Annotated in this window: 100 protein-coding genes and 1 tRNA gene (2 of these 101 running past the window's edge); 61 read left to right on the top strand and 40 right to left on the bottom strand. The window is 66.1% G+C overall.

Annotated features, from left to right (window positions below; translation table 11 throughout):
* Positions 1–281 carry the 5' end (the start) of a helix-turn-helix domain-containing protein gene (locus tag JCQ34_RS16140; protein WP_286399143.1) on the bottom strand. Its footprint begins 985 nt before the window's first position, so only the first 281 of its 1,266 coding nucleotides appear in the window; its start codon is at positions 279–281; the stop codon falls past the left edge of the window.
* 128 nt (positions 282–409) lie between these two features.
* Between JCQ34_RS16140 and JCQ34_RS16135 the strand changes: the two genes are divergently transcribed.
* Positions 410–628, top strand: coding sequence for a hypothetical protein (locus tag JCQ34_RS16135; protein ID WP_286399139.1), 219 nt, complete (start codon positions 410–412; stop codon positions 626–628).
* 169 nt (positions 629–797) lie between these two features.
* On the opposite strand, the gene JCQ34_RS16130 is transcribed toward JCQ34_RS16135, so the two are convergent.
* The 5 genes from JCQ34_RS16130 to JCQ34_RS16110 form a co-directional block, all read right to left on the bottom strand.
* Positions 798–874, bottom strand: a tRNA-Pro gene (locus tag JCQ34_RS16130).
* A 117-nt stretch (positions 875–991) separates the two neighbouring features.
* Positions 992–2,818 carry an ABC transporter ATP-binding protein gene (locus JCQ34_RS16125; protein ID WP_286399136.1) on the bottom strand — a complete coding sequence of 609 codons (1,827 nt, stop codon included), beginning with the start codon at positions 2,816–2,818 and terminating at the stop codon, positions 992–994.
* Positions 2,815–4,623 carry an ABC transporter ATP-binding protein gene (locus JCQ34_RS16120; protein WP_286399133.1) on the bottom strand — a complete coding sequence of 603 codons (1,809 nt, stop codon included), beginning with the start codon at positions 4,621–4,623 and terminating at the stop codon, positions 2,815–2,817. The genes JCQ34_RS16125 and JCQ34_RS16120 overlap by 4 nt, the downstream gene beginning before the upstream one ends.
* Positions 4,624–4,816: 193 nt before the next feature.
* On the bottom strand, positions 4,817–5,761 hold the full coding sequence (locus tag JCQ34_RS16115; RefSeq protein WP_286399130.1) for a metallophosphoesterase: 945 nt from the start codon (positions 5,759–5,761) through the stop codon (positions 4,817–4,819).
* Positions 5,762–5,767: 6 nt separating this feature from the next.
* Positions 5,768–8,101, bottom strand: a complete 2,334-nt coding sequence (locus JCQ34_RS16110) for a transglycosylase domain-containing protein (RefSeq protein WP_286399127.1) — start codon at positions 8,099–8,101, stop codon at positions 5,768–5,770.
* 37 nt (positions 8,102–8,138) lie between these two features.
* On the opposite strand from JCQ34_RS16110, the gene JCQ34_RS16105 reads away from it, so the two are divergent.
* The 8 genes from JCQ34_RS16105 (at position 8,139) to JCQ34_RS16070 (ending at position 15,827) form a co-directional block, all read left to right on the top strand.
* On the top strand, positions 8,139–8,294 hold the full coding sequence (locus JCQ34_RS16105; RefSeq protein ID WP_009359196.1) for a DUF4177 domain-containing protein: 156 nt from the start codon (positions 8,139–8,141) through the stop codon (positions 8,292–8,294).
* A 1-nt stretch (position 8,295) separates the two neighbouring features.
* On the top strand, positions 8,296–8,829 hold the full coding sequence (locus JCQ34_RS16100) for a RidA family protein (RefSeq protein WP_286399121.1): 534 nt from the start codon (positions 8,296–8,298) through the stop codon (positions 8,827–8,829).
* A gap of 15 nt (positions 8,830–8,844) precedes the next feature.
* The gene (locus JCQ34_RS16095) at positions 8,845–9,756 is read left to right on the top strand and encodes an NUDIX hydrolase (RefSeq protein ID WP_286399119.1); all 912 of its coding nucleotides are present in this window, start codon (positions 8,845–8,847) and stop codon (positions 9,754–9,756) included.
* Between the two features lie 58 nt (positions 9,757–9,814).
* Entirely contained in the window at positions 9,815–10,816 is a 1,002-nt protein-coding gene (locus JCQ34_RS16090) for a LacI family DNA-binding transcriptional regulator (RefSeq protein ID WP_286399116.1), read from the top strand.
* A 214-nt stretch (positions 10,817–11,030) separates the two neighbouring features.
* On the top strand, positions 11,031–12,365 hold the full coding sequence (locus JCQ34_RS16085) for an extracellular solute-binding protein (RefSeq protein WP_286399113.1): 1,335 nt from the start codon (positions 11,031–11,033) through the stop codon (positions 12,363–12,365).
* Positions 12,366–12,392: 27 nt separating this feature from the next.
* On the top strand, positions 12,393–13,334 hold the full coding sequence (locus JCQ34_RS16080; protein WP_286399110.1) for a carbohydrate ABC transporter permease: 942 nt from the start codon (positions 12,393–12,395) through the stop codon (positions 13,332–13,334).
* A 2-nt stretch (positions 13,335–13,336) separates the two neighbouring features.
* Positions 13,337–14,233, top strand: coding sequence for a carbohydrate ABC transporter permease (locus JCQ34_RS16075; RefSeq protein WP_286399107.1), 897 nt, complete (start codon positions 13,337–13,339; stop codon positions 14,231–14,233).
* A gap of 55 nt (positions 14,234–14,288) precedes the next feature.
* Positions 14,289–15,827 (top strand): alpha-N-arabinofuranosidase, encoded by a 1,539-nt coding sequence (locus tag JCQ34_RS16070; protein ID WP_286399105.1) that lies wholly within the window; start codon positions 14,289–14,291, stop codon positions 15,825–15,827.
* An 81-nt stretch (positions 15,828–15,908) separates the two neighbouring features.
* Here JCQ34_RS16070 and JCQ34_RS16065 read toward each other — a convergent pair whose 3' ends face one another.
* On the bottom strand, positions 15,909–16,586 hold the full coding sequence (locus tag JCQ34_RS16065) for a Crp/Fnr family transcriptional regulator (RefSeq protein WP_013602309.1): 678 nt from the start codon (positions 16,584–16,586) through the stop codon (positions 15,909–15,911).
* Between the two features lie 195 nt (positions 16,587–16,781).
* Here JCQ34_RS16065 and JCQ34_RS16060 point away from each other — a divergent pair, with 195 nt between their 5' ends.
* Entirely contained in the window at positions 16,782–17,966 is a 1,185-nt protein-coding gene (locus tag JCQ34_RS16060; RefSeq protein WP_286399102.1) for a MarP family serine protease, read from the top strand.
* A gap of 10 nt (positions 17,967–17,976) precedes the next feature.
* Here the strand turns inward: JCQ34_RS16060 and aroQ are convergent, their stop codons facing one another.
* From aroQ to JCQ34_RS16035, 5 genes are all read right to left on the bottom strand, one after another.
* Entirely contained in the window at positions 17,977–18,441 is a 465-nt protein-coding gene (aroQ, locus tag JCQ34_RS16055) for a type II 3-dehydroquinate dehydratase (protein WP_286399101.1), read from the bottom strand.
* A 123-nt stretch (positions 18,442–18,564) separates the two neighbouring features.
* Complete coding sequence (locus JCQ34_RS16050; protein WP_286399098.1) at positions 18,565–20,775, bottom strand: alpha-galactosidase; 2,211 nt, start codon at positions 20,773–20,775, stop codon at positions 18,565–18,567.
* A gap of 155 nt (positions 20,776–20,930) precedes the next feature.
* Entirely contained in the window at positions 20,931–22,271 is a 1,341-nt protein-coding gene (locus JCQ34_RS16045) for an ABC transporter substrate-binding protein (protein WP_286399095.1), read from the bottom strand.
* A 97-nt stretch (positions 22,272–22,368) separates the two neighbouring features.
* The gene (locus JCQ34_RS16040; protein WP_286399092.1) at positions 22,369–23,292 is read right to left on the bottom strand and encodes a carbohydrate ABC transporter permease; all 924 of its coding nucleotides are present in this window, start codon (positions 23,290–23,292) and stop codon (positions 22,369–22,371) included.
* A gap of 10 nt (positions 23,293–23,302) precedes the next feature.
* Positions 23,303–24,235 (bottom strand): carbohydrate ABC transporter permease, encoded by a 933-nt coding sequence (locus tag JCQ34_RS16035; RefSeq protein WP_286399091.1) that lies wholly within the window; start codon positions 24,233–24,235, stop codon positions 23,303–23,305.
* 182 nt (positions 24,236–24,417) lie between these two features.
* Between JCQ34_RS16035 and JCQ34_RS16030 the strand changes: the two genes are divergently transcribed.
* Both JCQ34_RS16030 and JCQ34_RS16025 read left to right on the top strand, forming a co-directional pair.
* Positions 24,418–25,620, top strand: coding sequence for a Gfo/Idh/MocA family protein (locus JCQ34_RS16030; RefSeq protein ID WP_286399089.1), 1,203 nt, complete (start codon positions 24,418–24,420; stop codon positions 25,618–25,620).
* 5 nt (positions 25,621–25,625) lie between these two features.
* Positions 25,626–26,654: a LacI family DNA-binding transcriptional regulator gene (locus tag JCQ34_RS16025; RefSeq protein ID WP_376976628.1), complete on the top strand. Its 1,029-nt coding sequence runs from the start codon at positions 25,626–25,628 to the stop codon at positions 26,652–26,654.
* A 27-nt stretch (positions 26,655–26,681) separates the two neighbouring features.
* On the opposite strand, the gene JCQ34_RS16020 is transcribed toward JCQ34_RS16025, so the two are convergent.
* The 5 genes from JCQ34_RS16020 to acs form a co-directional block, all read right to left on the bottom strand.
* Positions 26,682–27,470 carry a DeoR/GlpR family DNA-binding transcription regulator gene (locus JCQ34_RS16020; protein WP_286399086.1) on the bottom strand — a complete coding sequence of 263 codons (789 nt, stop codon included), beginning with the start codon at positions 27,468–27,470 and terminating at the stop codon, positions 26,682–26,684.
* Between the two features lie 55 nt (positions 27,471–27,525).
* A complete protein-coding gene (locus JCQ34_RS16015) occupies positions 27,526–28,440 on the bottom strand; it encodes a carbohydrate ABC transporter permease (protein ID WP_286399084.1) in 915 nt (304 codons plus the stop codon).
* The gene (locus tag JCQ34_RS16010; RefSeq protein WP_286399083.1) at positions 28,437–29,405 is read right to left on the bottom strand and encodes a carbohydrate ABC transporter permease; all 969 of its coding nucleotides are present in this window, start codon (positions 29,403–29,405) and stop codon (positions 28,437–28,439) included. Before JCQ34_RS16010 ends, JCQ34_RS16015 begins: the two co-directional genes overlap by 4 nt.
* A gap of 82 nt (positions 29,406–29,487) precedes the next feature.
* The gene (locus JCQ34_RS16005) at positions 29,488–30,798 is read right to left on the bottom strand and encodes an ABC transporter substrate-binding protein (RefSeq protein ID WP_286399082.1); all 1,311 of its coding nucleotides are present in this window, start codon (positions 30,796–30,798) and stop codon (positions 29,488–29,490) included.
* Positions 30,799–31,007: 209 nt separating this feature from the next.
* Positions 31,008–33,029 carry an acetate--CoA ligase gene (gene acs, locus JCQ34_RS16000; protein ID WP_286404599.1) on the bottom strand — a complete coding sequence of 674 codons (2,022 nt, stop codon included), beginning with the start codon at positions 33,027–33,029 and terminating at the stop codon, positions 31,008–31,010.
* 408 nt (positions 33,030–33,437) lie between these two features.
* On the opposite strand from acs, the gene JCQ34_RS15995 reads away from it, so the two are divergent.
* The 3 genes from JCQ34_RS15995 to JCQ34_RS15985 are packed head-to-tail and all read left to right on the top strand — an operon-like array spanning position 33,438 to position 36,423.
* Positions 33,438–34,910 carry a hypothetical protein gene (locus JCQ34_RS15995; RefSeq protein ID WP_286399081.1) on the top strand — a complete coding sequence of 491 codons (1,473 nt, stop codon included), beginning with the start codon at positions 33,438–33,440 and terminating at the stop codon, positions 34,908–34,910.
* A gap of 44 nt (positions 34,911–34,954) precedes the next feature.
* A complete protein-coding gene (nth, locus tag JCQ34_RS15990; protein ID WP_286404596.1) occupies positions 34,955–35,749 on the top strand; it encodes an endonuclease III in 795 nt (264 codons plus the stop codon).
* A complete protein-coding gene (locus JCQ34_RS15985; protein WP_286399080.1) occupies positions 35,746–36,423 on the top strand; it encodes an NUDIX hydrolase in 678 nt (225 codons plus the stop codon). Before nth ends, JCQ34_RS15985 begins: the two co-directional genes overlap by 4 nt.
* 3 nt (positions 36,424–36,426) lie before the next feature.
* Here the strand turns inward: JCQ34_RS15985 and JCQ34_RS15980 are convergent, their stop codons facing one another.
* The gene (locus JCQ34_RS15980) at positions 36,427–36,615 is read right to left on the bottom strand and encodes a YegP family protein (RefSeq protein ID WP_286399079.1); all 189 of its coding nucleotides are present in this window, start codon (positions 36,613–36,615) and stop codon (positions 36,427–36,429) included.
* A 160-nt stretch (positions 36,616–36,775) separates the two neighbouring features.
* Positions 36,776–38,512 (bottom strand): bifunctional 3'-5' exonuclease/DNA polymerase, encoded by a 1,737-nt coding sequence (locus tag JCQ34_RS15975; protein ID WP_286399078.1) that lies wholly within the window; start codon positions 38,510–38,512, stop codon positions 36,776–36,778.
* A gap of 346 nt (positions 38,513–38,858) precedes the next feature.
* Here JCQ34_RS15975 and ssd point away from each other — a divergent pair, with 346 nt between their 5' ends.
* The 7 genes from ssd to JCQ34_RS21075 all read left to right on the top strand — a co-directional run bounded on the left by ssd (position 38,859) and on the right by JCQ34_RS21075 (position 44,572).
* Complete coding sequence (ssd, locus tag JCQ34_RS15970; RefSeq protein WP_286399077.1) at positions 38,859–39,923, top strand: septum site-determining protein Ssd; 1,065 nt, start codon at positions 38,859–38,861, stop codon at positions 39,921–39,923.
* Positions 39,920–41,224 carry a TadA family conjugal transfer-associated ATPase gene (locus JCQ34_RS15965; protein WP_376976626.1) on the top strand — a complete coding sequence of 435 codons (1,305 nt, stop codon included), beginning with the start codon at positions 39,920–39,922 and terminating at the stop codon, positions 41,222–41,224. Before ssd ends, JCQ34_RS15965 begins: the two co-directional genes overlap by 4 nt.
* Positions 41,173–42,021: a type II secretion system F family protein gene (locus tag JCQ34_RS15960; protein WP_376976625.1), complete on the top strand. Its 849-nt coding sequence runs from the start codon at positions 41,173–41,175 to the stop codon at positions 42,019–42,021. The genes JCQ34_RS15965 and JCQ34_RS15960 overlap by 52 nt, the downstream gene beginning before the upstream one ends.
* Complete coding sequence (locus JCQ34_RS15955) at positions 42,018–42,620, top strand: type II secretion system F family protein (protein ID WP_286399075.1); 603 nt, start codon at positions 42,018–42,020, stop codon at positions 42,618–42,620. Before JCQ34_RS15960 ends, JCQ34_RS15955 begins: the two co-directional genes overlap by 4 nt.
* A gap of 229 nt (positions 42,621–42,849) precedes the next feature.
* Positions 42,850–43,404: a DUF4244 domain-containing protein gene (locus JCQ34_RS21125; RefSeq protein ID WP_376976624.1), complete on the top strand. Its 555-nt coding sequence runs from the start codon at positions 42,850–42,852 to the stop codon at positions 43,402–43,404.
* A gap of 236 nt (positions 43,405–43,640) precedes the next feature.
* Positions 43,641–44,018, top strand: coding sequence for a TadE family type IV pilus minor pilin (locus JCQ34_RS15945; RefSeq protein WP_350310796.1), 378 nt, complete (start codon positions 43,641–43,643; stop codon positions 44,016–44,018).
* Positions 44,015–44,572, top strand: coding sequence for an Rv3654c family TadE-like protein (locus JCQ34_RS21075; RefSeq protein ID WP_350310795.1), 558 nt, complete (start codon positions 44,015–44,017; stop codon positions 44,570–44,572). The genes JCQ34_RS15945 and JCQ34_RS21075 overlap by 4 nt, the downstream gene beginning before the upstream one ends.
* A gap of 20 nt (positions 44,573–44,592) precedes the next feature.
* On the opposite strand, the gene JCQ34_RS15935 is transcribed toward JCQ34_RS21075, so the two are convergent.
* Positions 44,593–46,968, bottom strand: coding sequence for a DEAD/DEAH box helicase (locus JCQ34_RS15935; RefSeq protein WP_286399073.1), 2,376 nt, complete (start codon positions 46,966–46,968; stop codon positions 44,593–44,595).
* A 71-nt stretch (positions 46,969–47,039) separates the two neighbouring features.
* The gene (locus JCQ34_RS15930) at positions 47,040–47,732 is read right to left on the bottom strand and encodes a GNAT family N-acetyltransferase (RefSeq protein WP_286399071.1); all 693 of its coding nucleotides are present in this window, start codon (positions 47,730–47,732) and stop codon (positions 47,040–47,042) included.
* Positions 47,733–47,866: 134 nt separating this feature from the next.
* Here JCQ34_RS15930 and JCQ34_RS15925 point away from each other — a divergent pair, with 134 nt between their 5' ends.
* Positions 47,867–48,763 carry a rhodanese-related sulfurtransferase gene (locus JCQ34_RS15925; protein ID WP_286404586.1) on the top strand — a complete coding sequence of 299 codons (897 nt, stop codon included), beginning with the start codon at positions 47,867–47,869 and terminating at the stop codon, positions 48,761–48,763.
* A 45-nt stretch (positions 48,764–48,808) separates the two neighbouring features.
* On the opposite strand, the gene JCQ34_RS15920 is transcribed toward JCQ34_RS15925, so the two are convergent.
* Together JCQ34_RS15920 and JCQ34_RS15915 are read right to left on the bottom strand one after the other, a co-directional pair.
* Positions 48,809–49,369, bottom strand: a complete 561-nt coding sequence (locus JCQ34_RS15920; protein WP_286399068.1) for a hypothetical protein — start codon at positions 49,367–49,369, stop codon at positions 48,809–48,811.
* A gap of 50 nt (positions 49,370–49,419) precedes the next feature.
* Positions 49,420–49,893, bottom strand: a complete 474-nt coding sequence (locus JCQ34_RS15915; protein WP_286399065.1) for a hypothetical protein — start codon at positions 49,891–49,893, stop codon at positions 49,420–49,422.
* A 43-nt stretch (positions 49,894–49,936) separates the two neighbouring features.
* On the opposite strand from JCQ34_RS15915, the gene JCQ34_RS15910 reads away from it, so the two are divergent.
* The 5 genes from JCQ34_RS15910 to proC all read left to right on the top strand — a co-directional run bounded on the left by JCQ34_RS15910 (position 49,937) and on the right by proC (position 57,024).
* Positions 49,937–51,592: a N5-glutamine methyltransferase family protein gene (locus tag JCQ34_RS15910; RefSeq protein WP_286399063.1), complete on the top strand. Its 1,656-nt coding sequence runs from the start codon at positions 49,937–49,939 to the stop codon at positions 51,590–51,592.
* Positions 51,593–51,721: 129 nt separating this feature from the next.
* On the top strand, positions 51,722–54,448 hold the full coding sequence (topA, locus tag JCQ34_RS15905; protein ID WP_286399061.1) for a type I DNA topoisomerase: 2,727 nt from the start codon (positions 51,722–51,724) through the stop codon (positions 54,446–54,448).
* A 52-nt stretch (positions 54,449–54,500) separates the two neighbouring features.
* The gene (locus JCQ34_RS15900) at positions 54,501–54,920 is read left to right on the top strand and encodes an SseB family protein (protein ID WP_277796907.1); all 420 of its coding nucleotides are present in this window, start codon (positions 54,501–54,503) and stop codon (positions 54,918–54,920) included.
* 7 nt (positions 54,921–54,927) lie between these two features.
* A complete protein-coding gene (locus JCQ34_RS15895; protein ID WP_286399053.1) occupies positions 54,928–55,917 on the top strand; it encodes a Ppx/GppA phosphatase family protein in 990 nt (329 codons plus the stop codon).
* Positions 55,918–56,190: 273 nt separating this feature from the next.
* On the top strand, positions 56,191–57,024 hold the full coding sequence (gene proC, locus JCQ34_RS15890; RefSeq protein ID WP_286399052.1) for a pyrroline-5-carboxylate reductase: 834 nt from the start codon (positions 56,191–56,193) through the stop codon (positions 57,022–57,024).
* On the opposite strand, the gene JCQ34_RS15885 is transcribed toward proC, so the two are convergent.
* Together JCQ34_RS15885 and JCQ34_RS15880 are read right to left on the bottom strand one after the other, a co-directional pair.
* On the bottom strand, positions 57,021–57,707 hold the full coding sequence (locus JCQ34_RS15885) for a potassium channel family protein (protein WP_056328631.1): 687 nt from the start codon (positions 57,705–57,707) through the stop codon (positions 57,021–57,023). The two genes, proC and JCQ34_RS15885, sit on opposite strands and share 4 nt — an antisense overlap.
* Complete coding sequence (locus JCQ34_RS15880) at positions 57,700–59,133, bottom strand: TrkH family potassium uptake protein (protein WP_286399049.1); 1,434 nt, start codon at positions 59,131–59,133, stop codon at positions 57,700–57,702. Before JCQ34_RS15880 ends, JCQ34_RS15885 begins: the two co-directional genes overlap by 8 nt.
* A 104-nt stretch (positions 59,134–59,237) precedes the next feature.
* Here JCQ34_RS15880 and JCQ34_RS15875 point away from each other — a divergent pair, with 104 nt between their 5' ends.
* Complete coding sequence (locus JCQ34_RS15875; protein ID WP_286399046.1) at positions 59,238–60,449, top strand: acetoin utilization protein AcuC; 1,212 nt, start codon at positions 59,238–59,240, stop codon at positions 60,447–60,449.
* 67 nt (positions 60,450–60,516) lie between these two features.
* Positions 60,517–61,128, top strand: coding sequence for an ArsR/SmtB family transcription factor (locus JCQ34_RS15870; protein ID WP_286399045.1), 612 nt, complete (start codon positions 60,517–60,519; stop codon positions 61,126–61,128).
* Between the two features lie 3 nt (positions 61,129–61,131).
* On the opposite strand, the gene JCQ34_RS15865 is transcribed toward JCQ34_RS15870, so the two are convergent.
* The gene (locus JCQ34_RS15865) at positions 61,132–62,469 is read right to left on the bottom strand and encodes an alpha-hydroxy acid oxidase (RefSeq protein WP_286399044.1); all 1,338 of its coding nucleotides are present in this window, start codon (positions 62,467–62,469) and stop codon (positions 61,132–61,134) included.
* An 88-nt stretch (positions 62,470–62,557) separates the two neighbouring features.
* On the bottom strand, positions 62,558–63,592 hold the full coding sequence (locus tag JCQ34_RS15860) for a LacI family DNA-binding transcriptional regulator (protein ID WP_286399041.1): 1,035 nt from the start codon (positions 63,590–63,592) through the stop codon (positions 62,558–62,560).
* Positions 63,593–63,941: 349 nt separating this feature from the next.
* Between JCQ34_RS15860 and JCQ34_RS15855 the strand changes: the two genes are divergently transcribed.
* From JCQ34_RS15855 to JCQ34_RS15835, 5 genes are read left to right on the top strand one after another with little or no spacing between them, the layout of a single operon-like run.
* Complete coding sequence (locus tag JCQ34_RS15855) at positions 63,942–65,393, top strand: Gfo/Idh/MocA family protein (protein ID WP_286399038.1); 1,452 nt, start codon at positions 63,942–63,944, stop codon at positions 65,391–65,393.
* A 9-nt stretch (positions 65,394–65,402) separates the two neighbouring features.
* Positions 65,403–66,362, top strand: coding sequence for an NAD-dependent epimerase/dehydratase family protein (locus tag JCQ34_RS15850; RefSeq protein WP_286399036.1), 960 nt, complete (start codon positions 65,403–65,405; stop codon positions 66,360–66,362).
* Complete coding sequence (locus JCQ34_RS15845; RefSeq protein ID WP_286399033.1) at positions 66,359–67,264, top strand: 5-dehydro-4-deoxyglucarate dehydratase; 906 nt, start codon at positions 66,359–66,361, stop codon at positions 67,262–67,264. Before JCQ34_RS15850 ends, JCQ34_RS15845 begins: the two co-directional genes overlap by 4 nt.
* On the top strand, positions 67,264–68,370 hold the full coding sequence (locus JCQ34_RS15840) for a mandelate racemase/muconate lactonizing enzyme family protein (RefSeq protein WP_286399030.1): 1,107 nt from the start codon (positions 67,264–67,266) through the stop codon (positions 68,368–68,370). The genes JCQ34_RS15845 and JCQ34_RS15840 overlap by 1 nt, the downstream gene beginning before the upstream one ends.
* 41 nt (positions 68,371–68,411) lie before the next feature.
* On the top strand, positions 68,412–69,863 hold the full coding sequence (locus tag JCQ34_RS15835; RefSeq protein ID WP_286399027.1) for an aldehyde dehydrogenase (NADP(+)): 1,452 nt from the start codon (positions 68,412–68,414) through the stop codon (positions 69,861–69,863).
* Positions 69,864–69,927: 64 nt separating this feature from the next.
* Here JCQ34_RS15835 and JCQ34_RS15830 read toward each other — a convergent pair whose 3' ends face one another.
* From JCQ34_RS15830 to JCQ34_RS15815, 4 genes are read right to left on the bottom strand one after another with little or no spacing between them, the layout of a single operon-like run.
* Positions 69,928–71,046 carry a M24 family metallopeptidase gene (locus JCQ34_RS15830; RefSeq protein WP_286399024.1) on the bottom strand — a complete coding sequence of 373 codons (1,119 nt, stop codon included), beginning with the start codon at positions 71,044–71,046 and terminating at the stop codon, positions 69,928–69,930.
* Positions 71,043–73,082, bottom strand: coding sequence for a DUF6807 family protein (locus tag JCQ34_RS15825; RefSeq protein ID WP_286399021.1), 2,040 nt, complete (start codon positions 73,080–73,082; stop codon positions 71,043–71,045). The genes JCQ34_RS15830 and JCQ34_RS15825 overlap by 4 nt, the downstream gene beginning before the upstream one ends.
* A gap of 28 nt (positions 73,083–73,110) precedes the next feature.
* Entirely contained in the window at positions 73,111–74,232 is a 1,122-nt protein-coding gene (locus JCQ34_RS15820; protein ID WP_286399019.1) for an acetylxylan esterase, read from the bottom strand.
* A 45-nt stretch (positions 74,233–74,277) separates the two neighbouring features.
* The gene (locus tag JCQ34_RS15815) at positions 74,278–75,573 is read right to left on the bottom strand and encodes an ABC transporter substrate-binding protein (RefSeq protein WP_286399016.1); all 1,296 of its coding nucleotides are present in this window, start codon (positions 75,571–75,573) and stop codon (positions 74,278–74,280) included.
* Between the two features lie 294 nt (positions 75,574–75,867).
* Between JCQ34_RS15815 and JCQ34_RS15810 the strand changes: the two genes are divergently transcribed.
* From JCQ34_RS15810 to JCQ34_RS15800, 3 genes are all read left to right on the top strand, one after another.
* Positions 75,868–76,812, top strand: a complete 945-nt coding sequence (locus JCQ34_RS15810; protein ID WP_286399013.1) for a carbohydrate ABC transporter permease — start codon at positions 75,868–75,870, stop codon at positions 76,810–76,812.
* Entirely contained in the window at positions 76,802–77,746 is a 945-nt protein-coding gene (locus tag JCQ34_RS15805; RefSeq protein ID WP_286399010.1) for a carbohydrate ABC transporter permease, read from the top strand. Before JCQ34_RS15810 ends, JCQ34_RS15805 begins: the two co-directional genes overlap by 11 nt.
* Before the next feature lie 239 nt (positions 77,747–77,985).
* Positions 77,986–79,359, top strand: a complete 1,374-nt coding sequence (locus JCQ34_RS15800) for an ABC transporter substrate-binding protein (protein ID WP_286399009.1) — start codon at positions 77,986–77,988, stop codon at positions 79,357–79,359.
* A 532-nt stretch (positions 79,360–79,891) separates the two neighbouring features.
* On the opposite strand, the gene JCQ34_RS15795 is transcribed toward JCQ34_RS15800, so the two are convergent.
* Positions 79,892–81,232: an HNH endonuclease gene (locus JCQ34_RS15795; RefSeq protein ID WP_286399007.1), complete on the bottom strand. Its 1,341-nt coding sequence runs from the start codon at positions 81,230–81,232 to the stop codon at positions 79,892–79,894.
* Positions 81,233–81,637: 405 nt separating this feature from the next.
* Complete coding sequence (locus JCQ34_RS15790; RefSeq protein WP_286399005.1) at positions 81,638–83,653, bottom strand: beta-galactosidase; 2,016 nt, start codon at positions 83,651–83,653, stop codon at positions 81,638–81,640.
* Positions 83,654–83,827: 174 nt separating this feature from the next.
* Between JCQ34_RS15790 and JCQ34_RS15785 the strand changes: the two genes are divergently transcribed.
* The 5 genes from JCQ34_RS15785 to JCQ34_RS15765 are packed head-to-tail and all read left to right on the top strand — an operon-like array spanning position 83,828 to position 88,974.
* Positions 83,828–85,117 carry an ABC transporter substrate-binding protein gene (locus tag JCQ34_RS15785; RefSeq protein ID WP_237428902.1) on the top strand — a complete coding sequence of 430 codons (1,290 nt, stop codon included), beginning with the start codon at positions 83,828–83,830 and terminating at the stop codon, positions 85,115–85,117.
* A gap of 51 nt (positions 85,118–85,168) precedes the next feature.
* A complete protein-coding gene (locus tag JCQ34_RS15780; protein ID WP_236799547.1) occupies positions 85,169–86,122 on the top strand; it encodes a carbohydrate ABC transporter permease in 954 nt (317 codons plus the stop codon).
* Complete coding sequence (locus JCQ34_RS15775; RefSeq protein WP_286398997.1) at positions 86,119–87,033, top strand: carbohydrate ABC transporter permease; 915 nt, start codon at positions 86,119–86,121, stop codon at positions 87,031–87,033. The genes JCQ34_RS15780 and JCQ34_RS15775 overlap by 4 nt, the downstream gene beginning before the upstream one ends.
* 19 nt (positions 87,034–87,052) lie before the next feature.
* Positions 87,053–87,697: a Poxvirus protein I5 gene (locus JCQ34_RS15770; RefSeq protein ID WP_286398995.1), complete on the top strand. Its 645-nt coding sequence runs from the start codon at positions 87,053–87,055 to the stop codon at positions 87,695–87,697.
* Between the two features lie 2 nt (positions 87,698–87,699).
* Positions 87,700–88,974 (top strand): MFS transporter, encoded by a 1,275-nt coding sequence (locus JCQ34_RS15765; RefSeq protein WP_286398993.1) that lies wholly within the window; start codon positions 87,700–87,702, stop codon positions 88,972–88,974.
* Here JCQ34_RS15765 and JCQ34_RS15760 read toward each other — a convergent pair.
* On the bottom strand, positions 88,961–92,230 hold the full coding sequence (locus JCQ34_RS15760; RefSeq protein ID WP_286398990.1) for a family 78 glycoside hydrolase catalytic domain: 3,270 nt from the start codon (positions 92,228–92,230) through the stop codon (positions 88,961–88,963). The two genes, JCQ34_RS15765 and JCQ34_RS15760, sit on opposite strands and share 14 nt — an antisense overlap.
* Before the next feature lie 47 nt (positions 92,231–92,277).
* Positions 92,278–93,483: a Gfo/Idh/MocA family protein gene (locus tag JCQ34_RS15755; protein WP_286398989.1), complete on the bottom strand. Its 1,206-nt coding sequence runs from the start codon at positions 93,481–93,483 to the stop codon at positions 92,278–92,280.
* 254 nt (positions 93,484–93,737) lie between these two features.
* Between JCQ34_RS15755 and JCQ34_RS15750 the strand changes: the two genes are divergently transcribed.
* From JCQ34_RS15750 to JCQ34_RS15725, 6 genes are all read left to right on the top strand, one after another.
* Positions 93,738–94,403 (top strand): YesL family protein, encoded by a 666-nt coding sequence (locus JCQ34_RS15750; RefSeq protein ID WP_286398987.1) that lies wholly within the window; start codon positions 93,738–93,740, stop codon positions 94,401–94,403.
* A gap of 122 nt (positions 94,404–94,525) precedes the next feature.
* Positions 94,526–96,058, top strand: coding sequence for an extracellular solute-binding protein (locus tag JCQ34_RS15745; protein WP_286398985.1), 1,533 nt, complete (start codon positions 94,526–94,528; stop codon positions 96,056–96,058).
* Complete coding sequence (locus tag JCQ34_RS15740) at positions 96,059–97,033, top strand: ABC transporter permease (protein ID WP_286398982.1); 975 nt, start codon at positions 96,059–96,061, stop codon at positions 97,031–97,033.
* Complete coding sequence (locus tag JCQ34_RS15735) at positions 97,033–97,905, top strand: carbohydrate ABC transporter permease (protein ID WP_142132709.1); 873 nt, start codon at positions 97,033–97,035, stop codon at positions 97,903–97,905. The genes JCQ34_RS15740 and JCQ34_RS15735 overlap by 1 nt, the downstream gene beginning before the upstream one ends.
* 23 nt (positions 97,906–97,928) lie before the next feature.
* Positions 97,929–98,642: a rhamnogalacturonan acetylesterase gene (locus tag JCQ34_RS15730; RefSeq protein WP_286398978.1), complete on the top strand. Its 714-nt coding sequence runs from the start codon at positions 97,929–97,931 to the stop codon at positions 98,640–98,642.
* The gene (locus tag JCQ34_RS15725; RefSeq protein WP_286398975.1) at positions 98,643–99,314 is read left to right on the top strand and encodes a DUF1961 family protein; all 672 of its coding nucleotides are present in this window, start codon (positions 98,643–98,645) and stop codon (positions 99,312–99,314) included.
* Positions 99,315–99,400: 86 nt separating this feature from the next.
* Here the strand turns inward: JCQ34_RS15725 and JCQ34_RS15720 are convergent, their stop codons facing one another.
* Positions 99,401–99,967 carry an ABC transporter substrate-binding protein gene (locus JCQ34_RS15720; RefSeq protein WP_286398973.1) on the bottom strand — a complete coding sequence of 189 codons (567 nt, stop codon included), beginning with the start codon at positions 99,965–99,967 and terminating at the stop codon, positions 99,401–99,403.
* A gap of 301 nt (positions 99,968–100,268) precedes the next feature.
* Here JCQ34_RS15720 and JCQ34_RS15715 point away from each other — a divergent pair, with 301 nt between their 5' ends.
* Positions 100,269–100,646, top strand: coding sequence for a DUF7793 family protein (locus JCQ34_RS15715; protein ID WP_286398970.1), 378 nt, complete (start codon positions 100,269–100,271; stop codon positions 100,644–100,646).
* Positions 100,647–100,673: 27 nt separating this feature from the next.
* Here the strand turns inward: JCQ34_RS15715 and JCQ34_RS15710 are convergent, their stop codons facing one another.
* The gene (locus JCQ34_RS15710; RefSeq protein ID WP_286398969.1) at positions 100,674–101,711 is read right to left on the bottom strand and encodes a LacI family DNA-binding transcriptional regulator; all 1,038 of its coding nucleotides are present in this window, start codon (positions 101,709–101,711) and stop codon (positions 100,674–100,676) included.
* A 152-nt stretch (positions 101,712–101,863) separates the two neighbouring features.
* Here JCQ34_RS15710 and JCQ34_RS15705 point away from each other — a divergent pair, with 152 nt between their 5' ends.
* The 9 genes from JCQ34_RS15705 (at position 101,864) to JCQ34_RS15665 (ending at position 111,440) form a co-directional block, all read left to right on the top strand.
* The gene (locus tag JCQ34_RS15705) at positions 101,864–102,208 is read left to right on the top strand and encodes an L-rhamnose mutarotase (protein ID WP_286398967.1); all 345 of its coding nucleotides are present in this window, start codon (positions 101,864–101,866) and stop codon (positions 102,206–102,208) included.
* Positions 102,209–102,293: 85 nt separating this feature from the next.
* Positions 102,294–103,460, top strand: a complete 1,167-nt coding sequence (gene rhaI, locus JCQ34_RS15700; RefSeq protein WP_286398965.1) for an L-rhamnose isomerase — start codon at positions 102,294–102,296, stop codon at positions 103,458–103,460.
* A gap of 8 nt (positions 103,461–103,468) precedes the next feature.
* Complete coding sequence (locus JCQ34_RS15695) at positions 103,469–105,505, top strand: bifunctional aldolase/short-chain dehydrogenase (RefSeq protein WP_286398963.1); 2,037 nt, start codon at positions 103,469–103,471, stop codon at positions 105,503–105,505.
* Positions 105,502–106,998, top strand: coding sequence for a rhamnulokinase (locus JCQ34_RS15690; protein WP_286398962.1), 1,497 nt, complete (start codon positions 105,502–105,504; stop codon positions 106,996–106,998). Before JCQ34_RS15695 ends, JCQ34_RS15690 begins: the two co-directional genes overlap by 4 nt.
* 72 nt (positions 106,999–107,070) lie before the next feature.
* Complete coding sequence (locus tag JCQ34_RS15685; protein WP_286398959.1) at positions 107,071–108,090, top strand: acetylxylan esterase; 1,020 nt, start codon at positions 107,071–107,073, stop codon at positions 108,088–108,090.
* A gap of 49 nt (positions 108,091–108,139) precedes the next feature.
* On the top strand, positions 108,140–109,465 hold the full coding sequence (locus tag JCQ34_RS15680) for a glycoside-pentoside-hexuronide (GPH):cation symporter (RefSeq protein WP_286398957.1): 1,326 nt from the start codon (positions 108,140–108,142) through the stop codon (positions 109,463–109,465).
* Between the two features lie 236 nt (positions 109,466–109,701).
* Positions 109,702–110,823 (top strand): 3-deoxy-7-phosphoheptulonate synthase, encoded by a 1,122-nt coding sequence (locus JCQ34_RS15675; protein WP_286398955.1) that lies wholly within the window; start codon positions 109,702–109,704, stop codon positions 110,821–110,823.
* Positions 110,824–110,977: 154 nt separating this feature from the next.
* Entirely contained in the window at positions 110,978–111,190 is a 213-nt protein-coding gene (locus JCQ34_RS15670; protein ID WP_043452394.1) for a helix-turn-helix domain-containing protein, read from the top strand.
* 151 nt (positions 111,191–111,341) lie between these two features.
* Positions 111,342–111,440: a 30S ribosomal protein bS22 gene (locus JCQ34_RS15665; protein WP_003792170.1), complete on the top strand. Its 99-nt coding sequence runs from the start codon at positions 111,342–111,344 to the stop codon at positions 111,438–111,440.
* 78 nt (positions 111,441–111,518) lie between these two features.
* Here JCQ34_RS15665 and JCQ34_RS15660 read toward each other — a convergent pair whose 3' ends face one another.
* A complete protein-coding gene (locus tag JCQ34_RS15660) occupies positions 111,519–112,337 on the bottom strand; it encodes an HAD family hydrolase (protein ID WP_286398949.1) in 819 nt (272 codons plus the stop codon).
* A 78-nt stretch (positions 112,338–112,415) separates the two neighbouring features.
* Here JCQ34_RS15660 and JCQ34_RS15655 point away from each other — a divergent pair, with 78 nt between their 5' ends.
* A complete protein-coding gene (locus JCQ34_RS15655; RefSeq protein ID WP_286398947.1) occupies positions 112,416–112,670 on the top strand; it encodes a glutaredoxin family protein in 255 nt (84 codons plus the stop codon).
* Between the two features lie 10 nt (positions 112,671–112,680).
* Positions 112,681–113,385, top strand: coding sequence for a redox-sensing transcriptional repressor Rex (locus tag JCQ34_RS15650; protein WP_286398945.1), 705 nt, complete (start codon positions 112,681–112,683; stop codon positions 113,383–113,385).
* A gap of 74 nt (positions 113,386–113,459) precedes the next feature.
* Here JCQ34_RS15650 and JCQ34_RS15645 read toward each other — a convergent pair whose 3' ends face one another.
* Entirely contained in the window at positions 113,460–114,311 is an 852-nt protein-coding gene (locus JCQ34_RS15645) for a hypothetical protein (protein WP_286398942.1), read from the bottom strand.
* A gap of 205 nt (positions 114,312–114,516) precedes the next feature.
* On the bottom strand, positions 114,517–115,041 hold the 3' portion of the coding sequence (locus JCQ34_RS15640; protein ID WP_286398940.1) for a YceI family protein. Its footprint extends 24 nt past the window's final position; only the last 525 of its 549 coding nucleotides appear in the window; the start codon falls outside the window, past its right edge; it ends in the stop codon at positions 114,517–114,519.

Here is a 115,041-nt window from a genome sequence, read left to right as displayed (position 1 = left end):
AGGGGATAGTCGCGAAGGTCCCAGGCTTGGCGTGCATAGAGGCCGGCAAGCACGTATTCAGCGTCGCTGACAGAAATAGGTTGGCTCCAGGCTTCAAGCGCCTTGGGTGCCAACTCCAGCCTGCGGGCCAGTTCTTCAATGACTTCAGCGGTCGGTTCACGCCGGCCCGTCTCGAGCAGTGAGATGTAACTGGGTGAATACAGGTCCTTGCCCAGTTCGGCCTGCGTCAGTCCACGCTCAAGGCGCTCCGCGCGGAGTTTCTCTCCGAACCCGTTGCCCACGCGTTTCCTCCTTCTGGACACTTGGCCCGCCGAATGCTTGACAGGCCCTGTGGAAAATATTTTACAATGTGTGTCAACAAGGACAGTGCTGGCTTTGTAACGAATCCGACTCGTATTGAGGAACTTATATGTTGAAGAAGATCGCAACTGCGGCCGCCTTGGCTGGGGCCCTGGCTTTTTCTGCGGCGGCTCCGGCCGTCCTGGCTTCAGGTTCCGTCGCCGACAACTCGGGTGTGTCGGTAGCTGTTGGTAACTGGCCTGATCCCGCCTCCGCAAAGGTGAAGAAGGACAAGAAAGCCGATACTACCTTCACCACGTACGTGGGCAACTGGCCTGACCCCGCATAAATAGCTTCCTCACATCAGGAGGCGAGGGCAGCCCCGGAGCAACAGCTCCGGGGCTGTTCCTTTTAAGGCCAAGACGATGGTCGAGACCCGCAGCCACTTATCGAGGCGGTTCCGCAACCACTTCGAGACGCAAAAAGAGGGCCTCCGCAAGGAGACCCTCTTTTCGTTATGGTCGGGATGACAGGATTTGAACCTGCGACCTCTTCGTCCCGAACGAAGCGCGCTACCAAGCTGCGCTACATCCCGATCCGCTGCAAAAGCAACTTTACAAGGATAGCCGATTCCTCGCCCCGATGCGAAATCCGGTGCCGACCCCAAGCAGGACCAGCAGAAAGCTGGGCATCAGGAGAGCAGGCCGCACAGCTAGACCAGCGAATCCTTCCACGCCCCGTGCAGGTCGGCGAAGCGTCCGCCGCCACCAATCAGTTCATCAGGCGTGCCGTCCTCCACGATCCGGCCGTCATGCACCACCAGGACGCGGTCGGCCGTCTCCACTGTGGACAGGCGGTGGGCGATGATCAGCGCCGTCCTCCGCGCAGCCTCCGTCCCGGCCAGCAGCCGGGCCAGCCCAGCTTGGACCAGGCGTTCGGACGGGATGTCCAGCGAGGAGGTGGCCTCGTCCAGGATCAGCACCGCCGGCCGTGCCAGGAAAGCCCGGGCAAAGCTGATCAGCTGCCGCTGGCCGGAGGAAACCCGGCCGCCGCGCTTGTTGACGTCGGTGTCGTAGCCTTCGGGCAGTTCAAGGATAAAGTCGTGTGCCCCAACCGCCTTGGCAGCTTCCTCGATTTCCGCCCGCGAGGCCTCGGGCCGGCCCAAAGCGATGTTGTCCGCCACCGAGCCGCTGAACAGGAAAGCTTCTTGCGTGACCATGACGATGTTCCGGCGGAGGTCGGAAGTGGCCAGGTCGCGGAGGTCCACGCCGTCCAGGGTGAGCGTGCCCGAGGTGACGTCGTAGAACCGGGCAATGAGTTTAGCCAGGGTCGACTTGCCGGCGCCCGTCTGGCCCACCAGAGCCACGGTCTGCCCGGCCGGGATGTGCAGGTCCAGGCGCGGGACCACTACCGGGCCTTCCCCATAGCGGAACTCGACATCGTTGAAGTCGATCCGCCCGGTGGCGCTGGCCAGGGCGACCGGGTTCTTGGGCGGCCGGACCGTGGGCACCTCTTCCAGCAGCCCGGAGACCTTCTCCAGGGCTGCCTGCGCGCTCTGGAACGAGTTGTAGAACATGGCCATCTGGTCCACCGGCTGGAAGAACCGCTTGGTGGAGAGGATCAGGGCCAGGAGCACGCCCACGGCCAAGTCGCCGCCCAGCACCCGGAAGCCGCCAAAGAGCAGGACAACTGCCACGCAGACGTTGCCGATCAGCACCAGCCCCGGCTGGAAGATGCCGTTGAGGTTGATGGATCGGACGGTGACCAGCCGGTAGTCCTCGGCGAGCTGGCCGTAGCGCTCGGAGTTTTCCTTTTCCTTGCGGAAGGCCTTGACGGCGCGGATGCCGGTCATGGTCTCAACGAAATGCACGATCAGCCGGGCAGAGACTACGCGGGACTCGCGGAAAGCGATCTGGGAGTGCTTCTGGTACCAGCGGGACAGGAAAAACATCGGAACGCCGGCAGCCAGCACCAGCAAGCCGCTCCGCCAGTCCAGGGCGAAGATGGTGATCGCGGTAAAAGCCATGAACAGCATGCCCGAGGCCAGGGAGCTGACGCCGGAATCGAGCAGTTCGCGCAGCGCCTCCAGGTCCGAAGTCTGCCGGGCGATGATCCTGCCGGACGTGTACTTTTCGTGGAACTCCAGGCTGAGCCGCTGGGTATGCCGGAAGACGCGCACCCGGAGGTCAAGCAGCATCGCCTGGCTGAGCCGCGCCGTGGAGGTGACGTACAGGGCGGTGAGGCCCGCCGTCGCAATGGCTGCCAGCAGGTAAGCGACGCCGGTAAACACCAGCGGGAGGTTGTCGCCGCCCCGGAGCGCGGGAAGCGCGTGGTCGATGCCGAAGGCAATCAGCGCCGGGCCGGCAACGCGGGCGGCCTGCGAGAGGACCACCATGGCGATGGTCAGCCAGAACCGTACCCGCACCGGACGGATCAGCGACCCCAGCAAGGCGAGCGACCGCCGTCGTACAGCCCTGCTGTCACTCTTACTGAGGTGGGCGTTGTCTTCATTCGCGGTGCCGAACGTTGCGGTGCTCATCGGGTCACTTCCTCGGCCTGGTCCTCAAGCGCCGACAATTCGGAGTCCAGGTCCCGCGGTTCGCGGTCCAGGCTGGCGATGACGTAGCGGTAGTGGTGGTTGTGCGCCAGCAGTTCGGTGTGGGTCCCGACGGCGGTGATCCGGCCGTCCTCCAGCAGCGCCACCCGGTCCGCAAGGGCCACGGTGGAGGGGCGGTGGGCCACGATTAGCGTGGTGGTGTCCTTCAGCACTTCGCGGAGGCGGGCTTCCACGAGCTCCTCGGTGTGCACGTCCAGGGCGGACAGGGGATCATCCAGGACCAGCACACGCGGGTGGGCGGCAATGGCGCGCGCCAAGGCGATCCGCTGCCGCTGGCCGCCGGACAGGCTCAGGCCTTCCTCGCCGATCAGGGTTTCCACCCCTTCCGGCAGCGAGTAGGCAAAGTGGGCCTGGGCCACGTCCAGTGCTTCGTCCAGGACCTCCTCCGTCCGGACCGGGGCGCCCAGCAGGACGTTGTCCCGCACGGAATTGGAAAACAGCGTGGTGTCCTCGAACGCCACCCCGACAACCCTGCGCAGTTCCTCAACGTCGAAGTCCCGGATGTCCACGCCGTCGATGGTGATCGCGCCGCTGGTGACGTCGTAGAGACGCGGCACCAACTGGATCAGCGCGCTCTTGCCGCTGCCGGTGATTCCCACCAACGCCATGGTCTCACCGGGGCGGATGTCCAGGTTGATGTCCTTGAGGATGGGCTTGTCCGGCGCGTCCTCGAACGCGAAAGTTGCGTTAGTGAAGTGCAGCGCGCCGGCCAGTTCCGCGGGGCGGCGGGGCTCGGCGGGGCTGGTGATGGTGTTCCGCGTGTCCATCACCTCGTAATGGCGGTCGACGGCGGTCTTGGCCGTAAGTGCCATGGCCAACAGCATTCCGGAGAATTCCACGGGGGAAGCAATGACTGCCGCGGTGGCGAAGAACGCTACCAGCGCGCCGATGCTCAGTTGGCCGCTGGCGCACAGCATGACTCCCACCACCAGCCCGGCGCCCAGTGCCAATTCGGGAAGCAGGGTGACCACCATGGTGAACGTTGCCTGGTGGCGCGCCTTCTCGATCTCGGTTTGGCGCAGTTCCTCGGCCTGCTCGTTGAAGTTTTCCAGGGCTTCCCGGCTGCGTCCGAAGGCCTTGAGCACGCGGATGCCGTGGACGGATTCCTCCACGGTGGTGGCGAGGTCGCCGGCCTGGTCCTGGCTGCGGCGGGCAACCTTGCTGAACCTGGTGCGGAACCGGAAGCTGTTGATGGTGATGGGAACGGCGGCGGCAAGGAAGATCAGGGCCAGCTGCCAGCTCATGGCGAACATCGCAACGATGCCGATGATCACGGTGAGGCTGGTGACCACCAGCATGATGGCGCCGAAGGCCATCCAGCGGCGCAGGAAGTTCAGGTCAGTCATGGCCCGGGACAGCAGTTGGCCGGAGCCCCAGCGGTCGTGGAACGAAACGGTGAGTTCCTGGAGGTGGTCGTAGAGGGACACCCGCATGCGCGTCTCTACGGTGGTGGCAGGGTTGATGACGAACTGCCGCCGCAGCGCCACCAGTCCGGCTTCTGCGATACCCAAAACAAGGATGATGCCCGCTGACGTCCAGACTGCCTCCGGGGCACCTCCGGGCTGCAGTGCGGTGTTGACCAGGACCCGCAGCACCTGGGGGATGGTCAACGCAACGATGCTGGCCATCAGTGCGCAAAGCAACCCCAGCACGAGCCTGGGGATGATGGGCCGGACGTGGGGATAAAGACGGCTGATGGATCGGAAAAAGGGAGTCTGCTTGGCCATGCCCGCTTCTCAAGCTATAAAACGAATGTAGTTTCCTCTACCAGCAACCCTATGCCATGGCGTGAGCCGCTTCACAGGGATTGGGATGGCAGCCAGCTGCTTCCCCAGTTATTGCGGTACGTAATGCCGGATGCTCTATCAGATGTGGTCCCAATAGCTCCGTTTTGGGGACCACATCTGATGGAGCAACGGGTCAGTTGGGGGAGGTGAGGGTCAGCAGGACGGCCTCGGGCTTGCAGGCGATCCTTACCGGGGCAAAGCGCGAGGTGCCGATGCCGCCGGAGACGTTGACCGGCGTCGTACTTCCGTTGCTTGACCAGTCGTTAAGGCCCTTAGCGCGCCAGGTGGGAAGGTCGCAGTTGGAGATGATGGCGCCGTAGCCGGGGATGCACAGCTGGCCACCGTGGGTGTGTCCCGCCAGCAGGAGGTCCGCGCCGCTTTCGGTGAAGTGGTCCAGCACCCGCTGGTAAGGCGCGTGGATCACAGCCACCTTCACGTGGTCCTTGGCATTCTGGCTGACCGTTCCGCGCGGCCAGCCCGCGTACCGTTCCCGCTTCAGGTGCGGATCGTCCACCCCGGAGAAGTCAAAGCGCATGCCGTTGAGCACCAGTGACTGGTTGCGGTTGGTCAGGTCCACCCAGCCGCTCATGCCAAAGCCGGAACGCAGGCGCGGCCAGTCCAGGGCAACCGGCTTCGGCTTAACCTTGGACGGTCCCAGTAAATAGGACGCCGGGTTTTTAGGGCTGGGCGCGAAGTAGTCGTTGGAGCCCGGGACAAAGACGCCGGGGAACTGCAGGAGCGGCTTCAGGGCCTCCAGAAGCGGGTCCACTGCCTTGACGTGGCTGAGGTTGTCCCCGGTGTTGACCACCAGGTCCGGCCGGAGGTCCGCCAGGGAGCCGAGCCACTCGGCTTTCTTCCGCTGCCCGGGCACGAAATGGATGTCGCTGAGGTGCAGAATGCGGAACGGTTCGCGGCCGGGCGGGAGGATGGCCAGGGTCTCCTCACGGAGGACGAACTGGTTCTTCTCCCACAGGCCGTAACCGAAGGCGGCAACGCCGGCGGCCGCACCGGCGCCCGCAGTGACGGCAAAGCCGCGCCCGATTGAACGGGCGCGGCTTGCCAGGCTGTCGATGCTCATATGCGCTTAGCCGTTTCCTTTGCCATTGCCGTTGCCGTTTCCATTGCTCGTCGGGGCCGGGGCGGGTGCCTGTGTGGCAGGAGCCTGCGTTGCCTGCGGGGCCGGAACGGGGGCCTGGGTGGTCTGGGGAGTCGTCCTGCCAGGCGACGGCGAGGTAGTGGTCGTGCCGTTGATCATGTTGCTCGGCGGGGCAGGGAACGGGTTGGTCCCATAGGCCGGAGCAATCTTGGCCATGTAGCTGGAGAACATGGGTCCGGCGATCATGTAGCCGTCAATGCCTTGGTAGAACTTACCGTTCACCGTGATGTTCTGCCCGGCGCGGTCCTGGGCGCCCAAGGGATCGCCGAACCAGGCGGCGGTAGCAAGGCCGGTGGTGTGGCCAACAACCCAGGTGGACCCGTTGTTGTTGGAGGTACCGGTCTTGGCGCCGATGGGGAAGGCCGTGGTGGTGGAAATCCGGGGCCGAATCAGCGAACCTGAACCCTTGTTGAGAACCTGCTCCAGTGCGTAGTTGACTCCGCGGGCAACCTCCGGCTTGATGGCATCGCGGCAACTGCTGGATTGTGCCGGCAACTGCTTGCCCGTGGCGTCGACAACCGAGGTGATGGCGATGGGCTCACAGTACTTGCCGTCGTTCGCGAACGTGGCGAAAGCGCTGGCCATGGTCAGCGGTGAGGTCTGCGTGGAACCCAGCAGGTTGCCAAGGGTCATCATGTTTACCTTGGGATTCGGATCACTGCCATCGGCCGAAGGCAAACCACTGTGGAGTCCAACGGCATCAACGATCTTCTGGATTCCACAGAAGTCCAACTGCGCCGCTGAGGCGAACGTGACCGTGTTGATGGAGTTGTAGAGGCCCTCCAGGACCGTCAGCGGCTTGTACCACTGCGGCTCTGCGTTCTGCAGGTCGTCCGTGGCATCCAAGCCGGCGTTCTTCTGGGCGGTGCTGTAGGCGCCCTGTACTTTGCCGCAGGTGTTTTTCCACGGGTAGCCGATGGGGTAAACGCGCTGGGCGGCATTGACCGTAGTGTTCATGGTCTTGCCTTCATTGAGCCACTCCGCGAAGGTGAACGGCTTCATGGTGGAACCAGGCTGCGCGCCGCCCATGCCGTTAAGGTCGTTGCCGTCCTTATCCAGCTTGTCCACGTTAAAGTTCAACTGGGAATCGAAGCCCTGGCCGGGCAGGAACGTGGTGTTCTGGGCCATCGAGATGATCTTGCCGGTGCCGGGCTGCACCGACACCATGGAGGCGCCCCATTTATCCGGGTTGGCGCCTGCAGCCGCGCTGACCTGCTCCTGTGCCGTGGCCTGGGCATTGGGGTCCAGGGTGGTGGTGATGGTCAGGCCGCCGCCGTAGATCAGGCGCTGGCGGTCCTTGATATCCGCGCCGTAGGCCGGGTTGTTCTCCAGCAGGTGCAGGATGTAGTCGCAGAAGTAGGGGGCAGAGGCCGCATACGCGCAGCCCTGCTTGGGCTGGGTTACCTTGGGCTCCACCGGAGTGGCCACGGCTGCGTCGTGTTCAGCCTGGGTGATCTTGCCCTGGTTCAACATCAGCCCCAGCACCAGGTCGCGGCGCTGCTTGGACCGTTCCGGGTTGGTGACGGGGTCGAACATGGAGGGGCTGTTCACCAGGCCGGCCAGGAGTGCTGCCTGCGGCAGGGTCAGGTCCTTGGCGGTGGTGCTGAAGAAGTAGCGGGAGGCGGCCTCGATGCCGTACGCATCGCGGTTGAAGAAGACGATGTTCAGGTAGCCCTCAAGGATCTGGTCCTTGGTGAACTCCTTCTCCAGGGCGATGGAGAGCTTCATTTCCCGCAGCTTGTCGCCCACGCCCTTGTTGACACCGTTGAGCTTGATCTGGTCTTCTTCGCCGGCGGCCGCGAGGTTGGCGTTCAGCACGTTGTTGACGTACTGCTGCGTGATGGTGGACGCGCCCTGCTTGTTGCCGCGGGCGGTGCTGACAAGTGCGCGCAGGATGCCGGTGGTATCCACGCCGCCGTGCTCGTAGAACCGGCTGTCCTCCACCGCAATGATGGCGTTCTTCATGTTCGGAGAGATCTGGTCCAGCGGTACCTTGGTCCGGTTCTCCGTGTAGACGCTGGCAATCTCGCTGCCGTCCGCAGCCAGGATCCGCGTGGTCTGGCTGGGCGGATCGACCTTCAGCTCCGCGGGAAGGGAGTCGAAGAAGTCGATGGAACCGCTTGCAGCGCTGCCCGAGACGGCAGCGGCAGGGACCAGCAGGCCCGCCACGAGGACACCGCAAATTGCGCTCACGCCAAGGAAGAGAAGAATCTTACCCAGTGTGGTGGCAGTGTCGAATAAGGGGTTGTTGCGAGTCGCCATGTTTTCCACTTTACCGGCAAGGACTACGCTTTCTCTCATGACCAAATGGGAGTACGCGACGATTCCGCTCATTATCCACGCCACAAAACAGATCCTGGACCAGTGGGGAGAGGACGGCTGGGAGCTCGTCCAGGTAGTCCCGGGACCTGACGGCAACGGCCTTGTCGCCTATCTCAAGAGGGAGAAGCAGTAGCATGAGCACCCCCGCAGAAGCCCAGTCCAGCGCGGCCACGGCGCCCGCATCCGCCGTCGAGCAGCGCCTCGCGGAACTTGGCATTACCCTCCCCGAGGTAGCCGCTCCCGTGGCTTCCTATGTTCCCGCCGTGGTATCCGGCAACCACGTCTACACCTCGGGCCAGCTGCCGTTCATCAACGGCAAACTCGAAGCTACGGGCAAGGTGTCCGCAGGCACCGAAGGGTTCGCCGACGAGCCCACTGTCTCTCCCGAGGACGCCCAGAAGTACGCCGCCATCTGCGCCGTCAACGCCCTTGCCGCCGTCAAGAGCGTCATCGGGGACCTGGATCGGATCACCCGCATCGTCAAGGTTGTGGGATTCGTCTCCTCGGACCCCTCGTTCACCGGCCAGCCCGCCGTCGTCAACGGGGCGTCGGAACTGCTGGGCCGCGTCCTTGGTGATGCCGGGCAGCACGCGCGTTCCGCCGTCGGCGTTGCCGTTCTTCCGCTCGACTCTCCCGTAGAGGTCGAGCTGATCGCCGAATTCAGCTAAGACCGGACACTTCCCTTGCCTCACCTCGCACGACGCCTTTTTGCACTGCCCCAGGATCTTGAAGGGGCAGCGCAAAGCTGGCTCGAACACGGCGAGCGCACGCCCCGGGCCGCGCGCTTCGCCTCATCCGTTGTCCTCCTTCGGGATTCACCCACCGGCCTGGAGACGTGGCTGGGTTACCGGCCCGGCTCCTCCCCGCTGGGGGTCCTCGCCTTCCCCGGCGGGTCCCTGGACCCGGCCGACGACGAACCCATGGGTTGGCTGGGCCCGTCGCCGCAGCATTGGGCTGAGCAGATGGGAACGGACGACGTCGGGCTGGCGCGCCGCCACGTGGTGGGCGCCATCCGCGAACTGTTCGAAGAAACAGGTGTGCTGTTGGCCGGTCCGGATATGTCGAACACCGTCGAGGCCACCTCGACGTCGGAGTGGATGCGGGCCCGGATGGCCGTGGCAGACCAGGAGAAGACGCTTGCCCAGGTGTTGGTCAAGCGGGGCCTCTCCCTGCGCACCGACCTGCTCAAATCCCTGGTCAACTGGCGCAGCCCGGACTTTGCGCACCGCAGGTTCGACACCCGCTACTTTGCCGCCACCCTGCCGCTTGGCCAGGAGCCGTCGCTGCTTGAAGGCAAGGGCGTATGGGGCCGCTGGGTGAACGCCGCGCAGGTGGTCCAGGAGCGGGATTCCAGTGTGCTGGGCGACGAGGTGGGGCAGGAAAACACCGCGGGCCGCAGCCTGGGCGAACTGCTGGTCCCTGGCTCCGAGATCATGCTCGAAAAAATGGCGTCGGCGAACGGGTGCATCGCCTACCTGAGCTACAAGCGCAAACCCCACGTCTACCAGCCCAGCCTCGTGGATGAGGACGGCAAGCTCATGCTGGAAGTGGAGGCAGCAAAGACCGTGGCGGGCGACCCCCAGCGCGAACGCTGACGCCCGGGGCGCCGGGTAAAATCTTCACCAAAGCCACTCCGGGAGCAAGGGGGCGCCTTTGCGCGCAACGGTCAAGGACGTAGCGCGTCTCGCAGGGGTTTCGCCAAAGACCGTCTCGAATGTCATGAACGGCATAGTCCCCGTCAGTGGTCCCACCCGCTTCAAGGTGGAGCAGGCCATGGCGGAACTGGATTACGTTCCCAATCTTTCTGCCCGCGGACTGCGCAATGGCAGGTCGGGCGTCATCGCGTTGGCGCTGCCGGACCTGGCCACCGCCTATTCTGCCGAAATTACGCACAGCGTCGTGGAGGTAGCCCACGAGCAGGGGTGGAGCGTGCAGCTCGAGGAGACCGGTTCTGACCCCGCCCGCGAATATGAGCTGATGTCGCGGGCCCGGTCGAACCTGATCGACGGGCTCATCCTCAACCCGGTAGTGCTGGACGAGAGCGCCGTCAAAGTGGGCGTTTCGCTCCCTCCGGTGGTCCTGCTCGGGGAAGTGTCGCAGAAGCTGGCCGACCGCGTCTGGGTGGACAGCGTGGCCGCGGCCCGTGACATGACACTGGCGCTTGGCAGGACGGGAAGACGGCGTATAGCGGTTCTGGGAGCCGCCGGGCGCCGGGGCTCTGCAGCAGCCGTCCTGCGCACCCGTGGCTACCAGGCCGGGCTTGAGGAACTGGGTATCGCCTGGGATGACTCGTTGATTATCCCGTGCGAAAAGTGGAGTCCCGATGCGGCCGCCAAGGCACTGTCCGCTTACCTGGATTCAAACCCCGTTCCGGAGGCACTTTTCTGTTTCACGGATTCCATGGCCCTTGGCGCCCTTAGTGTGCTGTGGAAGCGTGGCATCAAGGTTCCCGACGACGTTGCCGTAGCCGGGTTCGATGACATTGCCCACGCGAAGTATGCCGTGCCGGCACTGACGACCGTTTCCTTCGACAAACGCCAGGTGGCCAGCGAGGCCCTGCGCCTCCTTACCGAACGCATGGGCGACCGTGAGGGGCCCCAGAGGGTGGTCGCCGTGGACTACGAGATCGTGGAACGGGAGAGCACCGGCCCCTAGGCCTGGTCCCGCCATCGGATCCCTGCGCAGTGCCTAATCGAGACCGCCGCGTCACTTTGCGAACGCTAACAAATTTCCATTGCGGCGGTCATTACAACGATGTAACGTGTTGCCTGCGTCACACCTGGGCTTGCGGGGCTGCAATGGGGGATCCGGCCGGCAAGGGTTTGAGGCACGAAATGACTTTCAGCGGACCCATCCAAAGGAGTGACGGGTGAAGCAGTTTGATTTTTTCGCAGGCAGGCAGTTGTCCAGGCGGCAGCTACTGTCAGGAACCGCAGCACTGGGCAGTGTCCTCGCTGCAGGCGCCTTGGCAGGATGCGGTGGAAACGCCTCCGCCGCAGCTCCCAGGGACATCCAGTTCTGGCATCTGCTGTCCGGCGGCGACGGCATAAAGATGCAAGCCCTGATCAGCAAGGCCAACGAGGGCAACCCCGGGTTCAAGGTGCACCCGACCGTCCTCGCATGGGGCCCGCCCTACTACACCAAGCTCGCCATGGCATCGGCCGGCGGCCGGCCACCACAACTGGCCATCATGCACGCCAGCAGGGTCTCAGGTTATGCGCCCGGTGGACTGATCGATCCATGGGACCTGGACCTGCTGTCGGCGAACGGTGTCACGGCCGACAACTTTGCGCCCAGGATCTGGGACAAAAGCCAGCAGAACGGCAAGGTGTTCTCCATCGCCCTGGATTCGCATCCGTTCATCATGTTCTACAACACGGACGTGGCAGGCAAAGCCGGTGTCCTGGCCGGCAATGGACAGCTGCAGGAAGTGAAGTCCCCGCAGGAGTTCATGGCCATGGCCAAGGAGATGCAGAAGGTTACCCAAGCCCACGGGTTGTCCTTTGGCTACCTGGGCAGTGGGTCCCAGATGTGGCGGCTTTTCTACACGCTCTACAAACAGCACGGCGCGGACATGGAACTGACGCCCGGCCAGCCGATGAAGGTTGACCGGGACGCGGCCATAGAGTCATTGGAATTCATGGCATCGCTTTTCGATGACACCATCGCGGCCAAGAGCGGCGATATCAGTACCGGCATCGCGGAGTTCGCCCGCGGCGGCTCAGGCATGCTGTTCAGCGGTGTCTGGGAGCTGCCGACGATGAAGAAGGCAGGCCTTCCGGTGGACGCCGCAACCATCCCCACCCTCTATGGCACAGCGGCTGCATACGCCGACTCGCATTCCTTCGTCCTGCCACGGCAGCTGAACCTGGACGAAGAGAAGCGGCGCGACGTTTATAAGTTCGTCAGCGACATCCTCAAGGGATCACTCTCGTGGGCAGAAGCGGGACACATTCCTGCTTATCAGCCCGTGGTCCAGTCACAGGCCTACAAGGACCTCAAGCCGCAGGCGCATTACGCCAATGCAGCGGACGTCATTGCTTACGATCCCCAGTCCTGGTTTAGCGGCTCGGGCTCCGACTGGCAGACCTACTTCGCGGAAAACGTACAGAACGTCCTCCTTGGACGCGATAAGGCAGCTGATGGATGGGCCGCCTTCGAGAAGCGCACCAACACCCTTCTTTCCCGGCCCAACCCGGTCTAACCCCACTGAGCGACAAAGGAGTCCTTCATGAGTTCTTCATTAACAGCCCGGCGGAGCCCGGGGAGCCGGGTTTCTTCACCAGCAGTCCGGGGGAGCCGCAGCAGCGTCACCAGGAACAACCTGAGCGGTTGGGGGTTCGCAACGCCGTTCTTGGTATTCTTCCTCGTTTTCCTGGTGTGGCCAGTTGTCTACGGCATCTACATGAGCCTCACCGGCAAGTCCCTTACCGGGGCCAATGACAGCGTGATCGGCTTCGCGAACTACGCCGAAGCCTTCGCTGATGCCGACATGTGGCGCTCACTCGGAAATACCCTCTACTTCACGGTCATCAGCACCGTCCCGCTCGTGCTGGTCGCCTTGGTTATGGCGGCACTGCTGAACGTCGGATTGCCGGCGCAGTGGCTGTGGCGCCTGTCGTACTTCGCCCCGTACCTGCTGGCTTCCACCGTGGTCTCACTGTTCTTCACGTGGATGTACAACCCCCAGCTTGGCCTGATCAACCATGCCCTCTCCAAGATCGCCATCCCGAAGGTCGCCTGGCTCAACGACCCCAACGTGGCCATGTGGGCGATCGTCATTGCCACGCTGTGGTGGACGGTGGGTTTCAACTTCCTGTTGTACCTCGCCGCGATGCAGAACATACCCGCCCAGCATTACGAGGCGGCGTCATTGGACGGCGCCGGGGCCTGGCGCCAGCTCTTCTCCATCACCCTGCCGCAACTGGGCCCCACCACCGTGATGATCGTGCTCCTTCAGGTCCTTGCCTCGCTCAAGATCTTCGATCAGGTGTACCAGATGACAGCCGGCGGGCCCGGCGGTGCCACCAGGCCCGTGGTGCAGTACATCTTCGAAACCGGGTTCACCGGCTACCGGCTGGGCTATTCCGCAGCCATCTCCTACATCTTCTTCGGACTGATCGTGTTCGTCTCGGTCATGCAGTTCGTCATCACCCGCCGCAGGAGCGCATAACCATGGCAACCCAGACCCTCAACCGTGCCACGTTGGGCACCAGCACCAGCCCAGCAGTCCGCCAACCCCGAAAGAAGATGTCGGCCGGCAAGATCGCTGCCGTCGTTGTCGCCGCGGTTATCGCAGTCCTGTGGCTGGTCCCCTTCGCCTGGGCTACCGTTACGGCGTTCAAGAGCGAGACGGATGCTGCCTCGCCGAAGATCAGCTGGATCCCGCCGTCGGGCTTTACCGCCGACGCGTTCGTGAAGGTGTTCCAGGACGGCAACATCCCGCTCTGGACCTGGAACTCGCTGTACACCTCGGCGGCCATCACGGCCGTCACGCTGGTGATCTCGTCGCTGGTGGCGTACGCCTTGTCCCGGATCGACTTCAAGGGAAAGAAGGTGCTGATGACCGTGATCATCGCCTCCATCATCGTCCCTCCGCCGGTCCTGATCATTCCGCTCTTTTACCAGATGCTCGCCCTGCACATGATCGATACGTCGTGGGCCATCATCCTGCCGCAGGTCATCCACCCCGCCATGGTGTTCGTGCTCAAGAAGTTCTTTGACCAGATTCCCCGCGAACTCGAAGAAGCCGCAGTGATGGACGGCGCCAGCCGCATGCGGATCTTCCTCCAGGTGGTCCTGCCGCTGTCCCGGCCCATCCTGGCCGCCGTCGCCATCTTCGTGTTCATCGGTGCCTGGAACAACTTCCTGTGGCCGTTCATCGCCACCAACGACGCGTCCCTCCTCACCCTTCCGGTGGGACTGCAGACCATCAAGAGCGCCTACGGCATCCAGTACGCGCAGAACATGGCGTCCGCGTTGCTCGCCGCCCTGCCCCTGATCGTGGTGTTCCTGTTCTTCCAGCGCCAGATCATCAAGGGCGTTGCGACGACGGGCCTCGCCGGCACCTGATGCCCACCCTCACTTTCCACCCCGTACCTGCTGCACAACCAAGGAGATAGTTCTTATGTCCCGCGCCAGAATCACCCTCGACCGCGACTTCACCATCGGCGAAGTGCCCCGCCGGCTGTTCGGCTCCTTCGTGGAGCACATGGGCCGCTGCGTCTACACCGGCATCTTTGAACCGGGCCACCCGGAGGCCGACGAGAACGGCTTCCGGCAGGACGTGCTCAAGCTCGTCAAGGATTTGGGCGCCACCGTGATCCGCTATCCGGGCGGCAACTTCGTTTCCGGCTATGACTGGGAAGACGGGATCGGCCCCCGCGAAGACCGCCCGCGCCGGCTTGATGGCGCATGGCACACGGTGGAAACCAACGCCTTTGGCCTCCACGAGTTTGTGGACTGGTCGCGCCAGGCCGGAACCGAAATCATGGAAGCCATCAACCTCGGCACCAGGGGAGTGGATGCCGCCCGGGCCATCGTGGAATATGCGAACCACCCCGGTGGCACCCGTCTCTCTGACCTGCGGGCCAAGAACGGCCACAAGGACCCGTTCAACATCAAGCTCTGGTGCCTGGGCAACGAGATGGACGGGCCATGGCAAATCGGCCACAAGACCGCAGAGGAATACGGCCGCTTGGCGCAGGAGGCGGCCAAGGCCATGCGTTACGTGGACCCTGACATCGAACTGGTGGCCTGCGGAAGTTCCAATTCGCGGATGCCCACATTCGGCGACTGGGAGCAGACTGTCCTCACGCAGACCTACAACGAGGTGGACTACGTGTCACTGCACGCCTACTACCACGAGTATGAAGGCGACGCGGGCAGCTTCCTGGCAAGCGCAGTGGATACCGATTACTTCATTGAATCAGTCATCGCAACTGCCGATGCGGTCCGGGCGAAGGGAAAGCACAAGAAGCACATCAACCTGTCCTTCGACGAGTGGAACGTCTGGTACCAGCGCGGCCGGGACACGGAGGACCAGTTGCGAAACGTGGCCAAGGCGGGATGGCGCGAGCACCCGCGACTCATCGAGGACAAATACAACGTGACGGACGCCGTGGTGGTGGGCACCCTGCTGAACTCGCTGCTCCGCCACGGCGACCGCGTCAAGATCGCCAACCAGGCCCAGCTGGTCAACGTCATCGGCCCCATCTTCAGCGAGGAGAACGGGCCGGCCTGGCGCCAGACCATCTTCCACCCCTTCTCCCGGATGGCAGAACTCGCGAAGGGCCAGATCCTGAGGTTGTCCGTCGACTCGGACAAGTACGAAAACGAGCGCTTTGGTGGCACCGACCTCGTAGATGTCAGTGCCACCTGGAACGAGGAGACGGGCCGCGTCGCGCTCTTCTTCGCCAACCGGGGCCTTGAAGAAGCTGCGGACGTGGAGGTCAACCTGCACGGCTTCGACGCACGGCGGGTGCTCCGCGCCGAAGTCCTGGAAATCCCGGACGGCGGCGACCGCTTCACCATCAACAGCCAGGAGAACCCCGACCGGGTTGGCCTCAAGCCGCTGGAGGGAGCTAAGGCAAACGGCTCCGAGCTGCGGCTGAGCCTGCCCGCCCTGTCGTGGGCCGTCGTCGAATTGGATGTGGCAAAGAGCTGATCCGCTCTGAAGCAACAAACCCCAGGCAACAAGAAAGCCGCCCCTCGGGGCGGCTTTCTTGTTGGGGTGCAGGCGTGTCGCTTAGCGGGACCGCTGGCGGAGGCGCTGCATGTCCAGGATGACCACGGCGCGGGCCTCGAGGCGAAGCCAGCCTCGCTGGACGAACTCGGCCAGGGCCTTGTTGACCGTTTCGCGGGAGGCGCCCACCAGCTGGGCCAGTTCCTCCTGGGTGAGCTCGTGCGCCACCAGGACACCGTCCGTTGCCGGCCGGCCGAAGCGGTCGGCAAGATCCAGCAGTGCCTTGGCCACGCGGCCGGGAACGTCGGAGAAGACGAGGTCGGATAGGGAATCGTTGGTGCGGCGCAGGCGGCGGGCCAGAGCCTGCAGCAGCTGGGCCGAGACCTCGGGGCGGGTGCGCAGCAAGGTGTTAAGGCTTTCGTTCTTCAGCCCGGCCAGGCGGGTCTCGGAGACCGCGGTGGCGGTGGCGGTGCGGGGGCTGGGATCGAAGAGGGCCATCTCGCCGAAGAGCTCACCCGGCCCAAGGATGGCCAGGAGGGACTCGCGGCCGTCGGGGGAGGTGCGGCCCAGCTTCACCTTGCCGGACACGATGAAGTACAGCTGGTCACCCTGGTCACCTTCGCGGAACACCGATGCGCCGCGGGAAAGGTCCACCTCGGTGAGCTCGTCCGTCAGCAGACGGAATGCGTCGTCGTCGAGCGTGGCGAAAAGGGGTGCTCGGCGCAGTACCTCGATGTCCATGAAATCTCCTACGTAAAAGTATCGGCTGTGGCGCTTTTGCCATTGTTTCAGAATTTTCAAGGTTCTGTGACGAACTTGGCAGCCGAAACACCTGCGGGCAGCGGACCGCCTGTCCGCTGAAGGGGGCCGCGGGCCACAGAAGATTGTCAGCCACCCCCACTAGAATGGAGGTTCAACTGTTAATAAGGAGCCTTTGTGGTCGGCCTGACTGTCCTGGACATTGTCCTGATCCTGGCGCTGCTGTCATACCTGATCTACGGCCTCCGCAACGGGTTCCTGGTCACTGTCGGTGGCCTGGCGGGCTTCGCCGCCGGTGCCATCGCAGCCTTCTTTGCCGTCCCCCTCGTCAGCGGTTTCGTTGAGGACTCCGGATGGAGGCTCACCGCCATCATCGCTGCCGCCGTCGTACTTATGGCACTGGGGCACGGCCTGGGGACCATGGTGGGCCGGCAACTGCGCGGAGTGGTGCGGATCCGGCCATTGCGCGCCGTGGACCGGCTGGTGGGCGGGGCGTTGAACCTGGTGGTCGCCGCGCTGGTGATGTCCATGCTGGCGTTCAGCGTCAGCTCCCTCGGCGTGCCCGTTGTGTCCCAGCAGCTGGCCGAATCCAAGGTAATCCGGTTCATCGACGGGCTCACTCCCACGCCAGTCAAGGCCACCATGGCGCAGCTGCGCTCCACGGTGATCGGCAACGGCATTCCCACGTTGATTGAAGGGCTGGACCAGGGCCAGGCGGTCCAGGTGCCCAACACGAGCACCAATACGCCCGCGCTGAACAAGGCTGCCCAGTCCGTCCTGAGGATCGCGGGCACGGCCTACGAATGCGGCCAGAACCAGACCGGCAGCGGTTTCGTGGTCTCCGATGACCGCGTGGTGACCAACGCGCACGTGGTGGCCGGCGTCTCGCAGCCCGTGGTGGAAATGCCCGACGGCGGTGCCATGCCCGGGCGGGTGGTCTACTTCGACACCAAGCGGGACCTGGCAGTCCTGGCCGTGGACAATCTCCCCTCCCGGCCGCTGCCGCTTAGCCGCGACCTGCCCGGCGGCAGCCAGGCCGCGTTCGCAGGGTATCCGCACGGTGGGCCCTTCCAGTCCAAGCCAGCCACCGTCCAGGACATCGCCACCGTCCTGGTGCCGGACATTTACGGCAACAATCCCTCGCCGGAGGACATTTACCGCCTGGCCGGGGACGTACAGCCCGGAAACTCCGGCGGCCCGCTGCTCACCACCGAGGGCCAGGTGGCCGGGGTGGTCTTCGCCAAGGCAACCTCTGATGCCGAAGTGGGCTTCGCCATCACCATGAATGACCTTGAGCCTGTCGCGGAGCAGGCCCCGGGGCTGTCCTCGCCTGTTTCCTCGGGACAGTGCATCCAGAAGTAGAACCTGCCGGTTACAGGACCTCGGCCAGGTAATCGACGGCCAGCTTGTAACCGAACACCCCTGCGCCCACGATCACCGCGGCGCAGACCGGCGACAGGTAGGAGTGGTGCCGGAATTCCTCGCGCTGGTGCACGTTGGTGATGTGAACCTCGACGGCGGGAAGCTGGACGGCTGCAAGGGCGTCACGGAGTGCCACGGAGGTGTGCGTGAAGGCGCCGGCGTTCAGGACGATGCCGGCGGCGGTCCCCCTCGCTGCGTGGATGGCGTCCAGCAGGACACCCTCATGGTTGGACTGGAGGCATTCCACCGCAAAACCATGTTCCCTGGCAGCTGAGGCTGCCAGCTGTTCCACGTCGGCAAGGGTGGAGGTACCGTACTTTTCCGGCTCGCGGGTGCCGAGGAGGTTCAGGTTAGGGCCATTGATGACCAGGATGGTGCCGCGGCCGGCTTCGACAGTGGAGGAGGCTTCAGTCATGCCTGCAAATCTATCGGGTGGCCCTGCCCACCGCGCATTCTTACGCCGGCCCATTTCGTCCGTTGCTGAGTACTTGTCGTTCTCGAGCTCGAAAACGACAAGTACTCAGCAGCCGATGGTGGTTTAGAGGGCTGTGACCGTCAGTAGCAGGGCGTGCTCCGGGTTCAGGTTGGGCATTGGCAGGCCCACTTCCGCAAGGAACCTGCCGGTGGCCACCGCCCCCTTCGACAGCCACGCCGGCGGCTGGACCTGCGTGACCGTGTGGCGGTAGTCGGCGTCGTCTTCAGCGGGGAAGACCACCTCCACGCGGTAGCTGCGCGCATCCTCGAGCCCCGGGATGCCGATCCGTCCCGGCTGCTCGGCCGCTGAGGTGCGCGTGCTGACCAGGGCGAACAGTGCCGCCGTCGTGCTTTCCGCAACGGGCCCCTCTGCTACCACGCCGTGGAGCAGGAAGGCGTCGTCCGCAACGTCCGCGTGGACGGGGCGGCCGCTGTGGATCAGGTCCCGGTGTTCCTTGTAAAGGCCCACGATGCGCCGCAGTTCCCCGCGCTCCTTGCCCTGCACGCTGCGCACGTCCCATTCCATCCCGAAGTGGCCGAACAGGGCGGTGATGCCCCGGAAGGAAAGGTCGTGGGTGCGGGCGGTGGTGTGCGAGGTGGTGGGGCCGATGTGGCTGCCCACGAGTTCCGGCGGAACCACGGCCTCAGTCCAGCGCTGGATGGTCTGCCGCTCCAGCGCGTCGTTGCAGTCGGAGGCCCAGATCCGGTCCGTCCGCTCCAGGATGCCCAGGTCCACCCGGGCGCCGCCGGAGGAACAGCTCTCAATTTCGACGCCGGGGTGTGCCTTGCGGAGCTCGTCGAACAGCCGGTAGGCGGCGAGGGTCTGTTCGTGGACCGAAGCGCGGCCGCCGTGGCCCTGTTCAACGAGGTCCCGGTTCTGGTCCCACTTCAGGTAGCTGATGTTGTTGCCGGACAGGAGGGCTGAGATCCGGTCAAAGACGTACTGCCACGCCTCCGGGTTCACGAGGTCGATCACGTGCTGGTTGCGCCACTCGAGCGGCAGCCGGCCCCCGTCCTTGTGCGCCACGGCCGAGGGGCCCGAAATCCAGTCTGGATGGGCCCGGGCGATGTCCGAATCCAGGTTGACCATCTCCGGTTCCACCCACAGGCCGAATTCCATCCCGCGGGAGGTGACGGCGTCGATCAGTGGGGTGAGGCCTTCCGGCCAGACGGTCTCATCCACATACCAGTCGCCCAGCCCGGCATGGTCGTCACGGCGCCCGCGGAACCAGCCGTCGTCGAGCACGAAGCGCTCCACGCCAAGGTCCGCGGCGGAGTCAGCCAACTCTGTCAGTGCGTCCAGGTTGTGGTCGAAGTACACGGCTTCCCAGGTGTTGAGCACCACCGGGCGGGGCTTTCCTGCGGGCTGACCGGTGGTGGCGGCAGGCAGCACGTGGTGCGGGCGGGAGCGGAACCAGCTGTAGAACGCCTCCGTGATGCCGTCCAGGCCCCGGTCCGAGTAGGCGGCGAACAGGGCAGGGGTGGTGTAGCTGCCGCCCGCTTCCAGGATGACCTCGGCAGGACCCAGGAGTTCCGATCCGCCGATCATGGTCCTGCCGTCGCCGATGGTGTCCGCGAACTGTTCGTGGTTGCCGCTCCAGGCAAGGTGCGTCGCCCAGACCTTGCCGTGCCGGTTTCCAAAGCTTCGGGTGCCGGCCGCGAACAGCAGGGAGGAATCGTGCCCGGTCCGGCCGTGGCGTCCGGTCCGGACCCAGGTGCCCTGCTGGATGGGCCGCCGCTGAGGGTGGCGTTCCCGGCACCAGCGTCCGGTCAGGTCGAGGAGTTCGACGGCGTCAGGCGCCACGGGCAGGACGGTTGCCAGTTCGTCCACCTGGAAGGGGGTGGTGCCGTTGTTGGTGACGGTGTGCCGCAGTTCCAGCAGGCCGCCGGGGTGCAGTTTGATCGTGGTCGAAACGCTGATGCCGGTGTTGTCGTCGGCCTGCACGATGGTGGCGGCATTGCCCGCGGCGTCCTCTGCTCCTTCGGCATTCACGGACGTGACGCGGAGGCGGGAGGAGAAGTCAAGGCCTGCGGCGCCGTCGCTGATCCGGTGGCCGCGCAGGGCGGGACGGCCCCGCCAGGACGACGAAGCCTGGGGGAGCAGGCTTGCGGGGACCCGTGCATCGATGGAGGAATGCCCCACGGGTCCGGCCAGGACCGCCAGGTCCGGCAGTTCCGTGCCCAGGTCGGCGCCCCAATGGATGACCTCGGCCTCCCCGCTGTCGAAGCTGATCAGCAGGCTGGTGCCGGCGGAACGGAGATGCAGGGGGTCCATGGCGGTCTCTTTCGGTGTTCAGGGCGTGCGCCTTAAGTTACGCACAAGACGAAATTGAGGGGAAGGGGTGGCCGGGTGCCGCCGCCGTCGCGAGGAGGAGGACGGCGGCACCCGGCCGGGTGGCTGCGACCACATACGCAGCCACGTTGGAGGGCTTACTTGAACAGGGCGTTGACCTGGTCGCTGGCCTGGGTCAGTGAGCTGGCTTTAGCCTTGCCCGAGACGACCGCGTCCATGGCGGGCTTCATGATGCCGTCAACCTTGGCTGCATTGTCAGCAATCGGGTAGAGGAAGGTGGTGCCATCCTTGACCTGCTGGCTGAACGGGGTCACGTCCACGCCCTTGGCCTTGAAGGCCTCCACGGCTTTGTCGGCGGAGGTCTTGATGGCCGGGAACACCACGGCCTTGGCTGCCACCACGTCCTGGCAGGCGGCGGAGCCGAGGTACTCGACCCACTTGATGGCGGCGTCCTTCTTCTTGGTGCCGGCGTAGATGGAGTCCGCCAGGCCGTTGTACATGCTGGCGCGCTTGCCGTTGACGCCGGTGGGGGTGGGGGCGATGCCCACCTTGACGTCCTTGTAGCCGGTGTACTGGCCGATCATCCAGGAACCGTTGGCGTTGATGACGGACTTGCCGGCGGCAAAGGTGTCCGCCATGCTGGCGCCCACCGTAGTTTCCAGCTTGGGCATGTACCCCTTGTCCACCAGGCCGGCGAACCAGTCGATGCTTTCCTGGAACCTGGGGTCGTCGTAGTTGTAGTGCTTGCCCCACGGGTTCTTGTCGGTGTGGGTCCAGTCGGTGGTGCCGGTGAGGTAGCTCCATTCGGTCTGGCCCTGTCCGGAGCCGGACCCGTTGAGGCCCAAGCCGTAGACCGCCACGTTGTTCTTGTCGAACCCGGGCTCATCGCCGCGCTTGCCGTTCTTGTCCACAGTCAGGTGGGCGATGGTCTTTTCGTACGTGCCGCCGTCCTGGGGGTTCCAGGTGAGGTTGGCCATCTGTTCGGGGGTGACGCCGGCGTCGGCTGCGAGCTTGGTGTTGTAGAACAGGGCGATGGTGTCCCAGTCCTTCGGCAACCCGTAGCGCTTGCCGTCCTGTCCCACCCAAAGGTCGGCGAGGCCGGAGTTGTAGACGCCGGTGTCGATGTTGTCCTTCTTGACTGCGTCATCGAGCGCGAGCAGCTGCTTGTTCTTGATGAATTCCGGGTACTTGCCCAGGTGGTCGGTGAACACGTCCGGCGCGGTGCCGGCCACGAAGCCGTTGGTGAGGGTGCCCCAGTAGTCGTCCCAGCCGCGCTGGGTGACCTTGACGGTGATGTCCGGGTTGGCCTTGTGGAAGTCGTCCGCACACTGCTTGTACGCGGGGAGCTGGTTGGCGTCCCAGAGCCAGTAGTTGATTTCACCCTTGCCGGCGTCGGCGGAGCTACCGCCACCGCAGGCGGAGAGGGCCAGGACTGCGGCTGCCGCTGCAGCCAGGGAGGTGAGTGCTTTCTTTTTCATGGGAGGGGGTCCTTTCAAGGTGCTTCCGGGCAGGCCGCCGTGGCCGGGCGCCGGGGAGCGGCCGGGGGAATTGTGGAGGGGGTGGTTGGAGGGAGGGTTATTTGATGCCGGAGAAGCCGATGGAGTTGACGATTTTCTTGCCAAAGGCGGCGAACAGGATCAGGACGGGCAGGGCCGAAACCAGGGTGGCTGCCATCAGTCCGGACCAGTCGGGGGCGCCCTGCGGGGATTGGGACTTGAAGACGCCCAGGCCCACGGTGAGGACGCGGACGGATTCGTCCTGGCCCACCAGCAGCGGCCAGAAGTACTCGTTCCACTGGCCGATGAAGGTGAGCAGGGCAAGGGTGGCGATGGGAGCTGCGGCGTTGGGCAGGATGATCTGGAAGAAGATCCGCAGGTGCTTGGCGCCGTCGAGCATTGCCGCTTCCTCCACCTCACGGGACATGTTGAGGAAGAACTGCCGGAGGAAGAAGATGGCGAACGGGGTCATGAAGATGTACGGGAGAACCAGGCCCACCATGGTGTTGAGCAGGCCCAGGTTCTTGATGAGGAGGAAGTTGGGCAGCGCGGTGAAGATCGGGGGCACCATCATGGTGGCCAGGAACAGGCTGAACACCATGTTCCGTCCACGCCAGCGCAGCCGGGCGAAGGCGTAGGCCGCCATGGCGCTGAAGAACACGGCCCCGATGGTGGTGATGGAGGCAAAGAGCACGGAGTTGCGCAGGTAGCTCCAAAAGTCGATTTGGGCTCCGGAGCCGCCCTGTGCCACGGCATCTTCCGGGGACTGCAGGCCAAAGACGCGCTGGAATGCGCCCAGGTTGAAGTCTGCGGGAAGCAGGTTGGTGGCGTTGCCGGCCAGTGACCCGTTGGTGGACAGCGCCGTCCGGAGGATCCAGTAGAACGGGAGCACTGAAACGGCAACTGCGAGGGCGACGAGGGTCCAGGCGGCCGTGCGGCGCCAGCTGAACGGACGACGGCGGGTGGCGGGCCGGGCAGGGGCGGAAACTTTTGCGGTGGTCATGGGAGCGTCCTTAGTCCAGGTCCGATTCGTTGCCCTTGAGGAACTTCATCTGGATGAATGCCACCAGGGCGAGGATGACGAAGAGGATGACGGCCAGGGCGGAACCGTAGCCGAAGTCTGATTCAGTGAAGGCCTTTTGGTAGATGTAGAACTGCAGCACGCGGCTGGCGTTGACCGGCCCGCCCTGGGTGGTGACGGCCACGGTGTCGAACACCTGGAAGGAGCCGATGACGGTGACGATCAGGACCAGCACAAGTACCGGGCGGAGCAGCGGCATGGTGATCTTGCGGAAGGTCTGCCAGGGCGAGGCGCCGTCCAGGTTGGCCACCTCATAGACGTGGTTGGGGATGGCCTGCAGTCCGGCGAAGAGCAGCAGTGCGGTGTAGCCCATGTGCCGCCAGGTGTTGATGAGTGCCTGGGTGGGGATGGCCCATTCCTCGCTGCCGAAGAACGCCACCTTGGGCAGGCCCACGGCCTCGATGAAGTAGTTGACGATGCCGATCTGGTAGTCCAGCAGCCAGAACCACAGGAGGGCGGCTATCACGTTGGCCATTAGGTACGGCAGGAGGAGGGCGCCGCGGATGAGGGTTGACTTGGCCACCCGGTGCATGAGGAGGGCCAGTCCCAGTGCCAGTGCGGTCTGCAGGGCGATGTTAATCAGCACGTACTGCGAGGTGACCGCCAGGGCGTTCCAGAACAGGGGGTCCTTGGCGATGGCCTGGTAATTGGCGGTGCCAATCCAGGTGGGGTCGCCGAGGATGCTGTACTCGGTGAAGCTGAGGTAGATGCCCCGGAGTGTGGGCACCAGGTAGAAAACGATAAATCCGATCATGGCCGGCGCGATGAAGAACAGTGCGGTCTTCAGGTCGCTGCGCCCCCGGCGCTTCACCGCCCGGGGCACGGAGTGCTGAACCGGACTGGCGTTCCTGGTAAGGGTGGTCATCGTCGACCCTTTCCTGAGTGTGATGGAGGTAACAAGCTGGGAAGGAATCTACACGAGTAGATAGAATGATGGCAAGACCTTACTTTTTGTTTCACGCGTTGAAGTTATTTCCATTTATTGGATGTTGACTCGAGTAGATTGCAGTGCAAAACTCGGGTATCCCCCTCACGGAAGGCACAACAATGACGTTCTCTATCGGCATCGTGGGCGCAGGCCAGTTCGGCTCACAGTTCGCACACCTTTTCAATCTGCACCCGGGCGTGAAGGCCGTCTACGTGGTGGACGAGCGCGCCGAACGGGCGGCCGAGGCCGTGGACCGGTACCACCTTGCGGGGCAGGAAGCGGACTTCGACGCCCTGCTCGCCTCGGACGTCGACGCCGTGGCGATCTTTACCCAGCGCTGGACCCACGGCCCCTTGGTGGAGCGGGCCCTCCGCGCCGGCAAGCATGTCTACTCGGCCGTTCCCATGGCGGTGTCCGAGGAGGAAATCGCGCGCATCATCGACGCCGTCCGGGACACAGGCCTGGTTTACATGATGGGGGAGACCAGCTACTACAACCCGGCCACGGTCTACGCCCGGGAACAGCACGCCGCCGGCAAGTTCGGGCGCATCTTCTACTCTGAGGGCGACTACGTCCATGACATGGACCTGGGCTTCTACGACGCGTACCAGTACAGCGGCGGCGAGCGGTGGAAGGAGACTGCCAGCTACCCGCCCATGCTCTACCCCACGCATGCAATCGGGGGAGTGCTCGGCGCCATCCCATCGCACGCCGTCAGCGTGAGCTGTATCGGAGTCAGGGACCAGCGGAACGACGGAGTGTTCGACAAGGACGTCAGTATGTTCGGCAACGACTTTTCAAATGCCACGGCGCTCTTCGAGCTGAACGACGGCGGCGCCATGCGCACCAACGAAATGCGCCGCGTTGGCTACCCCTCGCACATCCGTGAATCCCGGTTCCGCTTCTTCGGCACCGAGGCCAGCTTCGAGCAGCTCGCCAAGGTTACCGTTTGGCAGGACAAGCAAAACGTCCACGACATCTCGGAGCAGATGGAGACCCGCCCCAGCATTCCCCTGGACGACCCGTCGCTGGCCAACGTTGCCCCGGAGCTCCGCGACGCCTTTGTCTCGGGTCTCTCCCCGGTCCATGATGCTGAGCGGCTGCCTGCGGAGTTCCTTGGTGCCCCCAACGGACACGAAGGCAGCCACCACTTCCTGGTGGACGATTTCGTCACAGCCGTGAACAACCGCACGCTGCCGCCGGTCAACGCCTGGGCTGCTGCCCGCTTCACCCTCCCCGGGATCGTGGCCCACGAATCGGCCCGGCAGAACGGCGCGCGGCTGCCCATCCGTGACTTCGGCGACGCCCCGGCCAACTGGTAGCTAGCATGTACTCCATGACCACTTCGGCTGTGCCGGCCCCGCGCGGGCCGGTGACGCGCAAGGATGTCGCCCGCTTTGCGGGCGTCAGCACCGCCGTCGTGAGCTATGTGGTCAACGGCGGTCCCAAGAAGGTGGCCCCGGCCACCGAAGCCAAGGTCCAGGACGCCATCCGCGTCCTGGGCTACCGGCCCAACGCCGCCGCCCGGGCGCTCAAACTGGGTTCAAGCGAGACGCTGGGCCTCATCGTCCCGGACATCTCCAACCCGTTTTTCTCGCTGTTCTCCCATGCAGTGGAGGATGCGGCCGCGGCCCTTGGCTACGCCCTGGTGCTGAGCAACTCAGACGGGAACCTCGCCAAGGAACGGCGGAACGTCCGTAACTTGGCTGCACGCCAGGTGGACGGGGTGTTGCTGGCCAGCGTCCTTTTCGAACCGGACCTGGAAGCCCTGGAAACGGCAGACATTCCGTCGGTGCTGCTCAACCAGGAACGCGATGCGCCGGGCTTCAACAGCATCGGCGTGGACCTGGCGGCCGGTGCCCGGATTGCGGTGGAACACCTCATTGGCCATGGCCACGCCAATATTGGCCTGGCGATGGGTACCAACGTCTCCGGCTCCACTGACGGCCGCGAAGTGGGCTGGCGGCAGGCCCTGCAGGAGGCGGGCCTGCCTGAGGGGCCCATCTCGTACAGCGCCTTCACCAGGCCCGGAGGCTATGTTGCCGGGCAGCGGCTGCTGGCGTCGGTGAACCGGCCAACGGCAATCTTTGCGACGTCGGACATGCAGGGCATAGGTCTCCTGCGCGCCATCCACGAAGCGGGGCTGTCCGTTCCCGGCGACATCGCCGTGGCGTCCTTTGACGGCTCCGCGGACTCCGAATACTCGTGGCCGCCGCTGACAACCGTCGAACAGCCCGTGGCCGCCATGGCGGAAGCCGCCGTGGCCGCACTGGTGGGAGCCAGCCGCGGCGAAAAACCGCGGCACCGGATCTTCCCCACAAAGCTGCACATCAGGCAGTCCTGCGGCTGTCCCTAGGCTGGCTGTCCGTAGGCTGGCTGTCCCCTAGGCTGCGGCGAGCCGAAGCCTGCCCACCCGGTCCTGCAGGACCCGCTGGGCTTCGGAACCCAGGCCGGGGTCGCTGATGACCTCGTCCACATCGTCCAGTGAGGCAATCGAGCTGATGCCCAGCACACCCCACTTGGTGTGGTCCGCCAGGACCACGGTCTTCCGGGCTGCGGCCACGAAGGCCCGGTCCGTTTCGGCCTCCAGGAGGTTGGGCGTGGTGAAGCCGGCCACCGAATCCATGCCATGGACGCCGAGGAACAGCAGGTCCAGGTGAAGCTGCTTCAGCGCGCTGGTGGCGATGGGTCCCACCAGGGCGTCCGACGGCGTGCGCTGGCCGCCGATCAGGATCACGGTGGAGCTGTAGCGGGCCGGGCCGGTCGTGGCGGCATGGTGGAACAGGTCGGCGATGCGAACGGAGTTGGTCACCACGGTGATGGGCGGCCCGTCCACCAGTTCCTTGGCGAGTGCCCACGTGGTGGTCCCCGCGCTCAGCCCAACAGCCATGCCTTCATGGACCAGCGCCGCCGCTGCAACCGCAATGGCACGCTTCTCGGCAGTTAATTGGGTGGACTTCAGTTCGAAGCCGGGCTCGTGCGTGCTGGCGTCGCCCGGAAGCTTGGCTCCGCCGTGGATCCGCTCCAGCTTGCCGCTTTCCTCCAGCAGTTCGATGTCCCGCCGGACGGTCATGAGCGAGACGCCCAGTTGCTGGGCGAGGTCGGATACGCGGACCACCCTTTCCCGCTGGACGGCGTCCACGATGGCCTGGTGGCGTGCTGCGGGGAGCATGGAGTTCCTTTCGGGCGGCTAAGGGAGCGGTGTCCGCTTCATGTTCCATCTTTGCCTACCCCTTGCTGGAACCGAGAGTCAGCCCCGCAACAAACTGCCGCTGGAGGAGCAGGTAGATGACCAGCGTGGGAATCACGGTGATCACCGCGCCTGCCGCCAGGAGGTTGTAGTTGTTCAGGAACTGGCCCTGCAGGTTGTTGATGGCGGTGGTGATGGGGAGGCGGTTGCCGCTCTGGATGAACAGGAGGGGCCAGAAGTAGTCGTTGTAGATGAAGATGACTTCCAGGGTGCCCAGGGCTGCGAACGCCGGGCGGCACAGCGGCAGGATGATCTCCCGGTACTGCCGCCAGATGCCTGCACCATCCACCAGGGCGGCCTCGGTCAGGTCGGCGGAGAGGGCCTTCATGTAATTCGAGAGAACGAAGGTGCAGAACCCCATCTGGAACGCCGTGTCCACCGCAATGACGATGATGTAGGTGTTCAGCATGTTGCCGGAATCGCTGAAGGAGTAGGGCACCTGGAAGTGCTTGGCCATCTCGAAGAGGGGCGCCGCGAGGACCTGCGGGGGCAGCAGGTTTCCCGCGGTGAACATGATCAGCAGGGTGATGTTGAACTTCCAGTTGACGCGGCTCACGGCGAAGGCCATGAGGGAGGCGAGGAACAGGGTCAGCAGGACCGCAGGCACGGTGATGATGACCGAATTCCAGAAGTAGGTGGCAAAACCTCCCTGCGTCCAGGCCTGGACGAAGTTGTCGAAGTTGAAGTCGCCGGCAACGCTGAAGTAGCCGTGCTCGTTGGTGGACGCCACCGGCCGGAGCGCGGTGAAGACGGACCAGCCCAAGGGAACCAGCCACACGGCGGCCATCACCAGCAGGAAGATGTGGGTCCCGTAATGCCGCTTGGGGCGGCTTCCGGACCGGTCGGTGGTTTCTGCGGAGGCCCTGGGGGCGCGGGCTTCGGCGATGCTCATGCTTGGTTCTCCTTGCCAAAGGTGCGGCTGAGGTAGAAGACGATGGGGACGAGTGAAATGACCAGCAGCACCACAGCGAGGGCGGAGCCAACGCCGATCACCTGGCCTTCGCCCACGAGGTTCTGGATCACCAGGGCGCTGAGCATTTCCAGGCCGTTGGTGCCGCGGTTGATCACGTAGACAACGTCGAAGGCGCGGAGGGACTCGATGATGGTGATGACCACAATGACGATGTTGATGGGCCGCATGGCGGGAAAGACCACCCGGAAGAACGTCTGCACGGCGGACGCGCCGTCGATGGCCGCGGCCTCCTTCAGGCTGGGGTCGACGCCCTTCAAGCCTGCCAGGTAAAGCAGCATGACGTAGCCGGCATGGCGCCAGGTGGCCGCAATCATGGCCGCCCAGATATTGACCGACGAGTCGCCGAACCAGTCAACGGCCTGCGGCGTGCCAGCGGTGCCCAGGAGGAAGTTGAGGAGGCCGTTGTCCCGCTGGTAGAAGAGCTGCCAGATGATGCCGATCAGGGCGAGCGACAGCATGACGGGTGCGAAGAAGATGCTCTGGTAGATCCTGCTTCCGCGGATGTTTTGGTCCAGCAGCACCGCGAGCAGCAAACCCAGCGGGGTGGCGATGAGGGCCAGGAACAGCAGCCAGAGCATGTTGTGCTGGACCGCCGGCCAGAACGGCGGGTAGTCCTGCGCGATGAACTGGTAGTTCGCCGTGCCTGCCGGCCGGATGTCCGCCAGGTCCAGGCCGTTCCACCGGGTGAAGCTGAGCCCTACCGACATCAGCATGGGCAGCCAGACCATCGCCAATTCGATCAGCGTGGGGATGCCCACCATCAGGGACAGGACCAGTTTGTCCCGTCCGGACAGGCGGCGGACCCGCCCGCCTTTGGTCCGGCGGACAGGGACGGCCGGCTCCCGTGCCTCGGGCGGAATCAGTTCTCGTGCGGTGCTGCTCATGGCTGTCTTTCCTTGCTGTTGGATGCATGAGGATGGACGACGGCGGGAGCCCCGCGCCGCCGTCGTCCTTCCTTTGGCGGGGCTACTGCGCTGCGTAGAGGTTCTTGGCCTGGGCCTCAAGGTTCTTGACGTCCACGCTGCCGTCCTTGATGAAGCTCTGCAGCGCCGGAATCATCACGTTGTTGGCCATGGCCGGCAACGCGTCCCGGTCGAAGAACTGGCTGATGTGTTTGGCATTGGCGATCGTGTCCGCACAGGTCTTGTTCAGTGGTGTGAACTTCGAGGTGTCCGTGCCCTTGGCGGTGGCGATGTTCGAGTTATCAACCTTGGCGTAGGCGTCCTGGGCCTCCGGCGTGCCCATGAACGACATGAAGTCGCGGGCTGCCTTGTTGTCCCCGCCCTTCTTGGACAGCAGCAGGCCGTCGATGGGGGCTTCGACGGCGTCCCTGCCTTCCATGGCGATCTCCGGGAAGGGGAAGAAATCGATGTCTGCCAGCACCGCCGGGTCCGTGAACTGCTGCGTGACGAAGGAGCCCAGCAGGTACATGCCGGTCTTCTTGGCTTCCAGTGCCTTGGCCGCGTCCTGCCAGGTTTGGCCCAGGGCGGCGGGATCCTGGAAGGGCAGGAGCGCCTTCCAGGTGTCGAAGACGGAAGTGACCTTCTGCTGGTCCCAGGATTCCTTGTGTGCGCAGAGGTCCACGTGGAACTGGTAGCCGTTGAGCCGCATGTTGATGTAGTCGAAGGTGCCCATGGCGGGCCAGCCGTCTTTGTCGGCAAAGCCAATGGGAATGATGCCGTCGGCCTGCATCTTTGTTGCCAGGGCCTTGAGGGCATCAAAGGTTGCCGGCACCTGGTACCCCTTCTCCGCCCAAAGGCTCTTCCGGTAGAAGAAGCCCCAGGGGTAGTTGTAGTTGGGTACGAAGTACATCTTGCCGTCCGGCCCCGTGGATGCTTTCTTCAGCGCATCGGAGTAGTTGCCGCCAATGGTCTGCCAGACATCGTCAATGGGCGCGAGGAGGCCCTTGCCCGCGTAGTACTGCATCCGGTAGCCGGCGAACCAGGTGAAGGTATCGTCGGGAGAGCCCTGCAGGTAGGAATTGATCTTGTTCTGGAAGTCATTGTGGGGCACCACGTTGGTGGTGACTTTTTTGCCGGTCTTGGCCGTGAAGGCATCGGTGACCGCCTGGTACGCCCGCTTGGGGACGTCGTCGGAGGAACCCGAGCCGAAGGTGAGGCCGGAAGAGTCGGAACCTGTGCCGGACGGCGCGCTTCCGCCGGTGCAGGCCGCGAGGAACGGGATGCCGGCCAGGCCCACTGCGCCAACGCCGACGGTCTTGAGGATGGTCCGCCTGCTGGGGAAGGCAGTTGCCGACGCATCAAACTGAGAAGCCATGGTCTCTCCCTTGAGTACTAGCCGCATGTGAGGCACCTCACATTAGGTCCGACTATAACCTCGCAAAACAGAACATGGAAGAACGGTAAATAACATTTTGGGTGTTGATGCGGTTTGAATCGTCACAACATGGGAATGGCCCCGTTTTCCTTGCAAAGACAGGGAAAGCGGGGCCATTTCAGGGCGCCGGGACAGGTGCTAAGCCTGTGTTACTTTCTGAGCGACTGGGCGATCTCCTGCATGATGGACGGGTCGGAGAGGGTAGTGGCATCGCCCGGGTCGCGGCCTTCGGCGACGTCCTTGAGGAGGCGGCGCATGATCTTGCCGGACCGGGTCTTGGGCAGTTCGGGCACCACCAGGATGTTCTTGGGCTTGGCGATGGGTCCGATCTCCTTGCCCACGTGGTTGCGCAGTTCCTGGACGGTGGCGTCGCCGTTGTTCGCGGCGTCGCCGCGGAGGATGACGAACGCGACGACGGCCTGGCCCGTGGTTTCGTCCGTGGCACCCACGACGGCGGCCTCCGCCACGGCAGGGTGGCTCACCAGGGCGGATTCGATCTCGGTGGTGGAGAGCCGGTGCCCGGAGACGTTCATGACGTCATCCACCCGGCCGAGCAGCCAGATGTCGCCGTCTTCATCCTTCTTGGCGCCGTCACCGGCGAAATACATGTTCTCGAACCGGGACCAGTAGGTGTCCTTGAACCGCTCAGGGTCGCCCCAGATACCGCGGAGCATGGAGGGCCACGGTTCGCGGATCACCAGGAAGCCGCCGTGCCCGTTGGGGACCGATTCGCCCATTTCGTCGACAACGTCCACGGCGATGCCGGGCAGCGGCACCTGTGCCGAGCCGGGTTTGGTGGCGGTCACCCCGGGCAGCGGGGCGATCATCTGGGCGCCGGTTTCGGTCTGCCACCAGGTGTCCACAATGGGGGCCTTGTCGCCGCCGATGACCTTGCGGTACCACATCCACGCTTCGGGGTTGATCGGTTCACCCACCGAACCCAGCACGCGGAGCGAGGAGAGGTCGTACTTCGCCGGGATCTCCGAACCCCATTTCATGAAGGTGCGGATGGCGGTGGGGGCGGTGTAGAGGATGGAGACCTTGTACTTTTCCACGATCTCCCACCAGCGGCCCTGGTGCGGGGAATCCGGGGTGCCTTCGTACATCACCTGGGTGGCGCCGTTGATGAGCGGCGCGTAGGCGACGTACGAGTGGCCGGTGACCCAGCCGACGTCGGCCGTGCACCAGTACACGTCCGTCTCCGGGTGCAGGTCGAAGACTGCCTTGTGGGTGTAGGCGGTCTGGGTGATGTAGCCGCCGGTGGTGTGCAGGATGCCCTTGGGCTTTCCGGTGGTGCCGGAGGTGTAGAGGATGTACAGCGGGTGCTCGGAATCGTGGCCCACGGCGGTGTGCTCGGCGGACGCCGTCTCCACGGTGTCAGCCCACCAGTGGTCCCGGCCTTCCTTCCAGTCCACGTCCTGGCCGTTGCGCTTGACCACCACCACGTTCTGTACGGTATGGCCATCGTGGGCCAGGGCGTCGTCGACCGCGGCCTTGAGGGGGCTCGGCTTGCCGCGGCGGTAGGTGCCGTCCGCGGTGACCACCAGCTTGGCCTCGGCGTCGTCGATCCGCGAACGCAGGGCTTCGGCGGAGAAGCCGCCGAACACCACCGAGTGCACGGCGCCGATACGGGCGCACGCCAACAGCGTGATGACGGCCTCCGGGATCATGGGCAGGTACACCGCCACCCGGTCACCCTTGGCCACGCCCAGGGATTCGAAGGCATTGGCAGCCTTCTTCACTTCCTCGGTCAGCTGCGCGTACGTGTAGGTGCGGGTGTCCCCGGGTTCGCCCTCGAAATAGATGGCAACCCGGTCCCCGTTGCCGGCCTCAACGTGCCGGTCCAGGGCGTTGTAGGCGGCGTTGAGCTCACCGCCAACAAACCACTTGGCGAACGGCGGATCGGACCAATCCAGGGCCTGGGTGAAGTCCTTGCTCCAGGTCAGCAGCTCCCGCGCCTTTTTGGCCCAGAAGGCAGGCCGGTCGGCATCGGCGTCGTCGTACTCTGCTGCGGTGACAACGGCGTTGGCCGCGAACTCCGGGCGGGGCGGGAAGGCGCGTGTTTCATGCAGCAGGTTCGCGAAGGCGTCGCCCTGGTGGCCCTGCTGGCCTGCCGGCTGGGCGGAAGCGGACGGAACGGTGGCCGTGGAGCTGGGAGTGTCCTGGGACATGTGAACCTCATCATTCATCGATCTTTGCCGCGCGGGATGCCGCCACCGCAGAGCCCGCCGCTTGCACAGCTTTGGGCTCCAGCCGGGATGGGCATACCGCAAAGAGCTGTTCCGAAACCTAGCCTAATGCTTGCCGCGCATCCTCTGTGCCCCCCGTCACAGAAGCGCCCGCGAGCGGTCTTCTTTAAGCGGTGAATGGCGTGTTCATAACCCTGCAGGCGCCGCCGCGGGGCTCCGCCAGCTAGTGATCAGCTTGGCTGTTGACTAGGCTGAGATGGAATTGTGACTTCACTTCGGACCACTCCGGCAAGGCGCTGCTGGCGCTGCGCCGGAGCGGGACCGCATGTCAAGACGGCACAGTTTTAAGGTCCCCGAAGGGCCCGGTGCCGCCACGCTAAGGAGAGCAGAATGAACCAGCAGAGCTTCGGCCAGCGAACGGGCCCGGACACCGGGGCGGGGCCAGGAGGCTCCGGAACCACGGCCGGGGGACCGGGGCAGCCAGCTGCTGCCGGCGGTGCCGCCGGGGGACAGCCTGCAGGACAAAAGGCCGGCGCCGGGAAGCTCGATCCGAACGCCAACCAGGCGGTGCTCGGCCCGTTCACCGTGCGCGACCTGGCCGTCTTCGCAGGCACGCTCATCCTGTTTGTTGCGTCCCTGCTGCCCCTCTTCGGCACACGGTACAACCTGTGGAACCTGAACAACCTGTTCTTCCTGGGATTGGGCATCATCCTGCCGTTGATTACCAGTGCCCTCTTCGCTGCCCGCCGCCTGGCCCCTGCCACCAAAATCCGGGTGGGGTCGCTCTCGATCGACCAGTTCGCGTCCGTGGTGGCCTCCTTCGCGGTTGCCTTCTTCTTCCTGTCGGTCGCCGGCGGCTACGTGACCAGCCTGCTGGTGGGCCTGATCGGTTCGCTGGTCCTCTTTGCCGCTACGGTGCTGGGCCGCTTCCTGCCCTACCTCTCCGGCGACTTCAAGGACCGGCCAGAGGTACCGGCACACCTGGTGGCACGCGAAGCCGCGGTCCCGGTCCGTAAGCCGCGGGCCCCCAAAGCACCCAAGCCGGAAGCCGGCCCCAACCAGTCGAAGGGCGGCCTCAAGGGCGCCGGCATCTTTGGCGGTGCAGGTGCAGGCTCCTCCGCTGTCCAGCCGGGGTCCCCGGCCCAGCAGGTTTCCCCTGCCCAGCCAGGGTCCGCCGGGCAGCCAGCTTCCTCCGGGCACCCCGTTCCCTCCAGCCCTGAGCCTGGCCGGTCTGCCCACATGCCCGCCACTGCGGCAGTCCCCGTGGCCGCTGCGGGGGGAGCAGCCGGCGTCGCATCTTCCGCTGCCGCGGGCACCGGCACCCCAGCTTCCGGCGGCGCACCCGCCGCCGGTGCCGCAGCTGGCAAGGCCGATGCGGGCTCCGCTGCATCGGGCGCGTCAACGCCCGTATCAACCGCCCCCGAAGTTTCCGACCGGACCCCTGAAGTGGATGCCGGCCCGCCCACCCAGGCAGCCGACGTCGTCCGTCCTGCCTCCATGCCGGCCGCCGAGGAGACCCAGTACGGGGATGTCCCCGGCGCACATGCTCCACAGGCAGCCTGGGAACCGCCCGCCGCCACCGCCGTCCACCAGCAGGTCCGTTCCGACCAGCCCATCGGGGCTACGGTGGACCCGGCCAGCCGCCACGACGAAACGGACGGGCAGCCCATCCACGAGGCCTTCTGGTTTGCCGTCGCCCAGCACCGCACGGCCTTCGACCCCCGCACCGGCGCCCCTGCCTTCGTGATCGAACCCGGGGGCTGGGTCCTGGCGCTTGAGGACCGCGGCCACGAGTTCCTGGTCCAGCACACGGACGGGCGGCTGGGCGTCCTGCGCGACCTCAGCAACATCGAGCGCGGCTGACGCCGGTGGCCGGGGTGCGCACCAAAGCCGGCCAGGCCGCCGGAATGCCGGCGGTCTCGTCCGAATCCGTACTGGCGCTGAAACGGCGCGCGCGCCGGATCCACCGGGCCCTGGCCGAGAAATACCCCTACGCCCATGCGGAACTGGATTTCAAAAACCCGTTCGAACTGCTCGTGGCCACCGTCCTGTCCGCCCAAACCACCGACGTTACGGTCAACCAGGTCACTAAGGTTCTGTTCACGCGCTACCCCAACGCGCGTTCGCTGGCCGAGGCAGACCCAACAGACCTTGAAACCATCCTCAAACCCACCGGATTCTTCCGCGCAAAGGCACGGAATGTCCTTGCCCTGTGCACCCGCCTGGTGGACGACTTTGATGGCGAGGTCCCGGGCCGGATGGAGGACCTGGTCACGCTGCCGGGGGTGGGGCGGAAGACGGCCAACGTGGTGCTCGCCAACGCGTTTGGCATTCCGGGGATCTCCGTCGACACGCACTTCGCCCGCCTGGCCAAGCGGTTTGGGTGGACCCAGTCCGAGGACCCTGTGCAGATCGAACAGGACGTGGCCGAACTGTTCGAGCGCAAGGACTGGACCATGCTGTCCCACCGGGTCATCTTCCATGGCCGCCGCGTGTGCCATGCCCGTAAGCCCGCCTGCGGGGCCTGCCCCGTCGCCAACTGGTGCCCCAGTTACGGGCTGGGCGAGACTGATCCCGACAAAGCGGCCAAGCTCCTGAAATACGAACTTGCGCCTGGCAGCGAGGCGCTGCTGGAGCAGTATCTGGCGGAGCAGCACCGGGCCGCGGAAATCCGGATGGCCTCCCAGCTGAGGACCCCGTGAGTGCACGCGAAGACCTTGCCGAGCTGATCAGAAGGGCGGAAACCGGAACGGCCGGTCCGCCTGATCCCCGCTGGGCCGCACTCACGGTGGACGCCGCACGTGCCCGCAGGGCCGCTGTCCTGATGCTTTTCGGCGTCCTTGACGATGTCCCGGCCGAATCCGGCAAGCCGCTGGCGCCGGCCGACCTCGACGTGTTGCTCCTGGAACGCGCCCACACACTGGGATCGCATCCGGGGCAGGTTGCGTTTCCCGGCGGCGGCATCGACAGGGGAGAAACGCCGGTGGCAGCGGCGCTCCGCGAAGCCGAGGAGGAGACCGGACTGGACTCGGGCGGGGTTGAGGTCCTGGGCACGCTCCAGGACCTGGGCCTGGCCCACAGCAACTTCCTGGTGACGCCTGTGCTCGGATGGTGGCATGCCCCGTCTCCGGTCCGCGTGGTGGACTACGGCGAATCCGCGCAGGTTTTCCGCGTCCCGGTCCGTGACCTCCTGGATCCGGACAACCGGGTCATGGCCACCGTGCACCGGGCGGGCCGCACCTTTGACAGTCCTGCCTTCACCGTGAACGGCGTGGTGGTGTGGGGCTTTACCGGGATCGTTTTGAGCGGCCTCTTCGACCAGCTCGGCTGGTCGGTTCCCTGGGACCGGAACAGGCTGCATCCCATGGGGGTCTGATTTTCAGGCCTGCTGGCGCAAGTCCACCACGATTCCGGTGGCGGCGTTCTCGCGCATGGCATTGATGCCGTCGCGGAGCATGCTCAGGGACCTGAAGGTTGGCGACACCGCCACCACATTCCCTTCGGCGTCGGTGAGCCGCAACCGGTACGACTCGTCGCCTGCACGATGGATTTCAAATCTTCCCGCCATGGACGGGGACCTCCCTGGTATGCGTCATTGCATCAGCGTGCGGACCGATCTGCTTCAGTCGCCGCTACGACTGTAACGTCCGTCACCGGGCCCGCATAGCTACCGCCGGGTAGATTACTTTGCGTCTCGCACGTAAGCGCTGGCGGCCTTTTTCGGGGGGCTATTTCGCGAGGTCATAGGAGTCAACCACGGCGAGGCTGACCGGAAACTCGACCGGGACAGGACCGAACAACAGGTCCTTCGCAGCCCGGGCCGATTCCTCGATCGCCCTGATGCAGGCGTCGACGCCGTCCGCCGGGGCATGCACCATCACCTCATCATGGAGGAAGAAGACCAGCTCAGCCTGGACAGCCCCGCCACCGCCGCCGGTGCCTGCCGTCCGCAAGGTACGCAGCCGTCGTCGTAATTCCGCCAGCCAGCACGCCGCCCAATCCGCTGCCGACCCCTGGACCACGAAGTTCCGGGTGAAGCGCCCGCGGCTCCGGGCGATGGACTCCGCCCGGCGCTGCTCCTCCGCCGTTGCTGAGCGCTGGCTCAGGAACCACCGTTCCGAAGGCGGCGGGCTGCTGCGGCCCAGCCGCGTGGTCACCGTCCCGCCGGCCTCGCCCGCCCTTGCTGCCTTCTCCACGAAATCCACGGCGCGCGGATAGGTTCGCGCCAGCTGCGGCATCAGCCGGCCTGCTTCACCGGAGGTGGCCCCGTACATGGCGCCCAGCAAGGCTACTTTTGCTTTGCCCCGGTCGCCGCCGAACCCCTTGGCGGCGATGCCGGCATAAAGGTCCTGGTCCCGAGCCGCCTCCGCCATGGTGGAATCCTGGGCAAGTGCCACCAGGACGCGCGGTTCCAGCTGCGATGCGTCCGCAACGATCAGCTTGTGGCCTGGATCGGCATGCACCGCGCCGCGGACCTGGCGGGGGATCTGCAGCGCGCCACCGCCCCGGGAGGCCCAGCGCCCCGACACCACGCCGCCCACCACATACTCGGGACGGAAACGGCCGCCGTCCACCCAGGCGTCCAGCCAGGACCAGCCGTTGGCCGTATGCAGGCGGGAAAGCTTCTTGTACTCCAGCAAAGGCTCGATGGCCGGATGGCCGTACTCCCTGAGCTCCCACTTTCGGGTGGTTTTTACTTCGATCCCGTTGCGGTGGAGTGCCCGCATCAGTTCCTGCGGAGAATCCGGGTTGAGTCCGGGCGCCCGGAGCAGGGAACGCAGTTCCGCCGCCAGCGCTTCAAGTTTCTGCGGCCGCTGGCCGGCCGGCGGCCGCGGGCCGAGATGGCTGACGAGGATTTCCTCGTGCAGGTCCTCCCGCCAGGGAACGCCCGCGTGCTGCATCTCGGCAGCCACCATGGCGGCAGCAGACTCCGCCGCGAGCAGCAGCTGAAGGCGCTTCCGGCGGTTGTCCTCCGTTCCCACCTCCGCCAGCGCGGCCTGCTGGGCAGCGTATTCGGCCCGGAGATCCTCAAGGGCAACGCCCCGCGGCGGTCCGGACGCGGGATCATCGAAGAGCGCACCTTGGTCTGCCGGGGGACGGGGGGGCAGCAGCGTCTTCGGGGGAAGCACGGGATCCTCCACCGGGGTTCGGTCCGTGTTCCTGGCATACTCCGTGTGGGCGCTGAACTGGGAAAAGGCCAGGATGTTGCCGCAGAGAGTGATGTCATAGCAGCGCTCCACCTCCACGCCGGAGGCGAGCAGTTGCGGGTACCAGTCCTGGGTCCGTTGCCAGATCCAACGGGGCGGCACGCCACCGGGGCGCCTGGCTTCGAGTTCGCGGACGACGGCGGAAAGGTCGCTGAGTGCCACCACTTGCGGTTCGGGGTTGGCCGGCTGGGCATGGCCGGCCTGGGTCAGTTCCTGGAGGGCCGCGCCGCGGGGGTGGGCGGCGAGCAGCAGGTACATGCTCCCATTGTGCCCTGTCCGTGGAGCGCCCATAGCCTGGTTGTCCACATACGGGACGTGCTCCCTTAACTGGGCTGTGCGGCAGGGGCAGAGTGGCCCCATGAGCAGGCACCAGCTGAACGCATCGCCATCCGGGCAGGAACAGGCCGGAGGTTCCTCTTGGCCGCCAACGAGGCCGGCCTCAGCGCCACGGGCGGATACCTTGCCTCCCGGGGACCCTTTGGCCACCGGGACCGGGGAGTCAGGTGCCGCGTGGCTGCCGGACGACGGCAGTCTACCTGGTGCCGGTGCAGACGCTTCAGTTCCATACAGTTCAGCGCCCGCTGCTTCGGTGCCGGATCCATCAGTGTCCGCGGGACGGGGCGAGGTACTGCTGGTTACCTCCTCCGGTGTCCTCCGCGCCGAAGTGGAACGCATTGTGGCAGCCGCCGGCGGCAAGTTGCGCGTCGTCGCGGACGCGGTGGAGGGCGGGCGCTACTGGGACTCGGCAGCAGCAGTCCTGGTGGGAAGTGACATCAGGGAACTGCCGCCCCGCCGGAGCACGCCTGCGGTCATGGTGGGCCTTGACGGCGAGGGCGACAGCCTTTGGCATCTCGCGGCTGCCTTGGGTGCGGAACGTGTTGCCGTGCTGCCCGATGCCGCCGCCTGGCTGGCGGATCATCTCAGCCGGTCGCGCTCGCCGGGTCCGGGTGGGCTGGTCCTTGGCGTCATCGGTGGCTGCGGCGGTGCCGGGGCCACTACCGCTGCCATCTGGATAGCGCAAGCGGCAGCAGGGCTGGGTGCCAGGGTCCTGCTGGTGGACGGAGACCCGTGGGGAGGAGGCCTGGAACTGGCCCTCGCCGCGGAGGAGAATCCCGGCCTGCGGTGGCCGGACCTCGCCGAGGCCAGGGGAAGCATTGATCCCCTGCAGCTCACCGACTCCCTGCCGGTTGCCGGTGGCTTTTCCTTCCTGTCCTGGCCCGCCACGCGGGAACAACTCCTCCCGGTGGCTGCGGCGGCCGCAGCCGGCGTGCTCGATGCCGCGCGGCGGGGTTACGAACTGGTTGTTGTTGATGTGGGACGCGGCGCGGAGCCGCTCCGCACGGTGGCGTGGGACTGCGACCGGATCTTGTTGGTGGTGCCGGCGCAGCTACAGGCAGCGGTTGCGGCCGTGCGCCTGCTGCAGGAACTTCCGCCGGTGGAGGCGGGACTGCTGGTTCGGGGGCGGCCCGGCGCGGCGCTCGACACTTCCCTGATCGCCGACGCCGTGGGGCTGCCGGTTCAGGGCCGCATCCCAGACCTGCGTGCCGTCGCCGGGGCCATGGAATCGGGCCGCCTCCTGGACCTGGGGAAGCGGCGGAATATCCGCCACTTTGGCGGAGCCGTGCTCGATTGGCTCGGAGAGGACCTGCCGGCGGGGGACGTGGAGTGAGGCGGCCATCAGGTACTCCCTTAACTTCGGCGCCGGAGACGCGCGGGGCGGCAGGGGCGGGAGGCCTCGGTGAGCGGCGCAGCGCACGCATCCTGGCAGCGAACCAGGCCGGTCGCCCGGGGCGCAGCAGGGACACCGCCGGCACGGGCAGGCCCGTCGATTCCGGACTGCTGGAATCCGTCCGCGAGTCGATGATGGCAGAGGCTGGAGCCGTGACGCCCTCCCGCGTGGCCGCAGCCGTCCAGGCCACGGGAAAATTGTTGGGTACCGCCGGATCACTTGCCGCAGTGGAGCGGATCAGCGCCGAGCTCAATGGGCTGGGGCCGCTGCAGGAGCTGACGCGGGACCCCGGTGTCACCGATATCTTCGTCAACGCTCCCGATTCCGTCTGGGTGGACCGGGGACGGGGCATCGAACGCGTCCCCGTCCTGTTCGACGGGGAGGCACAGCTGCGGGCGCTGGCCTGCAGGCTCGTGGCTGCAGGCGGGCGCCGCCTCGATGACGGTTCCCCCTGCGTCGATGTCAGGCTTGCCGGCGGTTACCGTGTCCATGCCGTGTTGCCGCCGGTATCCACGTCCGGGACGCTGCTGAGTGTCCGGATCCGGAGGGAACGGGTGTTCAGCATGGCGGAGCTGGGCTCCGGCGGCATGTTCGGGCCAGGAGTGCAGGCGGTGCTCGAGAGGATGGTCACCAAAAGGTTGAGCTTCCTGGTCAGTGGTGCCACGGGCTCCGGCAAGACGACATTGCTGTCCACCCTGCTGGGCCTGTGTTCCCCGGAAGAGCGCCTGGTCCTGATCGAGGATGCGTCCGAACTGAACCCCGTCCACCCGCACGTCGTCGCCCTGGAGTCACGCCATGGGAACCTCGAAGGAGGCGGCGCGGTGGACTTGGGGGAACTCGTCCGGCAGGCGCTCCGGATGCGCCCGGACAGGCTGGTGGTGGGGGAGTGCAGAGGTGCTGAAGTACGTGAACTCCTCACCGCGATGAACACCGGGCACAGCGGCGGCGGAGGCACCATCCACGCAAACACCGCTGCAGCCGTACCGGCCAGGCTCAACGCCCTCGGTGCGCTCGCAGGGCTCGGTCCGGAGGCTGTGCGGCTCCAGGCGGCCAGCGCGCTGGATGCGGTCATCCACGTGGGCAGGACGCAGCGGGGCAGGGAAGTCTTGTGCATTGGGCTTATCGACGACGGCCCGGAGGGGTTGACGGTGGTGCCGGCCGTTGGACAAGCGGGGTCGCCGGGCCCCGCATGGCCTGCCCTGGCGGTCCGATTGGGGATGGACCGCGGGGACATCCTGTGATTCTTCTCTTCACCGTGGTGTTGTGCGCTGCTGTGCTGTTGCTCCTCAAACCTCCCCTGGGTGCTGCTTCCAGGTTGCGGGCAGCAACCAGGAGCAGTCCGGATTTGCCCTCATTTGCGAAGGTTCGGAGATTGCGGTGGGGCAGGCGGGCCGGTGGAAACGCCGCAACGGCCAAGGGACCCGGCCTGACACTGGTGGTTCAGCAACTGGCGGCGCTGCTGAAAGGTGGACGGACGCCCGGGCGGCTGTGGGACGAACTCTGGACGGTCTACGGCGTCCCCAATGGGAACGGGCAGCCGCTTGGGGAGCCACTCCACTTTGGCTCGGCGTTGTCGGAGGGATCGGCCGCCGTACTGGGGTCTGCGCGGGCGGCTTCGGCGACGGGAGCTCCCGTCGCCGAAGCCATCCGGCGGGCACTGCCCACAGTTTTCAAGGCCAGGGACAGGGAGGCCCGGACCTGGTCCCAGCTCGCTGCGTGCTTCGACATCGCAGAAGCCAGCGGGTGCCCGCTCGCCGACGTGCTGACGCGCTTTGCAGCCCAGCTCGAAGCGGAGGATGACGCAGACGCGGCGCGGCAAACAGCCCTTGCCGGGCCCAAGGCAACGGTCCGCCTCCTGACCTGGCTTCCATTGATGGGTCTAGGACTGGGCACCCTCCTGGGCGTGGATCCGCTGTCCACCCTGCTGGGAACACCTCTCGGCCTGGCCGCACTTTTTGGCGGAGCAGTCCTCACGGTTGCGGGAAGGGCCTGGTCCGCGCGGCTGGTATCGGCCGCCGCCGGGTCAGGAACACCATGACCGCGGTTTTGGGTCCGGGCCCCGTGCTTTTCCTGCTGCTCGCGGCCGGCGCATGGCTCGCCTGCTCCAGCCATGACCGGTCTCGCCAACGGCTGCGACGCCTGTCGCCGTCTCCTGGGCCGGGGGCAAAGCACACCACGGGTACGGGAGGAAGTCGCAGCAGGGGCCTGAACGACACGGCCATGATGCTTGAGCTCGTTGCTGCCATGCTCGATGCGGGGGCCGGGCTTGGAAGATCGCTCGAGCTGGTGGCCGCCTCCGCGGCACCGCAGTACAGGGACTCGCTGCGGCCCGTGGTCTCGGCGCTGGCCATCGGCGCCGATTGGGAAACCGCCTGGCGCAGCTCTGCCGCCCGCAGCAGCGGGATCCTTGAGCTTCGTGATGCCTTGGGCTTCGCAGCCCTCACCGGTGCCCCGTCGTCCGCGATCCTGTATGCCCAGGCCGCAAGGCTCCGGCGGGAACGGTTCCGGGCCGCTGAAAAGCGGGCTGCCTCGCTTGGGGTGAAGCTGGTGGTTCCGCTGGGCCTGTGCTCGCTCCCTGCCTTCATTTGCCTGGGTGTGGTTCCTGTGCTGCTGGCGCTAGTGCCGTCCGGCTCCTAGTCACTCCGGCGCCCTCCGGCGCCTTGTCACTCCGGCGCCCTCCGGCTCCAGGCGGCCGGCCCTGCTTTCTGGCCGGCATCTGTGCAGTCCGAGGCCACCCTTCCTCCACATTGGGGGAGTGCCCCGGCTTTTCCACTTAGCGCACCCCTTCCCTTACCGGCAACAGCTACGCCGGGAAGAGTCAAAGGCAGCCGGCAAAGCCCCCGGCGAACAACCGAAAGGAAACCACATGTCCACCAACCACCGCCGCCGTAACTACTCCGCCAACTACTCCGCCGGAACTTCCGCGCTCGCTGCTTGCGGCCTGCGGCCCGGCCTGCTGCAGCCCGGGCGGGGAGACGGTCGCCTTCGCAACATCAGCGGCGCCCCGCGCGCTTTCGCGCCTGTATCGCTCGCCGACGCACTTTCCATGAAGGCATCAGGCACCACCGCTTCAGCGCGGACCACATCCGTTCCGCTGCCAGGCAACGTCGTGGAGCTCTGCCTCGATTCAGTGGGGCATGGCGTGGCTGCTACTTATTCGTTTACTTGTTCGGTGGGGACCCGCCCAGTCGAGTCCGGTGCAACTTTTCACCCGCCCACCTCCGGTCCTAGAGATGTCCCATCCAAGGCCGCACGCAACGCAAGACTGATGTGTTCTGAGGCCGGAATGGCCACGGCGGAATATGCCATCGCTACCCTGGCCGCGGTTGGGTTCGCCGGGCTGCTGGTGTTTATCCTCCGGAGCGATGAGGTTCGGGGGTTCCTGCTCAACCTCATCCGCACCGCCTTGGCGCTGCCGTGACGCCAGTACTTGCCGTCAGCCTCGTGCAGAGTATGCGTCACGGCCGGGGGTCCTTTCCGGCTGCCGGCCGCAGCGTGGCCTGCAGCCGGGTCGCCGGAAGCTTGGTGTCCGGGTTCCAGGTGGCCCGCAGTGGTATCACCGTCAATAGGGCAGTCAGCGGGCAAGGAAGCAAACAACGGGGCAGGGGAATGTCGGACAGGGGAACATTGGACAGAGCGGCCAAAGCACGGGGTGCGGTGACGGCGGAGTTTGCCGTGGCACTTCCCGCCGTGCTGGCGCTGCTGGCCATGCTGCTTGCCGGTGCCGCCGCCGGCATGACGCAGTTGCGCATCGAAGAGGGAGCCCGGGCCGGCGCCAGGGCCTTGGCTCGGGGCGATGACCCGGCGGCGGTGGAACGGACAGTCCGGACGCTTGCCGGTGGGTCGGCGGCCGCCTCCATATCTGCCGACGGAGAGTGGCTCAGCATCACCGTGACGGACAAGGTGCCCGGGCCCCTGGGATCCTCCATCCCGTGGACCCTCACCGCCCGTGCCTCAACACGCAGTGAAACCGCAGGAACCGGAACTGCCGGCGGTGCTGGCGGTGGCCTGACCGAGGGCACAGGGCTCAAATGATGGGGAAAGCCAAGCTACTACGTCCGGTGGGCAAAGAGGGCAGCTCCGCCTCACTCCCCGGTCGCGCTCCAACAAGGCACTGCAGACGGTCCCCAACCGGGTGCTGCCGCGCTCCAACCAGGCGGTTCCGCAGGGCTCCAGCCTGGCGTTGCCGTTGGGCCCAGAGCGGGCAGTCCGGGCCCGCTCCCGGGTGGCGGCGGTCAGGAGTCGACGATGGCCGTGAGCGCGGCTCCGGGACGGTTCTGGCTGCAGGGCTGGCGCTTGTGGTCATCACGGCGATGGCGGTCATGCTGCTGCTGGCCCAGTCAGCTGTCCTCGCAAGCCGGGCGGCTGCAGCTGCGGACCTGTCCGCGCTTGCTGCGGCGGACGCACTTCGCGGCATCAGCAGCGGTGAGCCCTGCACGGTTGCCGCCGACGTGGCAGCACGCCACGCGGCGACGGTCATCAGCTGCACTGAGGGGGCCGGGCAAACCATTGAGGTGCGGACCGAGCTTGGCGAGCGCTCGCTGCTGGGTGCAGCCACCGGTCGTGCCCGGGCAGGGCCTCCACCATAGGAAAGGCGGCCTTGCAGGAGTCAGCTCCTGGCTTCCTGTTCCACCGGCACGGCTTCCGTGGCGTCCTTGAGCAGGACATCCAGAAGGGTCACCGCTGCAGCCTTGTCCAGCGGGTTGTTCTTGTTTCCGCACTTGGGGGACTGGACGCAGGACGGGCAGCCGGAGTCGCACTCGCAGGCCTTGATGGCGTCCCGCGTGGCCGCGAGCCACACCATGGCCTTGTCGAAACCACGCTCGGCGAACCCTGCGCCGCCGGGGTGCCCGTCATACACGAAGATGGTGGGCACGCCGGTGTCGGCGTGCAGCGCCGTGGAAACCCCGCCGATGTCCCAGCGGTCGCTGGACGCAACGAGGGGCAGGAGTCCGATTGCCGCGTGCTCCGCGGCGTGCAGGGCACCGGGAAACTGCGCTTCAATCAGTCCCGCCCCCGTCAAAGAACGGTTGTCCACCACGAACCAGACCGCCTTGGTGAAGAGCTCACGTGCGCCCAGTTCCAGCGGCTCTTCACCCAGGACCTCGTTGGAAATCAAGGCTTTGCGCTGGAAGGAGACAACTTGGGTGGTGACCTTCACGTCGCCGAAGTGGACAGTCACATCGCCCCACTGCATGGTCCGCACGGAGTCCAGGACCTCGATCTGGGTCACGTCCCGTGCTGTCGTGTAGTAGTCGGGATTTGCCCGGCGCACCATGACACAGTGGTCGTCTTCGTTCAGATCCTCCACCACGTAGGTGTCGCCCTGGTGGACGTAAACCGCGCCGGTGTGCGCCTGGTAGTGGGTCTGGGGCGAGTCCATGGTTCCCAGGAGGGAACCGGTCTCGGCGTCGACGATGCTGACCGGCCCACCGCCGTCACCCCGGAGACTGACCATGCCCGCAGCGCTTTGCGAGTGGGTCCAGAACCAGCCCGCGGGCCTCCGCCGGAGGTAGCCCTGTGCCACCAAACGGTCCAGGAGCATTTCGGCCGTTCCGCCAAAGAGGTCAAGCTCGCCAGGTCCCAGCGGAAGTTCCGCAGCCGCCGCGCACAGGTGCGGCCCGAGAACGTAGGGATTGGACGGGTCAAAGACGGTTGCTTCGACCGACACGTCGAAGATCGCTTCCGGGTGGTTCACCAGGAACGTGTCCAGTGGGTCGTCGCTGGCCACAAACGCCGCGATGGCTTCCTGGCCCGCCCGGCCGGCCCTGCCTATCTGCTGGAACATGGATGCGCGCGTCCCGGGCCAGCCTGCAACCAGGACCGCGTCAAGGCCCGAGATGTCGATACCCAGCTCCAGCGCGGAGGTGCTGGAAACGCCCAGCAGCTGGCCCGAACGCAGGGCTTTCTCGACCGCACGGCGTTCCTCCGGCAGGTACCCGGAACGGTAGGCCGCCACCCGCTGGGGCAGGCTGGGGTCCACCTCGTCAAGGAGCCGTTTGGTGATGGCGGAGATGGTCTCGGCCCCGCGCCGGGACTTGATGAAGGCAATGGTGCGGATCCGGGCTGATACCAGGTTGGCCAGCAGGTCCGAGGTCTCGGCAACCGCGGTTCGCCGCTCCGTGGCTCCGTTCTCGCCGCGGATGTCTGTGAGCGCCGGTTCCCACAGCGCCACAGTGGTGGCCCCATGGGGCGAACAGTCGCGGGACACCGCCTTCACGGGGGCGCCGATGAGACGCGCGAAGGAGAGATCGGGCTCGGAAGCGGTGGCGGAGGCCGCAATGAAGACGGGCTCCGGGAATGAGGTTCCTGCCCCGTAATAGGCGCAAATCCTGCGGAGCCGCCGCATTAGGTTGGCCACATGCGATCCGAACACGCCGCGGTAGCTGTGGGCCTCGTCCACGATCACATAGCGCAGCCGCCGGAAGAACCCTGCCCACCAGGCGTGGTTGGGAAGGATGCCAAAGTGCAGCATGTCCGGGTTGGCCAGAATGAAGTTGGCATGGTCCCGGATCCACCGGCGCGCGGCCGGATCAGTATCGCCGTCATAGGTTTCGGCCCGGACGGTGGGCAGTTTCAGGGCACGGATGGCGTTCAACTGGTCGGCCGCCAACGCTTTGGTGGGGGAGAGGTAGAGGGTGACGGCGCCGTCGTCGTGGATTTTCCCCGGGTCCGCGAGCACCCGCAGCTCGGACCGGTGGATCGCATCCAGCGCCGGCAGCTGGTATGCCAGCGACTTTCCGGACGCGGTTCCGGTGGCCACCACAACGTGTCCGCCCGAGTGGGCTGCGTTGGCCGCATCCACCTGATGCAGGTATGGCTCCCGGATGCCCAAGGAGCCGTATGCCTCAGCGATGTCCGGATGCAGCCATGCGGGCCATGGTGCGTGGACCGCCTCCCGCGCCGGGATGGTGCGGACATGACGGAGCTGTTCCGGGTCCGGGCCGCGGCCCAGCAGAGGAATCAGGGAGTCATGGGGGTTCACCCCACCATTCTTTCATCCGGCGCCTTATGCACAGCCAAGGTTCGCCGACGGGAAAAGGCCGGCAGGCAGCTTCAGCTCAACGAGAGGTCCGCGCCCTCATGGGACGCCGAGAGCATCAGGACCCGTGCCACCGTGGTCCAGCCGAGGTGTGAATAGAGCTTCTGCCCGTCCGCCGAAGCCAGCAGGAGACCGGTCCGCACGTCGTGGCCGAAGGCCTGGGCCGCCAGGGCGCGCATGATGAAGCTGCCCAGGCCCCTGCGCTGGAACGAGGATTCGGTGATGATCTTGTCGAACACTGCGGTATCACCCACCACGAACACCCGGCCGCTGGCCGCGATGGCGTCTCCGGAGCGGACCTCCGCATAGTGGACGCCGTCCTGCTCGAAGGTGGACAGGCTCAGGTCATCGTCTGAAAGCCAGGGGTCCTCGGCGTCCTGGGTCTCCATGTCCACGATCATCATCGTTTGCGTGTCAGAGGTGACGTTCAGCCTGTGCCGGGCAGCCAGATCCATATACCGGGAGGGGTCGTTGGTGAGGATGGTGAGCACGCGGGCCGGGGATTCGGCCGTCTTGGCCGCCAGTGCGGCGAACTCGTCCGCGGTGGGTTCGGACGCGAAGACTTCCCACTCCCCGCTGGTGTCGGCGCGGAGCGCGGAAGGGAAACGGCCCTCCGTGGAGGTCCGGTAGCCGCGACATCCCGCCCAGCCGGCAACCCACACCTCGAGCAGGCCAGTGATGTCTTCAACCAGGGTTTCCGGACTCATGGGATGAACACTATTCCAGCCCGATCGCCAGCAACAGGGGGTGCGGAAGTGCTTATCCAATTGTGATGAGCACCAGGGTCCGGGCTGTACGGAGGCTGGCAGGCGCAGGCAGCCCAGCCGGTACCCTTAAATACGTGGCTTTGAACAAGATTGTGCTCTTTTACGGCTTTACCCCCATCGCCGATCCCGATGCGGTGCGGCTCTGGCAGCGCGCCCTGTGCGAGAAGCTGGGCCTGACCGGCCGCATCCTCATCTCCAAGGACGGGATCAATGCCACCGTGGGCGGGGAAATCCGCGCCGTTAAGCAGTACGTCAAAACCACCCGGGAATACCCCGGCTTCCGCGGCATCGACGTCAAATGGTCCGACGGCGGTGCGGAGGACTTCCCCCGGCTCAGCGTGAAGGTGCGGGACGAGATCGTCTCCTTCGGCGCCCCCGGGGAACTCAAGGTGGACGCCAACGGTGTGGTGGGCGGCGGGAAGCACCTCAAGCCCGAGCAGCTGCACGAACTCGTCGAGGCCAGGAAAAAGGACGGCGAGGATGTGGTGTTCTTCGACGGCCGGAACGCGTTCGAAGCCCAGATTGGCCGGTTCAAGGACGCCGTGGTCCCGGACGTGGCAACCACCCACGACTTCATCAAGGAGCTGGAGTCCGGCAAGTACGACGCCCTGAAAGACAAGCCCGTGGTTACCTACTGCACCGGAGGCATCCGCTGCGAGGTGCTCTCCAGCCTGATGGTGAACCGCGGTTTTAAAGAGGTGTACCAGCTGGACGGCGGCATCGTCCGGTACGGCGAAGCATTCAAGGACCAGGGGCTCTGGGAAGGCTCGCTCTACGTCTTCGACAAGCGCATGCACCTGGAGTTCAGCGAGGACGCCAAGACCATCGGTGAGTGCGCCCGCTGCTCCGCGCCCTCGAACAAGTTCGAGAACTGCTCCAACCCCAGCTGCCGGACCCTGACGCTGTACTGCGCCGAGTGCGCCGCCAGCCCGGAAACCCTCCGTTGCCCGGACGGCTGCGCGGCTGCGTAGCAGCGCGAGTAGCAGCCCCGTCAGGCAGCCCCGCCTGGAAGAAGATCAAAGCCGGCGCACGCGGAAGGCGTAGTTGGCAGGGGTCCTGGCCTCCACCCTGACCGCTAAGACGCTGTCCGTGGACAGATAGATGACGTTTTCGCGGTTGATGCCGCACCGCAGGCCCAGGTCCACCAGGGTGAGGGTCTCGGTGCGCACGGTGAAGGTCACCCGGCGCTGGCTTCGGCAGGCGATGGCCAGGATGTAGGTTCCGGTCTCCAGCACCGGCGACGAAACGTTCCGCACCTCCCCGGCGCCCAGGAGCCCGGCACCGGACTGGACCACGGGACCGGTGCTGTCCGGCAGTGCCCGCGACACCCAGTCGCCAAGCTCGGCGTCGCTGACGGGATCCTGCTGCAGCGGGTCACGGGTGAAAGCCGGCGCCGGGGCGACGGTTGCGGTGCCCTGCGCGCTGCCGGCCCGGTCGTCGTACGTATATTCACAGGCCACCAGCGCACCTGCCGCAAGCACAAGTCCAAGGGCGACGGCGGCCGCCGGCTTCGGTGCCAGGGGCGCCCGTGCTGTCCCTCGGGTAAGGGGCGCGGAGTTTCCCCGCACGCTGGGCATAGTCCGACTTTATGCCCGCAGCGGGCGGCGGGCCAGAGCCGGAGGAGGGGCTATTTCGCGGGCACCAGCCGGTAGGCGTAGAGCAGCGGGGCGTCCACGCTGGAGGTGCTGATTTCGACGCGTCCGGAGGCGGGCAAGGTGATTCTGGTGGATTCCTGCAGGCCGTTGCAGGCTGCCCCGGCTTCGGCCACGGCCTTGCCGTCCAGCGACACTGCGAAGAATGCCTTGCCCGTGCCGTCGCACACGGCGGTGAGGGTGTAGCTGCCCGCGGGCACCCTGGCGGCTTCCTGCACAATGCGGTCCCGGTTGAGGATCTTCCCCGAGTCCTGCAGCACAACACCAGCCGGGGACGAGGGCAGGGCAGTGGCCTGCCACTTCGGAACGTCAGCGTTTTCCACCGGGTTCACCGGCGAACATCCCGCCAGGGCAAAGCCGAGCACCGCGGCGACCGCGGCGCATGGCAGCGAACGGCGTACTGTAACGTCCGTGCGGGCGCGCAGCATGAGGGAAAGGCGGGAAGGCATGGCTCCACCGTACCCCGCAGCCATGCCGGACTAAACTTGGGCGGTGCCTAGATCCCCTTACGAGTTCACCGCCGGCAACATCCCCGACGCCCCCCGCAGCGACCTCCCCGGACTGCTGGCCGCGCTTGCTGCGGACCTGCGCCGCCTGGACTACACGCTCGACGGCGTCGCCCGGCTCCTGGGTCCTACAGGCTCGGCCGCGTTGAACCGGGACCAGATCATTCCCGCGCTGCTTGCTGCCGAGCAGGCTGTAAAGGAGGACAGCCGCGTGGCGCCGCTTGCCGCCGTCGTCCGCTTGTGGCTGCTCGCCGAGCCGCAGGAGCGGGAAACGCTCGACGGCGCGCTGCCGGGAACCGGCGTCGAAGGGCTCCTGGAATTGGGGCTGGTGCAGCCCGTCCCCGGCTCGGCGCTGCTCACCGCCAAGGCGGACCTGCGGCCATATGGCTGGGACAAGAATGATGACGGCAGCGGCGGCGCGGAGCTGTGGGTGGCCAGCGACCTCGCCGCGCACCAGCAGGCGGGCGTGTTGCGGCACGACCACGTCCTGGGCATCGGGCAGGCATCCACCACCCTGGTTCAGACCACCATCCGCCGCCACACCGAGCGCGCCCTGGACCTGGGCACCGGCTGCGGCATCCAGGCCTTCCACCTGCTGCACCACTGCCAGCACGTCACCGCCACCGACATCTCCGAGCGGGCCCTGGCCTACGCGCGGTTCAACATCCTGCTTAACGCGGAAGCCCTCTCGGTGGATCCGGACCGCCTTGAGGACAGGGTGAGCCTGCGACTGGGCTCCCTCCTCGAGCCCGTTGCCGGGGAGGAGTTCGGACTGGTGGTCTCCAACCCGCCGTTCGTCATCACCCCGCGCAGCGCCGGCGAGGATGCGGCGGACCAGTTCACCTACCGCGACGGCGGCCTGGCGGGGGATGGGATCGTCGCGTCCCTGGTGGCAGAGCTGCCGGGTATCCTGGCGCCCGGCGGCTGGGCCCAGATGCTGGGAAACTGGGAAGTCCCGGCGGGCGCCGGCTGGGACGAACGGCCCAGGTCGTGGGTGCAGCCGGGCACGGACGCCTGGTTCATCCAGCGCGAGCAGGTCAGCCCGGAACAATACGCCGAGACCTGGCTGCAGGACGCCTCGGAATCCCGCGACCGGCAGCACTACCGGGAGGCGTACGCGGCCTACCTCGCGGATTTTGCCTCCAGGAATGTAACCGGGATCGGCTTCGGTATGGTGTGGCTGCGGCGTCCCGCCGACGGTGCGCCGGCCGCCGTCAGCCGCTTCGAGGAAATCACCTACCCCATTGAGCAGCCCATCGGCCCCCACCTGGGTGCCGCCATCGAACGCTGCGACTGGCTTGCGGCGCATGATCTTGGCAACACGCACCTGCTCGTGGCGGACGACGTAACCGAGGAACGCCACCAGCGTCCCGGCGCCGAGCACCCCGGCGTGATCCTGCTCCGGCAGGGTGCCGGACTGCGCCGTACCAACCTGATGAGCACCGAGCTGGCCGGGTTCGTGTCGGCATGCGACGGCGACCTTACCGCCGGGCAGATTGCCGGCGCCTTGGAGGCCCTCCTGGGCGGGGATTTCGCCGGGGAGGAAGCGTTCGACGGCGGGTCCTTCCAGGGCGCGCTGCTCGCCGACGTGGCCAATCTGGTCCGCGACGGCTTCCTGCTCCCGGCCGGGATGACTGCCTGACGGGATGCCCCCGTAAGCCCGCAATGGAGCCCCGTCTTTTCCACATGAATGCGCACGATTCCCCAAAATATGGTGAACTAGGCGAACATGGGCTCATCTGCCCCAGCAATCTTTTTCTGTAGGAGCACCGTGCCAAGCAAGGCCAAAACCGGCAAGAAACTCGTGATCGTGGAGTCTCCGGCCAAGAGCAAGACCATCGCCAAGTACCTCGGCGAGGGCTTCATCGTGGAGGCCTCCATCGGTCACATCCGGGACCTGCCGCAGCCGTCCGAACTGCCTGCAGAGCTGAAGAAGACCTCGGTGGGCAAGTTCGCCGTCGACATCGACCACGACTTCAAGCCCTACTACGTGGTGTCCCCGGACAAGAAGAAAAAGGTCACCGAGCTTAAGGCCGCCCTCAAGGACGCCGACGAACTCTATCTCGCAACAGATGGGGACCGCGAGGGCGAAGCCATCGCGTGGCACCTGCTGGAAGTGCTCAAGCCCAAGGTTCCGGTGTACCGGATGACGTTCGGCGAAATCACCAAGGAAGCCATCCAGCGCGCCATGGGCAACCTGCGCGACGTGGACCAGGACCTGGTGGACGCCCAGGAAACCCGCCGCGTCCTGGACCGCCTCTACGGCTACGAAATCTCACCCGTCCTCTGGCGCAAGGTGGCCCGCGGCCTGTCCGCCGGCCGCGTGCAGTCCGTGGTCACCCGCATGGTGGTGGACCGCGAACGTGAACGCATGGCCTTCAAGGCTGCCTCCTACTGGGACCTGACCGGCCAGTTCGGCGCCGAGTCCGGCTCGTTCAAGGCCAAGCTGGCCGCCGTGGACGGCGCCAAGGTGGCCACGGGCCGCGACTTCAACGACAACGGCGAGCTCACCTCGCGGAACGTGGCCCACCTCAACGAGGAACTGGCAACGTCCCTGGCGGCCGGCCTGCAGAACGCGGACTTCCGCGTCCGCTCAGTGGACACCAAGCCGTACACCCGCCGTCCCGCCGCGCCGTTCACCACCTCCACGCTGCAGCAGGAGGCCGGCCGCAAGCTGCGTTTCTCCTCGAAGAGCACCATGCAGATCGCCCAGCGGCTGTATGAAAACGGCTACATCACCTATATGCGTACCGACTCCTCCGCACTGAGCGACGAGGCCGTCACCGCAGCCCGCCGGCAGGCGTCCGAACTGTACGGTCCGGAATACGTGCCGCAGTCCCCGCGCGTGTACTCGAACAAGGCCGCCAACGCGCAGGAAGCGCACGAGGCCATCCGCCCCGCAGGTGACTCCTTCCGCACGCCGGCCCAGGTGGCGAAACAGCTGTCCGGGGACGAGTTCCGCCTCTACGAACTCATCTGGAAGCGCACCGTCGCGTCCCAGATGGGCGATGCCAAGGGTTCGACGGCGACCATCCGCCTCGGTGCCGTGTCCACCGACGGCCGGGACGCCGAGTTCTCCGCCTCCGGCACCGTGATCACGTTCCCCGGCTTCCTGGCCGCCTACGAGGAAGGCAAGGACGAGACCCGCGGCGACGACGACTCCGACGAAGCCCGCCGGCTGCCCAACGTGGCCAAGGACGACTCCCTCACCGCAGCTGACATCCAGGCCGTGGGGCACGAGACCTCCCCGCCGCCGCGCTACACGGAAGCGTCCCTCACCGCGGAACTGGAGAAGAAGGGCATCGGCCGCCCGTCCACGTACGCCTCCACCATCTCCACCATCCAGGACCGCGGCTACGTCCGGAAGCAGGGCTCAGCACTTGTACCCAGCTGGATCGCCTTCTCGGTCATCCGCCTGCTGGAGCAGCACTTCTCCGATTACGTGGACTACGAGTTCACCGCAGACATGGAAGGCGACCTGGACAAGATCGCCAACGGCCAGGAAGCCGGTGCCTCCTGGCTGCGGCACTTCTACTTCGGCGAGGACTCCGATCCCGGCCTGCTGAGTATCGTCAACAACCTGGGCGAAATCGACGCCAGGGAAATCAACTCGATCCCCATCACGGACGAAATCACGCTCCGGGTGGGCAAGTTCGGCCCGTACCTGGAAAGCTCGGCCGCCGTCGTGGACCCGAAGACCGGCGAGATCGTGGAATCGGCCCGCGCCAACGTGCCCGAGGACCTGGCGCCCGACGAGCTGACCGCTGCCAAAGCCATCGAACTGATGGAGACGGCGGCGCCGGAGGAGCGCGTGCTCGGCGCCGATCCGCACACGGGCCATACGGTGGTGGCCAAGAACGGCCGTTACGGCGCCTACGTCACCGAGATCATCCCCGAGATGACGGACGAGGAACTGGCCAAGCAGCCGCTGGAGTACTACAAGAACGGCAAGCCCAAGCCGCCCAAGAAGCCGGTCAAGGCCAAGCCGCGCACAGGCTCGTTGTTCAAGTCCATGACCGTCGAGTCCGTGACCCTGGACGAGGCACTGCAGCTCATGAGCCTTCCCCGCGCGCTGGGGGAGGACGCCGAAGGCAACCTCATCACGGTCCAGAACGGCAGGTTCGGCCCGTACCTGAAGAAGGGAACGGACTCCCGCTCCATCGGCTCCGAGGAGGAAATCTTCACCATCACCCTGGAGCAGGCACTGGAGATCTACTCCCAGCCCAAGCAGCGCGGCGCCCGTGCCGCGGTGCCGCCGCTGGCCGAGTTCGGGCCGGACCCGGTGTCGGAAAAGAACATTGTGGTGAAGGAGGGCCGGTTCGGACCCTACATCACCGACGGCATCACCAACATCACGGTTCCCCGCGCCACCTCCCTCGAGGAGCTCACGCGGGAGCAGGCAGTGGAGCTGCTGGCGGAGAAGCGCGCCAAGGGCCCGGTCAAGCGGACCGCCACCCGCAAGGCGCCGGCCAAGAAGAAGGCAACGGCAAAGAAGTAGCATCCTGGCCGGCGCGTTTGCGCCGGCCAGCGGATCGTGATCGGCTAGTCGTATGACTGAACAGCAGGGAATCGACGACACCAACCCGCTCAACGACCTTGAGGAGAAGCTCGCCACCGGCGGACAGCCTGACGCGAACCCCGTGGACGTCATCCTGTCGTTCCTCAACAGCGAGGTCTACATCATCAGCTCGGACACCGTGGAAGGCATGGACTCCCAGGTGGAGCCGCTGGTCCTGGCCAACGCCGACGGCGACCCCGTCCTTGCCGTTTTCTCGCACCCCAGCAGGGTGGACCAGCAGTACCTGGAAGCCGCTCCCAACGTGCTGGGCACGCAGGGGGCAGCCATCATCGCCAACCTCGGCGATGAGCTGGGCATGGTGATCAACCCAGGAGCCGCTTACGGCTTTGAGATCAACCCGGAGGGCGTTGCCAACATCCGGCGCGACTTCAAGCGCGCTGACGAGCAATAATGTCCCCATGCGTCTAGGCGTCCTCGATATTGGTTCCAATACTGTCCACCTGCTCCTGGTGGATGCCCACCCCGGCGCGCAGCCGGTCCCGTTCGCGTCGCACAAGCGGCCGCTGTCCCTGGTCCAGTACCTGGAACCGGACGGCAGCATCAGCGACGAGGGCCAGCACGAGCTGACCGAGTTCGTGCTGGAAGCGTGGGAATTCGCTGCCCGGCACAAGGCCGAGGACCTGCTGGCCTTTTGTACGTCAGCCATCCGCGAAGCCACCAACGGCCCCGCTGTGCTGGCCCGGGTCAAGCACGAAACCACCGTGACCCTCCAGGAGCTCACGGGCAGCGAGGAAGCGTCCATGACGTTCTTCGCCGTCCGGCGCTGGCATGGGTGGGGCGCCGGTCCCATCCTGAACCTGGACATCGGCGGCGGCTCCTTCGAAATGGCCTTCGGCCAGGACGAACTGCCGGAGGTGGCCACCTCCGTGCCGCTGGGCGCAAGCAGGCTCACCAGGGACTGGCTCGCCGACGACCCGCCGTCGGCCAAGAGCGTCAAAGAACTCCGCCGCTACATCAGGGCCACGCTCAAGCCTGCCGTGCGGGAATTCGACGGCCTGGGCCGGGCAAACGTGGTGGCCGGTACGTCCAAGACCTTCCGGTCCCTCGCCCGGATCGCCGGCGCCGCCCCCAGTGCTGAAGGCCCCTACGTCAAACGTGAACTGCATGCCTCGGACCTGGGCATCTGGACCCAGCGGATCTCGGCCATGAGCTCGGAAGACCGGCTCCACCTTCCCGGCGTCTCCGAGGCACGGGCCCACCAGCTGCTCGCCGGCGCCTTGGTGGCGGAGGCCGCCTTGGAGATGTTCAAGTTCAAGAAGCTGCGCATCTGCCCGTGGGCCCTGCGTGAAGGACTCATCCTGCGGCGCCTGGACCAGCTGGTGTTTTCCGGCCCGCTCCAGCCGGCACCCCACGTGGCCGCCGCGCAATCGGTGGACGCAACCGTCTAGCCTCACCGCTTTACTGCTTGCCCGCGCGCTTCGATGCCTGAAGCCTGGCGGTAAGAACCTGCCGGTTAAAAGCGGAAGCACCGGGGCGGGCAACAGGAAAATGGGGGAAAACCTGTTGCCGCGCCGCCGGTGCCCTGGCAGGCATCCCCATGCCTGCCGCATCACTCGCACCCTCAATGAGGTAATAACTACGTTAGGGCCGCAAGTTGTGTGCTGCCTGCGGTGAAGATGGGAGTTGCCTGTGAATGCGTGCGTGCTGCAATGATGGGAGGCATGAGCAACCGAATCGCATTCCTTGGCTGTGGATCCATGAACGAAGCCATTCTTGGCGGCCTGCTGAAGGCAGGAACCGATCCCGGGGACGTGGTGGCCACCGTCCGCCGCGCCGAGCGTGCCTCGGAACTGGCCGGACGCTACCAAGGGATCACCGCCATCGCGGGCGAGGAAGAGCCGGACAACAATAGGCAGGCCGCCAAGGGATCCGCCGTCGTCATCCTTGGCGTCAAGCCTGTGGGCATCACGGACCTTGCCCGGGAGATCAGCCCTGCCCTGTCGCCGGACACCGTGGTGGTCAGCGTGGCCGCGGCCGTGTCCATCGCCCAGCTGGAGGCCGCATTGCCCGCCGGGCAGCCGGTAATCCGGACCATGCCCAACACCCCGGCAAAGCTGGGCCGCGGCGTCGTCTCCGTCTCGCCGGGCACGCACTGCACCCCGGAACAGCTTCAGTTGGTCAAGGACATCCTGCGGGGTGCCGGAACCGTCGTTGAGGTCCCCGAGGAGCAGGTCGATGCGCTGTCGGCCATCAGCGGATCAGGGCCGGCCTACGCCTTCTACCTTGCAGAGGCCATGGCGAACGCAGGCGAGGAGCTGGGCCTGGACCGCGAACTGTCCCTGCTGCTGGCCCGCGAAACGGTGGCCGGGGCAGGCCTCATGCTCGCCGAACCCGGCGCAAACCCCGCAGCGCTGCGCAAGGCGGTCACCAGCCCCAACGGCACCACCGAGCGCGCCATCGCCACGTTCGACCAACAGGGGATCCCTGCCATCATCGCGGCCGGCGCGAAGGCGGCAGCCGACCGCGCGGCGGAGATCACCAAGCAGCTCGGCTAGGGCCGGGCGGCGAACCTCTCCAGCAGGTCCACGTGGCCGGAGACGATCAGCATGTCCCGGGAGGACACCTTGGTCTCCGGCCGCGCGTAGGTGAAGTCCTCACCCGGGGACTTCACGCCCACGATGGTCACGCCGTACTTGGAGCGGACCTTTGACTCGTCCAGGGTGAAGCCCACCGTTTCGCGCGGCGGGTACATCTTGACGATGGCGAAGTCGTCGTCGAACTCGATGAAGTCCAGCATGCGCCCGGACACCAGGTGCGCCGCACGCACCCCCGCATCGGCCTCGGGGTAGATGACATGGTTGGCGCCGATCCGGGTGAGGATCTTGCCGTGCGAGGGCGTGATGGCCTTGACCCAGAGGTGCTCGATGCCCAGGTCCACCAGGTTGACGGTGATCAGCACGGAGGACTCGATGGAGGTGCCCACGCCCACGACGGCGGAACTGAACTCCTGGGCGCCGAGCTGGCGGAGCGCATCGATGTTGGTGGCGTCGGCCTCCACCACGTGGGTCAGGAGGGGCGCCCATTTCTGCACCAGGTTCCGGTCCCGCTCGATGGCCAGTACTTCCCGGCCCTGCTTTACCAGCTGCTCTGCGGTGGACGATCCAAAGCGGCCCAACCCGATCACCAGGACCGGCGCGTTGTGGGCGGGGCGCCGGGCGGCGTCTGTGGAACTAGCCAATGATCGGCCTCTCTTCGGGGTAGTGGTACAACTGGCTGCGCTGGCGCAGGGCCAGCGCCGCGGCGAGGGTTACGGTACCCACACGGCCTGCAAACATCAGCACCGTGAGGACGTAGACCCCGGCAGGGGGCACCTCGGCGCTCAGGTTGGTGCTGAGCCCCACCGTGGCGAACGCCGAGATGGTTTCGAACAATACGCGGTCCAGGGACTGGCCGCTGATGTGCAGCAGCAGGAACGCCGACACTGACACCAGGGTGGCGCCGGCGACGATCACGGAGATGGCCACCCGCATGCTGCCCTGGGGAATTGTCCGGCCGTACACCTTGACGTCGGCATCGCCCCGGGCCTCGGCAATGATGGCCAGGAACATGACGGCGATGGTGGTCACCTTGATGCCGCCCGCCGTCGACGCGGAACCGCCGCCGGCAAACATCAGGGCGTCGGTCAGCAGCATGGTGGTGGAATCCATATGGTTCTGGTCCACCAGGTTGAAGCCGCCCGACCGGGTCATCACGGAGGCAAAGAGCGCGTGGGTGACCTTGTCGCCCACGCTCATGGAACCAATGGTCCGGACGTTGTCCCACTCCATCAGCGCCCACAGGAATGCCCCCACCACCAGGAGGATCAGCGACACCTGGATGGTGAGCTTGGTGTGGAGGTTCCACTTCTTCCAGTTCAGGCCGTTCTGCTGCAGGACCATCACCACGGGGAACCCCAGGCTGCCCAGGAAGACCCCCACCATGAGGGGGATGAGGATCCACAGGTCCGTCTCATAGGGGACGATGCCGTCCGAGTGCGGCGTGAAACCGGCGTTGTTGAACGACGAGATGGCATAGAAGATGCCGTGCCAAACGGACTGCCAGAACGGCTCACCCAGCGTGAGGAACCGGGGGATCAGCGTCAGTGCCAGAACCGCCTCGATGACCACGGAGGTGGTGATGACGATCCGCAGCAGGGTACCCACCTCGCCCAGCCGGCCTGCGCTGTTCATGGATTCCGCGGCGATGATCTTGCCCCGGACGCCCAGCCGTTTGCTCACCATCAGTGCCAGCAGCGAGGCCAGGGTCAACGTGCCCAGGCCGCCGATGAAGATGCCCACCAGGATCACCAGTTGGCCGAAAAAGGACCAGTGGACCGCCGTCGACACCACCGTCAGTCCCGTGACGCACACGGCAGAGACCGCAGTGAACAGCGCCTGGTGGACGGGGGTCGGAGTTCCGTCAGCCGAAGAGACCGGCAGTGACAGCAGGAACGTGAACACCGTGCAGACCACGGCGAACGCGGTCAGGGCCAGCCGTGCGGGAGAGGTGTTGGCAATATCGTCGATGAAGTCCCGCAGCCGCGTGAAGATCCACAGGCCCTCCCGCTCCTGCGCCGGGGGGTGCCAGGTGGCCGGGGTCCGGGGCCTCGACTGGCTCTGCGTCATATATGGCTTTTCCTCGGTTGAAACGGCTTCCTTCAGTAGTAAACCACGCAAGCCCCCTCCATGGCCGGGCGGACGGCAGGCCTGGCTCGGGTAGCCTGTGATTGATGACATACCTGCCCGGCCTCAGCCAACCCGCGCCGCCAACGGTGGTGGCGTGGAGTCCTGACATGACAGCCTACAACTTCGGCCCGGGACACCCCATGGCGCCGGAGCGGATGGAGCTGACGGCCCGCCTTGCCCGGAGCCTGGGGATCTTCGACCTTGACCACGTTCACGTGGCGGCACCCGAGGTGGCAACGGACGCTGAACTGGAATGCGTCCATTCACCCGACTACGTGGCGGCTGTCCGCCGCGTCAGTGCGGACCCTTCGCAGCCGGACGAGTCCCGCGGGCTGGGAACCGAGGACGATCCAGCCTTTGCCGGCATGCATGAAGCCGCTGCGCGCCTGGCGGGCGGCTCACTGCTCGCAGCCCAGCGCCTGCTGGAGGGTTCTGCCGTGCATGCCGTGAACTTCGGCGGCGGCATGCACCACGCGGCCCGGGAGCGGGCCAGCGGGTTCTGCATTTACAACGATGCTGCCATCGCCGTGCAGAGGCTGCTCGACGGCGGCGTGCCCAAAGTGGCCTACGTCGATGTTGACGCCCACCACGGGGACGGCACGCAGAACATCTTCTGGGACGATCCCCGGGTGCTCACCATCTCGCTGCACGAGACAGGCCTGACTCTCTTCCCCGGAACCGGGTTCGCCAACGAGATCGGCGGCCCGGCGGCGGAGGGCACAGCCGTGAACGTCGCGCTGCCGGCAGGCACTTCCGACGCCGGCTGGCTGCGCGCCTTCTACGCCGTGGTGCCGCAACTGGTGGGTGCCTTCGAACCTGAGGTGATCGTGAGCCAGCACGGCTGCGACTCCCACCGCAGCGATCCCCTCACACACCTCAACCTGAGCGTGGATGGACAGCGGGAGGCGGCAAGCGCCGTCGGGCATCTGGCCGAGCGGTACTGCGGCGGCCGCTGGATCGCCACAGGCGGCGGAGGGTACAACGTGCTGGACGTGGTGCCGCGGGCCTGGAGCCACCTGGTGGCCATCGCCGCGGGGCGGCCCGTGCCGTTGCGGACACCTGTGCCCGAGGTTTGGCGGCAGTACGTGGCGGAGAAGTTCGGCAGGGAAGCGCCCGCCCTCATGGGCGACGACGTGGAGCTGTGGTGGCGTTCCTGGGAAGTGGGCTTCGACCCGAATGACGCCGTGGACCGCACGGTGATGGCCACCCGCAAGGCGGTGTTCCCGCTGCACGGCCTCGATCCCTGGTTCGACTAGCCGGCTCGACCTGCGTCAGCCGAAATAGTTGATGCCTTTCGGCGTATATGTCGTTAGGGTGGGAGGCATGGTGACAGACGACGTATTTGCCGTCATAGCGGAATCCACGCGGCGGGACATCCTGGTGGCCCTCCGGGCAGGAGACAAAGCCGTGGGGGAACTGGTGGAGGAACTGGCGGCTAGCCAGCCCACCATCTCCAAGCACCTGAAAGTCCTCCGAGAAGCGCAGCTGGTCAGCATGCGCGCGCAGGGCCAGAAGCGGTACTACGCCTTGAACCGGGGCCCGCTGGAGGGCATCGCCACCTGGCTGGAAACGTTCGACGTCGGCACCGGCGCCAAAGCCGCCGCGTCACCAACCGGCCGGGACCAGGCAGCCGCCGGCCAGGCAATCCCTGCCCACCTGCGGGAGGGCGTCGCCGCTGCGGCAGCCTCGCTGCCGTCTGCGCCACGGTCCCTGGAACCTGCGCAGCCGGCCCGGGAGGAAGTCCCGGCGCCTGTCCTGGTGCGGGAAGGCGCCGAGCTGAGCCCCGCCGTCGTGATTCCTGGCGGCACCGCCGCGCCGCTGAGCGACGACAGCGTTCCGCAGCAGATCGGACGCACCGTCGGCCGTGCCGCCACCAAGGCCGCCGACCTGCTGGCGAACCTCCCCAACCTGCCCAAGTTTGGCCGCAAGAAGTAGGGGTTACTTGCCCAACAGCCGCACGTGGTCCGGGGTCAGCTCGGAAACGCGGCTGACGCCCAGGAGGGCCATGGTGCGGGCCATGTCCTTCTCGAGGATCTGGAGGGTGCGGTCCACGCCGGCCCGGCCGCCCGCCATCAGGCCGTAAAGGTACGCACGGCCGATCAGGGTGAAGTCCGCGCCCATGGCCAGCGCGGCCACAATGTCTGCGCCGCTCATGATGCCGGTGTCCAGGACGATGGCGGCATCGCTGTTGTCGGTGGTGAACGCCTGCTTGACCTCGGGCAGCAGATGGAACGGGATGGGCGCGCGGTCCAACTGGCGGCCGCCGTGGTTGGAGAGGACCACCCCGTCGGCGCCGTGGTCCACCACGCGGCGGGCGTCCTCCACGGTCTGGATGCCCTTGACCACCAGCTTGCCCTTCCAGGTTTCGCGCAGCCAGTCCAGGTCCCCGAACGTGAGCGTGGGGTCGAACATGGAGTTGATCAGGTCCGCCACGGTGCCGGTGTAGCGGGACAGTGAGGCGAACGTCAGCGGTTCGTGGGTGAGGAAGTTGAACCACCAGGCCGGGCGGTAGGACGCGTCGAGGACCGTCTTCAGGGTCAGCGCCGGCGGGATGGTCATGCCGTTGCGGACGTCGCGGAGGCGGGCGCCGGCCACGGCGGTGTCCACGGTGACCATGAGGGTGTCGTTGCCCGCCTTGGCGGCACGATCGATGAGTTCCAGCGAGCGGTCGCGGTCCGTCCACAGGTACAGCTGGAACCAGTTGCGACCGTTGGGAGCAGCCTCGGCGACGTCCTCAAGGGAGGCTGTGCCCATGGTGGACAGGGTGTAGGGGACGCCTGCAGCCTCGGCGGCCTGCGAGCCGGCATATTCACCTTCGGACTGCATCATGCGGGTGAACCCGGTGGGGGCGATGCCGACGGGGAGCCGGGACGGTTTGCCCAGGATCTCGGTGCTCAAATCGATCGTGGAGACGTTGCGGAGGATGCCCGGCCGGAACTCGATGTCCAGGAACGCCTGGCGGGCGCGGCGGAGCGTGATCTCCTCTTCGGCCGCGCCGTCCGTGTAGTCAAAGGGTGCCTTGGGCGTGCGTCGCTTGGCCATCTCGCGGAGCTCCCAGATGGTGCTGGCCCGCTTCAACCGGGCTTCCCTGCTGAACTCGGGCTTCTTGAACTGCATCAGCGGTGCCAGGTCGGAGTACTTGGGGACGCGGCGCTTGAGTGCCGCGGGCAAGGCGGACGACGACGGATCCTTGGCAGGTGCCGGCGCTGCGGGGATGTCCGTGGCGTCCGGCGCCGGGGTAGCCTCGGGGTTGTTGGGCTGGACGGTGTGCGTCATTGCTCCTCCTCTGGGATTGGGTAGCTTCGCGGGGCGGCAGGTCGCGGCCCATGGGCCAGGCGTGACTGCCGCCGGGTGTCATCTGGGGTCAGCCGTGGACTGTGCTGCGCGGCGCCTTGGCGGGGCCCGTGCTGGCCCTGACTTCCAGGCGGGGCTGGTAGCGGCTGCCGGATGTCTCGTTCCCTTCCTTGCGGATCAGTGCCCGGAGCTGGTGCCATGCCTGCTCGCCCAGTTCGCTGATGGGAACCGCACCTGTGGTGAGTGCCGGCGTCGTGTACCTGGCGAAGGGGATGTCGTCGAAGCCGGTCACGGAGATGTCGCCGGGGACGTCCAGGCCCCGCTCGTGCAGGCCACTCATCAGGCCCATGGCCACGAGGTCGTTGAAGGCCAGGATGCCGGTGGCCCCGCTCGCCAGGACGGCGTCCACCGCTTCATGGCCGGTGTCGAAGTCCGAGCCGCCCTCAAGCATGGTCACCTCAACCTCGGGGTGGGCGGCCTTGAAGGTCTCCAGGCCCCTGAGCCGCATCTCGTTGGAGGCACTGCGTGGCGGCCCTGCGAGGAAGGCCAGGCGGGTGTGGCCCAGTTCCACCAAGTGCCCGGCGATATCCTGCACGCCCTGGCCGTAGTCCACCACCAGGCTGGGCACGCCCGGGGTGGCGGTGGTGCGGTTGATCAGTACCAGCGGGTGCAGGGAGGGCGCGATCTCTTCCAGTTCCGCATCCGACATGCGCGGAGCGCAGAGGACCAGCCCGTCACAGCGCCGGCGGGCTTCGCCGGCCAGGATGGACTCTTCGCTGGAGACTTCGAACGAATCGGCAATGAGGACCCGGTAGCCGTCCTGGGCCGCAGCCCGGCTGAGGCCGCGGAGGATCTCCTGGAAGGTGGGGTTGGCCAGGTCCGGCACCACGATGCCGATGGTGTCCGTCTTGCCAAGCGCCAGGCTGCGCCCCACCGGGTTGGGCTGGTACTTCAGTTCCGCGGCGGCGGCACGGACCCTGGCTGCAATGTCCGGATCCACGGTGAAGTTCCCGTTCATGACGCGGGAGACGGTGGCATGGGAAACTCCCGCCTTGACGGCGACATCCGCAATGCCGATCCGGCCGCTTGCCGATTTCCTGGCCATAGGGAACCCTTCTTTTACGCCGCCCGCCCGCGTCCTCCGGAACGGTCGGTGACCGGGAGCGCGCAGACCGGAAGGCAGGTGCTTTGAAGGACAGCATATACGGCTTCGGGAAAGCGATTTCTTTCTTTTCCCACTGTTTTCCCGGCACCCCCGGCTGCAAGGCGGATCCAAGCGCTAGAAAACGCTTTCTTCCAGTCCCCGGAGTGGTTGACGTATCCACAAGGGGATTGATACAACTGCTATAGCGAAGCGAGAAAACGCTTTCTCATCTGGTGCCCCCGGGCGCCACCGCCGAACGTCAGCGGCCGCTCCCACGGCCGGGTAATGAGCTTTTCGAAAGGGACCCACCATGGTCAACACTGCCGAGACCACTTCGGCTGCAGCTGCCTCCCGGCCCGGCACCGCCGCCGGCACGGACACCGCAGCAGCCACCTTCGCCGGGGACGGCCGGAAGGCCCGCATAGCCCTGATCGGCACCGGCGGGCGATCCGAGATGTACATCCGCGCCATTTTCGGCAAGCACGCGGACACCGCCGAACTGGTGGCGTTCTCCGACGTGAACCCGGGGCGCGTGGAGTTCTACCAAAAGCTCATCCAGGAGCTGGGCGCCCCGGGACCCGTGACGTCGTTTGAGCCTGCGGACCTCACCACCTTCATCCAGGCCAACGACATCGACCGCATCATCGTCACCACCCCGGACTACACCCACGCCGACTACATCGTGGAGGGACTGCGCGCCGGAGCTGACGTGGTGGTCGAAAAGCCCCTGACCATCGACGCCGAAAGCTGCCGCCGGATCGTCCAGGCCGTCCACGAGACCGGCCGGAACGTGGTGGTCACCTTCAACTACCGCTACTCGCCGCGCAACAGCGCGCTCAAGGAGATCATCCAAAGCGGCGTGATCGGCAAGGTCACGTCCGTCGACTTCAGCTGGGTGCTGGATACGGTCCACGGCGCCGACTACTTCCGCCGCTGGCACCGGGAGAAGAAGAATTCAGGCGGCCTGCTCATCCACAAGGCATCCCACCACTTCGACCTGGTCAACTGGTGGATTGACGACGTTCCGGAGCGGATCTTCGCCTCCGGCGGCCTGAAGTTCTACGGCGACAAGAACGCTGCCGAGCGCGGGTTGGGTCCACGCCCCGAGCGCGGAACGCCCGACGCCGATGCCCCCGCAGGGGAAAAGGATCCCTTTGCGCTTGACCTGAGGGAAGACGAGCGGCTCAAGGCCCTCTTCCTGGACAACGAGCACTACGACGGCTACCGCCGCGACCAGGACGTCTTCACCAGCGGCATCACCATCGAGGACAACCTCGCCCTGGTGGTGGAGTACCAGGGCGGCCCGCGCCTGAGCTACTCACTGAACGCGCACAGCCCGTGGGAAGGCTACCGGGTGGCGGTCAACGGCACCGAGGGCCGGGCCGAACTCGAAGTGGTGGAACGCGCCGCCGTCCTGCACAGCACGGACCAGAAGACCGTGGTTGACCCCAGCGCCACGCCCGTGGAGGAAGAGGACGCCGTCCGCCGCAACGGCGAGCGCCTGGTGGTGCAGCGCCACTGGGAAGCCGCCTACGAGGTACCCATCATCAACGGTGAGGGCGGCCACGGCGGCGGCGACGAGCTGCTGCTGTCGGACCTCTTCAACGGACCGGGCGAGGATCCGCTGGGCCGTCCCTCCGGCTACCTGGACGGGCTGCGTTCGGTGTCCGTGGGCATTGCCGGCAACCGCTCCCTCGAAACGTCCCTGCCCGTGCGCGTCGAGGACCTGGACCTCGGCGTCGACCTTCGCCGCGGCAAGTAGGGAAAGACCATGAGCAGGATATTTGTCACCGGCGGTTCGGGCCGCCTGGGCCGCAGCGTGGTGGCGGGGCTTGCCCAGGCCGGCCATGAGGTGATCTCGGTAGACCGGGACGCCGTGCCCGCTGAGCTGCTGCCCGCCGGCGTCGTCCAGGAAACCGCGGACCTCCTGGCGCCGGGTGAGGCGTTGCGGCTGATCGGGGCAGCAAAGCCCGACGCCGTCATCCACCTTGCTGCGATCGCGGTCCCTTTCAGTGCGCCGGAGGACGTCATCTTCGGCACGAACACCAGGCTCGCCTTCGCGGTGATCAGCGCCGCGACGGAGGTGGGGGTCCGCAGGATCGTCACGGCAAGCAGCCCCACCGTGCTCGGTTACGGCTGTCCGGAGGGGTGGCTGCCGCCGTCGTTCCCGCTTGACGAGCGCACGCCTGCCAAGCCCTGGAATGCCTACGCCCTGTCCAAGCACATCGCCGAACAGACCGTCCAGATGTTCGCGACCGCGCAGGGGGAGAAGATCCGGTATGCGGCATTCCGGCCGTGCTTCGTGATCTCGCCCGAGGAATGGGAAGGCGCCCCCACGCAGCAGGGCCACACCCTCGCCGAACGCCTGGCAGATCCCGCACTCTCGGCCCCGGCCCTGTTCAACTATGTGGACGCGCGGGACGTGGCGGACTTCCTGGACCTGCTGCTGCAGAAGATGGATGACATTCCCAACGGGGAAACCTTTTTCGTGGGCGCGGCGGACGCCCTTGCCACCGCACCCCTTGCGGAGCTGATGCCGAAATTCCTGCCCGGAAGCGAAGCACTCAGCTCCGGCCTCACCGGCACCAGCCCCGCGTTCTCCATCGCCAAAGCCCGGGAACTCCTGGGATGGCAGCCCAAGCGCACCTGGCGCACCGAACTAAAACCCACCCTCAACGACGAGGCCTCCACGCTGGTTACTGCCGGCGGCGGAGCCAAGGAGACATCATGAAATTCGACGGCGTTCTCTTCTTCCCCGTCACCCCGTTCACGGCCGAAGGCGCCGTTGACGTGGAGCTGCTTAAGGAGCACATCGCTTCCCGGCTGCCTTATCGGCCCGGCGGCGTGTTCCCCGCCTGCGGGACCGGCGAGTTCCACGCGCTCAGCATCGACGAGGTCCGCACCGTGGTGGCGGCCGCCGTCGAGGTTGTCGCGGGCAAGGTTCCCGTGGTGGCCGGTGCCGGCGGACCGCTGGGCCACGCTCTTGCCGCCGCCCGCGCCGCTGAGGAAGCCGGCGCCGATGCCCTCCTGGTCCTCCCGCCGTACCTGGTCACGGGCCCCACCGACGGCCTGGTGGCTTACATCGAGGCCGTGGCCAACGCCAGCAGCCTGCCGGTCATCGTGTACCACCGCGGCAACGCGAAGTTCACCGCCACGTCCATGGCCAAGCTTGCCGCCAATCCCAAGGTCATCGGCTTCAAGGACGGCCTGGGCGATGTGGGCCTGGCCCAGGAGATCGTAAGCGCCGTCCGGGCCACCGGCCGTGAAGACTTTGCCTTCTTCAATGGCCTGCTCACCGCCGAACTGACCCAGGGTGCCTACCGCGGCCTGGGCATCCCGCTCTACTCTTCCGCAGCGTTCGCCATGGCTCCGGAGATCGCCAAGGCCTACTACGACGCCTACGTTTCAGGCGACGAGGACCGGCGCAATGCCCTGCTCGAAGGTTTCTATGCACCCCTGGTCCGGCTGCGCGACCAGACCCCCGGTTTCGGGGTTTCGCTGATCAAGGCTGGGCTGCGGTTGGCTGGCCTGCCGGTCGGTCCGGTGCGTCCGCCGCTGGTGGACCCCACCGAGGAACAGCTGGTGGAGCTCAAGGCCATCCTGGCCAGGGGCCACGAGCTGGCCGGCAGCTGATGAGTGCCCCTGCGGCCCAATCCGTCCGCACCGTTCCCCGCATCACCGGGCTGGCCACGCGGCTCCTCACCGTTCCGCTGCGCCGGCACTGGGGAGCGGAGGCGCCGGAGAACCACGTGATTGCCACCGAGCTTTCCACGGACGACGGCGGCACGGGCTTTGGCTTCTCCTGGACGCCGACCATTGGTCCCCAGGCAGTCAAGGCGCTGCTTGACTACGACATCGCCCCTTTCGTCACCGGACTTCCGGCCGCTCCCGAAGCGGTGTGGGACGTGGTGTGGAAACGGCTGCACGAAGCCGGGGGCGGCGGGCTCACCACCATCGCCATGGCGGGAGTGGACCTCGCTCTGTGGGACCTGCAGGCACGCCGTGCCGGAACATCGGTCACCGGCTTGCTGGGGCAGCGCCAGGACTCAGCAGAGGTTTACGGGTCCGGCGTCAACCTGCACTACACGCTGGACGAGCTGGTGGCCCAGGTGGAACGCTGGGTTGAAGCAGGCCACCAGGCGGTCAAGATCAAGGTGGGCAAACCGGACATCCGCGAAGATGCCGAACGCGTCGCCGCGGTGCGCTCTGTCCTGGGCCCGGGCCGCAGGCTCATGATCGATGCCAACCAGCGCTGGGACCTGCCCACCACCTTCCGCGCCCTGGATGTGCTGGCCGAATTCGGACTGGAGTGGCTGGAGGAGCCCATCCGCGCGGACGACCTCTGGGCCTACCGGCGGCTGCGGAAGCATTCGCCGGTGCCCATCGCCCTGGGCGAAAACCTGCACACCATCTACCGGTTCCGCGATTTCATTGAGGCGGAAGCGGTGGACATCATCCAGCCGAACGTCATCCGGGTTGGCGGGATCACCCCGTTCCGGCGGATCGTGGAGCTGGCCCGGACCCACAGCATCAAGGTGATGCCGCACCTGTTGCCGGAACTGTCCGGACAGCTGGCACTGACCCTGGCGGAGCCCACCATGGTGGAGGACGTTGAAGAGGCGTCCTTCGAGCAGCTGGGCATCCTGGACGGGCCATCGCCGGTGCGGTTCAGCAACAGCCGGGTGACCCTCGCGGACCACGCCGGGCTCGGTTTCCGCTTCAAGGACAGGCTGCAATGATGAATTTCCAGACGACCTCTATCGATGAACAGGTTCCTGACGTGACAACTGCAACGCTTTCCCTGACCGAGCTCACTGCTGCCGCTACGGCGGCAGCGAAAATTTCCGCGGCTGCCTCCGACGCCGAACGCGCGGGCTGGCTGAACGCCGTGGCGGATGCCCTGGACGCCAACGCCGCCGAACTGGTGGAGATTGCGGACGCCGAAACCAGCCTGGGGGCCCCGCGCCTGACGGGCGAGGTGGCCCGCACCACCGGGCAGCTGCGGTTGTTCGCCCGCGTGATTACCGAGGGTTCCTACCTCGAAGCCATCATCGACCACGCAGACCCGAACGCCACCCCGCCCAGGCCTGACCTCCGCCGGATCCTCAAGCCCATCGGCCCGGTAGCTGTCTTCTCGGCCTCCAACTTTCCGTTCGCCTTCTCCGTGGCCGGCGGCGACACGGCTTCGGCCCTGGCCGTTGGCTGCTCCGTGATCGTCAAGGCCCACTCGGGCCACCTGCGGCTCTCCGAGCGGACCGCGGAGATCGTGGCGGAGGCCCTCCGTCGCGCGGGCGCACCGGACGGCCTTTTTGCCCTGGTCCACGGCCGCGAAGTGGGAACAGCCCTGGTCCAGGACCCTGCCATCAAGGCAGTGGGTTTCACCGGGTCCATCCCCGGCGGCCGTGCCCTGTTCGACCTCGCCACCTCCCGCCCCGACCCCATCCCCTTCTACGGCGAACTGGGCAGCCTCAACCCCGTGGTCATCACCGCCGCGGCACTGCAGGCCCGCTCCGGGGAGCTGGCGGCAGGCCTGGCCGGTTCCTTCACCCTGGGCGCCGGACAGTTCTGCACCAAGCCGGGCCTGGTGTTCATCCCGGCAGGAACCGGGTTTTCCTCCGAGGTGGCCGCGGCCAGCAAGGACAAGCCGGCCTTGGGCATGCTCACCACCCGCATCGCCGAGGCCTACCCGGATGGTCTGCGCAGTTTCGCCTCCGTTGACGGAGTGGACGTGGTGGGCGGCAGCGTGGACCAGGACGCTGCCGCCAACGGCGCCGCTCCGGTGGTCTTTTCCACCAGCGCTGCCAAGGTCCTCGAAAACCCGGAGCAGCTGCTGGAGGAATGCTTCGGACCCACCACCATCCTGATCGAGTACGCGGACCAGGAAGAGCTGTCGGCCGTCCTGGCCAAGGTCCCGGGCAGCCTCACGGCAACGCTCCACAGCGAGCAGGGCGAGGACATCGAGGCTCTGGTGGAGCAGCTCTCCGGGCTCGCCGGACGCGTCCTGTTCGAGGGCTGGCCCACGGGCGTGGCCGTGAACTGGGCCCAGCAGCACGGCGGTCCTTACCCGGCCACCACCTCGCTGTTCACCTCGGTAGGCGCGACGGCGGTCCGCAGGTTCCAGCGTCCCGTGGCCTACCAGGACGCCCCGGAAACCGTGCTGCACCCGGCGCTGCGCGAGGACAACCCGCTGGGCATCCCGCGCAGGGTGGACGGGGAACTGCAGCTTCCCTGAGCGGTTACGCAGAAAACCCCGGGACCAAGCGGTCCCGGGGTTTTCTGCGTGCCTGGCGAAGCACCTACAGCTGCAGCGTCAGCGGCCGTTCCAGCCCGTTGACAGTGGCCGTGGGCCAGCGCGGGTCCGCCGTGAGGACCCGCAACCCGGATTCGGTGAGCTGGACTGTGTCTTCGATCTTGACGCCGGGCCCTGACGGGTTCCAGGTGAAGGCCTGGTCCAGCACCACAGTGTCGGTCGCCGACGCCGTCACCCTGGGATCACGGCCCGCGTAACCGGCCGGACCGCCCTGGTGGTGCTGCTCCCACTGGTCCGCCCCAAAGCCGTGCCGGGCGTAAGCCGCCTGGATTTCGGTGAAGATCCTGTCCAGGCGCGCCCCGGGAACGGTGGCATCGAAGATGTCCGCCTCCACGGCCGCGATGCGGGCCTCGGCGTCGCGCTCTTCCGGGGTGCCGGCGTCGAACCTGATCCAGCGGGTGATGTTGGCAACCAAGCCGTCCCGGCGGGCACACACCACGGCCATGGCGCGGCGGCCCAAGGGGGAGTGGGTGGCCAACGGGTGCCGGAAGGTGCTGCGGGAGCTGCCGTTGCACAGGAGCACCAGCGGCTCCGCTCCGGCCGCCACCACCCGGGCGGCCAGCGCCGAAACGAGTTCGAACTCGGTGGTGTCCGGGCTCGCGGCGGAAAGGACGTCCGTCATCATGGCCGCCAGTTCGGCGCTGAGCAGGGAGTACCGTGCACTTTCGGCGGGGAGGAGCTGCTGGCGGGCGGCGCGCAGTTCCGCGGTGACGTCGGTTTCCGCCAGCGGGGGCTGGGAGCTGCCGTTGCCAACGGCGGCGGCGGCCTGGTGGAGGTTCCCGTACCAGGGGACGGTGTGGAGGTTGACCTCGGCCGGAAGCTCTTCGGCCGCGATCCGCCCGGCCTCGTTGTTGAATGTCACCAGGTGGTCGCCGTCGCGGTCCACCAGGAGGGCCGCGATAGGGTCCCCGGCCAAGCTGATGTGCACCCGGCTGCCATCCAGGTACCAGGTCAGGGCCGTGTTGGAGGTCAGGAGCAGCGAGTCCCGCCCGGCGGCGTCAAGGATGTCCAGGACACGGCGGCGCTTGATGGTGCGGTCCGTCCGTGCCCCCGGAGCCACCCGTGCCTCCCGGGGCGGAACGGCTGCGGTTGTTGTTTGCGTCATGACGGGTCCCCCTGGTGGTTGATCAAAGCCTCGATGTCGGTGGTGGCCAGGATTCCGTCGGCCACCAGGACGGTGATGTGCCGCCGCGCCGGGTTTCCCGGCTCGGCCATGACGCGGCGGTCCCAGGCGAGCGACTGTCCCACGCCGGGGTAGCCGTCCATTCGGACAAACCACGGGTCGGTGCAGCCTTCCGGGGCGACGAACACCAAGGTGGCCGGGCCGCCGTCGAACTTTCCTGACCAGGCGAGCCAGCGCGTGACGCTGCCATGGGTCGCCGCCTCGCCGCTGCCGGCCGGCGTCCACACTGCCGCGTCTCCGCACCCGGGCAGGCGCCAGAAGAAACCCCCGTAGCCACCCTCGAAGCGGCCGTTGGAGCCAGGGCTGCCCAGGCTGACCGGCGTGTCCCCTGCGGGGGACAGCGCAAAGTCCAGGGATAGCCGCCAGATGGAAGGCGCGACGGCGGACCACGTCCAGGTGCGTTCCTCCCCCAGGACGGGGGAACCGTCGGGGCCGTTCCAGGTAAGCGTCTCCTGCAGCCGGCCCTCGTGTCCGCTGCCGGCGTCGCTCAGGTGTGACGTGGATACGCTGATGCTGCCGTGGTCGGGGCGCCAGATGTACTGCCCCGCCTCCCGCGTATACGTGCGGCCGCCCCAGAAGTTGACGCCGTCCACGTCCTGGAGGGCCACCCCCACTCCCAGGTGCCACACGTGGTCCAGCGGCATGTGGTCCGTGACCACAGTGCCGCCGAGGGTCCGGACAGGGTGCAGGTAGGGGCGCGGGGAGGAGACGGCGCGGATATGGCCGCCGTCCTGGTAGTCGGCCACCGGCCGGCCGTCCACGGCCAGCGTCCGTACCGGCGGAAGGGCCCGGGCCCAGGGGGCGCCGAGCTCGGCGAAGGTTGCCTGCGCCTTGATGGCGCGGCCCATCATGTCGCTGATGCCCTGAACCACGGGGTGGGCGTCGTCGCCGTCGCCCTCCCACGAGATTGATGCAGGATCGATCGGGGCCGGCGCCGGGGAGGTGCGGATGGCTTCCAGCACTGCGGTGAAGGCGCCGGTGTCCGGCAGGGCGCCAAGCAGCGGAGCTCCGGTGGCACGGGCGTCCAGCAGGTTCTCCAGCAGGTCGGTGCGGCCGTACGTTTCCCTGCGCTCGCCGTCGGGGGTGCTGATGACTACCTCATCCCGCGTGTAGAAGAGGGTGATGTCGCCCCGGGTTCCGTGCACCGTGACGGTGGGATCCTGCTGTTCGGAGGCGCACAGCGTGAGGGCGCACAGCAGGGTGTCTCCGCCGGCCGTGCGGACCCGGAGCACCGAGGTGTCGTCGCTCTCGGTGTCATTGGCCCGGTACAGGTCGGTTTCCACGGAGGCTACGTCAGCGAGCGTGTGGGCGCCGGCCAGGGACAGGCCGGTGGCAACGGCGTGGGCCAGCGCATTGGTGGCCACGCCATCCACCACGTCGGTGCCGTCCAGGCTGCGCTTCCCTGCCCAGCGTGAGCGCTTGAAGTAGGCCTTGGTCCGCAGCCACTGGCCCGTGGCGCTGATGCCCAGGACGGTGCCGATCTCCCCGGCGGCCACTCTGGCGCGGATGGCGGGCAGGGCGTGTGACCCCAGGCTTTGGAAGCCTACCTGGACCAGGCGTCCGTTCGCACGCGCGGCGGCAAGAACCTGCTCAAACTGGGCCAGGGAGGCGACCGGCGGCTTTTCCACGTAGACGTCCATCCCGGCATCCAAGGCGGCAAGGGCCAGTGGGGCGTGGGTCTGGATGGGGGTGGCAAGAATGACGACGTCGGCACCCGGCTGGGCGGCCAGCAGCGCCTCCAGGTCGGGGAACACGGCGACCGACTCGGCCAGCGTGCCGGCCTGCGGCGGGAGGGGATCGGCCACGGCCACCAGTTCCAGGGCGCCGGCGGCCTCAAGCCGGGCCAGATTGGCGAGGTGGCGCTCGCCGAAGCCGTGTACGCCCACCAGCGCAATCCGGGGAGTGGCTGTGGATCCGGGTCGCTGGTGGCTGGATTCGGTTGAATGCTGTGTGGTCACGTAAGTCCTTGGTGCTGTTGGAAAGGGGTCAAGGGGCCAGCGTTTTGGCCAGGAAGTCCAGGGCCTCGTCCTGCATGGCCGCCGTGAACACGTGCCCGCCCGGCCAGAAGCTGCCGGTGTAGGTGTCCGTGCCGGTGTGCATTGATTCCAGCAGCCGGTCCGCCTGGCGCATCCCGTCTTCCGGGAACAACTCATCCGCCAGGGCGTACTGCACCAGGAAACGGGCCGTTTCAGCCCGGCAGGTGAGCTCCGGCCAGTCGCCCAGTTTCCACAGGCCGGGGGTCTGCAGCAACCAGGAGTGCGCGTCCAGGTAGGCGGGGAAGAGCGATTCGAAGGTGGTCATCATGCAGGTCACCACGGCGGCCCCGATGCGGGGGCTGAGGGCCGCGAGGGCAAGGGAACGGCCGCCGCCGCCGGAGAAGCCGATGCAGCCCAGGTTGTCCTGGTCCACCCCCGGCAGCGACGCCAGGATGTCCAGGGCGGCAAGGTCGTCGTGCGCCACCATGCCTGCCAGGCTGGTGCCCAGCAGGCCGGCCGCTTTGGCAACGGTGTCTTCGTGGAAGCCGGCAGCGGCGTTGTATTCCTCCGCTTCGGTTGGCACGACGCCGTCCTCCCGCCACTGTGCCTGCCTCGCCGCTGCTGCCGAGGCCGTCCGCCACGGGGGAGTTGCGAGGTCAAACCTGCGGCTGCCCCAGGAGAATGTGTCGTGGGCCAGGACGGCGAAGCCACGCCGCGCGATGTCCGTGGCCAGGGCGTGACCGTCATAGTGGCCTGCGCGGGCAGCGGCTGCGGAGGGGTGGCTGTCCGGCAGTTCCACCAGCCGATCGGCCCCGCCGAACTTGTTCCCGCCGTGGCAGTGCAGTGCCAGGACACCCGGCAGGGGGCCGGAACTCCCGGCCGGCCTCACCAGCCAGCCCGTAGTCCGTGGCCCGAAGCCCAACTGCCAGCTGAGCTGGGAGGTGGTGGCGCCGTCGTACGTTTCCTCCCAGTGCACCGTTACCTCGGGAAGTGCGTCGCGGTCCGGGACGCCCAGCACGTCCGACAGTTCCTGCGCCGCAGCGCCGGACGCCTGGTGGCGCGGATGTTGCCGGACGTAGGCGGGCCAGTCCTCATAGCCGGCGATGGCGCTGGGCCTTGCTGTTGCAGTCATGTGGCTGGCCTCCTTACTCTGATGGTTCCGGGCGCCGTGGGTGGATCAGGCGAGGTTCTGGTTGACCTCGGAGATCATGCCTTTGGCAGCATCGCGAGGGGAGATCTTTCCGAAGAGTACATCCGTGTTGTAGCGGTTCAGGACTTCCATGGTGGCCGATGAGCCTGCCGGGAACGGCTTGGGTGCCTGAATCTTCATCTCGGCAATGCGGTCAAGGTAGGCCGCCTCCTTCTGCTGGGTTTCCTTCAGCAAGGGAGTGATGCCCGCCTTCAGTTCCGTGTTGGCCGGCATGCCCCGGTCGCTCTTGATCTTTGACGCTGCGTCCATGTTGTTGACCAGGTAGTTGATGAAGAGGGCCGCTTCCTTGGACTGTGGCGACTTCGAAGAGATGGCGTATTCCATGGAGGAACGCAGCCAGGAACCGGGCCGGGCGCTTTCGCCGGGCAGCTTCACCATGACCAGGGGCGCACCGGAGTAGGACGTCATCTGGTTGCTCCAGGAAATTTTCATTCCCTGCTTTCCCTGGCCCATCAGGGTCATTTCGGGCTGTGCCGAGCCGTCCTCGACGGTCTGGGAGGCGGAGGGTGCGCCACCGGTCTCCGTCAGCTTCTTGTTGAGTTCGAACCAGCGGGTCAGGGTGTCCTCGCTGATGCCCATCTTCTTTCCATCGTCAGTGTAGAGGGCCTCACCGTTTTGGCGGGCCCAGACTGCGAGGAAGGAATCGTTGGCCATGGGCGTGGTGCCGAAGGTTCCGGCCGGTGACTTTTCAGTGATCTCGGCCGCGATCCTGGCGTAGTCGTCCCAGGTCCAGGTCTCATCGTTTGGAAGCGGCACTCCGGCCGCCTCGAAGACCTTGGGGTCAAGGACCATGGACATCGAGTTAACGCCGGCAGTAATGGTGTACTGCTTGCCGTCGATCTTGCCCAGGTCCACGGTCCCCTCGGCAAACTTCGAGGTGTCGATCTGGTCCTTGACCTTGTCCAGGTTCAACAGCACGCCCCGGCTGGCGTACTCGCTGGGGTAGGCGCCGCTCATAGCGATGACATCCGGCATTGTTCCACCCGCGATTTGGGTGGCCATCTTGTCCCAGTAGGAACTGTATTCGGTGTTCTCGCCCTGGACCTTGATGGTGGGGTTCGCGGCTTCGAAAGCCTTGATCACCTCCATGGTGGTTTTGGCTCTGGAGTCGTTGCCCCACCAGGCAAATCGGATGGTGACGGGATCTTCTGCCGTCCCCACTTTTCCTGCTTGCGGGCTGCTGCCGCAGCCGGTGAGGACCAGAGCGGCTGCGGCGAAGGCGCCGGTGATGCCCATGACGGATTTCTTGAGACCAAACTTCATTGTTGTGCCCCTTGGCAGGTAGGTTGAACGCGAGTGACGCCGGTAACAGAAAGCGTTTTCTCAAAAACTAACAAAGGGCTATACAGGAGTCAAGAAAGCGTTTACTTTGGTACGGAGCCGCAATTCGAACGGACCCCGCGGCACCGGAACCGCTTCAGCTTTCACGGGCAGGAGCAGCGCCGGCACCGGGGTACCGGTTACCCCCATCGCCCGGCGATGAACCAACGTGGAGGCCACGATGACCAAAGGAGACCACATGGCCGCAAAACACATCCCCAGGACGGAGCAGCTTCCGTGAGCGCCATCAGCGAACTCAGCTCCATTACCCGGCGGAAGGGCAAAGTCACCGCCGCCGAGAAGAAGGCCAACAGGCGGGACAACAAGGCCGCCTACATCTTCCTGCTGCCGTGGCTGGTGGGCCTGGTGGCCATCACCATCGGCCCCATGCTGATGTCCCTTTACCTGTCCTTTACGGACTACAACCTGCTCCAGCCGCCGGAATGGACGGGTCTGGACAACTTCACCCGCATGCTCAGCGACGCCCGGCTCCACAACTCCCTCCGCGTCACGTTCACCTACGTCTTCGTGGGTGTTCCGCTGCAGCTTGCCGTGGCGCTGTTGATCGCGCTCGTCCTGGACAAGGGACTTCGTGGCCTTCCGTTCTACCGCTCGGTGTTCTACTTGCCGTCGCTCCTGGGCGGGTCCGTGGCGGTCGCCATCCTGTGGAAGCAGATCTTCGGCACCACCGGCCTGGTCAACCAGGTCCTGGCGATGTTCGGTATCCAGGGCCCGGGCTGGATCTCGGACCCGAGCACAGCCCTGGGATCGATCATCCTGCTGCACGTCTGGACCTTCGGCGCCCCCATGATCATCTTCCTGGCGGGCCTGCGGCAGATCCCCAACATGTACTACGAGGCCGCCAAGGTTGATGGCGCCACCACGCTCCAGCAGTTCTGGCGGATCACCCTGCCGATGCTGAGCCCGATCATTTTCTTCAACCTGGTGCTGCAGATCATCGGTTCCTTCCAGTCGTTCACCCAGGCGTTCATCGTCTCCGGCGGCAACGGCGGGCCTTCGGACTCCACCATGTTCTTCACGCTGTACCTGTACCAAAAGGGCTTCGGCCAGTTCGACATGGGCTACGCCTCAGCCATGGCGTGGGTCCTGCTGCTCATCATCGGTGTCTTCACCGCCATCAACTTCATCGCTTCTAAGTATTGGGTTTTCTATGACGACTAAGCTTGAGACGCTGCCCACCCCGGAGAGGAAGTCCACCGGCGCCGGCAAGCCAAACAACCGCAAGCCCAGGGTCCGCGAGTCCCGGGGAACACTGGCCTTCAGCCGGGCACAGCGAGGCAAGTCGCTGATGAAGCACGGCATCCTCATCCTTGCCGGCGCCCTGATGATCTACCCGCTCCTGTGGATGGTGGTGTCCTCGCTGCGCCCCAACGAGATGATCTTCCGGGAGCCCGGACTGTGGCTGAACAGCCTCGAAATGAGCAACTACACCTCCGGATGGTCGGCCCTGACGCACCCGTTCGGCCACTACATGCTGAACTCGGCAATCGTGGTGATCGGCTCCATCCTGGGAAACCTGGTGTCGTGCTCCATGGCTGCCTATGCCTTCGCCCGGCTCCAGTTCACGGGCAAGCGGCTGTTCTTCGGCATCATGCTGTTGACCATCATGCTGCCGTTCCACGTGGTGATCGTCCCGCAGTACATCCTGTTTTCGCAGATCGGCTGGGTGAACACCTTCTGGCCGCTGCTGGTCCCCAAGCTGCTGGCCACGGACGCGTTCTTCGTGTTCCTCATGGTGCAGTTCATCCGCGGCATCCCGCGCGAACTCGATGAGGCGGCACGTATTGACGGCGCCGGCCATCCGCGCATCTTCCTGCGGGTCATCCTGCCGCTGATGGTCCCGGCGCTGGCCACCACCACCATTTTCACATTCATCTGGACCTGGAACGACTTCTTCGGTGCCCTGATCTACCTCACGGATCCCGATATGTTCACCGTTCCGGTGGCGCTGCGCGCCTTTGTGGACTCGCAGTCGGCAACGAGCTGGGGCTCCCTGTTCGCCATGTCCATCGTGTCCCTGCTGCCGGTCTTCCTGGTCTTCCTCTTCGGCCAGCGATTCCTCATCAAGGGCATCGCCACCACCGGCATCAAGTAACCCGCGCTGCAACTTCACATCCCGAACGGCCCGTCCTTGCGGCGGGCCGTTCGTTTGTCTGCGCCGTCCGAAATCTTTCAGAACTGTTACTCTGAATCTTGTATTACAAGTTTTAGACTTGTAATATCAGAACTAGAAATCGCTTTCGCGCTCTTCCCGGCCGGCCCTGCTGCTGCCGGGCACCAAGTCCCCACTTGGAACACCACCCGCACCTGGATCAAAGAAGATCGGAGTACACCGTGCCGCTTTTTCCCCGTCCTGCAGCTGCTGCAAAGCAGCGCGCAGGGGCACCCACTTCAGGCGCACCGCGCCCCGGCCGCCACGGCCGAACCCATAAAGCCGGCGCCGTTGCGGCCGCAGTCGCCGCCGTCATGGTTCTCAGCGCCTGCGGCGGGGGAGCAGCCCCGCAGAACGCGGACGGCACCGTCGAACTCCGCTTCTCCTGGTGGGGCGGCGACAAGCGGGCCCAGCTCACCCAGGAAGCCATCAAACAGTTCGAAGCCGAGAACCCGAAGATCAAGATTAAGCCGGAGTTCGGCGACTGGAGCGGATACTGGGACAAACTGGCAACCCAGGTTGCGGCAAATGATGCCCCTGACATCATCCAGATGGACGAAAAGTACATCACGGAGTACTCCAGCCGCGGCGCGCTCCTGGACCTCTCCAAGTACGACATCGACACCTCCAAGCTGGATGAGGCTGCACTCAATGCGGGCAAGGGTGAGAAGGGCCTGACGGGCATCGCCGCCGGCATCAACGCTGCCACCATCCTTGCCAACCCGAAGGTCTTCGAAGCCGCCGGGGTCCCGCTTCCCGACGACTCGAAGTGGACCTGGGAGGATTTCGGCCGCATCGCCGCCGAAATCACCGCCAAGTCCCCCAAGGGGACCTACGGTGCGGCCGCCTACGGAACCGACGAGGCCTCCCTGGGCGTGTGGCTCCGGCAGAACGGCAAGTCGCTGTACACATCCGACGGCAAGCTGGGTTTTGAGCCCGGCGACATTGCCGAGTGGTGGGCCTTCCTGAAAAAGCTCAGCCAGGACAAAGCGGTGCCTTCCTCGTCCGAGGTGGTGGAGGCCGAGGCTGCTCCGCTTGACCAGAGCGGACTGGCGACAGGCAAGAACGGCATGGCCTTCTGGTGGTCCAACCAGGCCCCTGCCTTGGAGAAGGCCAGTGGCGGGGACCTGAAGATCCTGCGCTTCCCCACCAAGACGGGCTCCGCCGCCGATGCGGAGCTCTGGTACAAGGCATCGCAGTTCTGGTCGGCCTCCTCGCGCACCAAGCACCCGCAGGAAACCGCCAAGTTCATCAACTTCCTGACCAACAACGTCAAGGCGGGCGAGGCGCTCCTGGCCGACCGTGGAGTCTACCCGAACTCGGATGTCCGGGCAGCCATCCAGTCCAAACTCACCCCCGCCGACGTCAAGGTGGTCAACTTCATCGACCAGATCAAGAATGAGCTCGGTGAGGCCCCCGCGCCGCCGCCGAAGGGCGCCGGTGCCATCCAGGAGATCATTAAGCGCTACACCTCCGAAGTTCTCTTTGAGCGCTTGTCCCCGGAAGATGCAGGGAAGAAGGCAACCGATGAGATGAAATCGGCCATCAGTAAGTAAGTCTTCACACCGCCAACATGGCTCCGGACAGTCTGGAGGGACGCCTCCCAATACAGACGTTCGACGGCGGGTGGCAGATCTGCCCGGAAGGTACCCAATGGTTCCTTCCGGGCAGAGCTGTTTAACCGGGACAGGGCTGCTTAAACGGAAGGCCCGGCGGGGACCCTGCGCGACATCACTGTCCTCGGCCACGAAGCCAACATGCCGGGGATGGACCGTGACCTGTTCGATGTGGGCCCCATTGGCTTGGGCGTCGATAAGGATGTACCCGATCACTTCGCCTGCCGGGTCGGCCGCAACCCGCGCCGTCCCGGCGGCTACATACGCGCTCAGTTGTTTCACAGTGGGCGGCGGGTCATCGGCGACCGCATCCATGCCGAGTGCCCGGAAAAGTTCCCCTGCGGCTGTCTCAATCTCCTGGATGCGCCTTAGGTCTGCTGTCGCTGCCGGTCGAACTACCCGTCCAGTATCTGCCACCCTGCCCTGGCGTCCACAGGCACGCTGGTTGGCTGATCCCATTATCTGTTGGCCGTCAGGTCATGGTGGGCTGGATGACACGACCCAACACCTGGACGGTTGGCCGCCGTGGCACACCCGGTGGCGGTGGGGAAGCGCCGGCAGGCCTTCCCGGCGAGGGAGCGCGGCGGACTTGCCTGCCAACATTCCTCGACGTGATGTTGTCGGTCCGGATGTCCGCTCGCGGTAGTGCACTTCCGGGGAGGGGTGGTGCGGTGGAGTGGTAGGTGTGAGCGGTTGGGGTGGTGGTGGCCACCGTATGCCGTGGGCCGGGGACTGGTTTCGCTGTCCATCCCGGGCTTTCTTTGGTGTGGTTGCAGGCTTCGCACAGGCCCGGGCCGTTGCTCCTGCTGGTGGGTCCGCACTGGTGCCAGGCGAGGATGTGGTCGTGGTGCCTGATGGGGGCGTCGCAGTACGGGGTTCGGCAGGTGTTGTCCCGGACCTGGAGGAAGCGCTTCAAACCTGCGGGGAACAGCCTGGCTTTGGAGTCCATCGCCACCAGCTCATTTGTGCCGGGGGCGGTGTAGAGCCGCCGGATCCAAAGATTCAGGCCTGTCGAGGATTCAGTTGTGAGGGTGAGTTCCCTGGCCCAGGCTGCGGGGATGGTGCCGTAGCCGGGGAGCCGTGCGGGTTCGGCGTCGGTCTGCAGGAGGGTTCGGTCGGTCATGACGAGCTGGATCTCCACCCCGCTGATTCCTCCGGGGGTGCCGGTGACGCGTTCGACGAGGGTGTCGGCCATGACCTGCCCCCGCGACCTCTCATCGCCGCCCGACCGGGCACTGTCCGCGTCCTTGGCCAGGGCGGCGTAGGCGGCGACACCCTGGGATACCGGGAGCAGGGCGGTCAGGTAGGCCATCGTGTCCGGAGCGGGCCGCAAACTCACGCACCGCTCACCCACAGCCCGGGCAGCCCGCTTCGCCACCGAAGCAGGGTTGCGCCGGTACGCCGCGGCACGGGCTGCGGTGATGATGGCCTTGTCTCCCATACCGTCCAGGGCGCCGGCGTCCGCGGCGAGTTCTTCATCCACCCCCGCCCGGTCCTCTCGAGTCAGGCAGATGGTTTCCTTGACCACCAGTGTCACCCGCCACTCATTTAGCAAGCCGGCCCGGAACGCGGCGAAGGTGCGGGGCATCCCGGTCAGGGTTTTGGCCAGGCCCAGCAGCCGGGAGCCCCGGGCCGGGGACTCCCGCCGCGCCAGCGCGATCTGCGCAGCTACCCCGGCGCCCTGCTCCCCGGACGCGACACCGGCGGCGGCCTGCTCCCGCCGCTGCGACAGATCAAAGGCCACAGCAAGCTCGGCCTGGCGGGCACCGGCAAGGGACTTCAAATCCTCAAGGCCCCGGATCTGGTCAATCATTCCGGCACCATCAGCCGGCGCCGCAACACGAGCCAACAGGTCCACGACATCAGCAAAGGAAGGGGCAGCAACTTCCGGAACAGCAGGCGGAGACTGGACCACATCGGCAGCAGACAGCCCCGGAGCCCCCACCTCCGGTCCTGCCGCTGTCCCCAACACCGCTTCCATAACCAAAGTCTTCCAGCACCCTCTGTCAATTCCGACGGCTGGTATCTCCTATGTGGAAAGCTGCCGGAGGAGAGGCGGAAGCCTTCGTAGCAGGAAGGGTGGCAGAGGAAGAACGTTCAGTCCCTACTCGGCACCGTCTGTTTTAGGGCTGACCCCCGCATTAGCAAAACGGCGGCACCCGGAGGGCGCCGCCGTCGTACCTCATAGAGCCTTAGTACTTACCTGAAGCCGAAGTCCTCAGCCTTCGGCAACCACCGCCACGCCGCCAGCGGGAACAGTGCCGGCAAACGGCTCACCCGTCAACAGGTCCGTGCCGGCGGCGGAGACGGAGGCGTCCTCCCGCGCGTGGTTGATGGCGAACAGGAAGCTCTGCCCGTCGGCCGAACGCCGGCGCACTAGCTCCACCCCGGGATCGGCTGCGGCGGCGGGAGAAACCCCGGATTCCGCCAGCAGCTTGTCCAGGAGGGCATCGATGCCGTCGCGGTCCGGGAAGGTGGCCAGGTACCAGGCGGCTCCGGAACCCACGGCCCGGCGGGTCAGGGCGGGGACACCCTCCAGCGGGTACTCGGTGAAGGTTTTCACCGCTTCCGCGCCAGCCAGGTGGACATGTTCGCTCCAGACCGAGGACACGGTACCGTCGCTCAGCTTCAGCTGCGACCCGGCCAGCAGGGGGTGGAACTCCTCCACCCGCACGCCCAGGAGGTCGCGGAAAGCGCCGGGGTAGCCGCCCAGGCGGACGTGGTCCTGCATATCCACGATTCCGCTGAAGTAGCTGACCAGGACAGTTGCGCCGGCCGCTGCCGCGGCAGCGATGTTGGCGGCATGCTCATCGGAGACCGCGTACAGCGTGCACACCAGCACCAGGTCGTACCCGTCCAGCGACGCGGAGGGATGCACCATATCCACCGTGACACCGCGGAGCACCAATGAACGGTGGAAGGCCCGCAGCAGGTCCAGGTACTTCACGTCCACGCTGGGCTTCGAATCGATCTCACTGGCCCACCACGCTTCATAGTCAAAGACAATGGCGGCACGGGACTGGACCCGGGTGCCGCGCACGGGCTCAAGCCGCTTCAGCGCGGCGCCCAGTTCCACCACTTCCCGCCACACGCGCGTGTCCCGTCCGCCGTGCGGCACCATGGCCGAGTGGAACTTCTCCGAGCCTGCAAAGCTCTGCCGCCACTGGAAGAACATGACGGCGTCGGCCCCGCGGGCCACGTGGGCCAGGGAATTGCGCAACATCTCGCCGGGCATCTTGGGCTGGTTGCGCGGCTGCCAGTTCACAGCCGACGTCGAATGTTCCATCAGGATCCATGGGTCACCGCCCGCGATGCCCCGGGTGAGGTCCGCGCTGAAGGCCAGTTCGACGTGCCGTTCAGGATCGGCCGCCACCAGGTAGTGGTCGTTGGCGATGACGTCCAAATCCTTGGCCCAGTCAAAGTAGTCCATGGACTTGGTGGCGCTGGAGGCCATCAGGTTGGTGGTGCACGGGATCTCCGGGGTTACCTCGCGCAGGACGGCCACCAGTTCCCGGTAGTAGTCCATGAGCGCCCAGGAGTTGAATCGCTGGAAGTCCAACTGCTGGCCCGGGTTCAGCGTGGACGGCGCGACGGCGGGCGGCAGGATTTCTTCAAAGGAACCGTAGTTTTGTGACCAAAACGCAGTGCCCCAGGAGGCGTTGAGCGCCCCGATGCTGCCATAGCGGCGTTGCAGCCAGGCGCGGAAGGCTGCGGCGTCCTCCTCGCCGTAGAACTCTGAGACGTGGCAGCCCAGTTCGTTGTCCACGTGCCACAGCGCCAGGGCCGGGTGGTCCTTGTACCGTTCGGCGAGGGCGCGGGTGATGCCGGTGGCGTAGCGGCGGTAAACGGCCGACGACGGCGTGTAGTGCCGCCGTGAGCCCGGTCCCAGCACGGTCCCGTCAGCCGTGACCGGCAGGATTTCCGGATGCTTGCGGACCAGCCAGGCCGGGGGAGCGGCGGTGGCGGTGGCCAGGGCCACCCTAACCCCGATCCCGGCAAGGTTGTCCATGACCTCGTCCAGCCACCCGAAGTCATACTGGCCCTCTGCCGGTTCGAGCAGTGCCCAGGAGAAAATCCCCACGCTGAGGAAATTGACTCCGGCTTCCTGCATGAGCTCGAGGTCTTCCAGCCGGACACTGGCGGGCCACTGCTCGGGGTTGTAGTCACCGCCGAAGGCGATGCCCTGGACGTTGTTCCAAACGCCCGGCTGTCCGGGGGTTGCCTGCCGTGTCATAGGACTCCTTTGTCTGCTGGGAAGATGGAACAGGGCTGATGTCAGACGTTTGGAAAACGCTTGCCCAATCCTGGGAATGTCGCTATTGTATCGTTTCAGAAGCCGTGTAAGCCAGCTCACTACCCGTGTTGTAGACCGAGATTTGGCAAACACCCATTGAGCAAGGAGGCTCCCGTGATCAACAGAAGGCATTTCCTCACAACCGTCGCCATTGGTACCGCATCGGCAGCAGCACTGTCGGCCTGTGGAAACGGATCCGGCTCGTCCGGTCAGACCGGCTCCGCGGACAAGCCCGTCACCATCAACTACACCTGGTGGGGTAACGACGACCGCGCCGAGCGTACCCGCAAGGCCATCGCCTTGTTCGAGTCGAAGAACCCCGACATCAAGGTCAACGGCAACTTCACCGACTTCGCCGGCTACTGGCAGAAGCGGGCCACCGAGGCCGCAGGCGGCGGGCTGCCGGACGTCATGCAGTGGGACCTGTCTTATCTGCGCGACTACGGCCAGCGCAACCAGCTCCTGGACCTCAGCACGGTCAAGATCAACACGGACGCCTTCGAGAAGTCCCTCCTGCCTTCAGGCCAGATCAAGGGCAAGACCTACGGCATCCCCACCAGCACCAACGCCTTCGCCGTCTACTACGACCCCGCCAAGCTTGCCTCCCTGGGCATTGCCGAGCCCACCGGCAAGTGGACCTGGTCCGAATTCCAGTCATTCCTGAAGGAAGTTGGCGACAAGGGCAACGGCACCCTCTATGGGTCCACGGACTTCACCGGCGTGTGGTGGCAGTTCAACATCTGGCTCCGGCAGAAGAACATGCAGGCCTTCAACAGCGACGGGAAGCTGGGTTTCAGCAAGGACGACCTGAAGACCTGGTGGAACCTCAACTCGAAGCTTCGCGGGACCCAGGCCATCGTTCCGGAAGAGAGGGTGACCCAGCTCAAGCCCAAGTCGCCGTTCGGTTCGAACGTCAGTGCTGCCGAGGTTACCTGGGACAACTTCATGGCCGGCTACCTCGGGGACAGCGGCGCAAAGGAACTCAAGCTGGTGCCCGTGCCGTCGGATGACCCCAACAACCTGGGCTTGTTCCTCAAGCCTTCCATGCTGATGGTGGCAAGCGCCAAGACCAAGTTCAAGGATGCTGCCGCGCGCTTCATCGATTTCATGGTCAACGACCCCGAGGTGGGCCAGATCTTCAAGACCTCCCGCGGCGTCCCCGCCTCCAAGACCCAGCGCGACGGTACCACCTTCGACGGCGCCGACAAGCTCGTGGTGGATTATGAGAAGTCCATCGAGCAGTACCTCAAGGATGCCCCGGAGCCGCCAATCGTCGGCTTCGGAACGCTGGAAGCTTCGTTCGGCCGGATCGCCTCCGACCTTAACTACGGCAAGGTCACCGTTGACGGTGCCGTCGACGCGTGGTTCAAGGAAGCCGAAGACGTCATCAAGCAGAACGCCTGATCCGGCTGCCATGCCCTCCCGCCCTGGTTCCACGACTTACGGAATGATCTCGTGACTTCAAGCCCAACCCTGAGCAGGCGTTCGGCGTCGTCCGCTCCCGTGCAGCTTCGCAAGTCGAAGCGCAACGGGGTGGACGCCCGTGCCGGCTACACGTTCCTGCTGCCCTGGCTGCTGGGATTCATTGCCCTGACGGTGGGGCCGATGATCTCCTCGCTGTACCTGTCCTTCACCAACTACAACCTGTTTGAGGCGCCCAAGTGGATCGGCCTGGACAACTACACCACCCTCTTCCAGGACGAACGGTTCCTGCAGTCCGTGGGCGTGACCTTGTCCTACGTGGTCTTCGGCACCCCGCTGAAGCTCGCCGCCGCGCTGGCGGTGGCCATGCTGCTGAACAGCAAGCGCCGCGGCCAGGGCTTCTACCGGTCGGCGTTCTATGCTCCGTCGCTGATTGGTGCGTCCGTGTCCATCGCGATCGTCTGGAAGGCGATGTTCGGCGATTCCGGTCCGGTGGACCAGGGCCTGTCCTTCTTCGGGATCAACCTGGGCGGCTGGGTGGGCAACCCCGCCATGACCATGCCGATGTTCATCCTGCTGACGGTGTGGCAGTTCGGCGCCCCGATGGTGATCTTCCTGGCCGGGCTCAAGCAGATCCCCGGCGAGCTCTACGAAGCAGCGTCCATGGACGGCGCCGGCCCGGTGCGGAAGTTCTTCAACATCACCTGGCCCATGCTCTCCCCGGTGATCTTCTTCAACCTGCTGATGGAAACCATCCACGCGTTCCAGGTTTTCGCGTCGGCCTACATCATCTCCAACGGCGACGGCGGCCCCGCCGGATCCACCCTCTTCTACACCCTCTACCTGTACCTGCGCGGCTTCAGCGACTTCCGGATGGGCTACGCCTCGGCCATGGCCTGGCTGCTGGTGGTCGTGGTCGGCATCATCACGCTGATCTTCTTCCGCACGTCCAAGTCCTGGGTCCACTACAGCGGTGATTCACGATGACAACCATGGCAACCCCCACCCAGTCCACCCCGGACACTGCCCCTGCCTACAACCCCAAGTCCGAGTCCGCCGGGGCCAAGCGGGCCAAGAGCGTGGTCTTCCATGCCGCGGCGCTGGTCCTCACGGCTATCGTGCTGTACCCCGGCCTGTGGATGATCGCCTCGTCGTTCAAGCCCAACTCCGAAATCGGCGGGCAGAACACGTCACTGTGGTCGAACAACTTCAGCTTCGACAACTTCGTCACGGCCATGGACGGCATCGGCGGCGTATCCACCCTGCAGTTCTTCACCAACTCCCTGATCCTGGCCCTGGGCGCGGTGGTGGGAACCATCCTGTCCGCGTCTGTGTCGGCGTACGCGTTCGCCAGGATCAACTTCCCCGGCCGCAGCCTGTTCTTCGGGATGATGATCGCCACCCTGCTGCTGCCCTTCCACGTGGTGATCATTCCGCAGTACATCGTGTTCCAGCAGCTGGGCCTGGTGGATACGTACGTGCCGCTGCTGATCGGCAAATTCCTGGCCGCGGACGCGTTCTTCGTCTTCCTCATGGTCCAGTTCATGCGCGGCCTGCCCACGGAGCTGGATGAGGCGGCCCGGATCGACGGCGCCGGGCACGCCCGGATCTTCTTCTCCATCATGCTGCCGCTGATGAAGCCGGCCCTGATCTCCACCTCGATCTTTTCCTTCATCTGGAGCTGGAACGATTTCCTGGGCCCGCTGCTGTACCTGAACACCCCGGACAAGTACCCGCTGCCGCTGGCCCTGCGGCTCTTCGTGGACCAGACCCAGTCCTCGGACTACGGCGCCATGATCGCCATGTCTGTCCTGGCCCTGCTCCCCGTGCTGATCTTCTTCCTGATCTTCCAGCGGTACATCGTCGAAGGCGTCTCCACCCAGGGCCTCAAGGGCTAGAGAAGAAGCGAGTCAGAAAATGAGTGTCATGGACAGCACCACACCCGCATCCGGCCAAGAACCCATTCCGGTGAACCGGTTCGCCCTGTTCTCCGAAACCCTCCTGGCAGGGGTACTGGTGCTGGTGCTGTCCCTCCCGCTCGTCACCATCCCGGCCGCCTATGCGGCCGGGACCGCCCACCTCGAACGGCACCTGAACGGCCGGGATGATTCCGTCCGCGGCCTGTGGGGGCTGTTCAAGGCTGCCCTGCCCGGCAGCTGGAAACTTGGAATCACGACGGCGGCAGCCGCCGTCGTGATTGTCCTCAACCTTTTGCTCGCATGGGTGGGGCAGCTCCCGGGCCGCGGCTTGGTCCTTCCTGCCACGCTCATCCTCGCCGCCGGCGCCGCCATCGTCCTGCTCCGCACAACCTCCGCATGGTCAGACTTCGCAGGATCCGACTCCGCAGGATCCGCAACCGGCAAAGGCACCTGGCGCCAGGCCCTCGAAGCCGGTCAGGCAGCCGCCCTCCGTGACTGGACCGGCTCGCTGCTGCTCGCCGCTGCCCTGTTCTGCGCCGTGGTGTTCGTCTGGATGCTCGCAGCCCTCTTCGTCGTCGTCCCCGGAACCCTCATCATGGCCGCCGCCGCAGTGAAGCTGCGCTCCAGCCGTCCCCGACGCTGACCGTGCCGTCCCGACGCACCCGTCCCGCACAGGCAGCACTCGAACGAATCAGCCGGCCCCGCTGGTACCACCCCCTAAAACACCACAACTACCGGCTCTTCCTGGCCATGCAGCTGGCCGGCAGCCTTGGCGTGTGGATGCAGCGCCTGGCCCAGGACTGGCTGGTGCTGCAGCTGACTGGCAGCCCTGCAGCGGTGGGGGCCGCCGTCGCCCTCCAGTTCCTGCCCATGCTGGTGGTGGGTCCGCTTGCCGGACTGGTGGTGGACTTCTTTCCCAAGCGCCGGATCATGATGGTGTGCCAGGCCGTCATCGTGCTGCTGGGCATGGGGCTTGCCGCCTGGGCTGCGAGCGGCACTCTTACTGTCTGGGTTGTCTATGCCAGTTGCGTGGCCCTGGGCGTCACTGCCGCGGTGGACCAGCCCACGCGGCAGGTCTTCGTCAACGAGGTGGTGGGCGACGCCGCACTGCGTCCCGCCATCGGCCTCAACAACGCGCTGTCCCAGCTCGGCGCCATGGCCGGACCGGCGCTCAGCGGTGTGCTCATCGCACAGGCGGGACCGGCAGCGGCCTTCGCCTCGAACGCGGTGATTGGCCTGGTGGTGCTGGGCCTGATTGCCGCCGTCCGACTCCACGAGCTGCACCCCAGTGTGCCGGCAGAGAGGGGACGCGGCCAGGTGCTCGCCGGATTCCGGTACGTCCGCGAACGGCCACGGCTGTTGCTGCTCATCCTGTTGGCGGGCCTGCTGGGCGCGTTCGGCATGAACGGCCCCGTGGTCCTGGCAGCCTTTGCCGAGCGCGTGTGGCACAACGGCGTTGAGGGCTTCGGCCTGTTCAACACCGTCAGCGCGGTTGGTGCCTTGGCGGGTGCACTCCTGGCGGCCCGGCTGGGAAACATGGGCCGCAAAGGCATCGTGGCAGCGGCCGGCCTCTTCGGGCTGTCCCAGCTGGTGGCCGCGCTGATGCCCAGCCTGGTGCTGTTCGTGGCCATGCTGGTGGTGGTGGGCATGATGACGCTGCTGTTCCTCACCAGCGCGGCCACCGCGGTCCAGCTCGAAGCCGGTCCAGCCATCCGCGGCCGGGTCATGGCCCTGTACCTGCCGCTCCTGCTGGGCGGCCACGCGTGCGGCGGACTCCTGGCCGGCTGGCTGACCGAGCAGTTTGGTGTCCGGACCGGGCTGGTGGCCACCGGCGCCCTGAGCATGCTCTCCGCGGCCGTCATGGGACTGCTGCTGTGGCGGCACGGCCGGCGCCACCGGCAGGCTCCTACGCCGGACTGAAAGTCCAGGTTCCGGTGTGCACCCGGAAGTCCCGGGTGGTGCCCGCTTGGTGGCCGTCCTCCCCAGCGGAAACCACGACGGCGGCATCCGTACCCTGGTTGCGAAAGGTCCCGGGCCCGTTCAACCCGTAGGTGCCGGCGGGCATCCGGACAGTGGCGGTGGCCCCCGGCGGAATGGTGCATTCCAGCTCCATCCGCCCGCCAGCCCGCCGCCAGTTCGCATGCACGTACCCAGTGCCCACCGACACGCTGCCGCGAGCGTGCTCCAGCCGGCACAGTGGCGGTTCGATCAGCACCTCGTTGCCGCCCGGCGTGCTATAGCGGATGCCCAGCAGGTGCTCGAGGATTTCCTTGACGACGGAGGCGGACCAGGCGTGGGACTGGCTGTAGTCGGTGCCGTCCTCAAGGTCCCATGCTTCCCAGGTGAAGGTGGCGCCGCGGTCCAGGAGCCGCGCCCAGCCGGGCTGGTCCTTGCTGGTGAGGAGATCCAGTACGGCGTCCGTCCGGCCGCGGGCCAGCAGCGCCCGGACCAGCCGGTGCACGGTCATGGGTCCCTGCCGCATGCCCATTCCTGCGAGCCGGGCGGCATCAGCGGCTGCGTACTCCGGGCCGGTGATGCCGAGGGACAACGGGAAGGAGGTGGCATGCTGCGAGGCGTGGGAGCTTGCCGTACCGTCTGCATGGAGCCCGTCCACCATCACCCCGTCCACGCGGAAATGCGTCCGGATGGCCTCCGCCAAGGTACGGGCAGCGGTGAGATAGTGGACGGCCGCAGGCTCGTCGCCCGCCGCGCCGCAGAGTCGGGCGGTGGAAACCAGGGCGGAGTAGGCCTGGGCGTTGACGGTGGTCTTGGCGGCGCACTCCATGTCGTAGCCGAACCGGCCGGGCGCCGGCCAGTCCACGATGCCGTGCAGGTAGGGACCGGAGCCGCCGCCCAGCGTGGTGACCAGTCCCGCCGTCGGACCTTCTGTGGGAACGTGGCGCAGGGCGTAGTCAGCCGTGTCCCGCAGGTGCGGCAGCAGTTCCCGCACCATGGCCAGGTCCCCGGTACGCAGGTGGTACTCCTCGGCCCATTCCGGCAGCATCAGGGAAAAGTCGGGGATGTCGCGCTTGCCGTCGCCGTTGGGATAGACGGCGTTGTAACGCCCCTTTTCGCTGTTGGAGGTCCAGTACCGGCTTGCTGACCACGCGAACTCGCGCAGCGCCTGCGCCGTGAAGGCGTGCTCACCGAAGAGCGCCATGGTGGCATAGGAGATGTTGGCGGCATCGGCCAGGAACTGGCCCTTTTCCCGGGTGGGGGTGTCCACGAATTGCTCCTGCACCCCGTACAGGGCGGAGTCGCGGAGCAGCCCGAAGACCGCGTCCAGAACCGGATCCGAGCTGCTGAAGCTGCCCTCGCCCGGATGGGAGCCATGGACGGTGAGGGCGCCCACCCGGGACACATCCGCGGCTTCGATGCCGGGCAGTTCCAGGTAGCGGAAACCCAGGTGCACCGAGGCGCGGTACTGCTGCGGCCCGGCCGCCTGCGTGTAGGGGAAGGACATGTCCGTGTTCTGGCTGACCGTCTTCCCGGCGTCCACCCTGCCGCCGGGCCGGAGGGCGTAGCCGGCGCGGAGCATCACTGTGCGGCCGGGGACGCCGTCCAGGAAATCCACCTCCGGGCGGCCGGGAAGAACCTGGCCGAAGTCCGCCACCATCGTGCCGTCGTCGGCGGTCAAGAACTGCCGCGGTGCCACGAACTCGCCGGCAAGGAACGTCCGGCGGGGGTGCACCCGGGGAAAGTCCGACGACGGGTGGCGGCCGGTGACCACAGCGGCAGGCAGGTCATCGGCCACGTCCAGCGACGATGCGGCCTGCCCATCCAGGTGCTCGACCGGATCACCCTCATCGTTGCGGTAGCCGGACTGGCGGTACGGCGCCTCGCCGGCGGACCAGCCTGGGCCGGAGGTGAGAACGTCGCGGCGCCCGTCGTCGTAGTCCACGGTGAGCCGGACCAGCAGGCCCGGGATGCCCGCTGCCCGGCCCTGGCCCGGGCCGTACCAGTGCAGCAGGGCCGTGACCGGCACTGCTGAGCCGGCCGGCTGTCCCGCGAGGATCTCCGTGATGTCGGCGGCATCGTAATAGCCCTCGCCCGGGTAGCCGAACGAGGTGGTGTTCAAGCAGGGCGTTCCAGCCACGGAGAGCTGGGCGTGGTGGTGTGCCGCGACGTAGAGCCGCGCCCGCCGCACCGTCCCGGACAGCTGGAGGGCAGCACGGAACAGGGTCCACTCATCGGGCTGCCGGTGCACGGTGTTTCGGGACCACTGCGCCAGGCAGGCACGACCATGGTCATCGTTGGTGTCGAAGCGGTGGTCAAACACGAGGGTTTCGGGCCGCCCGGGAGTGGTGTCGGTAAGCCGCAGTTCTGCGTACTCAGCCTGGCTCCGCGGGCCCTGGTGCAAAGCAAGGACCCCGGCCTCATCCACAGCGGCGGGCTCGTCAACCGCCAGCAGTTCGAACCCGTCCAGGGCAACCCTGATGGTCCGGCCGTCATCTGTGACCGTGAGGTTCCGCCATGACGCGGGGGCCTGCTCCGGGTCCTGGACGCGTGCCGGTGCTGCACTCGCCAGTATTTCGGTTTCCGGCACCGCGGGGGAAGGGATTTCCCATCCCCGCGCGCGGCGGAGCACCACTTCACCGGTGGTGCCTATTTCCAGCAGCAGGCCGGTTCCGGCGCCGATGCTGCGCAGGAGCAGCCCGGCCCGGCCCATCACGGGGCGGAGCCTCGCTTCAAGCCGGACGCTGCGACGTGCAGGGGAGGGAAGGGGCAGGAATGGCGACGCAGCCACGCGGAGCGCCTGGTTCAGGATTTCCAGCGGCCCCCGTCCACCCGGGGCGCGGCGCATCCAGTCGGCCTGCCAGGAGTCGTCACCAAGCCCGGTACTGAACGGCTGCAGCGCTGACCAGGGCCCCGGCATTCCGGATGCGTCCAGAATGCGCACGCGCCACGCGTAGTCCGTGTCGTCCTCGAGTTGGGGTCCGCCGTAGGGAACATGCCGCTGAAAAGCGCCGGCCACCTGTCCGGAGCCCCACAACACGCCGCCGTGGACGGCGCGGACCTCAAGCTCATGGCCCGTCTGCCGCGCCAGGGCGGGATCGGAGTCCTCGTCCTGCCCCAGCTGCCAGCCGAACACGGGGGACGGGGCGGCGGTCAGGCAGTAGGCAAGACCGTCCGTCACGAGGTTGACGGCGTAGAGCTGCCCCGGGTTCCGCGGCAAGGTTGGATTCCCGATCGCCGCCTCCTGCAGTCCCGCCTGGTCCACCATCAGCAGGCCTGGAGGTCAAACACGGCGGGAGCGGCTGCAGCCCAGGGCAGGCCCAGTTCGCTGAAGGTGGCATGCTCCCGGCCTGCTTGCTCCAGGGCTTCCTCGATGCCTGCCACCACCGCGTGCGCCGCGTCCCCCTCACCCTCCCAACGGACGTAAGCGGGATCGATGGGGGCGGGGAGCGGCGCTGTCCGGACTGCTTCCAGCACCAGCATGAAGGCGCCGCTGTCCTCAAGGCTGCTGATGAGCGGGACACCCCGGGCGCGGTGGGCCAGGAGGTTCTCCGTCAGGTCATCCCGGCCATACTCTTCCTCGTTGCGGGCCGCCGCTGTTAGAACCGTGAGCCGGTCCTCGGTGTAGTGGAAAACCGCCGTTCCAGCAGATCCCTGGAGGGTCACGTATGGCTCAACGGACTCCGAGGCGCAGATGGTCAGGGCGCAGGTGATGGGCAGGCCTGCCGCTGTTTGGATCCGGATCACGGAGGTGTCGTCCGATTCGATGTCGTTGGCGCGGTACAGCTCGGTTTCTACGGAAGCGACGTCGGCAGTGGTGCGCGCCCCGGCAATCCGGAGGGCGGTTGCCACCGCGTGGGCCAGGGGATTGGTGGCCACGCCGTCCACCACGTCCATACCGTTGATGCTGCGTTTCCCTGCCCAGCGGGAGCGCTTGTAGTAGGCCCTGTCCCGAACCCAGCGGCCGGTGGCGGAAATGCCCTCAAGGGTGCCAATGGTTCCGGCGGCCAGCAAGTCCTCGATGGCCTTTAGGGCGTGTGATCCGAGGCTCTGGAAGCCGATCTGGACTCCTCGGCCCGACGCGGCAGCGGCTTCGCGCAGCCGCTTGAAGTCCGCCAGGGAGGCGACGGGCGGCTTCTCCAGGTACAGTTCCGCGTCCGTGGCCAGGGCGGCCAGGGCCAGCGGGGCGTGGGTTTGGATGGGCGTGGCAACGATGACCAGGTCCAGGTCCGGGGTCGCCTTGAGGAGGTCATCGAGCCCCGCGTAAACAGCGGCCGACGGCGGCAGTGCGCCTGGTGCCGGGGGCTGCGGATCGGCAACAGCAACGAGGTCCACCTTGCCCGCCGTCTGCAGGCGGTCCAGGTTCCGGAGGTGGTGGGTGCCAAAGCCGTGCACCCCCACCAACGCAACCCGCCCCGCCGTCGTAAACGATGTTCCGGCGGCGCTGCCGGCGGCCTCCGTTGCCGTTTCCATGGTTCTCCGTTCTGGCCTGCGGCGCCATCAAGGGCGCCAGCATGTGAGGCGCCCGCATTAGCGCAGCAAGCGCTTTCCGCCTTTCAGTGTGCGGCATGCAGGCTCTTCGAGTCCAGCTATGTAACGATTCAATTTATTGCTTGACCGTGGAGTGGCAGCGGGTTTACATTTTCGAGAAACCGATTAACAGCGTGATGCGGGACACGTTCCGCTTTCGCCTCTGCGACGATGGAGAAACAGAAGGGAGCCGTGCCATGCTGTCCGGAACCTTCAGCGCGCGTGCCTACTCGTTTTTTGACACGCTCGTATGGATTGCCTGCCTGAACCTGCTCTGGATCGCTTTCACCCTGCTGGGCCTCGGTGTTCTCGGCGCAGGTCCCGCCACCGCGGCAGCCCAGATTGTGGTGCGGAGGCGGGCCGGTGGCGACGCTGTGCCGCTGCTCCGAAGCTTTGCCTCCGGATACTTCCGGAATTTTGGCCGGGCGAACGCGCTCTCGCTTCCGATCATGGCCGTGGTGGCTGCGCTGGTCCTGAACTGGAACTACTTCTCAGGCGGCCGCGGGCTCTTTCCGCAGTTCATGGCGGTGGGCCTGGTTGTCGCGGCGGTCTTCCTGGCCGGGGCCATCTGCTTTGTGTTCCCCATGTATGCCAGGTATGAGCTGCCGTTGCCGCAGTATCTGCTGATGTCGTCCCGGTTCGCCGTGCGGCACCTTGCGGGCACCGTCATCCTGCTGTTCGTCTCCGCGGCCGTCGTGTATGCCAGCAGCGTGATTCCGGGGCTGATCCCGTTTTTCAGCATCGGAGCCTGGCTGTACCTGACCGGGTGGCTGTGCGACCGTTTCTTCACCGCCAACGACCAGGCCGTAGCTGCGGTGGAACCTGCCGGGCATGCCGTCCTGCAGGGCGCCTCCACCGCCTGACGGTGGTTTTCACCTGATAGCCCGCCCATCGTCTCCGGGTCTGCCAGGGCGTTCAAATGAAACGTATCAAAAGGTGGGCCCGAGTGCCCGAATCAACCCCAAAGAAGTGGAAAAGGAAAATAATGATCCGTAGGAAACTATCCCTCGCCGCCGCCGTCGTCACCGCGACCGCCCTGACCCTCACGGCATGCAGCGGCGGCGGTGACGCCCCGGCCGCCGACCTCACCTCGGTCTCCATCATGGCCCCGTTCCTCGAAGCGCAGCCGCCCGCCGCGGACGGCGCAGTCCAGAAGAAGCTCGAGGAGCTCACCGGCAAGCAGGTCAAGATCAACTGGGCACCCAACGCCTCCTACGAGGACAAGACCAACATCACGCTGGCGGGATCGGACATCCCGCAGGTAATGGTGATCCAGGGAAAGACTCCGGGCTTCGTCAAGAACGCCCAAGCCGGTGCGTTCTGGGACCTCACTGACAAGCTGGATAAGTATCCGAACCTCAAGACCACCTTCCCTGACATCCAGAAGAACGCCAGCGTCAACGGCAAGGTCTACGGCGTGTTCCGCGGCCGCGCCCCCATGCGCACAGCCGTCATGTTCCGGCAGGACTGGCTGGACAAGCTGGGCCTGCAGCCGCCCAAGACCGTTGAGGACCTGTACAAAGTGGCCAAGGCCTTCACTGAGCAGGATCCGGACGGCAACGGCCAAAATGACACCTATGGCATCACCATCCCCAAGTGGGGTGCGCTGGGCACCAACAGCCCGTACGACGTGATCGAGGAGTGGTACGGCGCAGGGAACCGCTGGACGGAGCGGGACGGGAAACTCGTGCCCAGCTTCGAGACCGACGAATTCCTCGAAGCCGACCGGTTCATCAAGAAAATGGTGGACGAAAAGCTCATCAACCCTGACTTCGCCACCTTTGACAGCACCAAATGGAACGAGCCGTTCTTCAACGGCAAGGGCGGCATCATCGTTGACGTCGATTCCCGGGTGAGCGTGCTGATCAACCTCTTCAAGCAGGCAGACCCCAACAACTTCCAGAACAAGGTGGGCTTCGTGGGCAACCTCGAAGGGCCCGACGGCAAGCTGCACGCCCATCCCACCGACGGCTACTCCGGTTTCCTTGCCGTGCCCAAGGCCAGCGTCAAGACCGAGGCCGAACTGGACAAGGTCCTGCAGTTCCTGAACACCATGAACGGCAAGGACGTGGCCGTCCTGCTGAACAACGGCATCGAGGGCGTGAACTTCAAGGTGGAGGACGGGAAGGCGGCAACGATCAAGCCGGAAACCCCGGAGGGCAAGGCCGTCACCACTGACATCAAGAGCTATGCCCAGCTGGGCATGAACGTTGCGGGAAACACCTTCTACCCGGTCAAGCAGCCTACCGACTACGAACAGCAGGTCTTCGACAAGCGCACCGATGTCATGGCTGAGGACCTCAAGAGCGCCGTCTACAACCCGGCCGCGCCTTACGTTTCCGCAACCTACGTGGCCAAGGGCGCCCAGTTGGACAACATCGTGGCCGACGCGCGGATCAAGTACCTTGCCGGACAGATCGATGAGCAGGGCCTCAAGGACGCCATCAAGCTGTGGGACACCAGCGGCGGCAACAAGGTCAAGGAAGAGATCAACAAGCTCTGGCAGGACAACAAGTAAATGGCAGCCCCTGTCATTGACACCCTCGCCGGGGAGCGGGCGGGCAAGACCGCGCCCGCTCCCCGGAAAGGGGGCAGGTTCTCCGTCCATTTCGCGCACTACAAGTGGCTGTACCTGCTGCTGCTGCCCGGCGTGGTGTACTTCGCGGTGTTCCGCTACGCCCCCATGTACGGGGTATCCATCGCCTTCAAGGACTACGTCCCCTTCCTGGGCGTTAACGGCAGCCCCTGGGTGGGGTTCCGGAACTTCGAGGACTTTTTCGCCAACCCGGACTTTCCCCGGCTGCTGGGCAACACCCTGATCCTGGCCTTCCTGAACTTGGGGGTGGCCTTCCCGCTGACCATCATCCTGGCGCTGCTGCTGAACGAGGTCCGGCTGTCCATCCTCAAGCGCACGGTCCAGACCCTGGTGTACATCCCGCACTTCCTGTCGTGGACCATCGTGGCCTCGCTGAGCTTCCTGCTGTTCGCCCTGGACATCGGGCCGCTGTTCCAGTTCATGAACAACGCCATGGGCACCAACATCGACTTCCTGAGCGACCCGGCCTGGTTCCGGCCCCTGATCGTGCTTCAGGAAATCTGGAAGAACACCGGCTGGGGCACCATTATCTTCCTGGCCGCCCTCGCCACCGTGGACCAGGACCAGTACGAGGCAGCCATCATTGACGGCGCCGGCCGCTTCCGCCGGGTCTGGCACATCACCCTGCCCGCGATCCGCTCCACCATCATCGTGATGCTGATCCTGGCCATCGGGCAGATGCTCAACACCGGCTTCGAACAGATCTACCTGATGACCAACGCCCTCAACCGCGAAGTGGCGGACGTCTTTGACACCTACGTCTACTTCGTGGGCATCACCCAGGGCGCCTACAGCTACTCCACCGCGGTGGGCCTGTTCAAATCCCTGGTGGGCATCGTGCTGATCTTCGGCACCAACTGGCTGGCCAAGCGATTCAACCAGAGCGGACTGTTCTAATGAAGATCCACAACACCCGCGGCGGCCGGATCTTTGACGCCGCCAACTACGTTTTCCTGTCCCTGATCGGCATCATCACCCTGCTGCCGTTCGTCTATGTCTTCGCCGGCTCCTTCGCCACCGAAGCGGAGATCACCCGCCGGGCGTTCTTCGTCTGGCCCGAGCAGTTCACCCTGGGTTCCTACGAGTACATCTTCGCCACCCCGGCGTTTGTCCGCGCCCTGGTGACCACCATCCTGGTGACGGCAGTGGGCACCCTGGTCCAGCTGGCCTTCACCGTGACCATGGCGTACCCCTTGGCCAAGAAAACACTGCGCGGCAGGAACGTGATCCTGTCCCTGGTGGTCTTCGCCATGGTCTTCTCCGGCGGCATGATCCCCACGTTCCTGCTGGTCAAGGACTTGGGCCTGCTCAACTCCTACTGGGCCCTGATCCTGCCGGCGGCGATCAACCCGTTCAGCCTGATCATCATCAAGAACTTCTTCCAGGAACTCCCGGCTGAGCTTGAGGAGTCGGCCAAGATGGACGGCGCCACCGAAATCGGGATCCTCTGGCGGATCCTGCTGCCGCTGTCCAAGCCGGTCCTGGCAACCTTCGCCCTGTTCTATGCGGTGGGCATCTGGAATGACTTCATGTCGCCCCTGCTGTACCTGAGCGACAACTCCAAGTGGACCCTGCAGATGTACCTGCGCCAGGTCACAGCCGCGTCAGACCTGCTGGGCACCGGCAACGTGGATCCCAACTACATCCCGCCGGAACAGGGCATTAAGTTCGCCGTGATCGTGGTGGCCACCCTGCCCATCCTCATTTTCTATCCGTTCCTGCAGAAGCACTTCGCCAAGGGCATGCTCATCGGCTCCGTCAAGGGCTGAGCCCAGGCAGAAGAAAGGACACCATGAAGATCCTGCTGGCCGGCGACTCCACCGTGGCCAACTGTCCCACGCACGAGTTCCCCATGAGTGGCTGGGGTGCCCGGCTGGCCCCGCTTACCTATGCATGGGGCGCGGTGTATAACTTCGCCAAGGGTGGGGCGAGCACCGAATCCTTCCGCGCCGAGGGGCTGTGGACGGACCTGCTCGCCGAGGCAGGCGCCGGCGACCTGGTGCTCATCCAGTTCGGCCACAACGACCAGAAGAAGCAGCATCTGGCGGCCCGCACCGGGTACGCGGCAAACTTGCGCACCATGGTGGCCGAGGTGCGTGCCCTGGGCGCCGCTCCGGTGCTCTGCACACCGGTGGAGCGCCGGCACTTCCTGGACGCGCCGTCGTCGGACGCTGCCCTTGAGGAAAGCCTGGAGGACTATCCGGAGGTGGTCCGCGAGCTCGGCCTGGAGCTGGGCGTCCCCGTCATGGACCTGAACGCCTGGACCCGGGACCTGTATCGGCGGCTGGGACGCGACGGGTCGCGCGGGTTGTTTTGCCATTTCGGGCCCGGTGAGCACGCGCACTGGCCGGACGGCCTGGCTGACGATACCCACTTTTCGCAGCAGGGAGCAGCGCTGGTGGCGGGGGAGGTGGCCGGGCAGCTTGGCGGGCTGGGGTACGGGGTGGCCGGCACAGGCGAGCCGGCCAATGCCAGGGAGTTAAGCCCGACGGCGGGACGCAGCTAGGTGGGCACGGCAGGCCTGGAGACGGGGGTCCTTTACCGCAATCCGCTGGCCGGGCCGGACGACGTTGCGGAGTGGGTGGCGGAGGGGCCGCTAAGCCTTGGCAGCCACGACGGTGCGCTGGAACTGTCGGGGAGCCTGGACGACCAGGAGTTCGGCGACCATGCGCACTGGACGTTCTGGTGCCCGGAGGAATTTCCGGACGGTATCCGCATCAGCTGGGAGTTCCTGCCGCTCGCGGAACCCGGCCTGGCCATGCTGTTCTTTGCCGCTGCCGGCCACCGGGGGCTGGACCTGTTCAGCCAGGCCCTCGCGCCCAGGACCGGCTACTACCCGCAGTACCACTCGGGCGACATCGACGCCCTGCACGTTTCCTATTTCCGGCACAAGTACCAGTCCGAGCGGGCTTTCCGGACCTGCAACCTGCGCAAGAGCGCAGGGTTCGAACTGGTGGCCCAAGGTGCGGACCCGCTGCCGCCCGCGGAAGATGCCGTGGACTTCTATCGGCTGGAGGTACTCAAGGACGGCCCGCTGGCGGCCTTTTCCATCAACGGGCTGCCGCTCTTTGAGTGGCGTGATTCGTCGGACACAGTGCTTGGCGGGGGCCGGATCGGCTTTCGGCAGATGGCGCCGCTCCGGGCTGCCTACCGAAACCTGGTGGTGGAGAAGCTCTAAGCGGTGCGCATATGCACAGCAAAGCGGGCGGCCCTTTTCGGGGCCGCCCGCTTTGCTGGCGTTGCAGGTTATTGACGCGCCGGGAACTAGAGGCCCAGGATGCGGTTGAGCAGGTTGGCCAGGCCGTTCAGGCCGGTCCCGCCGTCCAGGAGCCCGGTGACGGCGCAAAGGAGGTTGCCCACCAGGTTGCCCGCTCCGGTCTGGGATGTGATGTCCAGGACCACCTGGTTGAGGTCCACGTTGAGTCCCAGGAGATCCAGGTGCAGCGGGCCGAGGACCAGGTTAAGGACGTCGCAGCTGCCGCCGGTGGCCAAGGCGGCCGCGGTGGAGGGTGCGGCCGCAGCGGTGGTGGTTACCGTCTGGGTGACCGGGGTGGCCACGCCGTTGAGGTCCGTGAAGGTACCCAGCACCAGGCCGGTGACGTTCAGCTGGCCGTTCTGGGCGCTGAAGCTGGACGGCGTGAACGAGCCAACGAAGGTGCCAACGCCGTCAATGGTCTGGTTGATGGTTCCCGTTACGTTGGCAACCTGTGATGACTGGGAAGCGGCAGAAGGAGCCGCTGGTGCCGCTGCCGTGGCCGGACCCGCCATGCCAAAGAGCATGGCGCCGGAGAGGGCAATGGCGGTGACTGAAGCTGAGACCCTTGTTCGCATTTTCGGTAAATCCTTTCAGCGCCGGGTTGCGGCGCAATGAACCCCCCGAGGCTCCGCCCCCATGGAGAACCCCGGCGGAACTGGCTATTTCAAATGCACTTGTTTCAGATGCAGCCCTCGCGGGCCGCGACACGCAGCTCCGGATGGTGATCCAGGCCACGGGCACGTCGACCAACCTATTAGTAAGCATGCTGATTAGTCAAGCCGGCAGCAGGCTGCCGGGCGTGGGTCGGTCTTCCTGACTCCCCGCGCTAAGGCAAGATAGTGGAGTCAGGAACTGCCCACTGGAGGGAGGCGGGAGATGGAACCCGTAATGGTCGACGGCGGCAAGGGCACCGTGGAATTGCGCGCCGACGGCATCATCCACCTCATCTGGGAGCCCAGCGTCCGCATAGAAGTTGAGGATGCGCAGGCAGCCATGGCTGCGGTGAACCGCATAGCCGGCGACGCCACCTATCCCATGCTGGTGGACATGGCCACCACCGAGAATGTCAGCATCCAGGCGCGCTCGGTCTTCTCCATCCCCTGCGCGGCCAACCGCATCGCCCTGCTGGGGGCAAGCCCCGTGGACCGAATCATCGCCAACTTCTTCCTGGGAGTCCACGTCCCGCCGTGCCCCACGCGCTTCTTCACTTCCCGGAGCGACTCCATGAAGTGGCTGCAGCAGTCCGGCAAATAGCCCTTCCGGGCCTCTGCCGCCGCTGCGTCAGCCAGCGCTGGTTTTTCCGTCCGCGGCTGTGTCGGTGCTTTGCCGGACCACCAGCTCGGGAGTGAACACCACGGACCGGTGGACGGGATTCTGCGATTCCACTTCCTCGGACAGCAACTCGATGGCTGTCCGGCCCAGGAGTTCCGTCGGCTGGCGGATAGAGGAAAGCGGCACCACCGCCGAAGCGGCAAAGTCAATGTCGTCGTAGCCGATCAAGGCAACGTCCTCCGGGATGCGGAAGGTGTGGGTCATGGTGAGCGATTGCATGACGCCCAGGGCCAGGAGGTCGTTGGCGCAGAAAATTCCCTCCGGCAACTTGGCCCTGCCCCGTTCCACCAGCACGTCGCCCACGCTGCGGCCGGCCAGGACGGTCTGACCTTCGGCTTCCAGCACCTCGAGGGTGGCGTCCGGCTCCTCCTTCACGGCCCGCTGGGCCCCCTGGAGGCGGTCCGCCACCTGGCGGATGGAGGTGGGGCCACCCACGAAGGCGAGCCGGCGGCGGCCCGTGTCCAGGAGGTGTCGGGCGGCAAGGTACCCGCCGGCGTCGTCGTCCACTGCAACCGAACTGAACTTGGATTCGTCAGCCAGACGGTCCACCAGTACCGTGGGCACTCCGCGCTCACGGAGGAGGTCCAGCCTCTCCGCGATATCGCCCACGGGGGAAATCAGCAGGCCCTGCACGCGCTGCTCCTGGAAGAGGTCGATGTAGTTCGCCTCCCGGCCGGCGTTGTGGCCGCTGTCGCCGAGCAGGACTGCGCTTCCCTGGAGTGCTGCGGCGTCCTCGGCCGCCCGAACCACGGAGGTGAAGAAGGGGTTGCCCACGTCCAGGACAATCAGTCCGATGGTGCGGCTGTGGCCCACGCGGAGCTGGCGGGCGGCATCGTTCCGGATAAAGCCGAGCTCGTCAATGGATCGGAGCACCCGCTCCCGGGTCCGCTCTGACACCCGGTCCGGATAGTTCAGGACGTTGGAAACCGTGCCCACGGCCACGCCCGCGTGGGTGGCAACGTCCTTGATGCTGGCTGTGCGGTTCATCGATTCTCCGTGCTGATATGCCCGCGGCAGTCGGTTCCGCGCGGGAAATCAAAAGTTCTTGCCATTGCTTGACACCTGCTCAAATCCAAGAGTACTTTGAATCGTACCAATGAAACGATTCAAAAAATCGCGAAGTTTGAAGAGGGGTTCCAATGAGGGTGTGCTTCCGTTCCTCGGTCCAGCCGGCGCTGATTGATGAATACCGTCGGCGCCACGCAGAGGTGTGGCCGGAGATGCTGCACGCCCTCGAGGAGGCGGGCTGGCACAACTATTCCCTCTTCCTGGGAGAAGACGGGCTCCTGGTGGGCTACGTGGAGTGCGACGATTTTGACGCCGTCCGTGCCCGCATGGCCCTGACGGAGGTCAACGCCCGCTGGCAGGCGGAAATGGCAACTCTTTTTGAAGATTCCGGCCAGGCGCCCGATGAGGGGTTCCAGGTCCTTGAGGAAGTCTTCAACCTCGACAGCCAGTTGGCGGCCCTCCCCTCCGTGGGCTGATCGGGGCAAAAACCAGCACGGCTCCAGTAGCGGGGCACCAACCACAATGCATCAGAATGACGCTCAAACACCGGAAAGAACCATCATGAATGACGTAGCAACGGCGCTGGGCAGGCTCGGGGAGCTTGCCATTGAGGTCCCTTCGTGGGCCTATGGGAATTCAGGCACGCGGTTCAAGGTGTTCGGCACACCCGGTACGCCGCGGACCGTGCAGGAAAAGCTGGCGGACGCCGCCAAAGTCCATGAGTTGACCGGCTTGGCCCCCACCGTGGCCCTGCACATTCCATGGGACAAGGTGGACGACTACGCCGCGTTGAAGGACTACGCCGCGGGACTGGGTGTTGGCCTGGGCACGATCAACTCGAACACCTTCCAGGATGATGAGTACAAGTTCGGCTCATTGACTTCCTCAAATGAGGCGGTCCGCCGCCGGGCGGTCGACCACCACCTCGACTGCATCCAGATCATGCACGCCACCGGATCCCGCGACCTGAAGATCTGGCTGGCGGACGGTACCAACTACCCGGGCCAGGATGACCTGCGTGGCCGGCAGGACCGGCTGGCCGAGTCCCTGCAGGAAATCTACGCGGCCCTGGGCGACGAGCAGCGGCTGGTGCTGGAGTACAAGTTCTTCGAGCCGGCTTTTTACCACACGGATGTTCCGGACTGGGGCACCTCCTATGCCCAGACGCTGGCCCTGGGGGAGAAGGCTTTTGTCTGCCTCGACACCGGCCACCACGCCCCGGGCACGAACATCGAGTTCATCGTGATGCAGCTGCTGAGCCTGGGCAAGCTGGGGTCCTTCGATTTCAACTCGCGCTTCTATGCTGACGACGACTTGATCGTGGGTGCCGCGGACCCGTTCCAGCTCTTCCGCATCATGCATGAGGTGATCCGTGGTGGTGGGTTCGGCAAGGATTCGGGCGTGGCCCTGATGCTGGACCAGTGCCACAACCTGGAGGAAAAGATCCCGGGCCAGATCCGCTCGGTGCTCAATGTCCAGGAAATGACGCTGCGCGCGCTGCTGGTGGACAGGGCCGCTTTGGATGAGGCGCAGCGTGCCGGGGATGTCCTGGCCGCCAACGGCATCTTCAACGACGCCTTCTACACCGACGTCCGGCCCATCCTGGCCCAGTGGCGCGAATCCCGCGGCCTGCCCGCGGATCCGATGGCCGCCTTCAAGGCCAGCGGTTACCAGAAGAAGATCAACGAGGACCGCGTGGGCGGCCAGCAAGCCGGATGGGGTGCCTGAGGAAAGTTATGAGCAACAAGACTGTTGAAGACCTGATTGCCCGTTCCAACCGCCTGGGCGCGGATAAGCGGAACACCAACTTCGCCGGCGGCAACACCTCCGCCAAGGGCACCGAAACGGATCCGGTCACCGGTGAGGACGTCGAACTCCTGTGGGTTAAGGGTTCCGGCGGTGACCTGGGCACGCTGAAGGAGCAGAACCTTGCCGTGCTGCGCCTGGACCGGTTGAACGCGCTCAAGAACGTCTACCCCGGCGTCGAGCGCGAGGACGAGATGGTGGCCGCGTTCGATTACTGCCTTCATGGCAAGGGCGGCGCGGCCCCCTCGATCGACACGGCGATGCACGGGCTGGTGGATGCCGCGCACGTGGACCACCTGCACCCGGATTCCGGCATCGCGATCGCGACGGCGGCCGAGGGCGAGACGCTGACCGCCAAGATCTTCGGCAACAAGGTGGTCTGGGTGCCCTGGCGCCGTCCCGGGTTCCAGCTGGGCCTGGACATCGCCGCGATCAAGGACGCCAACCCGCAGGCCGTCGGCACCATCCTGGGCGGGCACGGCATCACCGCGTGGGGCGCCACCAGCGAAGAAGCGGAAACCAACTCCCTGTGGATCATCGAGCAGGCCGAAAAGTACATCCGCGACAACGGCAAGGCCCAGCCCTTCGGGCCCAAGCTCCCCGGATACGGTGCACTGCCGGAGGCTGAGCGGCGGGCCAAGGCCGCCGCCCTGGCACCGGTGATCCGCGGCCTGGCCTCCACCGACAAACCGCAACTGGGGCACTTCAGCGATGACGCCGTCGTCCTGGACTTCCTCGAAGCCGCCGAACACCCGCGCCTGGGTGCCCTGGGCACCTCCTGCCCGGACCACTTCCTGCGCACCAAGGTCAAGCCGCTGATTCTGGACCTGCCAGCCGACGCCAGCGTGGAGGACTCGGTTGCCCGGCTGCACGAACTGCACGCGGACTACCGCGAGGACTACCAGGCCTACTACGACCGGCACGCCGATCCCGATTCCCCGGCGCTGCGTGGGGCGGATCCTGCCATCGTGCTGGTCCCGGGCGTGGGCATGTTCTCCTACGGCAAGGACAAGCAGACCGCCCGGGTTGCCGGCGAGTTCTATATCAACGCGATCAACGTCATGCGCGGCGCGGAGGCAATCTCCACCTACGCCCCGATCGAGGAATCCGAGAAGTTCCGGATCGAGTACTGGGCGCTGGAGGAAGCCAAGCTGGCCCGGATGCCCAAGCCCAAGTCCCATGCCACCCGCATCGCGCTGGTGACGGGTGCGGCGTCCGGCATCGGCAAGGCCATCGCCACGCGTTTGGCGTCCGACGGCGCGTGCGTCGTCATTGCCGACCTGAACCTTGGGAACGCACAAAAGGTCGCCGAGGAACTGGGCGGTGCCGACGTCGCCATCGGCGTCCAGGCCGATGTCACGGACGAGGCCCAGGTTGCTGCCGCGATCGACGCCGCTGTCCTGGCCTTCGGCGGCGTCGACCTGGTGGTCAACAACGCCGGCCTGTCGATTTCCAAGCCGCTGCTGGAAACCACCGAAAAGGACTGGGACCTGCAGCACAATGTGATGGCCAAGGGCTCGTTCCTGGTGGCCAAGGCCGCTGCGAAGGTGATGATCGCCCAGGGCATGGGCGGGGACATCATCTACATCTCCTCCAAGAACTCGGTATTCGCCGGCCCCAACAACATTGCCTACTCCGCCACCAAGGCAGACCAAGCCCACCAGGTCCGCCTGCTTGCCGCCGAACTGGGCGAGCACGGCATTCGCGTCAACGGCATCAACCCCGACGGCGTGGTGCGTGGTTCAGGAATCTTCGCCGGCGGCTGGGGCGCCAAGCGCGCCGCGGTCTACGGCGTGGAGGAGGAGAAGCTGGGCGAGTACTACGCCCAGCGGACCCTGCTCAAGCGCGAAGTCCTGCCCGAGCACGTGGCCAACGCCGCCGCCGTCCTCACCAGCAACGAACTGTCCCACACCACCGGCCTGCACATCCCCGTGGACGCCGGGGTGGCCGCAGCCTTCCTGCGGTGAGTGCCTTCGCTTCCCCGCCACAGCGCGGTGCCGGCGGCGGTGTGCGCACCCCGGGTGTGTTCGCCGCCGTCGACATCGGCGCCTCCTCCGGGCGTGTGATGCTGGGACGGGTTTCCGGTGAAGGGGTGGAGCTGGAAACCGTCCACCGCTTCCCCAACGGCGTGGTGGAGCGCGACGGCGGCCTCCGCTGGGACTTCGACGCCCTGTACGCGGAGGTGCTTGAGGGCCTGCGCGCTGCCGCTACGGTGGCGGCAGTGCAGGGCGAAAGGATTGCCAGCATAGGCATCGACACCTGGGCCGTGGACTACGGCCTGGTGGACGACGCCGGGAAACTGGTGGCGCAGCCGTTCAGCTACCGCGACGACCGCAGCCGCACCGCCGTCGCGCACGTCCACGGCACACTGGACCCGGCGCGCCTGTACCAGACCACTGGCCTGCAGTTCCTGCAGTTCAACACCATCTACCAGCTGGCCACTGAGCAGGACCTGGACGGGCTGCATGCGCTGCTCATCCCGGACCTGATCGCGTTCCTGCTCACCGGCGTACGAGGGACCGAAGCGACCAACGCCTCCACCACCGGACTGTTCGACGCCGTGGCGGGGGAGTGGGCCACCGAGTTCTTCACTGCACTGGGCCTGCGGAAGGACCTGTTCCCGCCGCTGATCCAGCCCGGCGAAGCGTACGGGGACCTCCTGCCGGACGTGGCCGCGGCCGTTGGCCTTCCTGCCGAAACCACGGTGGTGGCAGTCGGCTCCCACGACACCGCCTCCGCCGTCGCCGCAGTTCCCGCCGGGAATGAGGCCTTCGCCTACATCTCCTCCGGTACCTGGTCGCTGGTTGGCCTGGAACTGAAGCACCCCGTCCTCACCGAGGCCAGCCGGGAAGCGAACTTCACCAATGAACGCGGCGTGGACGGCACCATCCGCTACCTGCGGAACGTGGGCGGGCTGTGGCTGCTGAGCGAATGCCAACGGGCATGGGCCGGCGAGGGTTTCCAGCCGGAGCTTTCCGCCCTCCTGGCTGCCGCCGCGGCACTTCCCGCCGACGGGCCGCAGATCAATGCCGATGACCCGGGCTTTATCGCCCCGGACAACATGCCCGGGCGCATCCGTGCCGCTGTGCGGCGTGCCGGTGCGGACCTGGGTGATGACCCTGCGGCCATCACGCGCTGCATCATGGACAGCCTCGCGGCAGGTTATGCCCGGACCATCACGGCCGCGGAGCGCCTGGCCGACAGGCCCGTGGAGGTGGTGCACGTGGTGGGCGGCGGCTCGCAGAACGCCCTGCTCTGCCAGCTGACCGCCAACGCGACCGGTAAGCCTGTCATCGCCGGGCCGGTGGAAGCCACCGCCCTGGGCAACGTACTCGTCCAGGCCCGCGCCGCCGGCGCAGCCACTGGGGGACTGCCGCACCTGCGCGAAATCGTGGCGGCCGGAACCACCCTGCGCCGCTATGAACCGCTTGTCAGCGTTCACGAGGGGTACGTGCCGTAGAAAGAACCTGTGCAGTAGAAATAGAAGAACCCACCGCCAGCCGCTGAACAACAGAAACAGAACAGGACAACGATGCCCCTCTTCGACCTTCCCCTGGCACAGCTGCGCACCTACACCTCCGAGGTCACGCCGCCGGAAGACCTGGACGCGTTCTGGGGTGCCACCCTCGACGAAGCCCGCGCCTTTCCGCTCAATGCAACCTTCGAGCCGGTGGAAAACTACCTGACGGTCATTGACACCTTCGACGTGACCTTCTCCGGCTTCGGCGGCGCACCGGTCAAAGGCTGGCTGCACCTGCCCGCCAACCGGGAGGCAGGTGCCCGGCTTCCGGTGGTGGTCAACTACATCGGCTACTCGGGCGGCCGCGGCCTGGTGAACCAGGACACGCGCTGGGCGCAGGCCGGGTACGCACACTTCATCATGGACACCCGCGGCCAGGGGTACGGCGGCACACTGGGGCACACCGCGGATCCGCACCCGTCAGCCGGGGACGTGGCGCACGCCGGCCTCATGACCAGGGGCATCGCCAGCCGCGAGGACTACTACTACCGCAGGGTCTATGTGGACGCGTTCCGCGCCGTGGAAGCCACCCAGGCCCACCCCGCAGTCGACGCCGCCAAGGTGGTGCTGGCCGGGGTGAGCCAGGGCGGAGGCCTGGTGGTGGCCACGGCGGGGCTCACCGCCGGAAGGCTCGACGGCGTCATCGCCGCGCTGCCCGACGTTCCGTTCCTGCAGGACTTCCCCCGCGCCATCGACATCACCCCGCGCGGGCCGTACCCGGAGATTGCCCAGTTCCTGGCCCGGCACCGGGAGCGCTACGACGACGCCCTCGCCGTCCTCAACTATTTCGACGGCGTCAACCTTGCCCGGTATGCCACGGCGCCGGCGCTGTATTCGGCTGCCCAGATGGACGATATCTGCCCGCCGTCCACCGTCTTCGCCAGCTTCAACGCCTACGGCTCCGGGACATCCGCCGCCTCAGCCACGGGAGCTGCCAAGGAGATCGAGGTGTACCGGTTCAACAACCACGAAGGTGGCCAGGAGCACCAGTGGATCCGGCAACTGGTGTTTCTGCGCAAGATTCTGGGGTAGATTCCTGTTCGGGCGAGAAAGCGGTTTCTCGCCCTGGGGACAGGAAAAAATGAAGCCATTGAACAGGGCCGCGATCCTAGGCTACGGCGCCGGCGACGCAGCCAACAGCATGATCATCAGTACTGCCAACATGTTCCTGCTGGTCTACTACACCGACGTGGCCGGGATCGGAGCGGCAGCTGCCGGTACCCTGCTGGTGGTTGCGCGGGTGTTCAACGCCTTCACGGACATCGCTGCCGGCCGGATCGTCGACCGTTTTCACAGCGATCGGTGGGGAAAGTTCCGGCCCTTCCTGCTCTTCGGCTTTGTTCCGCTGGTGCTGGGCGTGGCTGTATTCCATGTGCCCGACGTCGAGCCAGGCCTGAAGCTGCTCTACGCCTACTGCACCTACTTCCTGGTCTGTCTTGCCTACAGCCTGGTGAATGTCCCCTACGGCTGCCTGGTGGGCGCCATGACCCAGGACCCCCGTGACCGGGCCAGGCTGGCCGGAGCGCGGACCATCGGCGGCCTGTCGGTAGGGGCGACGCTTGGGTTCTTCGTGGCACCGCTCCTGGGCAGGGGCGGGGACGTCCAGCAGATCTTCACCGTGATGACGCTGGTCTTCGCGGTGCTGGGCTCCGGCCTGTACGTGTTCACCGGGACCGCCTGCCGGGAACAAGTTGCCGGCAGCGTTCCCAAAATCACCTGGCGCCAAACCACTGACGCGCTCAGGGTCAATTCGCCGCTGGTGGTCCTGTGCCTCAGTTCCGTACTGCTGGTGACCGGCAATTCCGCCACCGTGGCGGCGCAGTTTTACTACCTGCGCGATGTCCTGTCCCGCCTGGACCTCTTTCCCCTGATGGCGGCAACGCAGGTGGTCATTACCCTGGCGCTTGCCGTGCTGATGCCGCGCCCGGTCAACAGATGGGGCAAGAAGGCAGTGTTCGCCGCCGGCTGCATGCTCGGCGCCGCGGGTGGACTGGTGGTTTTCCTGGCGCCGGCAGAAGCCCCCTGGCTGGCGGTGGCCGGGATGGTCCTGGCCCAGCTCTCGGCGGCGACGGTAAGTATCCTCACCTGGGCACTCATCGCGGACACCGTGGAATACGGGGAGTGGAAAACCGGCGTCCGGGTCCAGGGCATCAACTACGCCCTTCTGGCGGCCACCCGGAAGCTTGGCATGGGCTTCGGTGGCGGATTGGTCGCCTTCGCGCTGGCGTGGGGCGGCTACTCCTCGTCGGTCCAGGAGCAGGCGGCACCGGCGCTCACGGCGATCCGCGCCGCCGCCGGACTGCTGCCGGCCGCACTGGTGCTGGCCGCCGTCGTCATCATGTCCTGGTACCGGCTCACGGACCAAAAGCACGCCGAACTGGTGGCCGGCCTCCAGGAGTCGCGATGAAGCAATTGTGACGGACCCTGATTTTGCGGCCACGCGCACCCGGGTTTATGGTCTCTTCCATGACTAACCGTTGGTATGCGTATTTTTCGTTGGCTCTGGAGGGGCCCGCGTCTAACTGACACGCATCCAGCATTCCTTCAGAGCCAGCAGGGCAGAGATCATTCTCTGCCCTTCGCCGTTTCTCCGGCGGGTTCTGAAATCCGGGCCCGCTTCCCATCTGGAACAGGACCCCGAACATGAGCACCGCAACAGCAGCAGCCCCCGCTATCAAGACCAAGTCCACGTCGAACCTGCGGGTCAGCGAGTTCACCCCATTGCCCGCCCCATCGGCGCTCCTCTCCAAACTGCCCCTTGACGCCCGGGCTGCTGCCGTCGTCGAACGCGGACGCGATGAGGTCCGCGCCATCATGGACGGCGTGGACGACCGCCTGCTGGTCATCGTAGGTCCCTGTTCCATCCATGACCCCAAGGCAGGGCTGGAGTACGCCCGCCGGCTGGTCAGCCAGGCCGAAAAGCACAAGGAAGACCTGCTGATCGTCATGCGGACCTACTTCGAAAAGCCGCGCACCACGGTGGGCTGGAAGGGCCTGATCAACGATCCCCGCCTGGACGGCAGCCACGACATGGTCACCGGCCTCCGCACGGCCCGGCAGTTCCTGCAGCAGGTCACCGCGCTGGGCCTGCCCACCGCCACCGAATTCCTGGAGCCGATCAGCCCCCAGTACATGGCCGACCTCATCTCGTGGGGCGCCATCGGTGCCCGCACCACGGAAAGCCAGATCCACCGGCAGCTTGCCTCCGGACTGTCCATGCCCATCGGCTTCAAGAACGGGACCGACGGCGGCCTGCAGGTGGCCATTGACGCCTGCGGGGCCGCGGCGGCGGCCCAGGCGTTCCTGGGGATCGACGGCGAGGGCCGGGCCGCGCTGGTGGCAACCGCCGGCAACCCGGACACCCACGTCATCCTCCGCGGCGGCCGCAAGGGGCCCAACTACTCAGCGGCCGACGTCGAACGTGCCTCCAACGAGCTGGCGGGCAAGGGACTGAACCCGCGCCTCATCGTCGACGCCAGCCATGCCAACAGCGGCAAGAGCCACCACCGGCAGGCCGAGGTGGCGCTGGAGATCGGCGCGCAGCTCGAGGACGGCGGGACCGCGGCGCGCGCCGTGGCAGGCGTCATGCTGGAGAGCTTCCTGGTGGGCGGGGCCCAGAACCTGGACGTCGCGGAACACGCAGCAGGGCGCTCTGAACTGGTCTACGGCCAAAGCGTCACGGATGCCTGCATGGACTGGGATGTTTCCGCGTCCGTCCTGGAGCAGCTGGCGGCATCGGCACGGAAGCGCCGGGAGTCGAATTAGGGGACGAAATAGGGGACCCGCTACTTTCACATCTGCCACAGGAACATCTAGAGTATCTATTTAGGTGGTTGGTGGATGGCTCAGCATCGGAACACCGCATTGGCACGTACCTGGGGTCACTGTTGTCCATCCGTCAGCAAAGGAAAATAGGGAAATGTCGGCAGAACAGAACTTCTCCAACGCGAAGTTCCTGACCGTGGCTGAAGTAGCCGAGGTCATGCGCGTCTCCAAAATGACTGTCTACCGGCTGGTGCACTCGGGCGAAATGCCGGCAGTGCGCTTCGGCCGCTCCTACCGGGTCCCCGAGAACGCCGTCGAACAGTACCTCAAGGGTGCTGTCGTGGACGGCCACACCGAGACGGCCTGAGGCGGCCTGTCCTGAGCCGCTCCTGATAGGCGGTACCCTGTTAAGGAACGTTTTACGTCATTGTAAGAATCTGTCAGTTGTTCAGTTCGTAGCTTTGTCCACGGACATTCTCCATCAGACAGGTACTGCATCTAGTTTGTAAGGAACTTTCGTGGGTTCAGTTATTAAGAAGCGTCGCAAGCGTATGGCCAAGAAGAAGCACCGCAAGCTGCTTCGCAAGACCCGTCACCAGCGCCGCAACAAGAAGTAGCAATACTTCGAACAGCGTGGAAATGCCCGTCGCCTCCCGAGGCGGCGGGCATTTTCTTTAATCGGGCTACTTCCCCGGCTACGCCCGCGGGCCGCGCATTCGGGCGAAGCCCTTCCAGAGGCCGTAAATGGCACCGCCAAAAGTGGCTGCCTTGAGGCCCAGGGTGGCAGCCCGGCGGCCGGCGCGGAAGTCGTAGACCGGCCAGTTGCGGTCACGGGCGTGGCGGCGCAGCTTGGCATCCGGGTTGATGGCAACGGGGTGCCCCACCAGCGACAGCAGCGGGACGTCGTTATAGGAGTCGCTGTAGGCCCAGCAGCGCTTGAGGTCCAGGCCTTCCTCGTCGGCGATGGCCTGGACGGCCACGGCCTTTGCTGAGCCGTGCAGGATGTCGCCCACCAGCCGGCCGGTGTACATGCCGTCCGACACTTCGCCCACCGTCCCCAGCGCTCCGGTCAGTCCCAGGCGGGTGGAGATCACGGTGGCCACCTCGATGGGCGTGGCCGTCACCAGCCAGACGCGACGGCCCACCCTGAGGTGCTGTTCCGCCAGTGCTTTGGCCCCAGGCCAGATCCGGGACGCAATCATCTCGTCATAGACCTCTTCGCCGAGGGCCTTGATGTCGTCAACGGTGATCCCGGCGGCCAGCGTCAGGGCAGAATCGCGCACGGCGTGGACATCGTCGATGTTTTCCCCGCGTGCCACGAACTTGAACTGCTTCCATGCGAAGCCGGCGGCCTGGGCCAGGGTGAACGCTCCGCGCTGGTGCATCTTCCGCGCCACATGGAAGAGGCTGGCTCCGCGCATCAAGGTGTTGTCCACGTCGAAGAACGCCGCTTCGCCTGGCTGCGGCTCGGCAACCGGGCGCGTGACTACGGCGACGTATTTCTCCTCGGGCATGGACTTGAGTCTAGTCAATCCAGTGGCCTGCCGCCGTCGGCGTCACCGGCAGCACGCGAACGGCGCTACCGTTAAGCCATGGCTACACCCCGCGTCGTCCTGGTCACCAAAGCTGACTGCCACCTTTGCGAAGACGCGCGCGACGCCGTCAGCCGGGTCACTGCCTCATTGGGCCTCACCTGGAGCGAAGAGCTGGTGGACAACCAGCCCGAGCTGCGTGAGCGCTACGCCGAGGAGATCCCGGTGGTGCTGGTGGACGGCGTGCAGCGCGACTTCTGGAAGATCGATGAAATCCGGCTGGAACGCGTGCTGCAGCGCGCCATGGCCCAGTAGGGGAGTGCCGGTGACCTCCCTGGATCCAACGCCGCAGCCCCTCCCGGACCTTCCGGACGCCACGGGCACCGCGCCAAAGCAGATACCGCCCGCCGCCGTAGCCCGGCTGACGCTCTACCTTCGCGCCCTGAACACCCTGCTGGCGGAGGGCGTGGAGCGCGTCTCCTCCGAATCGCTGGCGGAGGCCTCCGGGGTGAGTTCCTCAACCCTACGCAAGGACCTCTCCTATGTGGGGTCGTACGGAACCAGGGGCGTGGGCTACGAGGTGCAGTACCTCAGCCGCCATATCGCCGCCGCACTTGGACTGACGCACGACTGGAAAGTGGCCATCGTCGGGGCCGGCAACCTCGGCAAGGCGCTGGCGCGGTACGGCGGCTTCGAGTCCCGCGGGTTCGACGTCGTGGCTATTTTCGACGCCGACCAGATGGTGGTGGGCAGCGAAGTGGGATGGCTGCGTGTCAGCGACGTGGCAGACCTCGAAACAGTCCTGCGCCGGACCGGGGCCAACATGGTGGTGCTGGCGCTTCCGGCCGCTGTGGCCCAGGGCGTCTGCGACCGGGTGGTGGCTGCAGGCGTGCACAGCGTCCTGAGTTTCGCACCGGTGATGCTGCAGGTTCCCGACGGCGTCAACCTGCGCAAGGTGGACATGGCCACCGAACTCCAGATCCTGGCTTATCACGCCCAGCGGGCGCAGTCACCCGGCCAGACAGCCTAGGCGCTGGCTTAACGCGGGCGGCCCGGGAAGCATTGCTGCTTCCCGGGCCGCCTGTTTCCCAGCTGCCGTGCTGGTTACCGACCGTAAGGGTTGCCGAACCCACCGGAGTACGGGTTGGCGAAAGGCTGCTGCTTCCGGAAGTACGGGGCAGCTGCGGGCAGGTAAAGCAGCACGATGGCTACGATGCCCAGGACGGTTCCGAGCGTTCCGATGGAGGGGACCCCAAACAGGCCGAAAATGGACAGGGCCGCGAAAACTGTTCCCAGGATGCGGGCCCAATTCCTGCCCTTGCGAACGAAGAAGGCCACCAACAGGTACAGCGCGACGCCGATGATGGCGAACACCACCAGCGTACCGGCGATGAAGCTCTTCATGCTGTCGTAGCTGATGTCTGTCCCGCTGGAGCGCATCTGCTGTTCAAAAAGCTGCCGGAGTTCGGGGCTGTCCAGCTGGGTGAGCCCGAGGATCATGCCGATGACGAAAATCGCCGCCGACGCAATGAGCAGCCAGAAGGAGATGTTCACCAGCTGGGGAACGCCGTTGCTTCCGGCCGGCTGCGGCTGCTCGGAGGGGTACTGGCCGTAAGGGGACTGTCCATACGGCGCCTGGCCGTACTGGGACTGGCCGCTTTGGGGCTGCCCGTAACCGGGAGCCTGGGAGGCGTTCTGCCCATATTGGGATCCCTGGGACCCGTACTGCGGTGCGTTCTGGCCGTACTGCGGGGCGTTCTGGCCATATTGCGGTGCTGCCGGCGGCTGCGAGCCGTGCTGGGGCTGGTTCTGCCCGTACTGCGGGGCGTTCTGGCCATATTGCGGTGCGTTTTGGCCGTAGCGCGGCGGCTGGGCTCCGGGCTGGTCGTTGCCGGATTGTCCGTTGCTGTTGCGGGGGTCTTCGGACCCGGGAGGCGGGACGGGAGGAGTACTCATGGGCGTTCCTTCTGCAGGGTCGGGATCCAGTTAGGCTGCCGGGAATCGGTCCTCAGCCTTCCCCCCAGCATGGCTTAAGTCCACCGTACCCCCGGCGGGCGGCGTTGTGGATGATTCGGGAGGTGTCGATGCACCGCGTTTGCCCGTTAAACACGGCACCCCGGCCACGCCGCGTAGGCGGGGCCGGGGTGCCGTGTTGGGGGATTTAGGCTGCGGGAGCGATGAAGGCGAGTTCCAGGTTGATGGCCACCTTGTCGCTGACCAGCACTCCGCCGGTCTCCAGGACCGCGTTCCAGGTCAGGCCGAAGTCCTTGCGGCTGATGGTGGTCTCGGCGGAGACGCCGGCACGGGTGTTGCCGAACGGGTCTACGGCCACGCCGTTGAACTCGGTTTCCAGGGTCACGGGACGGGTAACGCCCTTGATGGTCAGGTCGCCGGTGAGTTCGTAGCTGTTGCCCTTGGCCACGAGGCCGTTGGAGACGAAGGAGATTTCCGGGAACTTCTCCACGTCGAAGAAGTCCCCGCCCTTGACGTGGCCATCGCGGTTGGCGTCGCCGGAGTCGAAGCTGGCGGTCTTGATGGTGGCGTTGATCTTGGAATTAGCCACGTCCTCGGCCAGGTCCAGGGTGGCGGCGGCGTCGGTGAACTGGCCGCGCACCTTGCTGATGCCGGCGTGGCGGACGGTGAAGCCGATCTCGCTGTGCGAGTTGTCCAGGGTCCAGGTGCCGGT

Origin of the sequence: Pseudarthrobacter defluvii, from assembly GCF_030323865.1 — a bacterium.
GTDB classification, from domain to species: domain Bacteria; phylum Actinomycetota; class Actinomycetes; order Actinomycetales; family Micrococcaceae; genus Arthrobacter; species Arthrobacter sedimenti.
This window is presented reverse-complemented; position numbering and strand designations above follow the sequence as displayed.

Bases quoted from the DNA above. Each gene is read 5' to 3' on its own strand.
- JCQ34_RS15820 (WP_286399019.1), bottom strand. From the start codon at position 74,232: ATGACTGCAACAGCAAGGCCCAGCGCCATCGCCGGCTATGAGGACTGG.
- JCQ34_RS16070 (WP_286399105.1), top strand. From the start codon at position 14,289: ATGTCCCGCGCCAGAATCACCCTCGACCGCGACTTCACCATCGGCGAA.
- JCQ34_RS16125 (WP_286399136.1), bottom strand. From the start codon at position 2,818: ATGAGCACCGCAACGTTCGGCACCGCGAATGAAGACAACGCCCACCTC.
- JCQ34_RS15830 (WP_286399024.1), bottom strand. From the start codon at position 71,046: ATGACGCAAACAACAACCGCAGCCGTTCCGCCCCGGGAGGCACGGGTG.
- JCQ34_RS15920 (WP_286399068.1), bottom strand. From the start codon at position 49,369: ATGCCCAGCGTGCGGGGAAACTCCGCGCCCCTTACCCGAGGGACAGCA.
- JCQ34_RS15675 (WP_286398955.1), top strand. From the start codon at position 109,702: ATGAGCACCGCAACAGCAGCAGCCCCCGCTATCAAGACCAAGTCCACG.
- JCQ34_RS15645 (WP_286398942.1), bottom strand. From the start codon at position 114,311: ATGAGTACTCCTCCCGTCCCGCCTCCCGGGTCCGAAGACCCCCGCAAC.
- JCQ34_RS16080 (WP_286399110.1), top strand. From the start codon at position 12,393: ATGAGTTCTTCATTAACAGCCCGGCGGAGCCCGGGGAGCCGGGTTTCT.
- JCQ34_RS15850 (WP_286399036.1), top strand. From the start codon at position 65,403: ATGAGCAGGATATTTGTCACCGGCGGTTCGGGCCGCCTGGGCCGCAGC.
- JCQ34_RS15895 (WP_286399053.1), top strand. From the start codon at position 54,928: ATGCGTCTAGGCGTCCTCGATATTGGTTCCAATACTGTCCACCTGCTC.
- JCQ34_RS16065 (WP_013602309.1), bottom strand. From the start codon at position 16,586: ATGGACATCGAGGTACTGCGCCGAGCACCCCTTTTCGCCACGCTCGAC.
- JCQ34_RS15845 (WP_286399033.1), top strand. From the start codon at position 66,359: ATGAAATTCGACGGCGTTCTCTTCTTCCCCGTCACCCCGTTCACGGCC.
- JCQ34_RS16015 (WP_286399084.1), bottom strand. From the start codon at position 28,440: ATGAGCATCGCCGAAGCCCGCGCCCCCAGGGCCTCCGCAGAAACCACC.
- acs (WP_286404599.1), bottom strand. From the start codon at position 33,029: ATGTCCCAGGACACTCCCAGCTCCACGGCCACCGTTCCGTCCGCTTCC.
- JCQ34_RS15750 (WP_286398987.1), top strand. From the start codon at position 93,738: ATGCTGTCCGGAACCTTCAGCGCGCGTGCCTACTCGTTTTTTGACACG.
- JCQ34_RS15875 (WP_286399046.1), top strand. From the start codon at position 59,238: ATGACATACCTGCCCGGCCTCAGCCAACCCGCGCCGCCAACGGTGGTG.
- JCQ34_RS15685 (WP_286398959.1), top strand. From the start codon at position 107,071: ATGCCCCTCTTCGACCTTCCCCTGGCACAGCTGCGCACCTACACCTCC.
- JCQ34_RS15680 (WP_286398957.1), top strand. From the start codon at position 108,140: ATGAAGCCATTGAACAGGGCCGCGATCCTAGGCTACGGCGCCGGCGAC.
- JCQ34_RS16050 (WP_286399098.1), bottom strand. From the start codon at position 20,775: ATGGACCCCCTGCATCTCCGTTCCGCCGGCACCAGCCTGCTGATCAGC.
- JCQ34_RS15740 (WP_286398982.1), top strand. From the start codon at position 96,059: ATGGCAGCCCCTGTCATTGACACCCTCGCCGGGGAGCGGGCGGGCAAG.
- JCQ34_RS15880 (WP_286399049.1), bottom strand. From the start codon at position 59,133: ATGACGCAGAGCCAGTCGAGGCCCCGGACCCCGGCCACCTGGCACCCC.
- JCQ34_RS15770 (WP_286398995.1), top strand. From the start codon at position 87,053: ATGAGTGTCATGGACAGCACCACACCCGCATCCGGCCAAGAACCCATT.
- JCQ34_RS16105 (WP_009359196.1), top strand. From the start codon at position 8,139: ATGACCAAATGGGAGTACGCGACGATTCCGCTCATTATCCACGCCACA.
- JCQ34_RS15655 (WP_286398947.1), top strand. From the start codon at position 112,416: ATGGCTACACCCCGCGTCGTCCTGGTCACCAAAGCTGACTGCCACCTT.
- JCQ34_RS16040 (WP_286399092.1), bottom strand. From the start codon at position 23,292: ATGACCACCGCAAAAGTTTCCGCCCCTGCCCGGCCCGCCACCCGCCGT.
- JCQ34_RS15960 (WP_376976625.1), top strand. From the start codon at position 41,173: ATGGCCTGCCCTGGCGGTCCGATTGGGGATGGACCGCGGGGACATCCT.
- JCQ34_RS15805 (WP_286399010.1), top strand. From the start codon at position 76,802: ATGACGACTAAGCTTGAGACGCTGCCCACCCCGGAGAGGAAGTCCACC.
- JCQ34_RS16005 (WP_286399082.1), bottom strand. From the start codon at position 30,798: ATGGCTTCTCAGTTTGATGCGTCGGCAACTGCCTTCCCCAGCAGGCGG.
- JCQ34_RS15720 (WP_286398973.1), bottom strand. From the start codon at position 99,967: ATGCGAACAAGGGTCTCAGCTTCAGTCACCGCCATTGCCCTCTCCGGC.
- JCQ34_RS21125 (WP_376976624.1), top strand. From the start codon at position 42,850: ATGTCCACCAACCACCGCCGCCGTAACTACTCCGCCAACTACTCCGCC.
- JCQ34_RS15735 (WP_142132709.1), top strand. From the start codon at position 97,033: ATGAAGATCCACAACACCCGCGGCGGCCGGATCTTTGACGCCGCCAAC.
- JCQ34_RS15710 (WP_286398969.1), bottom strand. From the start codon at position 101,711: ATGAACCGCACAGCCAGCATCAAGGACGTTGCCACCCACGCGGGCGTG.
- JCQ34_RS15900 (WP_277796907.1), top strand. From the start codon at position 54,501: ATGACTGAACAGCAGGGAATCGACGACACCAACCCGCTCAACGACCTT.
- JCQ34_RS16030 (WP_286399089.1), top strand. From the start codon at position 24,418: ATGACGTTCTCTATCGGCATCGTGGGCGCAGGCCAGTTCGGCTCACAG.
- JCQ34_RS15670 (WP_043452394.1), top strand. From the start codon at position 110,978: ATGTCGGCAGAACAGAACTTCTCCAACGCGAAGTTCCTGACCGTGGCT.
- rhaI (WP_286398965.1), top strand. From the start codon at position 102,294: ATGAATGACGTAGCAACGGCGCTGGGCAGGCTCGGGGAGCTTGCCATT.
- JCQ34_RS15870 (WP_286399045.1), top strand. From the start codon at position 60,517: ATGGTGACAGACGACGTATTTGCCGTCATAGCGGAATCCACGCGGCGG.
- JCQ34_RS16035 (WP_286399091.1), bottom strand. From the start codon at position 24,235: ATGACCACCCTTACCAGGAACGCCAGTCCGGTTCAGCACTCCGTGCCC.
- JCQ34_RS15705 (WP_286398967.1), top strand. From the start codon at position 101,864: ATGAGGGTGTGCTTCCGTTCCTCGGTCCAGCCGGCGCTGATTGATGAA.
- JCQ34_RS15775 (WP_286398997.1), top strand. From the start codon at position 86,119: ATGACAACCATGGCAACCCCCACCCAGTCCACCCCGGACACTGCCCCT.
- JCQ34_RS15980 (WP_286399079.1), bottom strand. From the start codon at position 36,615: ATGGCGGGAAGATTTGAAATCCATCGTGCAGGCGACGAGTCGTACCGG.
- JCQ34_RS15975 (WP_286399078.1), bottom strand. From the start codon at position 38,512: ATGTACCTGCTGCTCGCCGCCCACCCCCGCGGCGCGGCCCTCCAGGAA.
- JCQ34_RS16025 (WP_376976628.1), top strand. From the start codon at position 25,626: ATGTACTCCATGACCACTTCGGCTGTGCCGGCCCCGCGCGGGCCGGTG.
- JCQ34_RS15855 (WP_286399038.1), top strand. From the start codon at position 63,942: ATGGTCAACACTGCCGAGACCACTTCGGCTGCAGCTGCCTCCCGGCCC.
- JCQ34_RS16110 (WP_286399127.1), bottom strand. From the start codon at position 8,101: ATGGCGACTCGCAACAACCCCTTATTCGACACTGCCACCACACTGGGT.
- JCQ34_RS15695 (WP_286398963.1), top strand. From the start codon at position 103,469: ATGAGCAACAAGACTGTTGAAGACCTGATTGCCCGTTCCAACCGCCTG.
- JCQ34_RS15915 (WP_286399065.1), bottom strand. From the start codon at position 49,893: ATGCCTTCCCGCCTTTCCCTCATGCTGCGCGCCCGCACGGACGTTACA.
- JCQ34_RS15815 (WP_286399016.1), bottom strand. From the start codon at position 75,573: ATGAAGTTTGGTCTCAAGAAATCCGTCATGGGCATCACCGGCGCCTTC.
- proC (WP_286399052.1), top strand. From the start codon at position 56,191: ATGAGCAACCGAATCGCATTCCTTGGCTGTGGATCCATGAACGAAGCC.
- aroQ (WP_286399101.1), bottom strand. From the start codon at position 18,441: ATGACTGAAGCCTCCTCCACTGTCGAAGCCGGCCGCGGCACCATCCTG.
- JCQ34_RS15840 (WP_286399030.1), top strand. From the start codon at position 67,264: ATGAGTGCCCCTGCGGCCCAATCCGTCCGCACCGTTCCCCGCATCACC.
- JCQ34_RS15930 (WP_286399071.1), bottom strand. From the start codon at position 47,732: ATGAGTCCGGAAACCCTGGTTGAAGACATCACTGGCCTGCTCGAGGTG.
- JCQ34_RS15715 (WP_286398970.1), top strand. From the start codon at position 100,269: ATGGAACCCGTAATGGTCGACGGCGGCAAGGGCACCGTGGAATTGCGC.
- JCQ34_RS16135 (WP_286399139.1), top strand. From the start codon at position 410: ATGTTGAAGAAGATCGCAACTGCGGCCGCCTTGGCTGGGGCCCTGGCT.
- JCQ34_RS16100 (WP_286399121.1), top strand. From the start codon at position 8,296: ATGAGCACCCCCGCAGAAGCCCAGTCCAGCGCGGCCACGGCGCCCGCA.
- JCQ34_RS15865 (WP_286399044.1), bottom strand. From the start codon at position 62,469: ATGACGCACACCGTCCAGCCCAACAACCCCGAGGCTACCCCGGCGCCG.
- JCQ34_RS16120 (WP_286399133.1), bottom strand. From the start codon at position 4,623: ATGGCCAAGCAGACTCCCTTTTTCCGATCCATCAGCCGTCTTTATCCC.
- JCQ34_RS15995 (WP_286399081.1), top strand. From the start codon at position 33,438: ATGAACCAGCAGAGCTTCGGCCAGCGAACGGGCCCGGACACCGGGGCG.
- JCQ34_RS15745 (WP_286398985.1), top strand. From the start codon at position 94,526: ATGATCCGTAGGAAACTATCCCTCGCCGCCGCCGTCGTCACCGCGACC.
- JCQ34_RS21075 (WP_350310795.1), top strand. From the start codon at position 44,015: ATGATGGGGAAAGCCAAGCTACTACGTCCGGTGGGCAAAGAGGGCAGC.
- JCQ34_RS15755 (WP_286398989.1), bottom strand. From the start codon at position 93,483: ATGGAAACGGCAACGGAGGCCGCCGGCAGCGCCGCCGGAACATCGTTT.
- JCQ34_RS15660 (WP_286398949.1), bottom strand. From the start codon at position 112,337: ATGCCCGAGGAGAAATACGTCGCCGTAGTCACGCGCCCGGTTGCCGAG.
- nth (WP_286404596.1), top strand. From the start codon at position 34,955: ATGCCGGCGGTCTCGTCCGAATCCGTACTGGCGCTGAAACGGCGCGCG.
- JCQ34_RS15795 (WP_286399007.1), bottom strand. From the start codon at position 81,232: ATGATTGACCAGATCCGGGGCCTTGAGGATTTGAAGTCCCTTGCCGGT.
- JCQ34_RS16045 (WP_286399095.1), bottom strand. From the start codon at position 22,271: ATGAAAAAGAAAGCACTCACCTCCCTGGCTGCAGCGGCAGCCGCAGTC.
- JCQ34_RS15860 (WP_286399041.1), bottom strand. From the start codon at position 63,592: ATGGCCAGGAAATCGGCAAGCGGCCGGATCGGCATTGCGGATGTCGCC.
- JCQ34_RS16075 (WP_286399107.1), top strand. From the start codon at position 13,337: ATGGCAACCCAGACCCTCAACCGTGCCACGTTGGGCACCAGCACCAGC.
- JCQ34_RS16020 (WP_286399086.1), bottom strand. From the start codon at position 27,470: ATGCTCCCCGCAGCACGCCACCAGGCCATCGTGGACGCCGTCCAGCGG.
- JCQ34_RS16010 (WP_286399083.1), bottom strand. From the start codon at position 29,405: ATGAGCAGCACCGCACGAGAACTGATTCCGCCCGAGGCACGGGAGCCG.
- JCQ34_RS15730 (WP_286398978.1), top strand. From the start codon at position 97,929: ATGAAGATCCTGCTGGCCGGCGACTCCACCGTGGCCAACTGTCCCACG.
- JCQ34_RS15790 (WP_286399005.1), bottom strand. From the start codon at position 83,653: ATGACACGGCAGGCAACCCCCGGACAGCCGGGCGTTTGGAACAACGTC.
- JCQ34_RS16115 (WP_286399130.1), bottom strand. From the start codon at position 5,761: ATGAGCATCGACAGCCTGGCAAGCCGCGCCCGTTCAATCGGGCGCGGC.
- JCQ34_RS15955 (WP_286399075.1), top strand. From the start codon at position 42,018: ATGACCGCGGTTTTGGGTCCGGGCCCCGTGCTTTTCCTGCTGCTCGCG.